The 115,343-nt window shown below is 36.0% G+C and carries 98 protein-coding genes, 2 pseudogenes and 1 riboswitch (2 of these 101 cut by a window edge); of the genes and pseudogenes, 74 read left to right on the forward strand and 26 right to left on the reverse strand.

Translation table 11 applies throughout. The annotated features are described in order from the left end of the window. The 7 genes from nikE to AC6CHR_RS14725 form a co-directional block, all read left to right on the forward strand. On the forward strand, positions 1-581 hold the 3' portion of the coding sequence (nikE, locus tag AC6CHR_RS14695; RefSeq protein WP_498249743.1) for a nickel import ATP-binding protein NikE. The gene continues 220 nt to the left of window position 1, outside the view; only the last 581 of its 801 coding nucleotides appear in the window; its start codon lies beyond the left edge, outside the window; its stop codon occupies positions 579-581. 719 nt (positions 582-1,300) lie between these two features. Next, entirely contained in the window at positions 1,301-2,335 is a 1,035-nt protein-coding gene (locus AC6CHR_RS14700) for a LacI family DNA-binding transcriptional regulator (RefSeq protein ID WP_498249744.1), read from the forward strand. A gap of 858 nt (positions 2,336-3,193) precedes the next feature. Next, a complete protein-coding gene (locus AC6CHR_RS14705; protein ID WP_498249881.1) occupies positions 3,194-4,090 on the forward strand; it encodes an ABC transporter permease in 897 nt (298 codons plus the stop codon). Between the two features lie 15 nt (positions 4,091-4,105). Further along, a complete protein-coding gene (locus tag AC6CHR_RS14710; protein ID WP_498249745.1) occupies positions 4,106-5,008 on the forward strand; it encodes a carbohydrate ABC transporter permease in 903 nt (300 codons plus the stop codon). Positions 5,009-5,080: 72 nt separating this feature from the next. Beyond that, the gene (locus AC6CHR_RS14715; protein ID WP_498249747.1) at positions 5,081-6,667 is read left to right on the forward strand and encodes an extracellular solute-binding protein; all 1,587 of its coding nucleotides are present in this window, start codon (positions 5,081-5,083) and stop codon (positions 6,665-6,667) included. 139 nt (positions 6,668-6,806) lie between these two features. Continuing rightward, positions 6,807-9,176 (forward strand): glycoside hydrolase family 2 TIM barrel-domain containing protein, encoded by a 2,370-nt coding sequence (locus AC6CHR_RS14720; RefSeq protein ID WP_498249748.1) that lies wholly within the window; start codon positions 6,807-6,809, stop codon positions 9,174-9,176. 304 nt (positions 9,177-9,480) lie between these two features. Beyond that, complete coding sequence (locus tag AC6CHR_RS14725; RefSeq protein ID WP_498249749.1) at positions 9,481-10,473, forward strand: glycoside hydrolase family 43 protein; 993 nt, start codon at positions 9,481-9,483, stop codon at positions 10,471-10,473. A 183-nt stretch (positions 10,474-10,656) separates the two neighbouring features. Here the strand turns inward: AC6CHR_RS14725 and AC6CHR_RS14730 are convergent, their stop codons facing one another. Beyond that, the gene (locus tag AC6CHR_RS14730; protein ID WP_498249751.1) at positions 10,657-10,812 is read right to left on the reverse strand and encodes a histidine kinase; all 156 of its coding nucleotides are present in this window, start codon (positions 10,810-10,812) and stop codon (positions 10,657-10,659) included. A gap of 409 nt (positions 10,813-11,221) precedes the next feature. Between AC6CHR_RS14730 and AC6CHR_RS14735 the strand changes: the two genes are divergently transcribed. Next, positions 11,222-11,380 (forward strand): anti-repressor SinI family protein, encoded by a 159-nt coding sequence (locus AC6CHR_RS14735; protein ID WP_498249752.1) that lies wholly within the window; start codon positions 11,222-11,224, stop codon positions 11,378-11,380. 145 nt (positions 11,381-11,525) lie between these two features. On the opposite strand, the gene AC6CHR_RS14740 is transcribed toward AC6CHR_RS14735, so the two are convergent. Further along, entirely contained in the window at positions 11,526-12,632 is a 1,107-nt protein-coding gene (locus AC6CHR_RS14740) for a response regulator (RefSeq protein WP_498249753.1), read from the reverse strand. Positions 12,633-13,065: 433 nt separating this feature from the next. Here AC6CHR_RS14740 and AC6CHR_RS14745 point away from each other — a divergent pair, with 433 nt between their 5' ends. From AC6CHR_RS14745 to AC6CHR_RS14770, 6 genes are all read left to right on the forward strand, one after another. Then, the gene (locus tag AC6CHR_RS14745; RefSeq protein WP_498249754.1) at positions 13,066-16,509 is read left to right on the forward strand and encodes a glycoside hydrolase family 2 TIM barrel-domain containing protein; all 3,444 of its coding nucleotides are present in this window, start codon (positions 13,066-13,068) and stop codon (positions 16,507-16,509) included. A gap of 191 nt (positions 16,510-16,700) precedes the next feature. Next, complete coding sequence (locus AC6CHR_RS14750) at positions 16,701-17,888, forward strand: glycerate kinase family protein (protein WP_498249755.1); 1,188 nt, start codon at positions 16,701-16,703, stop codon at positions 17,886-17,888. Further along, on the forward strand, positions 17,885-19,336 hold the full coding sequence (locus AC6CHR_RS14755) for an SLC13 family permease (protein ID WP_498249756.1): 1,452 nt from the start codon (positions 17,885-17,887) through the stop codon (positions 19,334-19,336). Before AC6CHR_RS14750 ends, AC6CHR_RS14755 begins: the two co-directional genes overlap by 4 nt. Before the next feature lie 261 nt (positions 19,337-19,597). Continuing rightward, positions 19,598-20,725 carry an SGNH/GDSL hydrolase family protein gene (locus tag AC6CHR_RS14760; protein ID WP_498249757.1) on the forward strand — a complete coding sequence of 376 codons (1,128 nt, stop codon included), beginning with the start codon at positions 19,598-19,600 and terminating at the stop codon, positions 20,723-20,725. Positions 20,726-20,807: 82 nt separating this feature from the next. Then, positions 20,808-21,314, forward strand: a complete 507-nt coding sequence (locus AC6CHR_RS14765; protein WP_498249758.1) for a YehS family protein — start codon at positions 20,808-20,810, stop codon at positions 21,312-21,314. A gap of 132 nt (positions 21,315-21,446) precedes the next feature. Further along, positions 21,447-21,737 (forward strand): nucleotide pyrophosphohydrolase, encoded by a 291-nt coding sequence (locus AC6CHR_RS14770; RefSeq protein WP_498249759.1) that lies wholly within the window; start codon positions 21,447-21,449, stop codon positions 21,735-21,737. Between the two features lie 496 nt (positions 21,738-22,233). On the opposite strand, the gene AC6CHR_RS14775 is transcribed toward AC6CHR_RS14770, so the two are convergent. Further along, positions 22,234-23,160 carry a glycosyl hydrolase gene (locus AC6CHR_RS14775; RefSeq protein ID WP_498249760.1) on the reverse strand — a complete coding sequence of 309 codons (927 nt, stop codon included), beginning with the start codon at positions 23,158-23,160 and terminating at the stop codon, positions 22,234-22,236. A 198-nt stretch (positions 23,161-23,358) separates the two neighbouring features. On the opposite strand from AC6CHR_RS14775, the gene AC6CHR_RS14780 reads away from it, so the two are divergent. From AC6CHR_RS14780 to AC6CHR_RS14810, 7 genes are all read left to right on the forward strand, one after another. Then, positions 23,359-23,922: a biotin transporter BioY gene (locus AC6CHR_RS14780; RefSeq protein ID WP_498249761.1), complete on the forward strand. Its 564-nt coding sequence runs from the start codon at positions 23,359-23,361 to the stop codon at positions 23,920-23,922. Positions 23,923-23,991: 69 nt separating this feature from the next. Then, positions 23,992-25,461: an AMP-binding protein gene (locus AC6CHR_RS14785; RefSeq protein ID WP_498249762.1), complete on the forward strand. Its 1,470-nt coding sequence runs from the start codon at positions 23,992-23,994 to the stop codon at positions 25,459-25,461. Beyond that, positions 25,454-26,548: an acetyl-CoA C-acyltransferase gene (locus AC6CHR_RS14790; protein WP_498249882.1), complete on the forward strand. Its 1,095-nt coding sequence runs from the start codon at positions 25,454-25,456 to the stop codon at positions 26,546-26,548. The genes AC6CHR_RS14785 and AC6CHR_RS14790 overlap by 8 nt, the downstream gene beginning before the upstream one ends. 30 nt (positions 26,549-26,578) lie before the next feature. Further along, a complete protein-coding gene (gene fabZ, locus AC6CHR_RS14795) occupies positions 26,579-27,016 on the forward strand; it encodes a 3-hydroxyacyl-ACP dehydratase FabZ (RefSeq protein ID WP_498249763.1) in 438 nt (145 codons plus the stop codon). Between the two features lie 96 nt (positions 27,017-27,112). Next, complete coding sequence (locus tag AC6CHR_RS14800) at positions 27,113-28,192, forward strand: PQQ-dependent sugar dehydrogenase (RefSeq protein WP_498249765.1); 1,080 nt, start codon at positions 27,113-27,115, stop codon at positions 28,190-28,192. A gap of 386 nt (positions 28,193-28,578) precedes the next feature. Beyond that, entirely contained in the window at positions 28,579-30,057 is a 1,479-nt protein-coding gene (locus AC6CHR_RS14805) for a protein adenylyltransferase SelO (RefSeq protein WP_498249766.1), read from the forward strand. 241 nt (positions 30,058-30,298) lie between these two features. Beyond that, on the forward strand, positions 30,299-32,686 hold the full coding sequence (locus AC6CHR_RS14810; protein ID WP_498249767.1) for a GH36-type glycosyl hydrolase domain-containing protein: 2,388 nt from the start codon (positions 30,299-30,301) through the stop codon (positions 32,684-32,686). 192 nt (positions 32,687-32,878) lie between these two features. Here AC6CHR_RS14810 and AC6CHR_RS14815 read toward each other — a convergent pair whose 3' ends face one another. Beyond that, positions 32,879-33,256, reverse strand: coding sequence for an SLAP domain-containing protein (locus AC6CHR_RS14815; RefSeq protein WP_498249768.1), 378 nt, complete (start codon positions 33,254-33,256; stop codon positions 32,879-32,881). A 211-nt stretch (positions 33,257-33,467) separates the two neighbouring features. On the opposite strand from AC6CHR_RS14815, the gene AC6CHR_RS14820 reads away from it, so the two are divergent. From AC6CHR_RS14820 to AC6CHR_RS14845, 6 genes are all read left to right on the forward strand, one after another. Next, complete coding sequence (locus AC6CHR_RS14820) at positions 33,468-34,427, forward strand: UCP032817 domain-containing protein (protein WP_498249769.1); 960 nt, start codon at positions 33,468-33,470, stop codon at positions 34,425-34,427. Between the two features lie 217 nt (positions 34,428-34,644). Then, entirely contained in the window at positions 34,645-35,619 is a 975-nt protein-coding gene (locus AC6CHR_RS14825) for a cation diffusion facilitator family transporter (RefSeq protein ID WP_498249770.1), read from the forward strand. 342 nt (positions 35,620-35,961) lie between these two features. Next, positions 35,962-37,068 carry a LytTR family transcriptional regulator DNA-binding domain-containing protein gene (locus tag AC6CHR_RS14830; RefSeq protein WP_498249771.1) on the forward strand — a complete coding sequence of 369 codons (1,107 nt, stop codon included), beginning with the start codon at positions 35,962-35,964 and terminating at the stop codon, positions 37,066-37,068. 174 nt (positions 37,069-37,242) lie between these two features. Next, positions 37,243-38,091, forward strand: coding sequence for an ABC transporter ATP-binding protein (locus AC6CHR_RS14835; RefSeq protein WP_498249772.1), 849 nt, complete (start codon positions 37,243-37,245; stop codon positions 38,089-38,091). Continuing rightward, positions 38,088-38,795: an ABC transporter permease gene (locus AC6CHR_RS14840; protein ID WP_498249773.1), complete on the forward strand. Its 708-nt coding sequence runs from the start codon at positions 38,088-38,090 to the stop codon at positions 38,793-38,795. The genes AC6CHR_RS14835 and AC6CHR_RS14840 overlap by 4 nt, the downstream gene beginning before the upstream one ends. A 322-nt stretch (positions 38,796-39,117) precedes the next feature. Continuing rightward, positions 39,118-40,851 (forward strand): ABC transporter ATP-binding protein, encoded by a 1,734-nt coding sequence (locus AC6CHR_RS14845; RefSeq protein ID WP_498249774.1) that lies wholly within the window; start codon positions 39,118-39,120, stop codon positions 40,849-40,851. 105 nt (positions 40,852-40,956) lie between these two features. Here the strand turns inward: AC6CHR_RS14845 and AC6CHR_RS14850 are convergent, their stop codons facing one another. Further along, positions 40,957-41,376 carry a universal stress protein gene (locus AC6CHR_RS14850; RefSeq protein WP_498249775.1) on the reverse strand — a complete coding sequence of 140 codons (420 nt, stop codon included), beginning with the start codon at positions 41,374-41,376 and terminating at the stop codon, positions 40,957-40,959. Between the two features lie 393 nt (positions 41,377-41,769). Between AC6CHR_RS14850 and AC6CHR_RS14855 the strand changes: the two genes are divergently transcribed. Next, a complete protein-coding gene (locus AC6CHR_RS14855; protein ID WP_498249776.1) occupies positions 41,770-43,251 on the forward strand; it encodes a SulP family inorganic anion transporter in 1,482 nt (493 codons plus the stop codon). 323 nt (positions 43,252-43,574) lie between these two features. Here AC6CHR_RS14855 and AC6CHR_RS14860 read toward each other — a convergent pair whose 3' ends face one another. The 5 genes from AC6CHR_RS14860 to AC6CHR_RS14880 all read right to left on the reverse strand — a co-directional run bounded on the left by AC6CHR_RS14860 (position 43,575) and on the right by AC6CHR_RS14880 (position 46,734). Continuing rightward, positions 43,575-43,658, reverse strand: a complete 84-nt coding sequence (locus AC6CHR_RS14860; protein ID WP_498249883.1) for a hypothetical protein — start codon at positions 43,656-43,658, stop codon at positions 43,575-43,577. Next, complete coding sequence (locus AC6CHR_RS14865) at positions 43,625-43,885, reverse strand: DUF5634 family protein (RefSeq protein WP_498249777.1); 261 nt, start codon at positions 43,883-43,885, stop codon at positions 43,625-43,627. The genes AC6CHR_RS14860 and AC6CHR_RS14865 overlap by 34 nt, the downstream gene beginning before the upstream one ends. Positions 43,886-44,009: 124 nt before the next feature. Continuing rightward, complete coding sequence (tatC, locus tag AC6CHR_RS14870; protein ID WP_498249778.1) at positions 44,010-44,738, reverse strand: twin-arginine translocase subunit TatC; 729 nt, start codon at positions 44,736-44,738, stop codon at positions 44,010-44,012. Positions 44,739-45,021: 283 nt separating this feature from the next. Next, entirely contained in the window at positions 45,022-45,216 is a 195-nt protein-coding gene (locus tag AC6CHR_RS14875; protein ID WP_498249779.1) for a twin-arginine translocase TatA/TatE family subunit, read from the reverse strand. A gap of 66 nt (positions 45,217-45,282) precedes the next feature. Then, positions 45,283-46,734, reverse strand: coding sequence for an alkaline phosphatase PhoX (locus AC6CHR_RS14880; protein WP_498249780.1), 1,452 nt, complete (start codon positions 46,732-46,734; stop codon positions 45,283-45,285). Positions 46,735-47,371: 637 nt separating this feature from the next. On the opposite strand from AC6CHR_RS14880, the gene AC6CHR_RS14885 reads away from it, so the two are divergent. The 4 genes from AC6CHR_RS14885 (at position 47,372) to sipW (ending at position 49,632) form a co-directional block, all read left to right on the forward strand. After that, positions 47,372-47,953 (forward strand): TasA family protein, encoded by a 582-nt coding sequence (locus tag AC6CHR_RS14885; RefSeq protein ID WP_498249781.1) that lies wholly within the window; start codon positions 47,372-47,374, stop codon positions 47,951-47,953. Between the two features lie 183 nt (positions 47,954-48,136). Continuing rightward, positions 48,137-48,709: a TasA family protein gene (locus tag AC6CHR_RS14890; protein ID WP_498249782.1), complete on the forward strand. Its 573-nt coding sequence runs from the start codon at positions 48,137-48,139 to the stop codon at positions 48,707-48,709. 58 nt (positions 48,710-48,767) lie between these two features. After that, positions 48,768-49,091 (forward strand): hypothetical protein, encoded by a 324-nt coding sequence (locus AC6CHR_RS14895; protein ID WP_498249783.1) that lies wholly within the window; start codon positions 48,768-48,770, stop codon positions 49,089-49,091. Next, positions 49,075-49,632 (forward strand): signal peptidase I SipW, encoded by a 558-nt coding sequence (sipW, locus tag AC6CHR_RS14900; RefSeq protein WP_498249784.1) that lies wholly within the window; start codon positions 49,075-49,077, stop codon positions 49,630-49,632. The genes AC6CHR_RS14895 and sipW overlap by 17 nt, the downstream gene beginning before the upstream one ends. Positions 49,633-49,742: 110 nt before the next feature. Here the strand turns inward: sipW and AC6CHR_RS14905 are convergent, their stop codons facing one another. From AC6CHR_RS14905 to AC6CHR_RS14920, 4 genes are all read right to left on the reverse strand, one after another. Then, positions 49,743-50,999 (reverse strand): oligosaccharide MFS transporter, encoded by a 1,257-nt coding sequence (locus tag AC6CHR_RS14905; protein WP_498249785.1) that lies wholly within the window; start codon positions 50,997-50,999, stop codon positions 49,743-49,745. 140 nt (positions 51,000-51,139) lie between these two features. After that, positions 51,140-52,108 carry a glycoside hydrolase family 43 protein gene (locus AC6CHR_RS14910; RefSeq protein WP_498249786.1) on the reverse strand — a complete coding sequence of 323 codons (969 nt, stop codon included), beginning with the start codon at positions 52,106-52,108 and terminating at the stop codon, positions 51,140-51,142. Between the two features lie 122 nt (positions 52,109-52,230). Further along, a complete protein-coding gene (locus AC6CHR_RS14915; protein WP_498249788.1) occupies positions 52,231-53,313 on the reverse strand; it encodes a GntR family transcriptional regulator in 1,083 nt (360 codons plus the stop codon). 358 nt (positions 53,314-53,671) lie between these two features. Beyond that, positions 53,672-54,019, reverse strand: coding sequence for a winged helix-turn-helix transcriptional regulator (locus AC6CHR_RS14920; RefSeq protein WP_498249789.1), 348 nt, complete (start codon positions 54,017-54,019; stop codon positions 53,672-53,674). A gap of 200 nt (positions 54,020-54,219) precedes the next feature. On the opposite strand from AC6CHR_RS14920, the gene AC6CHR_RS14925 reads away from it, so the two are divergent. The 3 genes from AC6CHR_RS14925 to AC6CHR_RS14935 all read left to right on the forward strand — a co-directional run bounded on the left by AC6CHR_RS14925 (position 54,220) and on the right by AC6CHR_RS14935 (position 57,606). After that, positions 54,220-54,849: a nitroreductase family protein gene (locus AC6CHR_RS14925; RefSeq protein WP_498249790.1), complete on the forward strand. Its 630-nt coding sequence runs from the start codon at positions 54,220-54,222 to the stop codon at positions 54,847-54,849. A 721-nt stretch (positions 54,850-55,570) separates the two neighbouring features. Then, positions 55,571-56,179, forward strand: coding sequence for an SAM-dependent methyltransferase (locus tag AC6CHR_RS14930; protein WP_498249791.1), 609 nt, complete (start codon positions 55,571-55,573; stop codon positions 56,177-56,179). A gap of 68 nt (positions 56,180-56,247) precedes the next feature. Continuing rightward, positions 56,248-57,606, forward strand: coding sequence for a sodium-dependent transporter (locus AC6CHR_RS14935; RefSeq protein ID WP_498249792.1), 1,359 nt, complete (start codon positions 56,248-56,250; stop codon positions 57,604-57,606). A 221-nt stretch (positions 57,607-57,827) separates the two neighbouring features. Here the strand turns inward: AC6CHR_RS14935 and AC6CHR_RS14940 are convergent, their stop codons facing one another. Continuing rightward, entirely contained in the window at positions 57,828-58,376 is a 549-nt protein-coding gene (locus AC6CHR_RS14940) for a DUF420 domain-containing protein (RefSeq protein WP_498249793.1), read from the reverse strand. A 198-nt stretch (positions 58,377-58,574) separates the two neighbouring features. Here AC6CHR_RS14940 and AC6CHR_RS14945 point away from each other — a divergent pair, with 198 nt between their 5' ends. The 6 genes from AC6CHR_RS14945 (at position 58,575) to AC6CHR_RS14970 (ending at position 66,436) form a co-directional block, all read left to right on the forward strand. After that, on the forward strand, positions 58,575-59,351 hold the full coding sequence (locus tag AC6CHR_RS14945) for a hypothetical protein (protein ID WP_498249794.1): 777 nt from the start codon (positions 58,575-58,577) through the stop codon (positions 59,349-59,351). 229 nt (positions 59,352-59,580) lie between these two features. Beyond that, a complete protein-coding gene (locus tag AC6CHR_RS14950) occupies positions 59,581-61,215 on the forward strand; it encodes a Na/Pi cotransporter family protein (protein ID WP_498249795.1) in 1,635 nt (544 codons plus the stop codon). A gap of 178 nt (positions 61,216-61,393) precedes the next feature. Then, entirely contained in the window at positions 61,394-62,581 is a 1,188-nt protein-coding gene (gene megL, locus AC6CHR_RS14955; protein WP_498249796.1) for a methionine gamma-lyase, read from the forward strand. Between the two features lie 285 nt (positions 62,582-62,866). Beyond that, on the forward strand, positions 62,867-64,252 hold the full coding sequence (locus AC6CHR_RS14960) for a protoporphyrinogen oxidase (protein ID WP_498249797.1): 1,386 nt from the start codon (positions 62,867-62,869) through the stop codon (positions 64,250-64,252). 223 nt (positions 64,253-64,475) lie between these two features. Then, positions 64,476-65,888, forward strand: a complete 1,413-nt coding sequence (locus AC6CHR_RS14965) for an alanine/glycine:cation symporter family protein (RefSeq protein ID WP_498249798.1) — start codon at positions 64,476-64,478, stop codon at positions 65,886-65,888. Between the two features lie 422 nt (positions 65,889-66,310). After that, entirely contained in the window at positions 66,311-66,436 is a 126-nt protein-coding gene (locus tag AC6CHR_RS14970) for a hypothetical protein (RefSeq protein WP_498249799.1), read from the forward strand. Between the two features lie 293 nt (positions 66,437-66,729). Here AC6CHR_RS14970 and AC6CHR_RS14975 read toward each other — a convergent pair whose 3' ends face one another. Beyond that, on the reverse strand, positions 66,730-68,109 hold the full coding sequence (locus tag AC6CHR_RS14975) for a collagen-like domain-containing protein (protein WP_498249800.1): 1,380 nt from the start codon (positions 68,107-68,109) through the stop codon (positions 66,730-66,732). 292 nt (positions 68,110-68,401) lie between these two features. Here AC6CHR_RS14975 and AC6CHR_RS14980 point away from each other — a divergent pair, with 292 nt between their 5' ends. The 8 genes from AC6CHR_RS14980 to AC6CHR_RS15015 all read left to right on the forward strand — a co-directional run bounded on the left by AC6CHR_RS14980 (position 68,402) and on the right by AC6CHR_RS15015 (position 74,912). Continuing rightward, the gene (locus tag AC6CHR_RS14980) at positions 68,402-68,614 is read left to right on the forward strand and encodes an HTH domain-containing protein (RefSeq protein WP_498249801.1); all 213 of its coding nucleotides are present in this window, start codon (positions 68,402-68,404) and stop codon (positions 68,612-68,614) included. 80 nt (positions 68,615-68,694) lie between these two features. After that, a complete protein-coding gene (locus AC6CHR_RS14985; RefSeq protein WP_498249802.1) occupies positions 68,695-68,847 on the forward strand; it encodes a hypothetical protein in 153 nt (50 codons plus the stop codon). Positions 68,848-69,138: 291 nt separating this feature from the next. Then, positions 69,139-69,321 (forward strand): hypothetical protein, encoded by a 183-nt coding sequence (locus AC6CHR_RS14990; protein WP_498249803.1) that lies wholly within the window; start codon positions 69,139-69,141, stop codon positions 69,319-69,321. 349 nt (positions 69,322-69,670) lie between these two features. After that, complete coding sequence (locus tag AC6CHR_RS14995) at positions 69,671-70,072, forward strand: hypothetical protein (RefSeq protein ID WP_498249804.1); 402 nt, start codon at positions 69,671-69,673, stop codon at positions 70,070-70,072. 702 nt (positions 70,073-70,774) lie between these two features. After that, on the forward strand, positions 70,775-71,011 hold the full coding sequence (locus AC6CHR_RS15000; protein ID WP_498249805.1) for a hypothetical protein: 237 nt from the start codon (positions 70,775-70,777) through the stop codon (positions 71,009-71,011). A gap of 1 nt (position 71,012) precedes the next feature. After that, positions 71,013-72,128, forward strand: a complete 1,116-nt coding sequence (locus tag AC6CHR_RS15005) for a GerAB/ArcD/ProY family transporter (RefSeq protein ID WP_498249806.1) — start codon at positions 71,013-71,015, stop codon at positions 72,126-72,128. Then, on the forward strand, positions 72,125-73,726 hold the full coding sequence (locus AC6CHR_RS15010; protein ID WP_498249807.1) for a spore germination protein: 1,602 nt from the start codon (positions 72,125-72,127) through the stop codon (positions 73,724-73,726). The genes AC6CHR_RS15005 and AC6CHR_RS15010 overlap by 4 nt, the downstream gene beginning before the upstream one ends. Continuing rightward, positions 73,716-74,912: a Ger(x)C family spore germination protein gene (locus AC6CHR_RS15015; RefSeq protein WP_498249808.1), complete on the forward strand. Its 1,197-nt coding sequence runs from the start codon at positions 73,716-73,718 to the stop codon at positions 74,910-74,912. The genes AC6CHR_RS15010 and AC6CHR_RS15015 overlap by 11 nt, the downstream gene beginning before the upstream one ends. 86 nt (positions 74,913-74,998) lie before the next feature. Here AC6CHR_RS15015 and AC6CHR_RS15020 read toward each other — a convergent pair whose 3' ends face one another. Together AC6CHR_RS15020 and AC6CHR_RS15025 are read right to left on the reverse strand one after the other, a co-directional pair. Next, a complete protein-coding gene (locus AC6CHR_RS15020) occupies positions 74,999-75,868 on the reverse strand; it encodes a Cof-type HAD-IIB family hydrolase (protein WP_498249809.1) in 870 nt (289 codons plus the stop codon). Positions 75,869-75,889: 21 nt separating this feature from the next. Then, a complete protein-coding gene (locus AC6CHR_RS15025; RefSeq protein ID WP_498249810.1) occupies positions 75,890-76,648 on the reverse strand; it encodes a DeoR/GlpR family DNA-binding transcription regulator in 759 nt (252 codons plus the stop codon). Positions 76,649-77,177: 529 nt separating this feature from the next. Between AC6CHR_RS15025 and AC6CHR_RS15030 the strand changes: the two genes are divergently transcribed. The 4 genes from AC6CHR_RS15030 to AC6CHR_RS15045 all read left to right on the forward strand — a co-directional run bounded on the left by AC6CHR_RS15030 (position 77,178) and on the right by AC6CHR_RS15045 (position 82,532). Further along, the gene (locus AC6CHR_RS15030) at positions 77,178-78,230 is read left to right on the forward strand and encodes a FecCD family ABC transporter permease (protein ID WP_498249811.1); all 1,053 of its coding nucleotides are present in this window, start codon (positions 77,178-77,180) and stop codon (positions 78,228-78,230) included. After that, complete coding sequence (locus tag AC6CHR_RS15035) at positions 78,230-79,261, forward strand: FecCD family ABC transporter permease (RefSeq protein WP_498249812.1); 1,032 nt, start codon at positions 78,230-78,232, stop codon at positions 79,259-79,261. Before AC6CHR_RS15030 ends, AC6CHR_RS15035 begins: the two co-directional genes overlap by 1 nt. A gap of 11 nt (positions 79,262-79,272) precedes the next feature. After that, positions 79,273-80,094 (forward strand): ABC transporter ATP-binding protein, encoded by an 822-nt coding sequence (locus AC6CHR_RS15040; RefSeq protein WP_498249813.1) that lies wholly within the window; start codon positions 79,273-79,275, stop codon positions 80,092-80,094. 497 nt (positions 80,095-80,591) lie between these two features. After that, positions 80,592-82,532 (forward strand): BglG family transcription antiterminator, encoded by a 1,941-nt coding sequence (locus tag AC6CHR_RS15045; RefSeq protein ID WP_498249814.1) that lies wholly within the window; start codon positions 80,592-80,594, stop codon positions 82,530-82,532. Positions 82,533-82,660: 128 nt separating this feature from the next. On the opposite strand, the gene AC6CHR_RS15050 is transcribed toward AC6CHR_RS15045, so the two are convergent. After that, complete coding sequence (locus AC6CHR_RS15050) at positions 82,661-83,032, reverse strand: winged helix-turn-helix transcriptional regulator (protein ID WP_498249815.1); 372 nt, start codon at positions 83,030-83,032, stop codon at positions 82,661-82,663. Positions 83,033-83,210: 178 nt separating this feature from the next. Between AC6CHR_RS15050 and AC6CHR_RS15055 the strand changes: the two genes are divergently transcribed. From AC6CHR_RS15055 to AC6CHR_RS15085, 7 genes and pseudogenes are all read left to right on the forward strand, one after another. Continuing rightward, on the forward strand, positions 83,211-84,419 hold the full coding sequence (locus AC6CHR_RS15055) for an MFS transporter (RefSeq protein ID WP_498249816.1): 1,209 nt from the start codon (positions 83,211-83,213) through the stop codon (positions 84,417-84,419). Between the two features lie 25 nt (positions 84,420-84,444). Continuing rightward, positions 84,445-85,287 (forward strand): aldo/keto reductase, encoded by an 843-nt coding sequence (locus AC6CHR_RS15060; protein ID WP_498249817.1) that lies wholly within the window; start codon positions 84,445-84,447, stop codon positions 85,285-85,287. Between the two features lie 407 nt (positions 85,288-85,694). Further along, positions 85,695-85,980 (forward strand): annotated as a pseudogene (locus tag AC6CHR_RS15065) (PTS fructose transporter subunit IIB); the annotation flags it as partial. 65 nt (positions 85,981-86,045) lie between these two features. Beyond that, positions 86,046-87,638 (forward strand): annotated as a pseudogene (locus tag AC6CHR_RS15070) (fructose-specific PTS transporter subunit EIIC); the annotation flags it as partial. Positions 87,639-87,740: 102 nt separating this feature from the next. Further along, positions 87,741-87,971, forward strand: a complete 231-nt coding sequence (locus tag AC6CHR_RS15075) for an excisionase family DNA-binding protein (RefSeq protein ID WP_498249884.1) — start codon at positions 87,741-87,743, stop codon at positions 87,969-87,971. A 220-nt stretch (positions 87,972-88,191) separates the two neighbouring features. Next, complete coding sequence (locus AC6CHR_RS15080; RefSeq protein ID WP_498249818.1) at positions 88,192-89,196, forward strand: BMP family ABC transporter substrate-binding protein; 1,005 nt, start codon at positions 88,192-88,194, stop codon at positions 89,194-89,196. Between the two features lie 27 nt (positions 89,197-89,223). Further along, entirely contained in the window at positions 89,224-91,074 is a 1,851-nt protein-coding gene (locus AC6CHR_RS15085) for a sensor histidine kinase (protein ID WP_498249819.1), read from the forward strand. A 367-nt stretch (positions 91,075-91,441) separates the two neighbouring features. Here the strand turns inward: AC6CHR_RS15085 and AC6CHR_RS15090 are convergent, their stop codons facing one another. Further along, positions 91,442-93,127, reverse strand: coding sequence for a glutamine--tRNA ligase/YqeY domain fusion protein (locus AC6CHR_RS15090; protein ID WP_498249820.1), 1,686 nt, complete (start codon positions 93,125-93,127; stop codon positions 91,442-91,444). A gap of 491 nt (positions 93,128-93,618) precedes the next feature. Between AC6CHR_RS15090 and AC6CHR_RS15095 the strand changes: the two genes are divergently transcribed. The 7 genes from AC6CHR_RS15095 (at position 93,619) to AC6CHR_RS15125 (ending at position 102,095) form a co-directional block, all read left to right on the forward strand. Then, positions 93,619-94,854, forward strand: a complete 1,236-nt coding sequence (locus AC6CHR_RS15095; protein ID WP_498249821.1) for an MFS transporter — start codon at positions 93,619-93,621, stop codon at positions 94,852-94,854. Positions 94,855-95,056: 202 nt separating this feature from the next. Continuing rightward, positions 95,057-95,163: riboswitch (SAM riboswitch) on the forward strand. A 138-nt stretch (positions 95,164-95,301) separates the two neighbouring features. Continuing rightward, positions 95,302-96,429, forward strand: coding sequence for a sugar ABC transporter substrate-binding protein (locus AC6CHR_RS15100; RefSeq protein WP_498249822.1), 1,128 nt, complete (start codon positions 95,302-95,304; stop codon positions 96,427-96,429). A 93-nt stretch (positions 96,430-96,522) separates the two neighbouring features. Beyond that, positions 96,523-98,028: a sugar ABC transporter ATP-binding protein gene (locus AC6CHR_RS15105; protein WP_498249823.1), complete on the forward strand. Its 1,506-nt coding sequence runs from the start codon at positions 96,523-96,525 to the stop codon at positions 98,026-98,028. A 1-nt stretch (position 98,029) separates the two neighbouring features. Next, a complete protein-coding gene (locus tag AC6CHR_RS15110) occupies positions 98,030-99,031 on the forward strand; it encodes an ABC transporter permease (protein ID WP_498249825.1) in 1,002 nt (333 codons plus the stop codon). A gap of 175 nt (positions 99,032-99,206) precedes the next feature. Continuing rightward, positions 99,207-100,568, forward strand: a complete 1,362-nt coding sequence (locus AC6CHR_RS15115) for an aspartate kinase (protein WP_498249826.1) — start codon at positions 99,207-99,209, stop codon at positions 100,566-100,568. A gap of 299 nt (positions 100,569-100,867) precedes the next feature. Continuing rightward, positions 100,868-101,842 (forward strand): carbohydrate kinase family protein, encoded by a 975-nt coding sequence (locus tag AC6CHR_RS15120; RefSeq protein WP_498249827.1) that lies wholly within the window; start codon positions 100,868-100,870, stop codon positions 101,840-101,842. A 121-nt stretch (positions 101,843-101,963) separates the two neighbouring features. Beyond that, on the forward strand, positions 101,964-102,095 hold the full coding sequence (locus AC6CHR_RS15125) for a hypothetical protein (RefSeq protein ID WP_498249828.1): 132 nt from the start codon (positions 101,964-101,966) through the stop codon (positions 102,093-102,095). A 109-nt stretch (positions 102,096-102,204) separates the two neighbouring features. Here AC6CHR_RS15125 and AC6CHR_RS15130 read toward each other — a convergent pair whose 3' ends face one another. The 3 genes from AC6CHR_RS15130 to AC6CHR_RS15140 all read right to left on the reverse strand — a co-directional run bounded on the left by AC6CHR_RS15130 (position 102,205) and on the right by AC6CHR_RS15140 (position 104,673). Then, entirely contained in the window at positions 102,205-102,339 is a 135-nt protein-coding gene (locus AC6CHR_RS15130) for a hypothetical protein (RefSeq protein WP_498249829.1), read from the reverse strand. A 13-nt stretch (positions 102,340-102,352) separates the two neighbouring features. After that, complete coding sequence (locus AC6CHR_RS15135) at positions 102,353-102,577, reverse strand: hypothetical protein (protein ID WP_498249830.1); 225 nt, start codon at positions 102,575-102,577, stop codon at positions 102,353-102,355. A gap of 749 nt (positions 102,578-103,326) precedes the next feature. Continuing rightward, positions 103,327-104,673 carry a GntT/GntP/DsdX family permease gene (locus tag AC6CHR_RS15140; protein ID WP_498249831.1) on the reverse strand — a complete coding sequence of 449 codons (1,347 nt, stop codon included), beginning with the start codon at positions 104,671-104,673 and terminating at the stop codon, positions 103,327-103,329. 211 nt (positions 104,674-104,884) lie between these two features. Between AC6CHR_RS15140 and AC6CHR_RS15145 the strand changes: the two genes are divergently transcribed. The 4 genes from AC6CHR_RS15145 (at position 104,885) to dgoD (ending at position 108,571) form a co-directional block, all read left to right on the forward strand. Then, positions 104,885-105,640, forward strand: coding sequence for an IclR family transcriptional regulator (locus tag AC6CHR_RS15145; RefSeq protein ID WP_498249832.1), 756 nt, complete (start codon positions 104,885-104,887; stop codon positions 105,638-105,640). Between the two features lie 14 nt (positions 105,641-105,654). Continuing rightward, the gene (locus AC6CHR_RS15150; protein WP_498249833.1) at positions 105,655-106,605 is read left to right on the forward strand and encodes a sugar kinase; all 951 of its coding nucleotides are present in this window, start codon (positions 105,655-105,657) and stop codon (positions 106,603-106,605) included. Positions 106,606-106,781: 176 nt separating this feature from the next. Continuing rightward, the gene (locus AC6CHR_RS15155) at positions 106,782-107,408 is read left to right on the forward strand and encodes a bifunctional 4-hydroxy-2-oxoglutarate aldolase/2-dehydro-3-deoxy-phosphogluconate aldolase (RefSeq protein WP_498249834.1); all 627 of its coding nucleotides are present in this window, start codon (positions 106,782-106,784) and stop codon (positions 107,406-107,408) included. 14 nt (positions 107,409-107,422) lie between these two features. Then, positions 107,423-108,571, forward strand: coding sequence for a galactonate dehydratase (gene dgoD / locus AC6CHR_RS15160; RefSeq protein WP_498249835.1), 1,149 nt, complete (start codon positions 107,423-107,425; stop codon positions 108,569-108,571). Between the two features lie 466 nt (positions 108,572-109,037). On the opposite strand, the gene AC6CHR_RS15165 is transcribed toward dgoD, so the two are convergent. The 3 genes from AC6CHR_RS15165 to AC6CHR_RS15175 all read right to left on the reverse strand — a co-directional run bounded on the left by AC6CHR_RS15165 (position 109,038) and on the right by AC6CHR_RS15175 (position 113,162). Beyond that, complete coding sequence (locus tag AC6CHR_RS15165; protein WP_498249836.1) at positions 109,038-110,231, reverse strand: 3D domain-containing protein; 1,194 nt, start codon at positions 110,229-110,231, stop codon at positions 109,038-109,040. Between the two features lie 161 nt (positions 110,232-110,392). Next, a complete protein-coding gene (locus tag AC6CHR_RS15170; protein ID WP_498249837.1) occupies positions 110,393-111,631 on the reverse strand; it encodes an MFS transporter in 1,239 nt (412 codons plus the stop codon). Between the two features lie 340 nt (positions 111,632-111,971). Then, positions 111,972-113,162: a chromate transporter gene (locus AC6CHR_RS15175; RefSeq protein ID WP_498249838.1), complete on the reverse strand. Its 1,191-nt coding sequence runs from the start codon at positions 113,160-113,162 to the stop codon at positions 111,972-111,974. 284 nt (positions 113,163-113,446) lie between these two features. Here AC6CHR_RS15175 and AC6CHR_RS15180 point away from each other — a divergent pair, with 284 nt between their 5' ends. The 3 genes from AC6CHR_RS15180 to AC6CHR_RS15190 all read left to right on the forward strand — a co-directional run. Next, positions 113,447-114,301, forward strand: a complete 855-nt coding sequence (locus AC6CHR_RS15180) for an aldose epimerase family protein (protein ID WP_498249839.1) — start codon at positions 113,447-113,449, stop codon at positions 114,299-114,301. 552 nt (positions 114,302-114,853) lie between these two features. Next, positions 114,854-115,057, forward strand: a complete 204-nt coding sequence (locus tag AC6CHR_RS15185) for a hypothetical protein (RefSeq protein ID WP_498249840.1) — start codon at positions 114,854-114,856, stop codon at positions 115,055-115,057. 246 nt (positions 115,058-115,303) lie between these two features. After that, on the forward strand, positions 115,304-115,343 hold the 5' end (the start) of the coding sequence (locus AC6CHR_RS15190) for a hypothetical protein (protein WP_498249841.1). It continues 260 nt past the right edge of the window; 40 of the gene's 300 nt are visible here — the first part of the coding sequence; its start codon is at positions 115,304-115,306; its stop codon lies off the right edge, out of view.

A 115,343-nucleotide genomic window follows, 5' to 3' on the forward strand; every position in this document is an offset into this window, starting at 1 on the left:
TTTATCATACGGATAAAGCTACCCAACGAAAATTACGTAGAGATCTACAAGTTGTATTTCAGGATTCATATTCAGCTGTCAACCCCAGGATGACAGCTGAACGTATTATAAGTGAACCATTAGAGAATTATGAAAAGTTAACTTTAGCCGAACAAAGAAGTAAGGTTATTCATCTCTTAGAACGAGTTGGTTTAAGTGACAAAGATTTAAAAAAATACCCACATCAATTTAGCGGTGGTCAATTACAAAGGATTAATATTGCTAGAGCAATCGCTCTTAAACCGAAGTTAATCGTCCTAGACGAATCGGTTAGTAGTTTAGATATGGTTACACAAAGCTTAATTTTAGATTTATTAAGAGAATTAAAAGAAGACTTTGGTTTATCTTATCTATTCATTACTCATGATATTAAAGCTGCTTTTACAATCTCTGATACATTGGGTGTACTAGAAAAAGGGGAATTAATTGAGTTTTTTGATTCAAAAGATCAGTTTTTTTCATCAAAACATCCTGTCCTTAGACGGATGAGAGAATCTATTCTGGCTGAACATCCACGTTTTCGTCACTTTCGAAGAGGATGAACATGGTATAGTGCCATACAGCGCATCAAATACCTAAATGTTCGTGATGTCGGAAATAGAACGAAGGAGTAGTGTCACAACATATAAAATGCTGTGACAATTTTGGTGTTAAAGGTGGAAAGAGGTAAACACCACTACATCAAATATGTTTGCCACCACTAACTAAACCATGCTTGAGTGTGTATCACGGCTAGTGTTGAAATAGTCTGCGATTATTACCTAAGACACTTAGAAGTGGTTACTTATCTTGAGCTGAAATAATATAATTTATTGATAGAAGACTAAAAAAAGAACTAGAAATGAAATTTAGTTTTCTTACTTTGTAACATCAATTTAATTACATATTAATGAAAAGACCAAATCTCACAGGATTTGGTCTTTTCTAATAAGTGCATTACCAATGCTTATTTAAGTTATTCTAACTAAATACTAATCTACGATAACATTTCTTGCTTCAATTATTTTAAGCGGTTCATTTTTTTCAAATCATACTTACTTGCATTCCAAAGACTGCGAAAAATGTTGATGCATCCTATCAAATCATTTACTTGATGAGTAATAGCTGGTCTAAACACAGAAAATGCAATATTCATCGTGGTTAGTTCAAGAGGTAAATCAAATGTGTTGACTTATGGTTATTATTGCATTTCAATTAGGAGAAATCGGTTATTATAATCATTTTTGAATACAATTTATATCATTAGCCATGGAGGAAAGTTATGAAAAAAGAGAATATAACAATATATGACATTGCTAAAGAAGCTAATGTTTCTCCAGCAACAGTTTCGAGGGTCTTAACTGGAAATGCAAAAGTGCGTCCACAGACAATGCGGAAAATAGTTGATGTGATTGAAAAGAATAATTTTAGACCAAATAGTTTAGCCAGAAGTTTATTTCATAAGCAATCGAAAACAATTGGCTTTATCTTACCAGACATAAATAATCCATTTTTTTCAACACTGGTTCAAAAAAGTGAAGCACATGCAATGGAATTAGGGTATACAACATTTTTGTGTAATACGAGGAACAACTCAGAAAATGAATCTAAATACTTGCAAAGTTTAGTAGAAAAACAGGTGGATGGGATTATTTATCTAGGTGGTAGAATTAATGATACTGATACCGATAAGGAATATGCAGATGAAATAAAGAATGTGATGGAAAGAATTCCAGTCGTTTTTGTTAATGGTCAAATGGATGGTGTTGATGCCCATATTGTTAGAGCTGATGAAGAGTCAGGTATAGAAAAGCTTGTTGAATTACTATTAAATCTAAATCATAAAAAGATTGGTTTTCTTGGTGGAAAAGAAGGAATAAGTTCAACAGATGTGAAAAAGAATGCTTTTGTTAGAGTAATGAAAGATAAAGGGTTAGATGTCAACAAAGAATGGATTTTTGGTACTGGGTTTAGTATTGAATCTGGTGAAGAAGTTGCTGCACAATTGCTCTATTTAAATGATAGGCCTACAGCGGTTATCTGTGCAAATGATTTTGTAGCGATAGGGGTAATAAAAATTCTTACCAAATTTGGGTTAAAGGTTCCAGGTGATGTCTCAGTTGTTGGTTTTGATGATATTTATTTGGCAAAGCATTTCCCTCCAGGAATTACGACTGTAAGCCAGAATTACGATCAGTTGGGTAAAACTGCTATTAATGTACTAGTAGATTTAATTAATGAGAAAGAAGCAGAGAAAAAAACGGTTGTCCCAACATCACTCGTATTAAGGGATTCTTGTAAAATGTTTTCAGAGTAATAAAATAATATTGCCCCTTTCCAAAATTCGGGCTACGATAAAAATGAAAGAGGTTTCGTATTAAGGAATATAATTTTATAATATTCAATTTTACTATTATAGCTAATTAATATTCCTTTGTTTTTAGGAGGATTTGAAACGGGTTTCAAATTTAGTAGGAAAGTAGGGATTTTATGCTTATTCTTCTTGAGAATGAATTAGTCTAAATTTTTGGCGAGAGATGACAGATAATGACCGTGGAAATAAATTATTCTTAAGTACTGGGAACATGAAGCTATAATGTTTAAAAAAAAGTCCTGAAACCCATTTCTAATAAATGCTGATTCGAGCAGTGTATCAAATTAAAATAATTTTTAAAATAATGAACATTTTTATGACGATGGTATTTACTTTTAGCGGAGTCCAGAATATAATGATGATTAAGTAAACGCTTACAATTTAAATAACTTAAAGAATTACTATTGAGTTTTGAACCAGTAACTGGTCATTTATTAAATGAAACCCGTTTCATTTATTTATGAAAACCATACATTATATAAAATGATTAATATAATATGAAGATTTTGTGGAGTTATTTTTGAAACCCTTTTCATATTTTAGTTCATTTATATTAGTTTAAAACATATATCTTCTTCGTATAAGAAGCCTTTTATTTATTAAAAGAAAGCCTTTTTTAGGTATATAGTATGGTAATAAATTGGTAATTTACCAGATCACCTAGTCGCTTCATTTTGTAAAAGTTGGTCGCTGTTTTTCAAGTTAAATCATTGTTTAAGGGGGATTTATATGAAAACCGTTCCTGTGCAATCACAGGCTACTATTGTTGAAAAACAACCGAAACTGTCTGCATTTAAAAGAATGTGGAAGAACCGAACCCTGCTTCTTATGTGTATGCCCGCTATTATTTTCTTCGCTATATTTGCTTATCTACCAATGCCTGGACTATATCTTGCATTTGTAAACTATGATTATTCACTCGGAATATTTGAGAGCGCTTTCGTGGGATTTGATAATTTTCGTTTTTTGGTCATGACCGGTGATCTATGGAAGTTAACGTTTAATACCATTGCCTATAATATAGCTTTTATCATTCTGGGTAATTTCCTACAAATTGCTGTAGCTATCATGCTGAACGAACTTACCAGTAAATGGTTCAAAAAAGTATCACAAACCATTATGTTTCTTCCACATTTTATTTCCGCAGTCTTAATTGGACTTTTAGCGTATAACATACTTAGTTACGATTATGGTGTACTTAATTCATTTTTAAAAATGATTGGCATGGATCCGATACAGGCTTACTCGAATCCGACGATATGGCCTTATATTATTGTTATTACTTTCCTATGGCAATCCACCGGCTATGGATCGATCGTCTATTTTGCTGCGATCATGGGTCTTGATAAAGCCATTTTGGAAGCAGCAGAAATCGATGGAGCTAATGCTTTTCAGCGTATTAGATATATCATTATACCTTGGCTTAAGCCAACCTTTATCATTTTACTACTGTTCTCTTTAGGCGGAGTATTAAAGGGTAATTTCGGTTTGTTTTATAACCTAGTTGGTGCGAATAATACAATGCTCTATCAGACTACAGATATTATTGAAACATATGTGTTCCGAACATTAATGACAAATTTCAACTTTTCTTTAGGAAGTGCTGTAAGTTTGTACCAGTCTGTTTTTGGATTCCTTATTGTTATTACAGCTAACTGGATTGTTAAAAAGGTTTCTCCAGAAAACTCATTATTTTAAAGGAGGGAAGTATTTATGGAAAATACATTCAGACGAAATATAGATTTTTCTACTATAATTGTTCGTATTATTGGCTACGGTTTTATTGGTTTATTTGCTCTATGTTGTCTTTTGCCCTTTGTCTTGATCGTGTCATCCTCCCTTTCATCTGAGAAGGCAATTATGGAAACCGGATTTGCTTTATGGCCGAAAGATTTTTCTACATTTGCATATGAAGTTGTTTTCCGGAATCCAAGACTTATCATTGGATCGTATATCGTAACGATGGGCATTACGATTGTTGGGACTGCCGTAGGTTTGTTTATTATAGCGATGACAGGATATGCCTTACAACGCCAGGATTTCTTGTATCGTAATAAAATATCATTTTATATCTACTTTACAACACTTTTTTCAGGTGGACTTGTCCCATTTTATCTCTTAGTCACCCAGTATCTAGATCTTAAAGATAATTACCTAGCAGTACTGCTACCAGGATTACTGAGTCCTTTTCTCATTATTATGATGAAGGCTTTTACAAAGTCGATTCCACATGAGATTACGGAATCTGCGAAAATGGATGGTGCAGGTGATTTCACGATCTTTTTAAAATTAATTCTTCCAATGTCAACTCCAGCCTTGGCGACTATAGGACTTTTTATTGCATTAGGGTATTGGAATGAATGGTATAATTCGATGCTTTTCCTTTCACCTAATATGGAATATAGACCGTTACAGTTGTTTCTTTATAACGTTATTAATAGTGCTGATTTCATAAGAAATTCGGCTGCAGCTTCAAATGTAGCGCCACAAGAAATACCTTTGGAAACAATGAAAATGGCTACAGCAGTTGTGGCTACCGGTCCTGTTATTCTATTTTATCCGTTTGTACAAAAATACTTTATTTCAGGTATTACAATTGGTGCAGTTAAGGGTTAAAGGAATATGAGTGAGGAATCTTCCTCTTTTCATAGAGAGTAAGAATAATAAGGATAAAAGGGAGGTAATAAAATGTTGAAGATGAGAAAATTCTTGGTACTAGTCATGGTTATGCTGTTGACATTTACTCTTGTGGCCTGTAATGGATCTAGCAAAACGAGTTCAGAAAACTCTAAATCAGATCCAAGTACAAAAATAAACGAAGATGGGGAAATTGATACCTCTGAATTTGTAACAATTACAATGATGACGTTGGGGGATAAACCGACCAACGGACAATTAGAAAAAGTAATGGAACAAGTAAATGCTAAATTAAAAGAAAAAGTAAACGCTCATCTTGAAATAAAATGGATCGAATGGGCGGATTATATGACAAAGTATAATCTAACTTTGGCTTCTGGAGAACCTGTTGATTTAATTATTACAGCAACTGATTGGTTAGACGCTTGGGGAAATGCACAAAAGAGTGCATTTATGGATATTACTGACCTTCTACCAACATATGCACCTCAGACATGGAAAGAAGTTTCCGATGAAAATTGGCAGCAAACCAAATACAACGACAAAATTGTCATGGTTCCTGAGGATGCCTTTACTCAATGGGTTAACCACGGATTTTTCTATCGAACAGATTGGGCTAAAGAATTTGGAATCACTAAACCTATTGAAGATTTTGAAACATTAGGTGAATATTTCCAAGGTATAGTCGATAATAAACCGGGTGTTATTCCTTGGGATACACCAGGAACAAATGTTACTACAGCATGGGGGTATACGACATCTTATTCAGATGAAATTGAACTTCCAATCACTACTGGAGTATTTCCAATTTATTGGGGTAAATCCTATGACGAAGCGTACACAGTTACTAGTCCAGTGTTCGAAGATATTTTTGTAGATTATGCGAAGCTTATGAAGGATTGGGCGGATAAAGGCTACTGGCGTGCTGATGTATTGAACTATAAAGGTGACACTCGAGCTTTATTCCAAGCAGGAAAAACAGGCGCCGACCAGCATCATACGGAAACATTTTCTGGCTTACGTACACAAATGGACCTGAAACAACCAGGATCAGAAATAGATATGTTTGCTTGGTCTGATACACGTGACAATTTAATTTCTATGTCAGTTACTCACGGTGCTACAGCTGTTGGGGCTCATAGTAAAAACCCAGAGCGTGCCCTAATGGTATACGATCTGCTTAGAAACGATGAGGAAATTTACAAATTATTTAACTATGGAATTGAAGGAGTCCAATACGAGATTGAAGATGGCAAACGTATTCGTCCGGAAGGTTATGATGAAACAAAAGATTCATTCGGTAGTAACTTCTGGGGAGGCCGTGTAGATAAATTTGAAATCCCAAGTTCTGACAAGTGGGAAGGTGTTTCTGAGATTTACGCAGAGTACGATAAAATTAAGAAGCCGTTTCCATATGGCAGATTTGTTTTTGACAGTACCCCTATAGAAGCTGAACTTGCTGCTCTATCACAAGTGACTGCACAAATGGTTCCAGCGATTGCATTCGGTAAAGCCGGGGATCCGGAAAAAGCTGTTAAAGATTTGCGTAAGAGATTGGAAGCTGCAGGTTATGAGAAAGTTCTTAATGAAATCCAAAAACAAATGGATGAATATAAAAAGCTTGTAGAAGGAAATTAATTAAGGATTAATCGTAGTGAAGAGGGCTATCATATATGCTTGATAGCCCTCTATTTATAAGTCTCTCATTCTAGGAAAATGACTATTAGTTCCATTTGAATATATTTTCTCATTAATAGATAAGGGGTGTAAGCTGAATATGGTAAATGTAATAACCCAAGAATGGAATCCAGCAGTTAAGGGTAGAAAGTTTAACTTTGATTGGAAATTTTTAAAGGGAGACAATTCTCATGCATTTAAAATTCAGTTTGATGATTCAGATTGGCGTTCATTAGACTTACCACATGATTGGAGTATTGAGGGCCCGTTTAAGAAGGAATATGCAAGTTCAACAGGGTATTTGCCAGGAGGAATTGGTTGGTATCGGAAGAAATTTATTGTACCTGATAGCATAAAGGGAAAGAAAGTATTTATTCAATTCGATGGAATTTATAAAAATAGTGAAGTATGGATAAATGAACAATTCCTTGGTAAAAGACCTTATGGGTACAGCTCATTTCATTATGACTTAACCCCATATTTAAACGTCGAAGCACAAGAAAATGTGATTGCAGTAAAGGTAGATCACTCAGATTTTGCTGATTCTCGTTGGTATACAGGGTCTGGTATTTATCGAAACGTATTTATCAATTTAACTGATCACCTGTACGTAAAGCCAAATGGTATTTTTGTCACAACACCTACCATTTCAACATCAGAAGCAGAAGTCCAAATTCAAACAAGTTTGAAAAGTGAATATAGTAACGAAGCTAAATTTCAAATTGAACATCAAATTAAAGATGCTAACGGCAAAGAAATACATGCTTGTTTATCTATGGAGACAATTCCAGCAAATGGTGAACAAGAATATTCTCATTCTATTTTCCTAGAACAACCAAATCTATGGTCACCGGAAAATCCTTATTTATATAGTGTTGAAACTAAGGTGATGAAAGATGGCGAATTGATAGACTTTGAGACTACTTCACTTGGTGTGCGATATTTCCATTTCGATGTGGACTCAGGATTTTATCTAAACGGAGAGAACATCAAAATGAAAGGTGTATGTATCCATCACGATGCAGGGTGTCTTGGAGCAGCTGTTCCTGAAAAGGTCTGGCATAGACGTTTGCAACTATTAAAAGAAGCTGGTGTAAATGCAATTAGAATGAGCCATAATCCGCCTACACCAGAGTTACTAGATATGTGTGATGCTTATGGGTTTTTAGTTCAAGATGAAGCGTTTGATGAGTGGGAATTCCCTAAGAACAAGTGGGTAGAGGGATGGAATAAAGGCGAACCATCACTAGACGGTTACGCTTCGGACTTTACTGAGTGGGCAGAGATAGATTTGAGGGATATGGTCTTAAGAGACCGAAATCATCCGTCTATTGTTTTCTGGAGTATTGGGAATGAAATTGATTATCCAAATGATCCTTATTCACATCCAGTGCTCAAAGATCGTTACAAAGCTGACAAACCTAATGCAAAAGGAATGGGTGATATTGCGAAAAGGTTGGCAAAGGTTGTAAAACAATATGATCCAACACGACCTGTTACGGCAGCTTTAGCAAGTGTCATAATGTCAAATGAAACTGAATTTCCAGATGCTCTGGACGTGGTTGGATATAACTATCAAGAGTTTCGTTATCCGATGGACCATGAAAAATACGCTAATAGAGTGATTTATGGAAGTGAAAACGGAAGGCATCACGAAGCATGGTTGGCTGTAAAACATAATGACTATATATCAGGACAATTTATTTGGACAGGAATTGACTATTTGGGAGAAGCTCATGGATGGCCTGTTCGTCACGCTACATCTGGAATGCTCGATCTTGCTTGTTTCAAAAAACCGTTATACTTTTTTAAACAAAGTCAATGGTCGAAGAAGGATATGGTCCATTTAGGCTTGACTTCTATTAAGGAAGATAATCCTGATCAAATTTATTGGGACCATGAAGTTGTCTGCGATTGGAAAGGGAATGAAGGAGAAACCGTAAGAGTGGCTTGTTGTACAAATTGCCCTGAAGTGGACTTACTATTAAATGGTGAATCTGTTGGTGTCAAAAAACGTGAGGACTTCCCAGGCGGAACGATATATTGGGACATTCCATACTATAAGGGTACGTTAAAAGCGGTAGCTAAAAGAAGTGGAAGCATTTGTTGTACTCATGAACTAAAGACAGCTGGCGAGCCTACTAAGTTACTGTTACACGCGGATACAATAACTCTTAAAGCTAACAAACAGGATGTAGCTCATGTAGAAGTAAATATTCTTGATTTAGATAATAACCTCGTCTATGAAGCAGATAATCAAATAGATTGCTACATTGAGGGACCAGGAGAAATTATAGGAATTGAATGCAGTAACCCTGCTAGCCATCAGGACTATAAAGCAACCAACAGAAAGGCCTACCATGGAAAATTATTAATTTATGTGAGGACTACTGATCAATCTGGGACCGTTACATTAAAGACATCTTCTGTTGGCTTGGAAAGTTCATCTGTAGTAATAAAGGTTAAATAAAACCATAACAGAACCATAAGGTCTTCGGGTACCAATCTTACCAAATGATTGGTACCCGAAGTTTTTATACTTGATATGCATACAAAGTACAAACGTATTAACAATTAGGGCTATCTTCGATGTTGTCTATCACGAATCTATATGAAAAATACAGCATTGGCTGATGAGGAGTAGTAAAAAAATTATCCGAACTATGGTACAACGAACTTGTTCCAGATATCACATTTTTACTTTTTATAGAAGAAAAAAAGGGATAGATATGAAAAGTTTGATTTAAAAAATATAATTAATAGGAGATGCTTAAATGCCGTATAACAATGCGTCTGATACATCTAATCCTAGACTGGGGCACCGACTTAGAGATATTCCTGCTCATGACCCTTTTGTCTTGTCGCATAAAGAAACAGAAACTTATTATTTATATACAACTGGAATTCCAGAATTAACAGATTTAGAGAAAAATGGAGTACTAGTTTATAAAAGTAGGGATTTACTAGATTGGGAGGGACCCTATGTAGTTTTCGAGATACCTGATGGAACGTGGGCACATCCACAGCATGGCACGTGGGCACCAGAGGTTCACCAATACCTTGGTAAATATTATTTATTTGTTACCCTTCATAATAGAGATACAATTCTAGCAGAACCACCAGAGATTTGGAAAAGCAACCATCTTCGTGGTACAAGTATTGCAGTATCTGATTCTCCAGAGGGGCCGTTTGAATTGCTAAAAACAGATGGTCCAGTGCCGCCTAGAAACTTCATGACATTAGACGGAACCTTGTATGAGGATGAGGGTGGAAAGCCATGGATGGTATATTGTCATGAGTGGATTCAGGTAATAGATGGTACGTTTGAGGCCATTCCGCTAAAGCATGATTTGTCTGCAGCAGATGGTGAACCACGACACCTTTTTAAAGCTTCTGATGCCCCATGGATCAATTCTGAACGAAAGCCTGATGTAAAGCCTTCAGTTTATGTATCTGATGGATGTCAATTATACCGAACAAAAGGTGGTCACCTTGTTATGCTATGGTCAAGCTATAACAATGAAGGATATGTCCAAACGATTGCTAGATCTAAGTCTGGTAAGCTAGGGGGGCCATGGGAACAATTGGATCCGTTAGTTGAAGGTGATAGTGGACACGGCATGATGTTCAAAACATTTGAAGGTGCTTGGATGCTTATTCTTCATCATCCATTTAGTACACCTGAATCTCGAGCGAAGATTTATGAAGTAGAGGAAACTGAGGATAGCTTTAAGGTTATTAAACCTAGAGTTGATCTCCATGGTTAAATAAATAGTAGGATTAAGGGAGGGCAATTGGAAAGATACCCGGTCCAGTAAGAAGGAGAGTGTGTACAAAATTTATATTGTACAAATTTATTAAACCGAATGAATGATGAAAATTTAAAAGAAAGTGGTTATATCATACATTAAACTAAAGGGATAATTGTTTTAGGGGGAAATATTTTGAAGTCAAAGCTTATCCGTAAAATAATTACTAAACTCTACAAGAAGTACTTGTATTCTTGAAAACTCTATCATTCCAAGTGAGGTAATAGGGTTTATCGTATTAAATAGAAAATATGGTTGAATTTGTGGCTGTAACCAGCTCCCTCGACAGGTAATCACTCCTCAATGGATAACTTTAATTCTATGCCCGGCCCTTTGCTGTAGTGCCCAACCATTGAACGGTTCATTACGTAGTCATCGGCACCAGATTGAATTCCGGTCAAAATATCTTCGGAACTAGTTCGTGCAGTTAATAACAGCACAGGAAGTTCTGAAATAGTAAATCGCTCTCTAATGGTTTGAGTTAATTCATAAAACCTGATATTTACGGCATCATAACGTCTGAAATGCTTAGATCATAGTGTTCCGTTCATTAGGATCACATATTAAATTTGAATTTTTTATGTGATTTAAGAGAATTGTAAGAGTAACCATTTATGATAGTTAAAGAGCTAGTGATTTCACATGGAAATAAGCCTCATTTGATTGGTTATGAGAATGGCTTCTGAGTAATGGGAGGATTAGATTGATGAAAAAAAAGGAAATGAATAACTCCGATAAAGAATGGGTGGACCTAATTCTAGAAGCAAGGAAGGACGGACTAAGTCTAGAAGAGATTAGGGAGTTTTTTGAATCCTACCAAAATCGAGAAAAAAAAGAGAAATCGTGTAGATTTATAGGACGATGATCTTAAATAAATTCTAGAATAGTAGTTGAAAGGATTCTCCTTTTATGGATAGACGAGCAGTGGTGAATATCAAAATGTAAAAAAGGAATATAGCCCAAGGACGCTCTGAAAGCCCTTTATATTAATGGCTTTCGAAGCGATAATTTCAGGTTGATACTAGAGATTTAAATATTTGAGTAACAGTTTCATCGGGTTCGATTCCTAAATCATTAATCAACAGATCCTTATATTTTTGATATATTTTAATTGCCTCCGAACGGTTACCTTGTTGGATAAGTAATTGCATACTATACTTTATGTTTTCATCTATATATGGATTTACTTTTCGTTCGAATTGAAGATAATATAGTGTTTTGTTAACATCAATATTTTTATAGTAATCGATCACTCTGCTCAAAAGGGACATCACCTTTTCGTGATACTCTATAGATTTTCCATAAGCCCACTCATAACCATTCAATTCCATATATGACCCAGTGTATAAATGAATAGTCCTTTCTATCGCTAAAATGTTTGTTGCGTCTAAAATATCTAGATTTTGTAAAGATTTATCAAATTCAAATGTGTCACAATAAAAAGGCTCAATATTAAAAGAATAGCTTTGGTTTAAAAAAGTAATACAATTTGTATATCCAAGCTGGTCAAGCATTTTTCTTAAATGCGATATACATGTATGAAGATTACCTTTTGATTTTTTATAATCTTGCTCAGGCCATAATTTATCTATTAAAATATCTCTATTGATAAATGTATGGGAAAGTAAAAGTCCGAATAATTCCTTGACTTTTGCTGTCTTAAAATGAAGGGGATGATCATGGTAAAATACCCGTAATTCAGTAAAACATGTAATTTTAAGCGGACTTGTGGAAGGTGCATTACTTTGAACGACCTGTATCTTCTCAACTAGTCTATTAATAGTCTTTTCAAGTCGTCTTGTCATAACTGGTTTCAGTAAGTAATCAATTGAATTAATTTCAAATGCTTGCACAGCATATTCTGTATGTGCAGTTACGAAAACAATGTGTATAGAGGGTTGAATCGATAGCATTTCTTGAGCTAAATCCATGCCATTTAATTCTGCCATTTCGATATCCAAAAAGGCTACATCAATTTTCCCCTCCTTTATGTCTGTTAGGATATGTTCATGGTTAAAATAAGTTTTAGCAATATGAATACTAGGAAAAGCTTGTAACTTTTTTTCTAAAGCAATGAGAGAAAGTTCTTCATCATCAACTATAATCGCTCGAATCATAAAAGCCATCCTTTTCTATGCTCAAAATAATTATTGGAATGAATACTTCCCTACCATTATTATACATTAATACATAATGTACTCAAATATTGAGAGTGAATCTGCTATTTGTTTTTAAAGAACGCTACTATAGCAGTTAGCGTATCTAATTATTATCATCCATGTAAAATTTGTCGCAAAAGCTGTATCAAATTAGTAAAATCAATTAGAAACATCTACATTCTTGTAGATGTTTTTTTGTGGAGTAGTTAATTTATGCTGTAGCAGGGAATCCTATTAGTTTGTCGAATTGGGTTTGAAAGGGCTTACGAAGTTGGAATTATTTAATAAAGGTAAATCAAATGCTGCTAATCCTATCAGTCTACGATCACAGATAGTCTACCTGTATTAGCCTTCACAATAATAATAAGTACAGAAAGAGAGTTGTCTACATTTGAATAAGAGAATCCTGTTTAATGATGGTTGGGAGTTTGCCAAAAGTAGTCTAGAAGTTTCAGAGAGTGATACAAAGGCATTTGAACCGGTGGATCTCCCTCACGATTGGCTTATCTATAATACATTAGATCTTTATGAGAACAGTATTGGTTGGTATCGCAAGCGATTTACATACGCTAAAGGTGAAGACGAGATACTTCTATGTTTTGATGGGGTATATATGGATTCGTCTGTTTATGTAAATCAACAGTTTGTAGGAGAATGGAAGTATGGTTATTCTTCTTTTGAACATGAGATAACGGATGCGCTCGTGGAAGGGGAAAATGAGATCCTTGTAAAAGTCGTGTATCAGAGTCCCAATAGCAGATGGTATTCGGGAGCTGGCATCTATCGTAATGTGTGGCTAAAGACACGAGGTACGAATCATATTGTAACAGATGGTATTTACATAACGACGGAACAAAAAGATAAAGGGTGGAAAGTTGAAGTTGATACAGTTCTGAACACTTCTGAGGATTTAGAAATCTCACATTCTATTATGTACAAGGATCAGATAATTGCTACTACATCAAAAAGAGTCGTTGCAGAAAGCGACTCATTTACAAATAACCGACAGACATTGATTGTCGAAGATCCTTTGTTGTGGAGCACTGATGATCCGAATCTTTATCAACTTATTACAGATTTACATATAGTTAGAACAGATAAGGATGGTTTGCAGCACACAGAGAAAATAGAGTCTAAAACTCAAAATATTGGATTTCGGACAATTATTCTTGATCCGCAGCATGGTTTTTTGCTAAATGGAATAAAAATGAAATTAAATGGAGTATGTGAACATCATGATTTAGGAGCATTAGGTGCTGCATTTAATAAAGCGGCCCTTAAAAGAAGGTTTGTGATCTTGAAGGAAATGGGAGTTAACGCTATTCGTACGGCTCACAATATGCCTGCAAAAGAACTTATGGATTTGGCAGATGAGATGGGAATGCTAATTGTCTCGGAAGCCTTTGATATGTGGGAAAGAACAAAAACCCCATATGATTACGCGAGATTTTTTGAAGATTGGGCTCATATTGATGTGAAAAGTTGGGTAATGCGTGATCGGAATCATCCGAGTTTGCTAATGTGGAGTATTGGAAACGAGATTTATGATACCCATGCTGATGAAAGAGGGCAAGAAGTAACAAAAATGCTCATGGATTATGTAGAAAAGTATGATCCAAAAGGAAATGCGAGCGTTACAATTGGCTCGAATTATATGCCATGGGAGAATGCGCAAAAATGTGCAGATATTGTTAAGGTTGCAGGCTATAATTATGCAGAAAAATATTATCAAAAACACCATGAGGAACACCCTGATTGGATTATTTATGGTAGTGAGACAGCTTCTGTCGTTCAAAGTAGAGGCATTTATCATTTCCCATTAGAACAAGCCATTCTTGCCGATGATGATGAGCAGTGTTCGGCCCTTGGAAACAGTACAACGAGTTGGGGAGCAAAGTCAGCAGAAGCATGTATTTTAGCAGAAAGAGATACACCTTTCTCTCTCGGTCAATTTATTTGGACTGGATTTGATTATATAGGTGAACCTACACCTTATCATACGAAGAACTCTTACTTCGGACAAATTGATACTGCTACCTTTAAGAAGGATTCGTATTATCTCTATCAAGCAGCATGGACAGATTATAAGACAAAACCAATGGTGCACCTTTATCCTTATTGGGATTTTAATAATGGTCAAACGATCGATGTTAGAGTATGTTCAAATGCGCCTAAAATCGAACTGCAATTTAATGGAAATACAATAGGAACCCATGATATTGACCATGAACATGGAACACAACTTGTTGGATGGTGGAAGCTGCCTTATGAAGAAGGTGAATTAACAGCGATAGCCTATGATGAAGCAGGTAATGTCATTGCAACAGATCGTAGAACATCTTTTAAAGATGCGAAAAGGTTAAGCTTACATGCTGATACAGAAAAAATAACTGCAAATGGTACCGACTTACTATTCATAGAAATAAATACAGAAGATGAATATGGTAATGTAGTTGAAAATGCAAATAATCGCGTGTCTGTTCAGGTTACAGGGGCAGGTCGTCTGATTGGACTGGATAACGGGGATAGTACAGATTATGATCAATATAAAGGGATAAGTAGAAGATTATTCAGTGGGAAGTTAATGGCAATTATAGGAGCAACATCAGAACCTGGAAAGATTCAGGTAAACGTATCCTCTAAAGGTTTAGAAGGACAAGTTGCAGAATATGATGCTCTTCCGATGACAGATGGGGCAATAGAAGGAATTTCGGCTCAAACGAATAATCAGGAACTTCCATGTGTCATGGGAAGTGATAAGGAAATACCTCTGCGTAAACTTGAAATTATTAGCGATTCTGGACAAGTGTTTGATGAGGCCAGAAAAGAGCTGCATGTTCGAGCTAAATTATATCCTGAAAATACATCTTACCAAGAGGTAGAGTGGAATGTAGTGAATGATGCTGGAATCCTATCAAATATTGCACAGGTAAAAGAATTTGGTCATGAAGCGAAAATCACTGCTTTAGGAGACGGGGAATTTCGGGTACGTTGCACGAGTAAAAATGGAACGGACAAGACAAAACTCATTTCTGAACTAGAATTTAAAGCTGAAGGCCTTGGGACAGCTTATAAAGATCCTTATGGATTTATCTCTGCAGGACTCTATGATTATAGTAAGGGTGAAGTAGGAAGCGGAAACGAACGTGGAGTAGCTACAAGTAGGGATGGTGAAACCCAAATTGGTTTCCGTGAAATCGATTTTGGTCCATATGGATCTGATATGATAACGATCCCGATCTTTTCTTTAACAAATGAAGAATATGCGCTTTCCATATGGGAAGGAATGCCTGATGAAGAGGGCAGTACACTACTTGCTGATGTTATCTATCAAAAGGTATCAAAGTGGAATGTATATCAAGAAGAAACCTATCGTTTGTCAAAAAGACTTCAAGGGATTACGTCAATTTGTTTCGTTCTTCAACAAAAGGTTCATATTAAAGGCTTTTCTTTTGAGAAAAGACTAAGAGCTTTTGAACAGAATTTCGCTTCGCAATGCGACCATATTTATGGTGATACATTTACCATTATGGAGAATAGTGTTGAAGGGATTGGAAATAACGTTTCTTTAGAGTTTGATGATATGGATTTTACAAGTGAAGGCGTTAAGAAACTAGTCGTTTATGGTAGATCACCTATTGATAAAAATACGATTCAAATCCGCTTTGCTAATGAGAAAGGGGAGAGTAATCAACTTGTTGAATTCACGCAGTCAGATGAATACGAAGAGAGAGCATTTGAATTAGATAATGTTACCGGAAAACAAAAGGTGACCTTCATATTCCTGCCAGGGAGCAATTTTGACTTTGGTTGGTTCCGTTTTGCTGACAAGTAATAACCTAAATGTGCTAGAAAATTAATATATTCCCTCGGACTTTTGTTCTGAGGGGTTTTTTTTGTTATAGGGGGAGCCTATGATTCTACTTATTGATTTTATACTTAACTTTTAATGATCCTCTCATTATCTTCTAATTTACTGATAGTACATTTGAAAGTACTAAAAGTATTTTTGGGAGGAATGTTTAGATGAAAGTTGTAATCGTGCCGTCGGGGTTTAAAGAATGTCTAGATGCTGGGGAAGTAGCTTTAGCAATGGAACGTGGTGTGAGACGTTTTGATCAGTCTATCGAAATGGAAGTTATACCGATGATTGATGGTGGAGAAGGCTTTGCGAAGACAATCGTTCACATAAAAGGTGGAGAATTAATTTATAAAAAAGTGAGAGGGCCAGTTGGGAAGAAGATCAAGAGTTATTTTGGTATTTTTGTAGAGAATGGTAAGCGTACTGCTGTAATTGAAATGGCGGCAGTTTCTGGATTAAAACTAGTACCTCGTAATCAAAGAAACCCTTTAAAAACGACTACCTATGGTGTAGGAGAATTGATTCTCGCTGCCCTTGATGAAGGAGTTGACAATATTTTAATTGGTTGTGGTGATTCTGGCACATCAGATGGTGGGGCAGGAATGGCGCAAGCATTAGGAGTTGATTTTTTTGATAAGAAACAAAGAATTGTTGATATCAATGGTGGAGAAGATTTAATGAAGGTAGATTCGATAATGGTGACTAATATAGAGAGACGACTACAAGATGTTTCCATTAATGTTGCATGTAATTGGAAAAACATCTTATGTGGGGAAAATGGTGTCGCACGTATATTTGGACCTCAAAAGGGAGCGACTCCAAAACAAGTCGAACGATTATCATCCGCATTAGAACAGTATGCCACTGTTATTCATGAAGCATTTGGGATAAATGTACGTTCATTGCCAGGCAGTGGAGCATCAGGTGGGTTAGGTGCAGGACTCATTGCGTTTACAGGTGCGATATTGCATCCGCGATTTGATATTATTATGGACTACATTAATATAGAAGAAACAATTTCAACTGCAGATATTGTCTTCACTGCAGAAGGTAGTTTAGATTTTCAAACGCCAAATGGAAAGATCCCAGCAGAGGTTGCGCGTATTGCGAAAAAAAACAACACCCCAGTCATTGCGATCACTGGGACAATTGGTAAAGGAGCAAATTTAAACTATCAAGCAGGTATCGATGCATATAGTAGCATTATCCAAAGACCAATATCTTTGGAAAAGGCGATACAAAAGGCACCAAAATGGATAGAAGAAAGTACGGAGTCGGCATTAAGACAAGTTGCTATTGGTCTAGGAATTGCTGAAAAAAGGCATCCAAAAGAAGGCGTTTATCAAAAATGAATCCGAAAATGGAGGAACACATCGAAAAGTATAATCCAATTAGATCAACGAAAAAACAATTATCTATAAAGCCATTAGTGATCATCAGTATACATATCTTAATCATATTAGTCATCGTAGTGATTGATGATCTGGACTACCGTGCAAAGATATCTTTATTTGCATTTTTATCAGCTATGACGTTATGGATCACAACTAAAATCCCCGCAGGATTTGTAGCCATTGCGCTCCTTGCATTCATCATCATTATGAATGCTGGAGATGCGGATTTGTTATACGATTCACTTTCTGAGGAAGTAGTATGGCTAATGGTAGGCTCTTTTATCATTGGTGAAGCAGTTAAAGGATCAGGGTTAGCAGAACGTTTAACTTTTTCAATATTGAGAAAGTCTAATAAAAAAAGCAATGTGCTCCTGGGGTTAAGCTCAATTCTATTTGCTTCAGCATTTTTTATTCCTTCTACTTCAGGTCGGGCTGCGTTATCCATGCCGATCATTAAGCAGCTAAGCAAAAAGTTTTCAACTAAAGAACAAAGTGTTTTGGCTATTATAGTACCAGTAATCATATTAATGAGTACATCAGCTACTGTTATTGGGGCAGGTTCGCATTTAATTGGTATTAGTATACTTGAAAGCACGGTGGATCAATCAATATCCTATATTCAATGGTTAATATGGGGAGTGCCCTTTGCTTTTGTAATTACATGTTTATCACTATATTTAATAAAATGGATTTTGTGGCCGAGAGATGGGTTCAGGGAAATAGAAAGCGTTCAAACTCAAGGAAGTGTTATCTGTAAAAAACAGATAAATCGAGAAGAAAGAAAGACTGTAATCTTGATTTTGTTTTTAGTTCTCGGTTGGGTGACTGAAAGCTTACATGGCTATGATATAGCGTTTACTACGATGGTAGGAGCGATCTTAATCATGATGCCGAAATACGGAATTATTAGTTGGAAACAAGGAATAAATTCAGTATCCTGGAATTTGGTTATATTTGTTGCTGCAGCATCTGCACTTGGAAAAGTGTTAGTTGATACAGGCATCGTTAAATGGATTGAAGCAGAGATGTTAAAATTTTTACATTTGTTTATAGGTGCTCCTGATTGGCTCATTGTTTTGCTTATCTTGCTTGTAACCGTGACAAGCCATTTGTATATTACATCACATACGACACGAGCAGTTATTTTTATACCAGGTTTATTATTATTTAGTGAAACAATAGGGATTAATCCTGCAACAGTTGTTTTTATGAGTTTAATAGGTATGAACTATTGTGTGACAGTTCCTGTAAGCTCCAAAGCATTGCTTCTTTTTTATGAGGTAGGAGAGGTTTCATATGATGCTAGTCATCTATTAAAGATAAGCGCTATATTAATGCCTCTTTATATAGTAGTCATCATGTTATTTTATTTTTCCTATTGGCAGTGGACGGGCCTTCAGCTATAAAATTACACTCTATATACTAGGATTGTTTAGATTGGTATAGAGAATATAGTCCATGATATTAAAAGTACAGGATTTCCTTCATAATTGCAGACTCAAAGGTAGTTTGCTTTAATAGTATGGTGGGATTCCTTATTTGCTAGTGAATTTATTTATACTTTTATGATGGTTTTGCCTTTAGTTAGTATGAAGGTTCGATAATAATTACTTAGAACATGTATTTGAAAATACATAAAAAGTGAAAGATAAATAGGTGGGGATATAATGAAGGAAAATCAAAATTTAAAGATACATACATTATCTGATGTAGAAAATTTAAACGTTCACGGTAGAACAACAGGTTGCCTTTCTCCTTTAACATTGTTTTGGACAGGAAGTGCGATTGAGTTAAATGCTAAAGGGTCTGAACTTTGGATAGAAGTAGAGGTAGATTATGAACTTTATGAGCAATGGATTAGTATTGTCATTAACTCGGTACCTGTAGGTAGACAAATGTTAACAGCAGGAAGGTATTGGATTTGTTTATTTAGAGGCATGAATGAACAAACGATAAAAAATGTTCGCATGGTAAAAGACGTACAAGCAATGAGTGGAGATCCAAGTTCCTCTTTGCAGATACATGCAGTGAAGTTTGATGGAGAATTTTTGCCTATTGAAGAAAAACCATATAAATTTGAGTTTATTGGGGACAGTATAACCTCAGGAGAAGGAATAATTGGGGCAAGAGCTGAAGAGGACTGGATTTCGATGTGGTTTAGTGCGGTTAACAATTATAGTACAATGACAGCAGAAGCTTTACATGCGGACTATAGAATTATTTCTCAAAGTGGATGGGGAGTTCTTACAAGCTGGGATAATAATCCTAATGCTAATATTCCAGACTATTACGAGAAGATTTGTGGACTTCTTACAGGAGAAAAAAATGCAGCACTAGGAGCTCTTAAAGAAAATGATTTCGAGTCCTGGCAACCAGATGTGGTCGTAGTTAATCTTGGAACGAATGATGGAGGAGCTTTTACTTCACCAGAATGGAAAGATGAAGGAACTGGGAAGACTTTTAAACAACGTTTAAATGAAGATGGTTCTTTTAATGAAGAAGATGTAAAATCATTTGAAGACTCGGTTGAGACTTTTCTTAGCAAACTTAGAAAATATAATCAAAATGCGCAAATTGTATGGGTATATGGCATGTTAGGTTTGCCAATGATGCCAAGTATCTACCGTGCAGTTGATATGTATAAGAAGAAAACAGGAGATCATAAGGTTTCTGTTTTTCAACTTCCAAATACAACAGATAAAACAGTAGGTTCTAGAAGCCACCCTGGAATTGGGGCTCATGAAGAGGCAGCAAAAGAGTTAACTGGGTATTTAAAACAACTATTAGATAAGTAATAATGATTGACTCTAGCAGGTGAATAGGTTATACAATTCGAATAAAGGCATTTACTAAAATAATTTATAAAGAGGTTACCAAATGGAAAATAATGATATATTAATTCGATTAAGATATGCTTTAGATATAAAGAATAAAGATATGGTGGAGATATTTAAACTGGGTGGAATCGAAGTAACAAAGGCAGAAGTACTAAAAATACTCACAAAATCAAATGATAATTATGAAGATGATATCGAAAATGAAGATACTATTTTTTGTGATGATCATATGTTAGAGTCATTTTTAAATGGCTTTATTACTTTTAAAAGAGGAAAACAAGAACCAAAACCAGGACAACCAAGTAATCCAGCAGTGTCTTTAAATAATCATGAAAGTGTTAATAATCTTCTTCTGAAAAAATTAAAAATAGCACTAGAATTAACAAGCGAGGATATGCTTGATGTATTAGATGATGCTGGAGTCCTTGTAACAAAAGGGGAACTAAGTGCTCTATTAAGAAAAGAAGGGCATAAGAATTATAAAGTGTGTGGTGATCGATACGCCAGGAATTTCCTAAAGGGCTTAGCGATAAAATATAGAAATTAAGAGAAGCTGGTTGACTTCACCAGAATTAGCTGAAAAATAGACTTTTCAAGCAAGTATAAAGAAAAAGGATAGGAACTCGGGTCCGATCCTTTTTCTTTTGCTTTCTAGAAAATTATCTGATAAGGAGAAAAAATGGAAAAACTAATGAAAGAAATTACTAAATTTAGAGACGAGCGAGGCTGGAAACCATACCATAAAGAAAAGGACCTAGCCATTTCGATTGTATTAGAAGCAAGCGAACTATTAGAAAACTTTCAGTGGAAATCAAGTGAAGAGGCAGTAGGAGAAACGAAACAAAATATAAAGGAAGAAATGGCGGATATTCTCATTTACCTTATTCAACTAGCAGATAAAATGGATATTGATTTAGAACAGGAAGCTTTTATGAAATTAGTAAAGAATGGTGAGAAGTATCCTGTTTAGAAGCAAACATTTAAGGCCTTTGTCTTAGTAAAGGAATCGTGTCTAATGTACAGGCTTTTATTTTGATAGTTAATTTCAGAAAACGGGCAAAACCCTCTTTTTTATACAGATTCTAGGTCTCTTAATAAGCCAGAACGTTGTTAAAGCAAAATTATATAAAATTGTGTAGAAATGATAAAAAATGACCAAGAGCCAAACTAATGTTTATTAAGGGTTTGGCTCTTGTGTTAACTTCTTTTTATCTTACTTTTTTTCATTACATAATTGTAAGATTAGTATAAAAATACAAATATTCATAAAATCGAAAGTTGTATGAAGTTAAGTCTATAGATGCAATAGTTGGTTTCGGTATTGAATTTATTAGACCAATTTTAAAATTCGATCATAAACAGTTCAGTGCCTCTCCCATATGCAAAAACACTTCAATGTATGTGGGGAGAGGTACCCTTATCTGGAACTTCTTCTATTGCTGAAGCTTTTTCTAATATAGTTATCGTTAAATAGATTTCAAATCAGGAAGCTTATCCAAAGTGATCACGTAATCATGATTATAAATGGTATTCAAATAATTCTTCGTGTTCTGTTCCTTTATGTGTATTGTATGCCAAGTTAGAAACCACGCCCACTTTGCACCATCCTTAATTAAATCATCAGGATTAGGAATTGGTCCACACTCATGGTAAGCAATCGGTATATCCTTGCCCGCTATGTTCTCAACCTTTTTATAAAGGTCAATTTGTGTTCCGGAATTATATGTATCTGCACCAGCAATATCAACATATTCATTGCCTGGATACCAACCATCTTTAATCTCTCCACTGTAGCCTAATACCCATATTAGGTTGTTTAATCCGTGGTGGACTGTATAGCGCTCAACCATTAGTTTCCAAAGTTTTATAAATTTTTCAGGGCCAGCTTTTCCCCACCAGAACCATGCTCCGTCGAATTCATGAAATGGTCTCCATAGAACAGGGACATTAGCTTCCTGTAATTTCTTTAATTCTTCTGCTACTCTGTCCATCTGAGCAATCATTCCATTGTAAAGGTCAGTACCTTCCGTTAAAGCTTCGTTCAAGTCGATAGTGCCTTTACTAGATTCATAACCAACGCCGTCTGGTGGTGTTCCCCAGTGCCAACAGGTTGAGACAATTCCACCTTTTTCCCACCAATCGATTGATCTTGTGGTAACGCTATCAAAATCCTGGTTAATATAGTCAAAACCACGTATTGCAGGTAGCTTGCCTGTTGCTTTAAGGATATAATCAATTTCATCATCTGGTGGTGCCTTTCCATCAGATTCCTGTTGTCCAGTGAGGATGCCTTTTTCGTGCATACTACGAATATAGTTATACAAATTAATGGCTTCCTTTGTCGGATGTTGACTCAACAGATTTCTGCCCTGTTTAGTGGCATTCTTTAACATGTTATTTCCTCCCTAAGTCCTCGATAATTTCTATCTACATTCTATAGGAAGTATAATTAATAGTCGAGGAGGATAAGAGAAAGGCAGATGTCTTAGTTATTGGTCAGTATAATATGTTAACCTGATTTTATATAGGTTGACATATATAATTACATCCATATAAAATAAAGAAATCATATAATTTGTTGGAGGATGCTTATGAAAATACATGACATGACATTGATAGCTTTATTTGCAGCGCTAATGGGAGCCTTAGGTATAGTACCACCGATCATGTTATCATTTTCACCCGTTCCGATTACGCTACAAACACTAGGAGTTTTGCTTGCAGGTGGTGTCCTCGGTGCTAGATTAGGAGCGATAAGTCAAATTGTTTTTCTCTTGCTAATTGTAGCAGGAATGCCGTTATTATCTGGTGGACGAGGTGGAATTGGTGTGCTATTTGGACCTAGTGCTGGATACTTAATTGCCTATCCTTTAACGGCTTTTTGCATTGGCTACCTCCTATCCAAGGTCAAAATTCAATCTTTGAAAACCATTTTACTTACAAATCTTACGGTCGGCATTTTTCTCATTTATTTAATTGGAATACCGGTTCAAGCATTTATGATGAAGATTCCACTTTTAGATGCAATTAAATTAAGTCTTATCTATATTCCAGGAGACACATTAAAAGCGATATTGGCTTCATTTTTAATAGATAGGTTAAGAAAATCTCCAGTCATCTACCGTCAATTACATAAATCAACTAAGTCTCTATAAATCTACGTATTTTTTCTTTGGATCTCTTTTCTAGCAGAATGAACTTATTTTATATAGGGGGCATGATTATTGACGACCATCACAAATACTTACAAAAGGCATTCAGATACTTTCCCAGATAAAATCGCTATTAAAACAAGTGAGGAAACGATCAATTTTAGGGAATGGAATGAGCTTGTCTGTCAAACGGCGAACTGGTTTCAGTCAGTGGTAAGTTCAAATAAATATGTAGGATTATTCATGCCAAATGGGATACCTTTTCTGCAAACCTTTTTGGGAGCAGCAAAAGCAGGCTGGATCGCAATGCCATTAGATAGTAGATGGAAAGAAACAGAAATAACGCAACGATTGGATATTTTACAACCATCAATTGTTATAACAACAAAGAATCATGTCCGAAAAATACAAAATATCTTTCAGAAGGTATTGGTTTGGGAAGATTGTTATAAAGAAATTAGAGAAATGGGCGTATCAGAAGGGGATAACCATAGAGAAGATCATCCCTTTTATTTAGGATTTACCTCTGGTTCAACTGGGGAACCTAAAGCATTTCTTCGCTCACATTTATCATGGATAAACAGTTTTGAATGTACGAAGTTTGATTTTGGTGTAGAAGAACATGATCATATTTTGATTCCAGGATCTCTCATTCATTCTCACTTTTTATATGGGGCAATTAGCACACTATTTTTAGGTGGGACTGTCTATCTACTAGAAAAGTTCTCTATTAGCCAATCAATATCTTTTCTTCGGAGATATCCGATATCAGTCATTTATGTTGTACCAACTATGCTAGAAGCATTATTAAAAGAAAACGGTTCGATAAAGAAGAAGATAAAAGTCATTTCATCAGGAGCTAAGTGGGAAGAACATACAAAAAAGGGTATTCTAGATCGTTTTGATATGTTTGAGTTATATGAGTTATATGGTGCTAGCGAGCTGAGCTTTGTAACGGTATTAACACACCAGGAAAATAAAATAATGTTCAACTCTGTTGGAAAGCCATGCCATAATGTAGATTTACAAATACGTAAACCTCAAAATGAATTAGCTAAAACAAATGAGGTCGGTAAAATTTATGTAAAAAGTAAGCTGTTTTTTGATGGTTACATAGATAAAGAAGAAGGGACGATTCAATCGATAATAGATGAGGACGGCTGGATGACAGTTGACGATATGGGATATGTGAATGAAGAAGGTTATTTATATATTGTAGGAAGAGAGAAGAATATGATCCTATACGGAGGAATGAATATCTATCCAGAAGAGATCGAGGCAGTGATTTCCACACATCCTGATGTGGAGGCAGTTGCTGTTATAGGAGTGAGTCATCCTTATTGGGGACAGATTGTCACAGCGTGCATACAAGGGAAAACGAACAGAAAAGAATTAAGAAAGCTTTGTAAAGCTACATTGGCATCCTATAAAATCCCAAGAGCATGGCACTTTATAGACACCATCCCTTTGACAACAAGCGGTAAAATAGCACGTCCCTTCATTCAAGAAATAATTAAGGGGGAGGTGAATACCAATAAATAGAGCGGTTATTGTTGAAGCGAAACGAACTCCAATTGGTAGAAAAAATGGAATGTTAAAAAGGATACGTACCCATGAATTACTAACACCCCTTCTTACTTATATGGCAAACAAGGCTGGAACTAAAATTGATGATGTCATCTTAGGAAATGTCGTTGGTCCTGGTGGAAATATAGCTCGGTTGTCCGTGCTAGAAGCGGGCCTTCCTTTACATGTACCTGGCTTAACACTTGATCGACAATGTAGTGCTGGCTTAGAGGCAATTCGCATGGCGTGTTACCTTGTACAGGGAGGAGCGGGGAAAAGCTATATAGCAGGTGGTGTTGAAAGTACAAGTACTTCTCCTTTTCTAGAGAGAGCACGTTTTTCCCCAGAGAAAATAGGGGACCCAGATATGGGAGTTGCTGCTGAAAATGTTGCCCTTATGTATGGAATTACGAGAGAGATGCAGGATGATTATACAATCTTAAGCTATGAGAGAAGTATCGATGCCTATCAAAATGGGCTGTATGATCAGGAGATATTGCCGATTGGATCCTTTCTTCATGATGAAGAATTAGGTAAAAAACGTCATTTTGAAAAACTTGTAAAGCGGGCTCAACCAGTGTTCTTAAAGAATAAAGGGACTGTAACAGCAGCAAATAGCTGTGGAATCCATGATGGTGCAAGTATTGTGTTGGTAATGGAAGAGTCTGAAGCATTAAAACGTGATTTTCAACCAGTGTTACGCTTTGTTGATAGTGAGGTGAGTGGTGTAAATCCCAATTATCCAGCTATTGCTCCTGTACCTTCGATAAAGAACTTATTGTTGAAAAATCATTTAGAGGTGGGGGATATCGGTCTTTTTGAAATAAATGAAGCATTTGCTTCAAAGGTTGTCTCTTGTGCGCAAGAACTGGCAATTCCTTGGTCTAAGCTTAATGTTCATGGAGGTGCTCTTACTCTTGGACATCCCTATGGAGCATCAGGGGCAATCTTAATTACACGTTTATTCTATGAGGTAAAGAGAAGGAAGGATCTTAAATATGTCTTGGCAGCTATCGGAAGTGGTGGAGGAATTGGAATTTCTATTTTATTTGAAGTCGTGTAGTCATTTAAGCTGCTGCTTGGAGGCATAGGAATGGTAGAATCTCAAAATGTTAAAGAGAGGATTATACATAGGTATCCGTTTCTTTTGATTGATGAAATTATTAGCTTAGTAGAAGGGAAAAGCGCTGTCGGAATAAAAAATGTAACCGAAAATGAGCATTTTTTTAAAGGGCATTTTCCTGAATATCAAATAGTGCCCAGCTGTTTGATAATAGAAGCATTAGCTCAGATAATTGGAATAGCGATGTCTTCGAAAGCAGGAGATCAAGGACGCTTAGGATTTTTAGCTGGAATAGATAATTGTTATCTTAAGCGGCAAGTAAGACCAGGGGAACAATTACAGCTTGAAGCTGAAATAACTAGATGTAAAGGAACGAGCGGAAAAGGAAAAGGGATCGCAACTGTTCATGGAGAAGTAGTTTGTGAAGTAGAATTGCTATTTTTATTTGTTGAATATACGTTTGACTAGTTAATCTTAATAGACTAAAAAACAATCTTTGTTCTTTTTATTCGCTATACAATATGGTTAAACTAGTTTTAGGCAATTAAACGAACATTCATTGAGGTGATAAAACTGAAACGATTTATTTTCACACTGATTTTTATTGTTTTTCTTTCTGGTTGTACACCTAAAGATGAGTTTAGCAGAGAAGAAAACGAAGATGTAACCGAAGTATTTGCAAGACAGGCTGAGATTATCGCAACAGATTTAACAATCCTTTGGAATATTACGAAAAATAATAATACCTTTTATTTAAGTCAACGATCAGGAAATATGATAAAGGTAGATGAGGGTAGCGGGTCAAAAACAGTACAAAATGTTCAGGTTACAAAGGATATTTTACATGAAGGCGAAGGTGGATTATTAGGTTTTATTCTTGATCCTGAGTTTAGTGAGACGCATGAAGCAATTGCTTATCATACATATGAACAAAATGGCGACATTTACAACCGAATTGTCACTCTTAAACTCAATCAAAATACGTGGGAGGAAATAGGGGTTATTCTAGAGGGTATACCTGGTGGAAGAATTCATAACGGTGGACGAATTAAGATAGGGATGGATGGTAAGTTGTATGCTACAGTTGGGGATGCTGGAAACCCAGATCATGCTCAAAATAAAGAAAGCTTAGCTGGGAAAATTTTGCGCATCGAATTAGATGGTACTGTGCCTACCGATAATCCTTTTAAAAACTCATTTGTGTATTCCTTCGGGCACCGAAACCCACAAGGATTAGCTTGGGATGATAATGACAGATTATATAGCACTGAGCATGGACAAACGGCCCATGATGAAATTAACTTGATTGAGCCTGGAAAAAACTATGGATGGCCAATCATTGAAGGGGATCAACAAGCACCCGAGATGGTTTCCCCGATATTTCAAACTGGGGAAGACACCTGGGCTCCATCAGGAATTGCTATTTTAAAGGGAAAAATCTATGTAGCCACTTTACGAGGTGAAAGTATCAAGGTTTTTAACTTGACCGACAATAAGGTCAATACACTATTTCAAAATGTAGGTAGATTACGTGATGTTCTCATAGAAAAGGATAGATTATATACAATTACAAATAATCGTGATGGGAGAGGGAATCCCAGAGATGGTGATGATAAATTACTCAAGATTTCTTTAGATGAATAGATAACAAAAGGAGAATTGAGCGCATTAAGGGGTATTAGAATAATTAGTGTTCAGCTATGTGGAGTGCGAATGCGAGAGTAAATCGTTTTAAAATAGGGGCAGGTAACCACTAAGGTATCCAGCTTCTATTTTTTGTTATCCAATTTTCCTTAATTCTTTGTTTCAGGGAGTGGATCATACTCACTAAATGACTTCCATTTATCTTATCTCCCTATTAAGAAGGATGTTATGGATCTAGCGAAAGGGTATAATAAATTAGGAGAAGTAGACATTAAAAGGGATGATATTGTGTTGTTTGCAAAGTAGACAATTGAATAGAAAATCACCATACATTTTGTATATAAATAACTTAGGATGAACATGCCCAAAATGGAGAAGGAGCTACTATGACAAAGGAAAAAGACATAAATGAAACAGGATGGAACTTAGATAATAGTTATGCCCGTTTGCCGGAATCGTTTTATTCTAGCCTTACCCCAACCTCTGTTCGTTCGCCGAAGTTGATTAAACTTAATGAACAGTTGGCAACATCGTTAGGGCTGAAGGTAGATGCGCTACAAAGTGAGGATGGGGTTGCCGTGTTTGCTGGCAATCGAATTCCCGAAGGAGCTTATCCTCTTGCACAAGCTTACGCTGGTCATCAATTCGGGCATTTCAATATGTTAGGGGATGGTCGGGCCATATTGCTTGGCGAACAAATCACTCCCGAAGATGAGCGGTTTGATATTCAACTTAAGGGTCCGGGTAGAACGCCATATTCCCGAGGGGGCGATGGTCGGGCGGCTATTGGACCAATGTTACGTGAATATATCATTAGTGAAGCGATGCACGCGCTTGGTATACCAACGACCCGTAGTCTCGCAGTTGTAACGACCGGTGAATCGGTCATTCGAGAAACTGGATTGCCTGGTGCAATTCTGACCCGTGTGGCTGCTAGTCATCTGCGTGTTGGCACCTTTCAATACGTTGCACAATGGGGAACAGTTGAGGAACTTCGCGACCTTGCGGATTATACCTTGCAAAGACATTATCCAGATATTGAAGCAGATGATGAAAATCGTTATCTATCTCTACTTCAGGAAGTGATTAAGCGTCAAGCATTACTGATTTCCAAATGGCAATTGGTTGGCTTTATTCACGGGGTGATGAACACGGACAACATGACAATTAGTGGAGAAACAATTGATTATGGTCCATGTGCCTTCATGGATACCTATGATCTAGAAACGGTATTCAGTTCTATAGACAGGGAAGGTCGTTATGCATATGGTAATCAGCCTTATATGGCTGGGTGGAATCTAGCACGATTTGCTGAGACGCTATTGCCACTCCTACATACGGATCAGGAGCAAGCAGTAGAGGTCGCTCAGAATGAGATTTCAGCTTTTAATAAGTTCTACCAGTTAAACTGGCTTGAAGGAATGAGGGCGAAACTTGGAATATTCAACGAAGAAGAACAGGATGAATCTCTTATTGATGATCTCCTCAGTATGATGAAGAAGCATCGAGCGGATTATACGAATACCTTTCGTGCACTGACTTTTGAAACCCAAGAGGATTTCCCCTTGTCTGGGACTCCAGAATTTGCTCAGTGGCATGAGCTGTGGCAAGCAAGACTAGACAGACAGCAGGAATCGAAAGCTTCGTCGCATCAGTTGATGAGAAACAGCAACCCTGCAGTCATTCCTCGGAACCACCGGGTAGAAGCTGCACTAGAAGCTGCAGAGAAACAAGGAGACTACAGCGTGATGGAACAGCTACTTGATGTACTGTCAGACCCATACGGACACTCTTCCGAACAGGTTGAATATTCGACACTGCCACCTGAATCAGCCCGACCTTACCGAACATTTTGCGGTACATGATATTTTAGCATTGCTCAATCAAGGTGGCGTTTTGTCATCTGGCTTTAAGTTCCCTCAGACGAGTGTCTTGAGGGGATTTTTTTGTTGAACACCAGCAGTTTTATAAAAAAACTAATAGTCATAATTTTTCAAACATTAAATTTGTTATACTAGACTAGTCCAAGACAAATTTAGCCAAATATGATATGTGAGTTGAAGTAAAACCAACGTATTATTAGGCTAAAAGAAAAGAGGGAGAATAATGTTAAAGATTGGTAAAGACAATGAATATTATGAACTGTCTAGTCCTACTAGTATGCCAATGGCTTCAGGGTTTTTATGGAATGAGAAGATGATGATTAATGTGAACTGTCGTGGGTATGCGGTAGCTCAGTTTATGCAGCCTGAACCTGCTAAATATTCGTATGCACCGAATTTGGAAGCAAAAACGTTTATGCAACCAGAACAACCTTATTATGCCCATCATCCTGGCCGCTTTGTTTACATAAAAGATGAAGTGAATGGTGAAATTTTTTCTGCACCGTATGAACCTGTTCGCGTTCTCCCTGATAACTATACTTTTTCTGTAGGGAAAAATAAGATAATCTGGAAAATCGAAAGTAAGGATGTTCTTATAGAAATGAGCTTGAGTTTACCCAAAGATGATGCAATGGAGCTTTGGCGAGTAAAGGTAAAAAACCTTTCAAATACGAACCGAAAACTAAGTATTTATCCTTACTTTTCGGTTGGCTATATGTCATGGATGAATCAATCTGGTGAATATAAACAAGATTTACAAGGGATTGTCTGTACGGCTATTACACCTTATCAAAAATACCAAGATTATGATAAGATAAAAAACTTTAGTGATAAAACCTTTTTATTAGCAGACCAAGAACCGTTATCTTGGGAAGTGAATCAACAAGCATTTGAAGGTGAAGGTGGCATTACGTACCCATCATCGATCAAACAAGCCGAATTATCAAAAGGGGACTCTCTATATGAGATGCCGGTTGCTGTTCTTCAATATAAAATGGAGTTGAATCCAGATGAAGAGAAGGAATATCGTTTTATCTTTGGAGCAGCTAAAACGAACGAAGACATCGCTATCCTCCGCAAACAATACTTTTTGGCTAAGAACGAAACCGGTTTCGATGGCTTTTGCTTAGCTGAAACTGAATATGCAGAGTATATAGCAGAAGGAAGAGGTTGTATTCAAATTAAAACACCTGATGCTGATTTGGATAATTTTGTTAATCATTGGCTACCACGTCAAATGTACTATCATGGTATAACAAATCGTTTGTCTACGGATCCGCAAACCCGGAACTATCTTCAAGACAATATGGGAATGAGTTATATTAAGCCACAGACTGCTAGGGATGCGTTTCTGTTGGCTTTAAGTCAGCAAAAGGATAGTGGTGAGATGCCAGATGGAATCATTTTGCATAAGGATGCTGAATTAAAATATATTAATCAAGTACCACATACGGACCACTGTGTTTGGTTGCCTATTTGCTTAAGTACGTATTTAGATGAGACGAATGACTATGAGATATTGGATGAAATCGTTCCTTTTGCTGATGGAAAGGAAGAGGCATCCGTTTCAGAACATATCAATCGTGCGATGTATTGGCTAATAAATGATAGAGACGAACGAGGCCTGAATTATATTAACCAAGGGGATTGGTGTGATCCTATGAATATGGTTGGTTATAAAGGCAAAGGTGTTTCGGGGTGGTTAACGACAGCTTCAGCATATGCGTTTATCATTTGGGCTGATATATGTGAAAAAAATGGACAATCACAAGTTAGTAACGAATTTCAATTGGAAGCGGATAAAACAAATGAAGTCATTAATAAATACCTTTGGGATGGAGAATGGTATGCACGAGGTATAACAGATGACAATGTTATCTTTGGTATTAGCAAAGATAAGGAAGGGCGGATTTTCCTTAACTCTCAAGGTTGGGCACTTTTAAGTGGTGCTGCTGATGAAACGAAGAAAAATAAACTACTTAATGCGGTTGTTGATCAATTAGAGTCCCCATTTGGAGTTGAAATGCTTGGGCCAGCTTATACTGCTATGCGAGAGGATGTTGGCCGTGTAACACAGAAGTATCCAGGATCAGCAGAAAATGGATCTGTGTATAATCATGCGGCAATATTTTATATCTATTCACTTTATACAGCAGGTGAGACAGAAAATGCCTATCGTTTACTTAGGAAAATGATTCCGGGACCAGATTTGGATGATGTTCTTCAACGTGGCCAATTGCCTGTGTATATCCCTAATTATTACCGAGGAGCATATAGACAAATTCCACGAACTGCTGGACGTTCAAGTCATCTATTTAATACAGGTACTGTTTCATGGGTATACCGCTGTTTAGTGGATGGTTTATTTGGACTACAGGGTGATAAAGAAGGTCTTCGGATAAAGCCACAGCTTCCTGCTAAATGGAAAGAGGTTGCTGTCAAACGTACGTTTAGAGGAGCAGAGCTACAAATAGAGATTAAGCGAGAAGAAAGTATTGAAAATACAGAAGTATATGTCAATGGCAAGCATATTGAGGATGGTATTATAAAGGATTTGGAATCAGCTGCAGAATATAATGTACTGGTAAAAATCCCGTCTTCGAATGAATAACATATGAACAAATAAGGTTTGTTTTATAAGTCTATTGACTAGTGGGACAAACCCTACCTTTTTCATGAGACGTAACTTCAATGGGTCTTAAGCAATCGAATGAAAAACGTTTGTACATAGGGTAAGTGATTAGAAAAGATATCTCAGCAACTAAAGAAATGTTCACGAATGAATGTTTAGAAAAGTGCTATTTTAACAGATCAGTTCTAAATCGCCTTCGACTATTAAATCCTGCTTAAACCTTCCGGTAGGAAAAATAAATGTCCATGGCATACTTGTCTCTGGTTCAAGGATTAATGTTGGAAGGGAATAGGTATGTTCTGCCATCACTTGTTCGTTGGCCACGTACCGTAGTTTGGTGTCTTTAAATACATGGACATGTTCGTTGAAATTATGTATGAGCACAGTAACCAATAGTTCTCCTCTATGGTTCTGAGCTTGCCATAATCGTGAGAATTGAATTCTTTTATTGTTCGTTACATATGTTTGTAAAAAAACACGCTGTATTTTTTCACGGTCATTAGCGGAAAGTGCCTTATCCCATGATGATTCAAACATAAGTCTTTGCATCATTTTCACCTACCTATATTGCGTAATCCACTTACTTTAACATAATTTGCAAAATTTATAACCCTAAATGAATCAATATCCGGTATCATTAATATGATATCTACTTTTGAGCTGGTTAAAACACTCGATACTCATTCCTGATTTATACTGAAAATCTCATATTTTCCTTTGTTCACCTATAATTAACGTAAAACGAAATGGGGGTAATGGCATGGTTGAATTTATTATCGGATTTGTCATTTTCATATTCATCATCATTTTTATCGCAAAGGCAACGGCCAAACCGGGGACTAACCGGAGAGGAAAACTAAAAAATGAAGTAATACCAGATCAACTTGGTATCCAAATGGAGAAAGGATTGCCTATTGTTCAATCTTTAGATAAAGCTTTAACTGGTTTTTATGTAGATAATGTAAAAAACCGTGTGTTATTGGAACATCCAAAGTGGGCGAATCATGAGTTTGATTGGGCACTTTTTGAACTAAAACGTTATTTTGTAATGAATAGTTTGCTAAAATCAGTTCCCATGTTCAGTGCACAAGTAGATGATATTTGGCATGAGATGCTTATGTTTACAAGAGAATATGAGAAATTTTCAAAGGAATTCTATCACGAAATATTACATCATGCACCAAATATGGACAGCACACCGATTCCAGGAGAAAGAGCGTTTTTTGACTGGGTTTATTTAAGTCTATTTGAACTGACATCTAACAGTAGTGCGATATGGGGAGGTTTTTTACGAAATCCTATTCAGCGCGAAATCCTCGATGATTTTAGACATTTATCAGAAGCGGATCTGCTTATCAAATACTTTCGAAACAATGAGGACTGGAACGACGTAAAAAGAAACTTAATCAATAAACTGAAGAACGAAATTAATCAGGCAGATCGTATTAAACTGGGAAAAGATAAGCTGGATCTACAACATACAACTACGGGTCCACACCTTTTTAATCTTGCGATCGGGGCAGCAGTATTTTACTCAATTTACGAAGAAGATCAATATCAAGAACATATAAGTGAAATGATGCCAGGTGAATTTAATAAAACTGGTCATGGAGGAGGATCCTCTTGCTCTGGATTTTCATGTAGCAGTTCCTCTGATCACTCAGGGGGAGATTCGGGGGGATCTAGTTGCTCTAGCTGTGGTGGGGGATGTAGCAGTTAATTTATGCTATTTATTCTTAAAAAACAATACACAAGTGAAAAAGAGAAGCAGGGCCATTCATTTGTCTCTTGTTTTTCCTCTTTTTGGAAATGGGCATTTTGCGGGTCTTTATATGTGAGTCGTGGGATAAGTTTTTCATATGATTATCATAAATAGCAGCGATGGGATGAATACTATCTAAGGTAAGGATTACCTAGAAGTAGTCAAGGAGGAAAATATGACACAAAAGGAAAGTTTACTGAGGAAAGGGAATAAACCATCTCTTATTGCTGCTATTGTTAATACATTTATTGCGATTATCAAAGGGATTGCATATTCAATTACTGGAAATGTTGCGATGTTTGCTGAAACCATGCATTCCTTAGGAGATGCTGCGAATCAATTTTTTGTTTATATCGGAAGTGCTCTTAGTAAAAAAATGCCGACAGATCGCTTTCCAAACGGTTTCGGACGTCTTGTCAATTTAGTTCTTCTTGGTGCAGTCATAATTGTAGGAATTATGAGTTATGAAACAATCAAGGAGGGTTATCACCATGTAGTGCATCCTATAGAATCAACAGGAATTCTTATTAATCTCTCAGTATTAGGAGTAGCAGTCATTTTGGAGTCATATGTCCTTTATAAGGCGATGAAAGAAGTTCTCCATGAGACTCATATTGAGGCAAAAGGATTTGCTATTGTGACAAAAAGTTTCAGCGGTTTAAAACGGGCAAAGCCGGCCACGAAACTTGTTTTTATGGAAGATTTTGTCGCAACACTAGGTGGATTAATTGCCATTATCGGAATTTTACTTTCCTACTTTGCAGGGCTAAGAATAGCGGAAGGAATTGCCTCTATCATAATTGGTATTATGATGTTTTATGTAGTGGGAAGAGTTTTTCTAGATAATGCAAAAGGAGCACTAGGTGAAGCTGATGATGAGTTAGAAGAATTAATAGCCAAGTACATCTATACTAATCCGGAAATTAAAGATATACAAACACTGTTTGCGATAAAAGAAGGTGAAGATTATCATATTGAAATGAAACTAGAAGTCGAACCAACTCTAACAGTAGCGGTAGTAGATGATATAAAAGATCGTATAAAAGGTAAGATACTAGAAATCAAAGGTGTAACCCATGTAATTATCGAATTTGATGAAGATGACGATGTACAGACATGGGAGAAAAATCTAATTCCTGAGCCTGAATAATGTTGCTTTTTATGATGAAGAGGTTTGTATGTAAAAAAAGATAATTCATTAAATGTCTTAAAATCCTGATCGTAGGTTTTTAAGACATTTTTATTTGGAATCGTAACAATCTAAAAATTGGATATGATCATTATATACATGAATAACTTTCAAGATCGAATTGATAAAGTATAAAGGCGAAATGCTATCTTTTTTCTCTACCACTGCTAAGAGAAATCATATGATCCACTACTAAACAAATCGGAATGAATATAGTATTCTAAAAATATATAATTTTGGGAAGTATGTGATATTTTGAGTGTTTTACATATAAAGAAAATTGAAAAAAGCAAAGGAAATACGGTGATATTTCCAAAGATTGATTTACAAATTCAAAAGGGAGAAGCTGTGGCTCTACAATGCAATAATGACGTTGGTAGACAGTTGATCCATATAATTATTGGTAAGAATCCGATATCTAGTGGCGAAATTTTATTAGATGGCCTATCCTTAAACGATCATTTTAAAGAGCTATCTAAGAGGGTAGGTGTTTTTATGTTGGATGAAGCATTGTATGAACGCCTTACTCCAAAGGAATACCTCAACTTTTTCAAAAACCTTTATGAAGTAGATGTTGAGGTAGATTTCCTCATTCATAAAGTAAGTTTGAGTGAAAAAGTAAGCACTAAAATGAACAAGCTTTCTTATTCAGAAAAGAAACGAGTACAGCTAGCTAGAACTATTTTACATCAGCCAGATTTGCTATTAATGGAGGAACCTGACCAAAATATTGATATTGAAAGTAAAATCATCATGCAAAGGGTATTAGAAGAACTTACTGAGCAAGGCAAAGCAATTCTAATGACAACCAATAATTTTGAAAGTGCTATTTCGATGACAAACGCGGTTTATCGTCTTAATGAAGAAGGCTTAAAGAAAATCGAAGTACTGGATGAGAGTAAAGAGGATTCGAATTCAATTCCAAAAGATTCTATTGATTCTAGAGAAGAATTAACAACGGAAATTGCTAAAGAAGAAACAGCAGATTTCATTGTTGAAGAACTAGAACAGGTTAAAGATGAAGATCAAGATCAAGAGGTAGAGGAAGTAGCGGCGCCAATTCACAATCAGTTACGATTTGAGAAGATTCCGGCAAAAGTGAATGAAAAGATTATTTTATTTGACCCTACTGAGATTACTTTCGTTGAGAGCAATGAAGGAATATCTCATCTACATGTCAATGGAGAGGTCTTTCCTTGTTACATAACATTGAATGATTTATATAGACGATTACAACCATTTGGGTTTTTCCGTTGCCATCGATCATACATTGTTAACTTACAAAGAATTCGTGAAGTTATTACGTGGTCTAGAAATAGCTATAGTTTAATTCTCGAAGATTCAAAGAAAAGCTCTGTTCCATTATCGAAAGGGAAATTGAATGAACTAAAGGAAATCATCGGGATATAAAGATGTATTCAAAGGAATAAGTGCATTTTTGGATGAGAAATGTGCTCCATTCATCTGAAAATTGATGCCATTCATCCATATTAATACTCTTTTCACCTTGATACTACTGCATTCAGCCAATCATGCAGCTAAACTAGAATCAAGAAAACAAAAACGTTTGAAGGAGTAATTAAAATGGAAAATGTCATAGAAGTAAAAGGGCTTGTTAAATCATTTCAAAATAAAACCGCATTGAAAAATGTTAATTTTGAGGTGAAAAAGGGAGAAACAATTGGCTTCTTAGGACCAAGTGGATCTGGTAAAACAACAACAATAAAAATATTAACTGCCCAACTTCATCCAACTGCAGGAGAAGTTACAGTGTTTGGGAAGCCAATAGATAAATTAAAAGATCCTTCTTTTATGAAGAAAATCGGAATCTTAACAGATAATAGTGGTCTGTATGATCGACTAAGTATCTACGATAATCTCGCATTATATTGTGATTTATATGATGTAGAGAAAGGTAGAATACAAGATGTGCTTGAATCTGTAAACTTAATAGAAGATAAGAGAAAATTGGTACAAAAGCTCTCGAAGGGTATGAAGCAACGAGTCACCCTAGCACGAGCCATCTTACATAAACCAGATCTTCTTTTTTTAGATGAACCAACTTCAGCTTTAGATCCTGTCAATACGAAGCATATTCATGACGGATTGAAAAAGTTGAATCAAGAGGGAACGACGATCTTTTTAACAACTCATGATATGCATGAAGCAGAAGTACTTTGTGATCGAGTTTCGTTTTTAAATAATGGAGAGATCCAGATTCTTGATACGCCGCAAAATGTAAGAGCACAACAAGTAAATACATCTATTTCACTATTATTGAAGGGCAATCGTACAGTCATTGTTGAAAAGGATGAGCAAGGGGCAAATGAAATTAAGCAATATATTAAGTCTGGACAACTTTTAACAATCCATTCAAATGAGCCGACACTTGGAGACATATTCGTACAGCTAACTGGGAGGAATTTATCATGACATTTTCGTATAAACGAGTTAATGCAATATTTATTAAAGATTGGAAAGACCTACAAAGAAATTCATATGTCCTCTTCACGTTAGCCATTCCATTAGTATTCGCCGCATGGTTGGGGCGTATGGGGGAGATTACTCCTGAATTGAGCTCATATCCCATTAATCTTGCCCTTGTTATCGCGGGTGCTTTTATTCAAGCGGCGATGGTTGCAGAAGAAAAAGAGAAAAATACTTTAAGAGGTTTATTATTATCACCAGCTAGTACTCTTGAGATCATAGTTGGAAAAAGTGCATTATCGGCTGTCATGACAATTGTGGTTATTATTTGCTCAATCTTTTTAGCGGAATACCAAGTTCCATCACTTCTGTTATTTTCAATCAGTCTACTATTAGGGTTAATCATTTACCTAGCAATTGGAACAATTCTTGGACTACTTTCTAGAACCGTAATGGAAACGAGTATTATCGGAATGCCTGTATTAGTCATTTTTGGAATGGGATCTATGATTAAACCAATGGTTGAAAATGAAACCTTGTTTAAAGTGATTGATTTGTTACCAAGTGAGCAATTGAATGCAATTTGGTTTGGATTAAGTGCTGGAGAAAAGGTTAATGATATCATTGGAAGTGTGTTTGTACTGCTAATATGGGCAATTGTATCAATTTTACTGACAGTGGTTATTTATAAAAAACGAAGATTTGATTAAGGGGAAAAAGTGCAACTATTTACATATTATAATTCTACAAGAATAGTTAAACGCTATTTTTCAGGCAATGAATTTGTGTTGAAGTCAACTTTGACGGCAAATTCATTGCCTTTTAGTAAGGTTGCAATATATTCAGATACCCATTAATTACCTAAATGTATAAGTACACTGGAAGAAAATAATTAGAATAAGTTCCAAACTTTGTAAGCAAATAATCTAAAAGTAGTTTAAAATTAAGTGGACGGAACGATTCTTGAAATTTACAGTTTTAATGATTTTTTCCATTAGAATTTTCTTATACATAATGATTGGAGTGGAAGCAGTGGAAAATAAAAAAGATGGCTTGAAGCCATTTATCTCACTTATTTTATCAACAAAAATTCCAAAATTAGCACTAACCTTCGGATTGATTGCTAGTATTATTTCAACGGTTGTCAGTCTAACTATCCCTTTATTAACAAGAGAGTTGGTAGATGGTTTTTCGATTTCATCTTTAAGCATCCCAATCATTATAGCTATCGTTGCTGTATTTATTATACAGGGTGTGATTGATGGGGTGTCTACATACTTACTTGCTGCAGTTGGTCAACAAATTGTCGCTAAGTTACGGGAGAAAATGTGGTTAAAACTGATTCGATTGCCGGTAAGTTATTTTGATCGAAAGCAAAGCGGTGAATCGGTTAGCCGAGTAGTAAACGATACGAGCGTGGTAAAAGATTTAATATCTCAACATTTTCCGCAATTCATCGCAGGAATCATTTCAATTATTGGAGCGATTGTTATCTTGCTTATTATGGATTGGAAGATGACACTATTAATGCTTATTTCTGTGCCAATAACGATGGTCGTCATGATGCCTCTGGGAAAGAAAATGACGGAAATCTCGCGAGGCTTACAGGATGAAACAGCTGTTTTTACTGGGAATATCCAACAAACACTTGGTGAAATTCGCTTAATGAAATCCTCAACAGCAGAAGAAAATGAAGCAACAAAGGGTATTAACGGAATTGAAAATTTACTAAAATTCGGATTAAAAGAATCAAGGATACTCGCTGTTATCGGTCCAATCATGTACACGGTTATCATGTTTGTTATTGTTATGATAATTGGTTATGGTGGGATGCGTGTGGCAAATGGAACAATGTCAACTGGATCACTTGTTGCCTTTTTACTCTACCTTTTCCAAATCATTTACCCAATTACTTCTTTTGCGTTGTTTTTTACCCAATTACAAAAAGCAAAAGGAGCAACAGAACGAATTATTGAAATACTAGATGTGCCATTAGAAACGGGTCAAGAGGGCATTGAAAAGGATTTAACAAATGAACCGATTTATATTAAGGACGTTTCATTTGCATATAGTGATGAAGAACCTGTGCTAAAGAATATTTCATTAGAAGCACAGCCGGGACAAATGATTGCCTTTGCTGGACCAAGCGGCGGTGGTAAAACAACGATGTTTGGATTACTTGAACGGTTTTATGAACCAACTGCTGGTGAAATACGAGTCGGGAATACAGCTATTAATGAAATAACACTTGAATCATGGCGAAATCAAATCGGATATGTTTCACAAGAGAGTGCGATGATGGCTGGGACAATCCGAGAAAATCTATGTTATGGATTGAAAGAGTCCGAAAACCTGTCTGATGAACGTTTATGGGAAGTTGCCAAGATGGCTTATGCTGACCAATTTATTGAGACATTCCCAAAAGGATTAAATACTGAAGTTGGTGAGCGTGGTGTGAAATTGTCGGGAGGTCAAAGGCAGCGAATCGCCATTGCACGTGCATTTTTAAGAGACCCCAAAATTCTTATGATGGATGAAGCAACAGCTAGCTTAGACAGCCAATCAGAAAATGTTGTCCAGAAAGCTTTGACACGCTTAATGGAAGGACGCACGACATTTGTCATCGCCCATCGGTTATCGACGATCGTTGATGCTGACAAGATTGTGTTTATCGAGAAAGGCAGAGTTACAGGTATCGGAACACATCAAGAATTGACACAGTCACATCCATTGTATCGTGAATATGCGGAGCAACAATTGGCTTAATTAATCAGGAATACTATTTGGTGAAAACCTTCATATAAAATGATAAAGTACTTTAAATAACTAGAGGATGTCAATCAATGATTTCATCCTCTTTATCATTATTTATTACTTTACTATTAGGACGGGGCATTTCGCCCGCTTTGCTACTTTGTGACTAACACTTCCTAGAACCATTTCCTGCATCGTATTTAATCCTCTACTTCCTATCACGATGAGATCAACGTCATTCTCATGAGCATACGTTACAATTGATGGACCAGGTTCACCTCGTATAATCTTAATTTCGTAGTGTACGTTATCCTTTTCTGCTCTTTTTTCAATAAAAGCCATTTTCTTTTTCCTTTTGTTTTCGGTATCAAATGAGTTCCAGTTATGCAATACGTCTTCCTTGGATGTCTTTCCGTCTACAATGTAGAGAACGATAATCCTACTTGCTTGGTCGCATTTTGCGATTTCGATTGCTTTTTCTGCAGCTCTTAAAGAGTGTGAGGAACCATCCGCTGCAAGTAAAATCTTTCTGAACATAATAATCCCCCTCGTAATTCATATAAAAACACCAAGTTGTTTTTATTTTGTGAAATTGTGTGAATGATAAAGATTAATAGAGTAATCAATGGCATTATTTAGATGAATACGTTTACTTAATACTTCACAAAATTGTCGAAAACTTATATAATTCATGGTGTTAATAACGGACCCGACTTTCATGAGAGTTGAAAGTCATATATAATGGCTATTTTCGTAAAGATTATTGTTTTCCGTACAAAGTACGAATGTACAAGTTGTAAGTATATCTTCGTGCTCTTTCTGCTGAATTTCTTTGATATCCCTCTGAAGATTGCTTGAATTTACATAGTACTAGAGCAACATACTTTTAGAAAATAGGCCTATAAAAACAATAAAATAGGAAGAGGTGTCATGTTGAATTTAAACTCAATTAAATATTCATGGTTTGGAAATATTAAAGGTGATGTGTTAGCAGGGATAGTCGTTGCCCTTGCATTAATTCCTGAAGCTATTGCATTTTCAATAATTGCTGGGGTAGATCCTATGGTTGGATTATATGCTTCTTTTTGTATTGCAGTGACAATAGCATTTGTCGGTGGACGACCTGGAATGATTTCTGCTGCGACAGGTGCGACTGCTTTGGTGATGGTAACATTGGTTGCTGAGCATGGATTACAATATCTTCTTGCTGCAACGATTCTAACCGGAGTGATACAAATCATCATGGGTGTGCTGAAATTAGGTAAATTAATGAAATTTGTGCCACGCTCGGTTATGACGGGTTTCGTTAATGCTTTAGCTATCCTTATCTTCACTGCTCAATTACCACATTTTATTGGTGAATCATGGCAAATGTATGCAATGGTAGCTGGGGCACTCGCTATAATCTATATTTTACCACGATTTACAAAAGTTGTACCATCTCCATTGGTAGCGATTGTTGTGATAACAATTATTGCTATTATGACAGGAAGTGGCGTACGTACTGTTGGTGATATGGGTGAATTAACACAGGCTTTACCAATGTTTTTACTACCTGATATTCCATTAAATTTTGAAACATTACAAATCATCTTTCCATATGCTTTATCGATCGCCATTGTTGGTTTAGTAGAGACATTATTGACAGCATCTATTGTTGACGATATGACTGATACGGAAAGTGATAAAAATAAGGAATCACGCGGTCAGGGAATTGCCAATATCGTTTCAGGTTTATTTGGCGGTATGGCAGGTTGTGCGATGATCGGTCAATCTGTTATTAATGTTAAATCTGGTGGTAGGGGCCGACTTTCAACTCTTGTAGCTGGAGTATTTTTAATGATCTTGATTTTGTTACTAAATGACTTCGTCGTTACGATCCCAATGGCTGCCCTTGTAGGTGTAATGGTCATGGTTTCAATTGGAACATTCGATTGGTCGTCATTGAAAAACTTTCGGAAAGTTCCTTTGACAGATTCATTAGTTATGGTGGTAACTGTTCTAACAGTCATTATGACACATGACTTATCTAAGGGTGTATTTGTTGGTATTATCATGAGTGCGGTATTCTTTGCTGCAAAAATCTCTAAAGTAAAGGTTTCAAGCCTGTCTGCAGAGGGATCTAATAAGAAGATATACCGTGTGTCAGGGCAATTATTCTTTGCATCTGTAACAGACTTCATGGGTAGCTTTAATTTTAAAGAAGAAGTGAATGAAATAGATTTAGACCTAACAAATGCCCACTTATGGGATGATTCGGCTGTTGGTGCAATCGATAAAATTGTCATTAAGTATCATCAAAACGGTGTAAAAGTTAACTTAATTGGAGTTAATACAGAAAGTAATAAGCTACTTGAAAAAGTTTCTGTTCATAATAAGCCAGGTGGTCTTAATAAAGTAGCGAACCATTAATTAAATTAGACATGAAGGTAAATCTTTATGAATTACCGGAGAGAACACCAAATCTATTAGATTTGGTGTTTTTGTTTTTATGCGCTTTTTGTTGCAATGACGGCTATTAGTATTGAGGTTAATTCGAATTATGTATATCTATTACTTTTACACTGATTTTAAAAAATCTTTGCGGAATAATTGTTAAGGAAATTGACGAGGGTGGTTCAGTAGAGATCCAGTATTAAAAAAAGGTACCGCCTAGGCGGTACCTCTATTCATTAACCATGCTTGCATTGACCAAGTTAAACCAACCAGATTGGTGGGGAAATTGGCGGAATACATCAGAAAGGCTGAATTGTACGTAAGGCTTCATCCAACCCTTTAAATCCAGTCATATCTTCGAGACCAGGCTCATCGGTTTCGATCGTCCATTCTTGATCAGCTTGTGATAAATGGCCATCTTTATTCTAGATGTAAGGGGTATGTACCATAAATGTTTTCCATCTTTACGTATCGTATATCCCATATGATATTGATCTTTTTGACCCTCTTCCTCAAATACACCAATATCCTCAATCTCATATTTATCCATAAGAGGTTGGAAGGAATTCTGTAAATTTTGAATGATTTCTTCTCTATTGTTTATGTTCAAAACGAACCAGCTCCTTCGATATTCATTTAATCACTTATTAATATGTCTTACATTCGAAAAATTATAATCTAAAAGGTATGATGTATAACTAGTTGCGATTTTATTTATGTAGCTATTTTATATTCTAAGATGCAACAGTCGAGTCTAGTGCTTGTTTCTTTCGAAAAACAATTTTGCTTAAAGTAATGCTTAGTTCGTACAATAATAGTAAGGGAACGATAACTAGTACGTCCGATATAAAATCTGGAGGGGTAATTAAAATCGAAATAACAATTAAGAAAAAGTAGGAGAACTTCCTCATCTTTACGAGTTTATGAGGATTGATAATGCCTAATTTCGTCAAGAACATCAAGACAGCAGGCATTTCAAATAAAAAACCAATGGGTAATGTAAGACTTAACATAAATTTAAAATACTTTTCAGCAGTGAAAAAGGTAGCAAATTGATCATCTATAAGCCCGGTTAAAAAGGAGAGAACGATTGGAAATAGAATAAGATAACCAAACGCTAGACCTAAAAGAAATAAGAGAAAAAGAACTGGTATAAAGGCTAAAGAGATTTTTTGTTCTGTCTTGGTAAGTGCTGGTTTAATAAACTGCCAAATTTGAAAGGCAATAATTGGAATTGTTGCAGCAATAGCAAAAACCCCCGCAATAATCATGTATACCCAAATGATGTCCCCGGGACCAAGTAATGCTAATTTACCTGATAGATCCCTTACTAAAAATTGATAAATATCCTCTACGAAAACAAAAGCCAAAATAAAGGTTAGCATGAAGGCAATCCCGCTAATGATTATTCGTCTTCGTAATTCACCCAAATGGTCCATAAAATTCATTTTAGTTTGATCCATATGTATACTCCTTTTAAAAGAGAACGATGTAAGCCTATGTTCACTTATCAGGCATACATCGTTCTTTTGTTTAGGCTCTTTTCAAAAAGTTTGTTGCTCTAGTACGAATAAAAATCGGCTTTTGGATTTCTATAATGTAAATTGAAGCTATCACCAAAGGGATTTTTGAGTAATGTAACGAAAAGAGCACGAAGATATAGTTAAAACGTGTACAATACTACTTTGTAACGAAAATCAACAATCTTTGCGAAAACAGCCTTTGTTTAGCAACAATTCTTACATACTATTCATTTGTGTTTTCCTTTGTTGCTTTCTTTGGTTCGTTATCACCATTGACCAGATCGTTCGTTGCCTTTTTAAATTCCTTTAAGGTGTTTCCGAAGGCTCGTCCAATTTCAGGTAATTTAGAAGGACCAAAAATAATTAATGCAATGACAAAAATGAGAATGAGACCTGGGATCCCTATATTTGATAACATGGGTTTCACCTCCTAAGGTATATACTTATTAAACTTGCCCTACTATGGAATGATATTTTAGCGATATTATAGAATTGGCATACCGTGACGCTCTAATGCAGCTGCTTCTAAAATAGACATCCCTTGTTCTTCGGCAAACGCTGTAAGTTTTTTAGAAACAACTGGAGCTAAGTCTGCTGGCGGAGCAGCATGGCCCATGGCGCGTTGACGTGCAGCATTTGGACGGGCGAATGGACCCCAAATGGCAAAAGTCATTCCAGGTGATTGCATATTAACGAAAAGTGTTTTTCCGTCAGGAGAGAATGCGGGTCCAGCAAATTCAGATCCATTGAATTGATTCTCAGCAAAAGGATATATATTTCCTTCAGGTGTAAGTCCAATAATCCGATCATTTCCGCCGCCATCCTCTGCAATCCAAAGGTCTCCCCAAGGAGCAATGGTGATGTTGTCTGGCATTTCTAGATCATTCTTATCTGTGGATTCATAGAAAAGTTCTAGTGTATTTGTAGCTGGAAAGTAACGATAAACGCGACCCAGGTCTTTTGAACCTGCACTTGTATCATCGAACCAGAATGTTCCTGCAGTAAACCAAGCACCTTCTAGGCGACTAAATTGAATACAACCAAGGTCTTTTGCGTCTTGTTGAGCACGCTCAGGGTTTACTTGTTTCCAAACGACACCAAACTTTTGTGCACTATTTAACTGGCTTTGTGATGTAGTCGATAACTCATCAATGGCTGCTGCCTCAAGAATACCACCTTGTTGAAGAGATCCTAGAGTTTGACTACGATCATGTGGTGTAAAACGGTAGAGGAAGCTTGGGCTGCTATCTTCCGTTAAATACCAGATTCCTGTTGATGGATCAACAGCACATGCTTCATGAGAAAAGTAACCCATGTCACGAATAGGTGTTTTCGACATTTCATTCTCAGGATCTAATGGATTTACCTCGAAGACAAAGCCGTGACCCATTTCACGAGTTTCTTCACATGTTAACCAAGTACCCCAAGTGGATGGTCCACCAGCACAGTTCCGAATGTTTCCAGAATTTGATACATACTCATTAATGACGTTTCGATCAGGACCAACGACAAGGGTTGTTGTACCACCAGCAGCACCAATACTCCATGGATTTTTCCCATTAACAGGATATTGAGAATTAGTTCCATTTTCATGATTACGGACAAGGATCGTGGTGTTTTTCTCGCCTTTAAATGCAGCCATTCCATCAGGTAGTGCAGGACTTAAATCGCCGTTAGACATTTTGTCACCTGTTTTTGAAATAATACGGTATTGAAATCCTCTTGGAAGATCAAGAATTCCATTAGGATCTTTCACAAGTGGACCATAGCCTGCAAATCCACTACCACGATTCACCGAATTCCCAGTTGCAGCAAGACTTGTTGGAGTACTAGTTAGTGACAATAATCCAGTTGTTCCTAATGTTAAAGCTACTGTACTCATTCCGCCCACTTTTAAGAAATCACGTCTGTTTAAAGAGCTTTTACTAACATTCATCAAATCTACCTCCATAGTATTCATACTTGGTTGTTATTTTTAATTCTATGAAACATGCTCTATTAAAAAGGTAACAAACGTTTATAAAGAACATATTAATTTAATGTAATGGTTGAATTTTTAATAAAAAATGAGTCGAAAGAATGTTATATGAAGGGAAATGGGGATAACTGGGTATATATTTCACCCTTAAGTAACAAAATTTAAGGTCGATAACATGTTTTCAAGGAAAAAAAGAGGGGAAATATGACTGATTTTTAGATTAAAGTATTGTAAAAGTGAGTTAACAGAAAATTAACACAAATCCGCGTATACTTAGATATTTGAAGAAAATTGAAGTAAATAAGAGAAAATTGACTTTTGTAAGGAGATATTATCATTTTTGGAGGTTTTCTAAATATGGGGTTAGTCTCTATACTTCAGGGTGTTGTTTGTTAATAAGTATTTATTGTTCTTGTAAAAGAACGAAAAGTAGTTGAAGATTGTCCATTGGAAAGGAGGATGCTGGATTCGTAAAACGGGAAAATCGATAGTTTCTACTGATCGAAAAAGCTCCTTAGTGTTCAACAAGAAAGTACATAGAGGATTTAATTATAATATGTGAATTTATTAACCAATTACTAGGAGGGAAACAAAAATGAGTATAAAGAAAAAGGTAAGTATGAGCGTAGCAACTGCTGTTTTAGGACTAGGATTAGTAGGTGGAGGAACGTACGCCTATTTTAGTGATACGGCAGAAGCTAGTAGTACCTTTGCCGCAGGTACGTTAGATCTTTCTGTAGACCCTGAAATCATTATTGATGTTGAAGATCTAAGTCCAGGTAATTGGATGATCCGCGCTTTTGATTTGGCGAATAATGGCTCTCTTGATATCTCTGAAGTTCTTCTCTCTTCAAGCTATGAAGTAGAGGATGCAGCTGGTGATAATACAGATGACTTTGGAAAGCATATCAGAGTTAATTTTCTCGAAAATAGCGACAAGTCTGAAGAACATGGACCGAACGATGTTATTTTTACAACTACTTTATATGATTTACAAAATATGACCCCGGATGTTGTCGAAAAGAACGTAATTGGATTCGAAAATGAAATTAGTGGATTACCTGCAGGTACGATGGACACGATGTATGTTGAATTTGAATTTGTAGAAAATGAAGAAGACCAAAATCAATTCCAAGGTGATAAATTGTCGTTAAATTGGTCATTTGAAGGTAGATAAAGGTAGATTTTTTTGGGGAGATTATTGCTTCGTTAAAAAGCACGACTATTCGTAGTTATCTTTAGTCGTGCTCTGTTGTTCAGTATGCTAAACATGTAAGGGCAGGATTTCCTCGCACCAGAAATCATATATCATTCTTCATAACATCTTTATATAAAGAATTAAAGCTAAGAGGGGGTAGTAATGATCATGGGTTTTAAAGCAACAATTTTGACAAGTGTAGCAATAGCGGCGTTAGGTTTAAGTCTAATTACCGAAGGAACGGTAGCTTACTTTAATGATACTGAAACCAATAGTAACTCGTTTACGACAGGTTTACTCGATCTTGAAATGAATAAAGAGTCAATTATTAAAATTGGAAATATAGTACCTGGGGACACAATGAACGGTAACTTTGAACTGAATAATAACGGAACTGTCGATATGAAAGAAGTCATTTTACATTCCTCTTATGAAGTAGTTGATAACGGAGAGGGTAATAACGGTGATGACTTAGGTGAGCACATACTGGTGGAATATTTATATAACGTAAATGGTAGACAAAGGCTCATCTCTAAAATGAAATTATCTGAGTTAAAGGATCATCCTCTTCAGATTATTAAGGGATTTCCAACTGGAAGCACAGTAGAAAAGTTCGCAGTCCAATTTAAATTTATTGATAACGGAGAAGATCAAACTCATTTCCAAACAGATGAATTAAAACTTAAATGGGACTTAGAAGCAGTTCAAAGAGATGGAGATCCTGATCTTAAATAGATGATGAAAGATTGATAGATTCTATTACTAAGACTATTTAGAAAGGAGAGCATTCTTGATGGAAGTGGAAAAAAAAGAATCTCAACCTAGAAATTATCCTTCTATTTTAGTTTTTAAAGGTATTCTAATTGTCTATTTAATCATCAATTTAGCGGGTTATTTAGTTGAGAATACAAATGCTTATTACACCGATAATCAACATACTTTTGGAAACATTTATATAGGTACATGGGATAGTGATGAGCAAAAACAAGCAAAAATTGAACCAATCGAAACTAGTGATACTGGGGAAAATAAGGAGATTGAAGCTCCTACCAAAGTTGATGATCTCAATACTATGACAAGTGAAAATGAAGGTGAAAAAAGTGAGAAAACTCCTTAAATGGACGAATCAATTTTTAACGGGTTTATTCATAATTTTATTAGTTAGTATAGCTGGAATCGTCATTTCAACAAAAATTACTGATAGTGAACCAAGCTTATTTGGCTATCAATTCAAGACAGTGCTCTCTGGATCGATGGAGCCTAAAATTCAAACAGGATCTATTATTACGGTGAAATCTATTGATCAAGAGGAGAGAATTGCCCTTAAAGAGGGTGATGTTATTACATTTCAGGACGAAAATAGGTTAGTTACCCATCGGATATCAGCAGTAACATCAACAAACGGATCTGTTCAATACACGACGAAAGGAGATAATAACGATGCAGCGGACTCAGAACCTGTTTCAGCTGAACATGTAGTAGCGGTGTACAAAGGATTAACGATACCATATGTTGGATATTTCATTCGCTTTTCTCAGTCGCCAAACGGAAGTCTTTTATTTATGATTATACCTGGCATCCTAATGGTCATGTATTCTATATATACTCTTTGGAGAACAATTAGCAATTTAGAAGGAAAGAAACAACATATTGCCTAGAGAAGTTATTAATAAATGCAAACAATACTTGCATTGAAAGTAAATTGATGTCAAATATTCAAACAAAGAATACTGTCATAAACAGTATCCTTTGTTTTATAGAACAACACTTAAATAGCCTTCTCTATTTTCTGATGAGTAGGTATTTTTAATTTTGTAAGCTTATCATTTTGAAGTGTGAAGACCGAAATAATCGTAACTACTAAGACAATTGCACTTAGAATATAATAGGTTTGTTGATAACCAATTGCTGTGTACATACCCCCTGCAACACTTGAAAAAATCATAATCGAAAGCTGTTTAGCAAAGTTAAAAGCTAATAAGTATATAGTTGCAGATAATCGAACGTCAAACACACCTGTAATGTATTTAAAGATCGAAATAAGTAACAATGGCATTTCAACAGCTGCAATTAAACGGACAATAGATAAGGAAATTGGTCCAACCGCAACTGCACTTCCAAATATCCGGACGAATGTAAGGAGACCGAATAATAGTAATCCATTTTTTGCTCCAATCTTGTTAATCAAAACGGGCATGAAGATCATAATAATTGCTTCTAAACCAATTTGGATTGAAACAAGTTTACTAAAGACATTCGTTCCTTCAGCGGCTGTGTCAAAAAAGCCCTTGTAATAGTTTGGAAATTGTTGATCGAAAACATCATAAATACATGCTGTACCTATAATGAAGATTCCGAGCATCCAAAAGTTTTTAATCTTGAAAATGGATAGAATCGTTTCTTTTGTTAATGGCTCGGTATTTTCTTGCGTGACCTCTCCAGCACTTTGAAGGTTCACTTTTGCTGTAAGAAGTAAGAGTCCGAGAATAATGGCTGATCCTGAAGCAAGCCAAAAAATACTGCCTGGATTCATAACAAAAAGGATTCCGCCAACAAATGTCGCTGTTGCACCGGCAATTGAACCAAATAGTCGAGCACGACCATATTCAAAACTATTTGCTCTGCTCGCTCTCTCAATATAGGACTCAACTACGCCGACACCACCAAAGAATACATAACTAAGGTATATACTTCCAAGTAATGCACCAAGGTAAACATTAAAGTCTAACAAGGGAATAAAGACAAAACTAAAAAATGGTCCCATAAACATAGCTGCTACTACTACACTTGCAAATAAATTCTTCTTATATACTAATTTATCAGAAATAATTCCGAAAAATGGTTGATAACAAAGGGCGACTAGGGACATAGCAGAGAAGACAAATCCAGATTGTGTCGCAGTTAATCCTGCCTCTTCTTCTAGCCAAATCGGTAAAAATGTTAAAACGGTAGCCCATATGAAAAAGTAAAAGAAGAATAAGCCCCCAAAATTCCAAAAGTTTTTCTTTGTTGACTGGATGCTCATTTTGCTTCCACTCCTTATGATTATTTATTCATATAAAAGGCAACTTTCTGATAGTTTGCTGTATTTATAGCCCTTTACACACAGATCATGCAATTGAATACGACAAACTAGCAGAAAAGAGCCTTCAAGATTTATTGTTTTTATAGATTAGAATAAGGAACAGGTTTTCCAAAGTTTGGCGTTCCATCTTCATTCCAATGAATGACCTGTGCTTTTGTATGACGGTTAGGATCATAAAGTGGGTCTCCAACGATTTCTGTGTAATCACGACAATGATAGATTAAGATATCCTCTTTACCATCTTCACTAACTGTAAAGGAGTTATGTCCAGGCCCAAATTGATTCGTTTCCATATCACTCTTAAATACCGGCGTTGGTGATTTGATCCAAGATGAACTTTCTAGTAAATCAGCATCTTCTTTAGCGGTAAGCATTCCCATGCAATAATTCTCATCGGTAGCGCTTGCAGAGTATGTTAGAAAAATTCTACCATTCTTTTTCAAGATAGCAGGTCCTTCATTTACCCAAAAACCGACTGTCTCCCAATCAAATTCTGGTTTAGTTAGAAGAACAGGTTCCCCTTTAAGCGTCCATGGATTTTCCATTTTTGCAATGTATAAATTAGAGTTTCCGCGAATTTCAGGATCTTTTTGAGCCCATACATAATACAATTCGTTTTGATGTTCAAAGGTTGTCGCATCTAATGAAAACGAATCCAAATGTGTTTTTACTTGCCCTTTTTCAACCCAATTTTGATCCATCGGATTTTCTGAATCATTTTCGATAACGTACATACGGTGGGTAAATAACCCATCAATTATTTCCTCTGTGTCGGTTGCTGCAAAGTAGATATACCATTTGCCTTGGATAAAATGTAACTCTGGTGCCCAAATTAATTTACTCATCTCTCCAGTTTCATGTTTAAACCAAACAGTTCTTGGTGGAGCAAAACTAAGGCCCTGGATTGTTTTAGCACGTCGAATTTCAATTCGATTATAGGCAGGTACAGATGCAACAAAATAATAGTATCCATCTGTGTGTTTGTGAATCCAAGGATCTGCCCTTTGGATTACCACTGGATTATTGAACTCATAATTAGTAGAAGTCATAAATCTTTCCTCCAATATTTAAGTTAGACTAAGTTAGAAAACGTTTACTAAAAGAATAATAATATTCGTACGTACAAATGTCAACAATAAAAATAGGTACGTACCAAATTTATTTTTAACATTCAATTAAATGGTTTGGTTGATTCTCTAATAATTAAATCTGGTTTATATCGTATCGATTGAACTTGCTTATTTGGAGATTCTATTAACTGAAGAATCATATTCGCAGCATCTACACCCATCTGTTCCTTCGGATGTTTGATCGTTGTTAACTTGACATCAAACATATGAGAGAGTAATGAATCATCAAATCCCACTATCGATAAATCATCGGGTATACGAAGCCCAGCCTTTTTAGCTAACGAATTTACCAACAATCCAATTTGGTCATTGTAGCAAATGATGGCTGTTGGTCTGTCTTGTTTCAATAAAATAGCTTCTATACGTTCGGGTAATTCCTTTTTCTCCTCGTTCGTCTGATAGGTTATGAATTGGCCTGGTATTGTTAATGAAGGGCGCTCTTGATAGGCAGCAATAAAGCCTTTCATCCTGTTAACACCTTGTTGATCATCTGCTTTAAATATTCCTAAGATACTCTCGTGTCCAATGGATAATAAGTATTCTGCAGCCATGTTACCGCCTGCATAATCATCCATTGAAAGAACGGGTGCATCGATATCCTGGTAGGTAGAGTTAATCATGATATATGGTATTTTTAGTTTTTCTAAATTTTTATAAAATCCAATGTTTTGACTAGGATAGGCACTCTTTGTAGGTTCGACAATAAGGCCTTCAATGGGCTGGCTTAATAAATTTTCAAGACTTTTTCGTTCTTTTGAAATCTCATTATGTGTGCTTGCTAAAATAAAGGAGTATGAGTTCTCAGATAGTACATTTTCAAGGCCGACAATGATATTTGGAAAAATATAATCGGCGATATGAGTCGTAAGTATACCAACCGTTTTAGTTGGTTTCTTTGTCATTTGTTTTTCTTTCCAATCTGCTACATAAATACCGCCGCCCTGTATTCGATACAAATAGTTTTCCGCCTCTAAATCCCCAATGGCCCTTCTTATTGTGTGTCTGCTTACCTGATATTTCTCGACTAATTTCGTCTCTGTTGGTAATTTATCGTGAGGATTGTACTTGTAATTAATAAGCCAGGACTTAATTTCATCTTTTATCATTTGATATTTTGGTTGCATCCGTATACCTCCAATAACCCTTTTAATAAATCCCCTATTTTGAACAAAAACGTATTGAAGCGCTTACTTTTCTCTGTTGTGATAGCCTTTGTTTCTAATCTAACGTGATCAAAGCAGGATAATTTAGTCTATTATACTATATTGTTACGTATATATTTTGAATAGACTATCCTTTTTTATTTTTAAATTAAATTTATACGTACAAGTTAACCGTTCGTAAAGGTTTTTTGCTTGTATTAGGACTTTAGAATAATTATAGTTGCAAGTTGATAAGTAATATGAAATGAATGAACGTCGCTTTTTAGGAGTGAATAGCAAAAAGGCCAGGCGGTAAGGACCTGACCAAGCTCTGTACTTTCTATTTTTTAGCTTTTACCCATTCCATAATAGCTCCAATAACACCCTCAAGTTCTTCACCAGCAGATGTTAATTTATATTCTACTTTTTTATGAGAAATCGTTGTAACATTCTTTACTACTAATCCTTCAGTTTCCAAATCGCGTAAACGCTCAGTTAATAGCCGATCAGAGATACCGGGGATGTCAGCTAGAATTTCGTGATAGCGTTTGGGACCCTTTAATAAACTGTAGATTACGACTCCCATCCAACGCTTTCCGATAAATTCTATCGTCCCATGAAAGTCATTACATGCTTCCTGACAATTTTCCAACTGATGACTAACGTTTGATCCGTTCGTTTCATTCATAAAAAACCCCTCCTATTAAACAACCGTTTTATATAGAAATTGATCAGTTAATACTGATAAAGATAAATTTAGTAGATCAAAAAACCCTTCAAATTTAATATACACTATACCATAAATACTTCCCACTTGACGTATTAACTTACTAATAGTAAGCTTATACTTACTATTAGTAAGTTGTTTGATTATAGGAGGAAATAAATATGTCGATCGTAACTGAGCAAGATTTATCTACAATCATTAGAGAACGTCACTCTGTTAGAAAATATGATTCTACTGTAAAGATCAAAAGGGAAGAAATTGAAGAGATCCTTAATGAAGCTATTTTAGCTCCATCTTCAAGTAATCTCCAACCATGGCGTTTTATCGTCGTTGATGACCAGGAAACGAAAAAGGAATTACGTAGTATTGCTTATGGTCAAGAACAAGTTGAGACGTCTTCTGCTGTTATTGCTATATTAGGTGATAAAGAGATGCACAACAATATTGAAAAGGTTTATAAATCCAACTATGAAGCTGGGTTTATGAGTGAAGAAAGTATGAATCATTTAATAAAAAGTGCAAACAGTACTTATCCGCATGCCCCTGAGGAAATAAGAAAAAATATTGCTTCCTTTGATGCTGGATTAATGTCTATGCAATTAATGCTTTTAGCTAAGGCGAAAGGTTATGACACAGTAACGATGGGTGGTTTTGATAAAGTGAAATTCAACGAAAAATTTAACATATCAGACCGATACATGCCGATCGTGTTAATCGCATTAGGGAAAGCAGCAGCCCCGGCGCACCAAACAACGCGGATTCCTTTGAAGGATATTGTTGAATTTATCTGATAGGCTATTTTCTAAAAGTTTGTTGTTCTAGTACTAATAAAAATCGACATTTGGATTTTTATGCTCTAAATTGAAGCGATCTTAACTGGATATCAAGTAATTTAACGAAAATAGCACGAATCTAGGCTGAATTCGTAAAGATTTACTTATTAAGAAAAACAACAATCTTTGTGAAAACAGCCATCTAATATCAAAAGGCATAAATAAATTAAAAGAATGAGCATTTAGCTCATTTTTTTTTTTGCCCTTACAGATAATCCTCGAATTAGCTGAATCGAAAATCCGAAAAGCTTAATAAAGACAAAAGTAGACTTCATTAAATAAAGGAAGAAATAGTTGTCAAAATATACAGGAATTTATGCAAAAACTTTACGAACAGACCAACTTTTCCAATTTTTCCAACCCTTTATTTATTAGGGTTTATAAAAAAATACAGCAATGTAAAAGTTGAAAAGAACAAATAGTAATGTAAGATGGAAAGAGTGAATAATAAGATCTTATAACGCGAACAAAAAAGTTCCGTGAAAAACAACCGAAATGGAAGGTTAATCTTAAAGTCTAAGCGGTATTCAGGGTCTAGGATGCTTAACCTACGCGTCTGTGTCTTTTTACTGTAGTGGTGGAATCCAACCCTCAAGAACAGAAGCCAGAATTGAAGTTATTGCATCGATATAGAACAAATGCAATTATCCTATTATTGAATATTGTTAGGAGTGAATCAATGATTGAACACTATTTTGATAAACGAATGAACGTCAAAACAGGAGGAGATCAGCAGGGTTTTAACAAGTCTTATCATTATCATCGTTATGAGCCAACACCATATAGTGCATTAGAAGACCTATTCGATCAATACCAATTGAAGAGCACTGACCGTATTGTTGATTTTGGATGTGGTAAAGGGAGATTAAATTTCTTTATTAATTATCTTTATGATGCAACAGTTATTGGGGTAGAAATGAATCAGGAATTTTATGATGAGGCAATTGAAAATCGAGAACATTTCATAAAAACAACAGGAAATAGCAAAGATCAAATTCAATTCCTTTGTTGTTTAGCGGAAGACTATCAAATTAATCCATTAGATAACATCTTTTATTTTTTTAATCCATTTTCTGTAGAGATTTTTATGAATGTGATAAACAAAATATTACTTTCAGTAGAAAAATCTAATCGTGATATAGACCTAATTTTATATTATGGATCCGAAGAATATATCTATTATCTTGAAAACAGCACCTCTTTTGAGTTGAAAGAGGAAGTGATCCTTCATGGATTATATGAACAAAATCCTTATGAAAAGTTTGTTATTTATCGGTTGATCATTTAAAAAGATAGATAAACGTCAATTAAGTAGATAAAGAGTAAGGAAATTTATTTGGATTAGAGGGGTTTCTTATGGAGGACAAACGAGAGCAATGGTCATCCAAAATCGGTTTTATTCTTTCCTCAGCAGGGGCCGCTATTGGTCTTGGAGCGATTTGGAAGTTTCCGTATGTTGCAGGGATGAATGGAGGAGCAGCTTTCTTCTTGCTTTTTATTGCCTTTACCGTTTTGATCGGACTACCGATGCTGATATCGGAGTTTATTATCGGACGTGGGGCAAAGCAGGAGGCAATATCAGCTTATAAAAAGTTGGCACCAAACACTAGATGGGCAAACGTAGGGATACTTGGAGTAATTGGCTGCTTTTTATTGCTATCTTTTTATGCAGTAGTTGGTGGATGGGTTTTAATCTATAGCTTTCTTTCCATCACAGGTCAAGTGATTCATGAAGGAGCAAATTACCCAGAATTATTTGGAAAGATAACAAGTGCACCAAGTATTACAATCATAGGTTTAGCTTGTTATATGCTTATTAATATTGGAGTTATTACATTTGGTATAAAAAATGGGATTGAAAAGGCTAGTAAGTACATGATGCCGTTATTATTCCTTTTCTTTATCGCGCTAGTTGTCAGGTCGCTAACATTAGATGGCGCAATGGAGGGTGTTCAATTTTTCCTTAAGCCTGATTTTTCTAGCATAACAGGTGAAGCGATCTTGTATGCGTTAGGACAATCATTCTTTGCATTAGCGGTAGGTTTTTCATGTATGGTGACGTATAGCTCATATTTAGGAAAAGATGTGAGTATTCCAGCATCTGCATCTTCTGTTGTGATCATGAATATCATTGTTTCTTTACTTGCAGGACTGGCAATATTTCCGGCCGTCTTTTCATTAGGGGTCGAACCGACAGAAGGTCCTGGCTTGCTATTTATTATTCTACCTACTGTATTCTCTCAGATCCCATTTGGAGAATTATTCTTAAGCTTATTTTTACTATTATTCTTATTTGCAACATTAACATCTTCTTTCAGCTTATTAGAAATAATCGTCTCAGCATTTACAGAAAGCGGAAAACGCTCTAGGAAAAGGGTATCTTGGATTTCAGGTGGAGCTATTTTTATTGCTGGTATTCCAGCTGCCTTATCAATGGGGTTACTAGGTGATTTTCTTATCTTCGGGAAAACAATTTTTGATGCAACCGATTATTTGGTAAGTAATATTATGTTACCACTTGGGAATTTATTAATAGCCCTATTTATATCAATTAAAATGAATAAGGAACTGGTTAAACAGGAGTTTACATTAGCAAACTCTTATTCGCCAGTAATCTATACAACTTGGGAATTTTTAATGAAATGGATCATTCCATGGACAATTATTATTGTATATCTGCATACATTGGGTGTATTTAAATGGTTCTATAAATGAAGAATAGACCAGGAATATGAGACTTAGATCTCTATTTTCTGGTCTGTTTTTAACATTAAGTCAAAATTTGTTGTTTTCCGTATAAAGGACTAATGTACACGTTTTTAGGTATATCTGCGTACACTTTTCGCTAAATTACTCTGATATGCTATCTCGGGATAGCTTCAAATTACATCTAAAATTTTTATTAGTAAATGAGCAACAAACTTTTAGAATAGAGCTTAATAAAAAGGTGAAATCATCAGATAAACGACAACACCAGTAAAGCTTACATATAGCCAAATTGGCATCGTCCACCGTGCAATTTTGCGATGCTTTGCGACTTCCATATTCAAACCCCTACCAAGTGTGATGAGTGCAAGTGGGACGATAGCAGCTGCCAGAATGATATGAGTTATTAGGATGAAATAGTAAAGAATCATTAAAAATCCTTCACCACCATAGCTTGTAGACTCAGCCATTGAATGGTAGGTTAAATAAGAAATGCAGAACAGAAATGTCGTGATAAACGCTGCAATAATAAACCGACGATGTGATTTAATGTCTTTTTGTTTAATCATGTACAAGGCAGCTAATAGAAATAGAAAAGTGAATGTGTTGAAAATGGCATTTAACATCGGTAGCACCGTTAATTCAATTCCAAGTATAGTCCCATCTGAACTCTTCGGTAAAAAATAAGTTGCCACGATGACACCTACAATGACTATTGATAGCAACCAAATTAAAGGATTATAGTTACGTTGTTTGGGCTCATATCTATCATTGCTCAAATTAATCTCTCCTCATTATTCTTTCTTCCACAAGCATAAAAAACATAACGGCAAAGAGCAATCCTAAACAGTCATTTTTTTTCAAAATAAGAAAAGAGTGTCATATTTTTGACAAACACCTAAGTAAATCTTGTATTTATACATATTATCCAACAGATAGTAAAAGATAATCCAGAAAAAGCTTGAAAGGTTGGTAGTATGTACAAAAAATTATTTTTAACTCTTTTTGCCTTTGTGATCATCTTATCTGTTCAGAATAATCGAAATGTTGTTGTGGCAACAAAAGATTCCGTAACGATTAGTACGAGAAATAATGCATTAAACGCAGCCGTAAAATTTCTCCATGCACAAAAAAACTGCAAAATAGATGAGATGATTCACTATTCGCTCCAAGTTCAGAACATTGAAGATCTTAGTCATTATTATCAAAGAACATGTGAGGAACAACCTCTACAAAAGGCAGAAGTAACAGATATAGTTGTTGTATCTAATGAGCTAGGATTGGTTTCTACAAAATTAGACTACTCTGAAAGATCAGTCTTACAAATCTCACCAGTGATCAAATTAGATGGAAAGTGGAAGATTGTAAGGGGTTATAAGAAGGGGTTAGTAACTGAGAATATAACTGAGTTGGACCCTAAATTTACCAATGTACTCGATGGTTATTTTAATAGCGTTGGCTCGGGAGATAAAGTAGAGCTGGATAAGTTTAGTAAAGATCTAAGCAAAGATGGTCAATTTAATGAAAGACTAGTAAATAAAAAAGAATTAGGTTCTATTCGTTACCATGTAAATCAATTTAAATTGATATCTGAAACAGTAGCATTAGCATCAATAGAAACAAAAGTCGGAGCAAAGTTAACTGAAAATATTTACGTAATTTATAGGGAAAATGATCAGTGGAGGATTATTTCTGACCGAACTTTAGTCACTGCATCGATACCAAAGGGGGCGAATCCAGTTGAAGTGGAATAATCTGGACAGATGCTATCGGAATCTATCTAATAGGGGTTTGATTTAGGAGTCAAGCCTCTTAATCATAATGTGAATAAAAATGGAAGAGTAGAATTGTAAAATTTACGTAAAGGAAATGTTAAGTTAATGTAAAAATTCTTTAAAATGTTTGTAAATACACTGCCTAAATTGATACTATATCTTAGTATTTCTCAATATATTAATATGAAAATGGGGAGTGAATTCAACTTTGGAATTTGATTATCAAGAGATGCTCTTTCAATTTATAGGAGGATTAGGGATCTTTCTATTCGGAATAAAGTATATGGGGGATGGCCTACAGTCAGCTGCAGGTGACCGCCTAAGAGATATATTAGATCGATTTACAACAAACCCTTTTATGGGGGTTTTAGCTGGTGTAATTGTAACAGTTCTCATCCAATCTAGTTCTGGTACAACTGCTTTAACAGTTGGATTAGTTAGTGCAGGCTTCATGACATTAAGACAAGCTATTGGGGTCATAATGGGAGCTAATATAGGAACGACAGTAACAGCCTTTATTATTGGTATCGATATTGGTGCATATGCTTTACCTATCATAGCACTTGGTGCAATATTACTATTTTTCTTTAAAAACGTGAAGTTTACTTCATTAGGACAGGTTGTTTTTGGATTTGGTTCACTTTTCTACGGGTTAGAATTGATGAGTGGTGGGATGAAGCCCTTAAGATCCTTAGAATCGTTCCAGGATTTAATGTTGAGCATGAGTGATAATCCAATTTTAGGTGTTGTCGTTGGTACGATACTAACGGTAATTGTACAAAGCTCAAGTGCGACGATCGGTATATTACAGGAGTTGTTTTCACAAGATGCGCTTGTTCTAGATGCAGCTTTACCTGTGTTATTTGGTGATAATATCGGTACGACAATAACTGCGATCATCGCATCGTTAGGCGCATCAATATCAGCAAGAAGAGCAGCATTTGTCCATGTATTATTTAATCTAATTGGAACAATTATCTTTTTAATTATATTAGTACCATTTACAAAATTGATTACTTATTTACAAAATATATTAAATCTAAATCCAGAAATGACGATAGCATTCGCACATGGAACATTCAATGTATCTAATACAGTCATTCAATTTCCATTTATCTTTGCTTTAGCTTGGTTAGTAACAAAGTTAATTCCAGGTGATGATGAAATTATCGATACAAAACCACAGCATTTAAATCCAACGTTAATTGAACACTCACCATCAATTGCTCTTGGACAAGCGAAAGAGGAAATGAAGAGAATGAGCGGTTTTTCGACAACTGGTCTGAGCGAAGCGTTTCAGTATTTAAATACAAGCGATAAAAAGCATGGAGAAAATGCCCTACAGTATGAATCAGGAATAAATAATTTAGATAAAAAAATCACTGAATATCTACTAGCGATTTCCGCTAAATCATTATCAATTAATGAACGAAATGAGTTCTCAAATATAGCGGATGCCATTCGAGATATTGAAAGAATTGGCGACCATATGGAAAACATTGTTGAACTTGTTGATTATAAAGTTAATAAAAATGTTCAATTATCAACTAACGGATCAGCGGAATTGTCTGAAATGTACGAGTTAACGATGGCAACTTTAGAAACAGCTTATACTGCCTTTTTTGAAAATGACGAAGAATTAGCGAAAACTGTTCTAACTAGTGAAGAAGAAATAGATAAGATGGAAAGAGTTTTAAGAAAGAAACATATCATGCGATTAAATGATCGAAAATGTTCAGGAGATGCGGGAATTGTTTATGTTGACATCATAAGCAATTTGGAGAGAATTGGAGATCATGCGGTTAACATAGCAGAAGCTATTATTCATACTGATTCAAACTAATCGATAAAATAGATAGTAAGAAAAGGCATCTGCGATGAGCAGATGCTTTTTCAATATCAGGGAAGTCCTCATTAAGAAAACCGAGAAAATCAAGTGACGAATTATAGAGATAGGAAATATGATATTAAAACGTCGAATTCGTTATTAACATCATTTCAACAAGGCGAGGGAGATTCTTATGAAGGAACCGAGCAATTACCAATTTGAAACGAAGGCCATTCATACAGGGTATAATTCAAAAAAACATTTAGATAGCTTAACAACTCCAATGTACCATACATCTACATTTACCTTTTCAACATTAGCGCAAGGGGCAAATCGATTCGCAGGTAGAGAAGATGGTTATATTTATTCAAGACTTGCAAACCCTACTGTTACTGTTTTGGAGGAACGATTCGCAGCTTTAGAGGATGGTGAAGCAGCACTTGCATTTGGTTCTGGCATGGCCGCTGTCTCAGCTGTTTTAATTGGATTAACAAAGGCTAATGATCATATCTTATGTTCAAAAGGCTTGTACGGATGTACCTTTGGACTATTAGAAATGCTCAGTGATAAGTATCAGATCAGTCATACCTTCTCAGATTTAGCTACTGATGAAGAGATCCTCTTAAATATTCAGGAAAATACTACGTGTATTTATATTGAAACACCAGTTAATCCAACAATGAAAATTATCGATTTAAAGCTTGTTACCTCCATCGCTAAGGAAAAGGGCATTAAGGTCGTCGTAGATAATACCTTTTCATCACCTTATTTACAAAAGCCAATTCAATTTGGCTGTGATATTGTCATCCATAGTGCGACGAAATATATAAGTGGGCATGGTGATGTCATTGCAGGAATGATTGTTGGAAGTCAGGACCAGATTCTTCATTTGAAGAAGACGACACAAAAGGATATCGGTGGAATCATCTCTCCTTTTGATGCGTGGTTATTGCTTCGGGGTCTAAAAACACTAGCAGTTAGAATGGATCGACACTGTGATACAGCTGAAAAGCTGTTTCGTCTATTAACTGCACATCCTAAAGTGAAGACGGTCTATTACCCAGGAGATCAACATCATCCAGATTATCACATTATGAAAAAGCAAATGAAAAGAGGCGGTGGTCTTCTCTCATTTGAAATCAATGGAACCTATCAAGAGATAGAAAAAATGGTCAATCAATTGAAGCTAATCCCAATTGCTGTAAGCTTAGGAGATGCCGAAACACTTATCCAACATCCGGCTTCAATGACACATGCTGTTGTACCAGTAGAAATTAGAAAAGAAATGGGGATTTCAAATGAATTGCTCCGTCTATCAGTTGGCCTTGAGGCATGGGAAGATATTTGGGCTGATTTAAAGCAGGCATTAGATTCCTTGTGATTGGACTATGAATTGTAAGAAATGACACCGACTTAAATAGAATACAGTGTGGTACACTTTAATAAATGGCGACTTTCTTACAGATTGTTGTTATTCGTTACCAGCTCTCCTTTCACGGATTTAATCTAACTTCTGGCCCTTTTCGCTGTTTTTTGGGATAGATATCTCTTGAAATGCTCGAAATTAGTATTATAAAAATCCTAAAGTCAATTTTTATAGATATAAAAGCAACAAACTTTTTGAAAAGAACCTAACCATATTGGATCGTAATTGAGGTGTGCATAAATGAAAACAGTACTTGTCATTGGCGGGGGAATAGCTGGATTATCTGCTATGTATGAATTAAACAAATGGAAAAAAAGGAATAAATCAGATGTGAGACTTATTCTCGCAGACGCTTCAGAAGAACTAGGTGGAAAAATTCGCACGGTTAAGAATGGCGAATTTGTAATGGAAGCAGGGGCTGATTCGATTGTGGCTCGTAAAGCCAATACTATGTCTTTCATCGAAGAACTGGAATTAGAGAATGAAGTAGTCTACAATGCAACAGGCAGGTCGTTTATTTACACGGATGGTGAAATCAAGCCAATACCAGCCGATTCTGTATTCGGAATTCCAGCAAGCATTGAGTCGTTAGCTAAGAGTACACTCGTTTCAGCAGAAGGAAAAGTAAAAGCATTACAGGATTTATATACAGAAAATGATGTTTTTACTAAAAATGATTCAATTGGCTCGTTTTTAGAATATTTTCTTGGGAAAGAGCTGGTTGAAAAACAAATTGCTCCGGTTCTTTCTGGTGTTTATTCTGGTAAATTATCCGATTTGACGATCGCATCCACGTTACCATATTTATTAGATTATAAAGAAAAATACGGTAGTATAATAAAAGGTTTTGAAGCAAATAAGGAGAAATTTCAAAGCAATGGTGAAAAGAAGTTCTTCTCATTTAAAGAAGGCTTGGGTACGTTAATACAGACATTTGAAGCAAGTCTTGAAGGTGCAGAGATCTATAAAAATGTAAAAGCTAGTAGGGTTGAGAAGCATCAGGATCGGTATCGTATTCATTTTGATAATATGAAACCAATTGAAGCTGATCAAGTTGTGCTTAGTATACCTCACACAGCTGCCGAAACCTTATTTAAGGAAGAGTCTTTACATAAAGTGTTTTCTCAATTTAAAAATAGCTCTTTGATCAGTGTATATGTTGGTTTTGATATACCGGATCATTTGCTTCCTGACGAAGGTACAGGCTTTATCGTAGCTAATAACCAAGAATTATCATGTAACGCTTGTACATGGACAAGCAGAAAATGGTCCCATACATCTACAGAAGGCAAGTTATTGGTTAGACTATTTTATAAAAGCAGCCATCCAGTTTTTAGCTCCATCCAAAACATGAATCAGGATGAGTTACTTCAAATTGCCCGTGCTGATATTAAAAAAAGCCTAGGAATAACAGAAGAACCGATTGTTAGTGAAGTAACAAGTTGGTCTGAGGACATGCCGAATTATCAGATTACCCACCCTAAAGATGTTGAAGCATTGGAAAAAATACTATCAACAACCTATCCAGGAATTATGGTTGCAGGTTGTTCATATTACGGTGTAGGTATTCCAGATTGCATAGAAAATGGTAAAAATACTGCAAAATCGCTCATAAAGTGCCTATAGAGTATCATATGTATAGGTATAGTAGAGACTGTAAGGCAGGAGTTGAACATTTCAGCGCCTGTCTTTCTAGTTCTATTAGGTTTAAAACGTGTGAAAGGGTTTACTATTCTGAAGGTTAGGGAACAGAATAGAGGTTACAACGAATTAATTAATATGCTAATATAGTAAAAGACTGTACTTTACGATACGTGTAGGAAAAATATAATCAAAAGAGGTGTTGTGATTGAAGGGATTAGAAGCGATATTAAATGGAACAAATACAATATTATGGTCTTATGTGTTAATTATTATGCTAATTGGAATCGGATTATATTTTACCTTTCGGACTAAGTTTGTTCAATTTAGAATGATTGGTGAAATGGTAAAACTATTAGGTGAAGGTGCTCGTGCCGATAAGAAAGGTGTATCCTCGTTTCAAGCATTTTGTATTAGTACGGCCTCACGGGTTGGAACGGGAAATCTTGCAGGTGTTGCGATAGCGATTACAACTGGTGGACCCGGAGCTGTATTTTGGATGTGGCTCATTGCCCTTATAGGTTCGGCATCCGCTTTTGTAGAGAGTACGTTAGCACAAATATTCAAGGTTAAGGATGGTGACAACTTCCGAGGCGGTCCTGCTTACTACATGGAAAAGGCATTAAATGCCCGTTGGATGGGTGTAACGTTCGCTGTTTTAATCTCGCTTACGTTTGGATTAGCGTTTAATTCAGTTCAGGCAAACACGATTACAAGTGCGCTTAGCGAATCCTTTGGCATAAATAAGGTCATGGTTGCCGTTGTATTGTCTATCATTACTGCTATCATCATTTTTGGTGGGATCAAAAGAGTTGCCAAGGTTGCGGAAGTTATTGTACCAATTATGGCAACTGCCTATATATTGTTGGCATTGATTATCATGGTTATGAATATTACTGAGCTACCAGGTGTCTTTGTATTAATTTTTGAAAGCGCCTTTGGGTTAAAAGAGGTAGCTGGTGGTGCACTTGGTGCAGCGATGATGAATGGAATTAAACGGGGCTTGTTTTCAAATGAGGCTGGTATGGGGAGTGCTCCAAATGCTGCAGCTGCAGCAGACGTTAGCCATCCGGTAAAACAAGGACTAATTCAATCTCTAGGTGTATTTGTTGATACGCTTTTGATTTGTAGTTCAACTGCATTTATCATCTTATTGTCAGGTCTTTATACATCCACAGAATCGAACGGGATCGTTCTGACACAAAATGCATTAGATTCTTCGTTAGGATCATGGGCGGGAATTTTCCTTTCAATTATTGTTTTACTGTTTTGTTTCAGCTCTGTGGTCGGTAATTATTATTATGGAGAAACAAATATTGAGTTTATTAACGGAAATAAACTATGGGTAAATATCTATCGTGTGGCAGTTGTTGGAATGGTTGCATTTGGGTCGCTAGCATCATTAAGCTTTGTTTGGAATTTAGCAGATCTATTAATGGGATTAATGGCAATCATTAACTTAATTGCTATTTTGTTATTAGGGAGTATTGCTTTCTCAGCCCTAAAGGATTACCAAAAACAAAGAGCTGCTGGGAAAGATCCAGTTTTCCATGTTTCGAATATTAAAGGTTTAAAAAATGTTGAAGCATGGGGAGGTTCCTCAGACAAGGAACGTCCGTAGTAAGTAATATTGATTAGGAAAATACTTTAGTAAAAACCTTAAGCTACAATGATAACGGGTTCGGTTTATGAGTACAAAAGATAAAAAACATTTTAGCAGTTCAATTGCATATAAATTGGTCTGCTTCTTTTTTTGATTTAACAACGCTCATACATGAAATAAGAGCAGAATAACACCTTAATTAGCACTTGTTTTAACAAGATGACATAAACTCTTGTCAATAGTATAATGCGGTTGCTAAAACGCTCTCCAACTACTGTGCTGAGTTCACCTATAAAACCTAAGTGAAAATGGATATTTATGTTTCATTAATAATAAGGAATTTGAATAACTGTAATTAAACGAATGTGGCAGAATAGTTAAGTGCGAAAAACTGTTAGTTGCGCTAATATGAATGTAGTGATATATATTAAAGGAGTTTTTTGGTAAGTATAATTGGTGTAATGTGGAGCAAAGCATTTGGAAAGATCCAAATGCTTTTTATTATTTTATGGGGCGAGTTATATGTCGTTGAAAAAACAATGGACTGCCGGAATATTGCTGTTTGAGGAATAAAATAACTTTTTCAATTAAACCTTTGATAATAGGATTTACTTTTTGCTTTTTCTTTCCTTAAAATTTCAGCTAAATCTGTTTGAGTTAATGGCATTGGACTAACTTTACGACAATCATTAACTAAACAGTTAGATGAAAATTTTACGTTAGGAACAATACCCATTAAAAAGTTATTTTCAGCTGTAGATTAGATAGTTTATATCTCTTAAATACAATATATTTTCTTAAATCAACTGTAAAGTCTATCATCACGACAGTCCTGCTTATGCTACTTTTTCTATTCTTGTTAAGCTAACCTTGTGATCACAAGGTGTGCAGAAACAGGTTCTGTTCCACCTGCAAGGGGTGTAATGGTTAGTGCTGTGGGTTCACTAGCAGGATTTCGTACCGTGAGGATTGAATTGACAACGGATGTTTGAACAAGAGCCATTCCTACAATCTGAGACGTACCTGTTGCGCGTCCGACCACGGTATAAGCTAGTTCAGCCGCTCCTGCTCCCGAATTGAGAGTTAAAACTAATTGACCCGCTTCATCCACACCGACTTGGAATAAAACTTGATACACACCGATAGCAGATAAGTTAAACGTATCCGCACTAGTACGGGAAATTTGTGCCCCAACATTTGGTCCATCATTGGGAAAATCGACATCCGAACCTGGTGCAACGGGAACTGGATTATCAGGCGGCATTAAAGCGTAAAAATCTGCAAATGCTGATATTCCTCCAGCTGGACCTGGTGGTCCTGGTTCTCCAGCAACACCTTGCGGACCTATTGGACCTTGAATACCTTGAGCTCCTGGAGGTCCTGCCTCACCTTGTACTCCTTGTGGACCCGCTTCGCCTGCAGGACCTTGAGCACCTGGTGTACCATCAGCACCTTCTGGGCCTTGGATACCTTGAGCTCCTGGAGGTCCTGCCTCACCTTGTATTCCTTGTGGACCCGCTTCGCCTGAAGGACCTTGAGCACCTGGTGTACCATCAGCACCTTCTGGGCCTTGGATACCTTGAGCTCCTGGAGGTCCTGCCTCACCTTGTACTCCTTGTGGACCCGCTTCGCCTGCAGGACCTTGAGCACCTGGTGTACCATCAGCACCTTCTGGGCCTTGGATACCTTGAGCTCCTGGAGGTCCTGCCTCACCTTGTATTCCTTGTGGACCCGCTTCGCCTGAAGGACCTTGAGCACCTGGTGTACCATCAGCACCTTCTGGGCCTTGGATACCTTGAGCTCCTGGAGGTCCTGCCTCACCTTGTACTCCTTGTGGACCCGCTTCGCCTGCAGGACCTTGAGCACCTGGTGTACCATCAGCACCTGCAGGACCTTGGATACCTTGAGCTCCTGGAGGTCCTGTCTCACCTTGTACTCCTTGTGGACCCGCTTCGCCTGCTGGGCCTTGAACACCTGGTGTACCATCAGCACCTGCAGGACCTTGGATACCTTGAGCTCCTGGAGGTCCTGCTACCCCAGGTTCACCTTGAATACCTTGAGGTCCTGGTGCTCCCGCTGCCCCAGGTGGTCCTACTGAACCTTGCGGACCTGGAATTCCTACTCCTGGAGGACCTTGAAAACCTCTCGGACCTTGGGGTCCTCTCGTATGACAACAACAAGGGCTCAAATGACAGTCAGAACACTTTGGTTTACTCCACTCATATATAGTAGGTTTCATAATAAATCACTCCTTTTATTTATAAAATGTGGGATAAAGTACTAATGATTGGGGGATCGCCTAATTTGCATAAAGTAAAATTTAAGGGGAGAATTTTATAATGTACGTAATGTGTATTTTTAGCTAACATAATAGGTAAGTTATAAGGTAATAAAAAAGGATCTTCCAATCATCTGAACTATAACCCGAATATTGGACACTTATAAAAAAGTGACACATATTCGGGTTTTTAATTTTCTTAGAAGAACACCCGTTTATATTGAGAATAATTAATTTTGAACGGAGAATCTATATGAGTAAGATTATGTATACAGAATATCAAATGATAGAACTTGAGAAGAATACTAATGTAACGCATGTATCTGAACGCTCTATTTCCTACGATTCAGCTTTTAAAGTCAAGGATGTTCAAGAGTACAATCAGGAAAAAAGCCCCTCTCAGATCTTCATTGAGATGGGATTTAATCTTGATGTAATAGGCAAAAACAACCGCACAGGTGCCTGAAACGTTGGCGTGAGTCTGAACATCGGGGTAAAGGTAATATTGATCGACCATCTTCTAAAGGTTTATCAGCAGAAGAGAAATTGAAAAAGGCAGAAGCTAGAATTAAATTTTTAGAAGCTGTAAATGATGAGTTAGAAATTGAACTTATTAAAAGGACATTCAATCAAAAGAATAAAAAGGTAGGGGCCCTTCCTTTGGAACTGAAGGATTATATCGAAGAGTCAAATGATTGAGTAACGTCTTGAAGGACTCTCTCTTAGTAGAGTAGTATTTGATTTAGAAAGATTGATAGTGGTTATAAGCTCGGCGATAAGGAGTGAGACTTTACCGTAAGCAGTTCATCTGACGAAATCCTACCCGCGGGGTCAACAATCGGGCCATATAATAGAATAAAGTTTAGTGAATCATTCCCAAAATTAGATGTCCATAGTAAGGTTGATTATAATTCACATAAGAAAACTGTAATGAACTTGGTTGATACATAGCTTATAACAATCCTTCATTAATAAAAAGGGAGGATTCAATTGAATTTATTGAAATTCAGTATTAGTCGTTTGCTTTTGTACTTTGTACTCGCCTCATTATTTCTCTTTGGATCGGGTAATGTCGGACAATACCTTTTAGAAACTCAAGGTATGGATCGACAAATGGGTATGTTTTTAAAAGGAGTGATTTTTACTGGGTTAACACTTTGTATATTTCCATAGGAGGAATATATGACCCAGATGTCGCTTACAAGGCATCTTCTTTTTTTATCGAATTGAGGTAGTTTGTGAAATATTTCACTTAAAAAGGTCCTTTAATTGAATAAGACAATAAAAGGAAAAGCTCAGCGCTTGAAAGTTTCTGAACTTTTTTCTCTGCCAAAATAATGTGATTATACTGGTTGATTGGGTTGCTAATTCTATTGTATTTTCTATTTGTAATTTTGTATCCCAAAACCGTACTGTTACCCAATGAGTTAAGGTTTTTATTTGTTTACGTGTCTAAACAATTTTGATCTTAACACAGTTTTCTTTCATATATTGGATAGTAATCTAATTTGGAGGTGTGTCAATGAATACTAACTTTCAACTATATGTTGGGCAAATAATGAATACATGGCAGGATAAGATTCGTGAGGGTGCTCAAAAGATGATTGACAAGTATGGTTATCCTGATGAAGTGTCAGCCTGTAAGTTAATTTGGTATAAGAATGGACCTTGGAAACGAACGATTATCCACCGTGATGCTTATGTATATCCTTTTGCCATAAGTTCCTCATGCTTTCTTGAACAAACGATTGTTTATAACCATTTTATAGATGAGGGTGAAGTATATGGACTTGGAGGGAGTAATTTATACATTAATATTAAAGGTAATGAATTAACTGCTTTTGGTGAAAGTGAAACGTGTAATATTGTTACCTTGGACAAATTCCATAGTTTAGTAAGTAATCAACTAGCAATGAATGACTAAAAATAGATATGTGCTTTACTTCAAAACTTCTTACTAAGTGAGGAGTTTTTTTGAATTTTTTCGTATTAGGATAAGACAAATGTAAGAAAAATACTAAAATAAACATTTCTGTCCATAATAATCCATGTAGCTCTTTTCATAAAATTAGTTGCATGATATCTAATAAAAATAGGAACTTGTATTTTTATTGTATAAAATTAATTAATTTTACGAGAAGACAACTCAATAAGCTAACGAAAAGAGCACGAAGATAACTAATTCCGTAAAGGTGGCTGTTTTCGATAAACAAAGATTAATGCGAGAACAGCTACATGTAGCTCTTTTCATAAAATTAGTTGCATGATATCTAATAAAAATAGGCCCTTGTATTTTTATTGTATAAAATTAATTAATTTTACGAGAAGAAATCTCAATAAGTTAACGAAAAGAGCACGAAGATAACTAATTCCGTAAAGGTGGCTGTTTTCGATAAACAAAGATTAATGCGAGAACAGCTACATGTAGCTCTTTTCATAAAATTAGTTGCATGATATTTAATAAAAATAGGCCCTTGTATTTTTATTGTATAAAATTAATTAATTTTACGAGAAGACAACTCAATAAGTTAACGAAAAGAGTACGAAGATTAAAAGGTGACTGTTTTCGAAAAATTTAGATTAATACGAGAACAGCAAACATAAAGAAATGGAATAAAAACTTAGGATGATCATAATGAAAGCATTAATGTTTTTAATCGTTCTATCATTTCTGGTCGGATTTATTGCACTCATTGATACGGCAATTTATAAGAGCTATTACGTTCCTGAGTTGCTTGAAATTATAACGATTAAACCTGGTACCGACGAATGGATGGTATACGTCTTTTTATTTATGGGATTTATACATACCTTTCGTGAAGGAATTAAAAAAAGGCTTCAAAAAAGTGGAAGGAATTCTTAAAATGGAAAAAACTGTAGAGAAAATATCTCTTTGGCAGTTATACATTATTATTATCTGCTTTCAAGTGGGAAGTGCCGCTCTAGTGGGAATAGGCAATGATGCTAAGCAGGATGCTTGGATTGCTGTTATCATTTCATCTTTAATCGGAGTATTAATCATCCGTTATTATGTCTATCTTTTATCAAAGCTACCTGATAAAAACTTATTTGAGATATTTGTTTTTTGTTTTGGAAAATGGATAGGAAAGGTGATTGTTCTTTTATATGTGATTTATTTTTTCTATTCATCTGCTCGAGTATTACGGGATTTTGATGAGTTATTAGCTTCATCGATATTTGAATATACTCCGATTGAAGTCATCTCTATCACAATGATGATGGTGATTATATATATGTTGCATCATGGTTTAGAGGTGTTAGGTCGAACGAGTGAAGTTTTTTTTCCATATGTTGTAACGTTTATTATTATGATTGGTATAGGGATCATGTTATCAGGAGGAATGAAGCTAGAGAATTTGCAGCCAGTTTTGGGAAATGGATTTGGACCTATTATAAAAGTGATTTTTCCACAGTTATTGACCTTTCCCTTCGGAGAAGCAGTTGCTTTTACACTGATTATATCCTATGTAGGAACTCAAAAGGGAATCGGAAAGGTTAGTATTCTTGCTGTTTTAACGAGTGGGTTCTTATTAACCTATAGTTCGATCCTGCAAATTGCTACTCTAGGTGCAGGTTTAAAATCAAGAGCTAATTTTCCATTATTAAGTGCTTCACGTGAAGTTTCTCTCTTTGACTTCATCGAACGAGTTGATTTAGTAATTGTATTTTTCATTATGTTCGGGATTATCGTAAAGGTTAGCATTTTCTTTTATGGAGGATTAAAAGGACTGGAGCTACTTACAAAAAAACCTTATCGTTCCATGACTTTTTCGATGGGGACAATCATAGCGTTCGTCTCAATTGTTATTAGTAAAAGCTATAGGGAGCATATAGAAGAAGGGTTGATGATTATTCCAATATTTATACATATTCCCTTTCAATTTATTTTTCCTGTCATCGTCCTGCCCTTTTTACTATGGAAAGTGAAGAAAAAGCAGAAGAAGGAGTCTACGACATGAGTTTACTTTCTAATCTATTCCGCCGTAGAAGCAACAAGAGTGAAAGGGAAACCACTGAGAAGGAACTCTTTGATAAAGAAGATGTGCCCAAGCAATATAGCTCTAACTTGAGAGTTAACATGGAAAAATTAAATGAAATATTTAATGATACATCGGATTTTCAAAAAAATGATATAAAAGTTGGAGGGGAAAATGGGTGTGTTTGTTATATAGGTACAACACTTAATAAAAGTAACTTACATTCACAAGTTTTAGAGCCACTAAGAGATGCTTTTCAAAAAAATGACATAAATACGATCGATAAATTAAGAGAAGCATACTTTCCAGCTGTATCTTATGAATATACTGAGAACTTACATGAAATAGTTTGGAAAATACTAAATGGATATGCGGTTATTTTAATTGATCAATACCAAAAGGGTTTAGCTTTAGATATTGGTGGATTAGATAAGCGAGCAATTACAGAGCCAAGCACACAAACAATCATTAGAGGCCCTAAAGATAGCTTTGTGGAAGACCTCAATACGAATCTAGGTTTAGTGAGAAAACGGATAAAAAATCCTCGTTTGATGTTTGAGGAATACTACGTTGGAAGTGATACAAATACAAAGTTGGTCATTGGCTATATGAAGGGAATTGTAAATGAAGATATCCTCACAGAGGTTAAACAGAGAATCAAAAAAATAAATACCTCATCGGTATTGGATACTGGTAATATTGAGGAATTCATTACAGATACACCGTTCACATTTTTTCCGCTAATCTTTAATACGGAACGTCCAGATAGTATTAGTGGAAATATAATGGAGGGAAAGATTGCGATTTTTCTAGATGGTACTCCTTTCGTGTTAATCGTCCCGTCTGTTTTTACTGACTTTTTCCAAGCTACTGAGGACTATTACCAGCCTTTCTTTATGTCTAGCTTTGTTAGAATAGTACGCTATATAGCATTTATGATTACTTTAATCTTGCCATCTTTGTATGTTGCATTAACTACTTTTCATCATGAATTATTGCCAACTCCTCTGTTAATAAATATCCAATCTCAAAGAGAAGGGGTTCCATTTCCCGCGGTAATTGAAATATTAGTGATGGAGTTTACTTTTGAAGTTTTGCGGGAAGCAGGGGTTAGAATGCCTCGTGTTGTTGGTCAAACTTTATCGATCGTTGGTGCACTCGTCATCGGTCAAGCGGCGGTTGAAGCAGGATTGGTTTCAAATGTATTAGTGATAATTGTAGCATTTTCAGGTATTTCCAGCTTTGTTTCACCTATTTATAATTTTTCAGTAGCATCAAGACTGATCCGATTTATCTTAATTTTAGCAGCAGCTTGTATGGGTTTATATGGAATTTTGTTGACGTTAATTGTTATGGTTATTCATTTAGTTAGTTTGCGATCATTTGGTGTTCCTTATTTAACACCGGTAGCACCTTTCAAGCTAAAGGATCAAAAAGATGTTTTTGTGCGATTTCCAATATGGTCTGACCGTACTAGACCATCCTATTTATTCACTAGTTCGCCAGTTAAAACTAAGGATTCCTCTCAACCATCTCCGCCTGATCTTAGTGAAGGGGAGAGCAAACAAAATGAAGAGTAAATATACGGTTATATTTAGTTTACTGATTTTCCTTTTAACAGGTTGTTGGGATAGAGAAGAACTTAATGACGTTGCAATTGTGACAGGAATTGCAGTTGACCCAGGAAAAGATACTAAATATAAACTTACCGTTGAAGCAATAAATTCAGCTGAGTTCGGAAAACAAAGTGCAAAAGGAAATACTCCTGTTATTAATTACTCGTTAGAGGGAAATTCCCTTCCGGAACTTTCCAATAAAATGAATGTTGGGTTAACGCGTAAGGTTATTTATTCTCATACCAGGGTGTTGTTTATCAATGAAGATATAGCCAAAGAAGGTGCATTGGGTTTTTTGGATTTTATGGAGAGAAGTGGAAACTTTAGGAATGATTTTAAAATTATCATCACTAAAGGTAATCAAGCTTCAGATTTTACGAAAATTTCTTATCCTATTGCATTGAGTCCTTCTCTAAAGCTCCATAATCAGGTAGAGGCATTAGCCAAAGAATGGGCTGGTAATCCAGGAATACAATTGAATGACTTTATATCAGCTTTGATTTCTAAAGGGAGAAGTCCGGTTGCACCAACTGTTGTCATAGAGGGGAACCCCGAAAAGGGTAAAACGATAGAGAATAATCAGTCCCTTGAGCCGGAAGCAATTATTGCAATAGATGGTTTAGCGGTTTTTAATAATAAAAAAATGGTCGGAAGTTTGTCTTTAAATGATAGTAGAAATTATTTATGGACTCAAAAATTAGATCATACAAGTATCAGTGTGTCCTGTGGTGAAAATCAGTATTTAGATGTTAGAGTGAAAAAATCTAAAAAAAAGATGAATACAACTTATAAAAATGGAACTCCTCATCTAAAAATAAAGATTATTGGAGAGGTAGAGTTACAAGGTATGGAATGTACGAGTGATATATCTAAGGTTGATGTGAATGATGACTATGAACAAAGAGTGGAGAAGCATATAAGAAGTGAAATTACTTCTACTATTAAAAAGGTACAAGAAGAATATGGTGTTGATATTTATGGCTTTGGTGAAGCATTAAGTCGTGATAATCCAAAGAAATATAAAAAGGTAGAAGATAGCTGGAACGAGGAATTTTCAAAAGCAGATGTCGATGTTACCGTTGATATCGATTTATTACGTACAGGAATTAGAAATAAAGGTTTTAAGAGCGAGATGGAAGAAATGAAATAGATCTAAGAGAGAGCCCATTTAGAGTGAAAATGGGCCTAACTTTTTCGGAGAGGTTAGACGGACTTTTCTATCGTCAACTATTCACCTTACTTTGTTTTATTATTCAACACTACATGAATAACCTCTGCAACACCATGTTCGTCATTTGTTAACGTTATTTCATCGCAAATATCCTTAACCTCTTTTCGAGCATTTCCCATGGCAATCCCTTTCCCTGCGATTGTTAACATCGATACATCATTCATGCTATCACCAATCGCTACTGTTTGTGATAAGGGGATATGTAGCTTCGCTGCTAGTTTACTTAATGCGATTCCTTTCGAGGCATCACGGTGTTCGAGTTCGAAATTGTGATGTGCTGACGAGACAATTGTAACACCCTCTAAGTCTCGGTATTTGTTCCAACCAGCTTCTAATTTCTCCTCAAAGAATGAGAAGGCTAGGATGTTATAAATATCTATTCCTGTCTGTTCAATTTCTTTGTAATTGTTAATAAAGGTAAATCCCGTTTGACTAAACTGTTTTACTAAAGCTTCTTTAAGATGATCGGTACTGATATCTGGATTGGCACTTACCATCCGGTCAATTTCAATTTCTAACAATTGTCTGCCATTTTGTGGAGTGAAGATACAGTTATTACTAAACACCTCATAGTAATAACCGTCTTTTTCTAAGGAACCTAATATAGAATACGCAACACTAGGCTCTATTGGTTGCGAATGATAAAGCTTACTGTCAGGATCATGGATTGTCGCACCATTAGCACCAATTACCCAAGTATTTATTCCAGTCTTTTCAAAAATTGTTTGTACATCAAATTGAGCACGACCGGTAGATATGACGATTTCTATTCCACAGCTTTGGGCCGTTTTTATAGCCTCGATATTTTCTTTGCTGATTTCACTTTTACTATTTAAAAGAGTGCCATCTAAATCTATTGCGATTAATTTTGTCATTTTCCATACTCCTTCTCGTCTTTAGTCAGCAATTACTAATTCCACGTTATATTCCGCGAGTAGTTCTTGAAATAACTCATCGGGTACTTTGTCCGTAATGACCAAATCAATATCTTCTAATGTTGCACAGCGATAGTAACCAGTTATCCCAACCTTCGTGTGATCAGCTAAGAGGATAACCTGTTTCGCTTGTTGAATCATTTTAGACATGACCATACCATCTTCCTCATGTGCCACAGTTAAACCCTGCTTAGAAATTCCCACACAACCTATAAAAGTCTTATCCACGTGATATTGTGATAGCTTTTCAATCACAGACGTTCCATATAAGTAGCGATGTTCTTTATGAAACTCACCACCAAGTAGTTGGATATGTACGTTTTTATTTGTTGATAAAAGATCAGCTTGATTAATTGAATTTGTTATTACAGTACAAGTGATATCAGTTAAGGATTCAGCACATGATTGTACAGTTGTTGATGTATCTAAAATAACCGAATCACCTGGGGCAATTAATTTTGCAGCCTTTTTACCAATGCGTCTTTTTTCTGATGAAACAATAGTAAGACGGTTAGAGTAATTCCTAATTTCCTGCTGGGCAGAGGGAAGAAGGGCACCTCCACGTGTCCGAATTATTACCTTCTCTTCTTCGAGTTTTACTAAATCTCTCCTTGCGGTATCTCTAGATATATTAAATAAACTACATATTTCATCAACCGATATTCGCTTTGCTTCGTTTAAGTGTTTAATGATGGACTGTAATCGCTCTTCTTGAAACATAACATCAGCCTACCTTTAAGTAATTTTAAGTATACATAAGTATTTGTCATTTATTTTAAGTGGAACTACATTTTATTGCAACTAAAATGGGTAATAAATTCATTATTCAAAAACATATAGACAATAAAACTAAGGATTGGTATGATATTACTAATGATAATGATTATCAATGTTAATTAAGGCTCTCTCTGAAAGTTAGTTGCAAGCCTTTCTAAGAGGAAATGGCTGAGTTAGTTAACGAAAAGTATACGAACTCAGTTTAAGTACGTTAAGAAGAAGGACTTATAACGAAAAACAACAATCATTTCGAGAACAGCCTTAATGAAATACTGAGATTTTCGTACAGTATACAGGAAGAAATTGATTAATTGTTCTTCGTTTCATGTAAAGTTATACTAGTATTTTGAGTGGGTTTTGATTATTACAGGTTTTAATGCGAACAATACAACTAAAGACTAGCTTTCTGTACCATTATAATAAATAGCTATTTTCTAGTACCTAATAAATAGAATTTTTCAAGGAGATTCATATGTCTAAGTCAATCGAAGTATTATCCGGAAAAGCAACAAATCCTTCACAGATCCAAACAAGACCCGCTTTTGCTACGATTACATTAATCATCGGCATAATTTTACTGGTGTTTGGATTTTTTTCATCGATTGCTCTTGGGGCAGCTGATATCGATTTAAAGACAGTATGGGAAGCTATTTTCCATTTTAATTCTGATATAACACAACACGCGATCATAAGAGAATTACGACTACCTCGATCAATTGCTGATATCTTGGTTGGTGCATGTTTTGCAGTGGCTGGTGCTATTATGCAAGGAATGACACGCAATCCACTAGCAGATGCAGGATTATTAGGGATTAACGCAGGATCTACCTTTATGATTGCTTTCTGTTTTGCCTTTTTACCTGGACTTTCCTATCAAGGTCTCATTTTATTTTCATTCTTAGGAGCTGCCATTGGAACAGGTCTTGTTTATGGAACAGGTTGGATCGCCAAGGGTGGATTAACCCCAATACGGTTAGTTTTAGCTGGAGCGGCTGTTACAGCATTGTTAACCGCTTTAAGTGAGGGAATTGCCATTCACTTTAAACTAAGTCAAGATTTAGCCTTTTGGTTTGCGGGTGGAGTAGCCGGAGTTAAGATGGAACAACTCCTCATCATGCTACCGTGGACAGTTTTAGCATTGGCAGGGGCATTCATATTATCAAGATCTATTACAATTTTGAGTTTAAGTGATGAGGTTGCGAAGGGTCTAGGCCAACGTACTGGTTTAATAAAAGCAATATGTGGCCTTATCGTCCTAATATTAGCAGGTGCTGCTGTATCAGCTGTGGGTCCAATCGCTTTTGTTGGATTAGTTATTCCTCATCTTGCTCGGTTCATAGTAGGAGTAGATTATCGATGGATTATTCCTTGTTCGGCCGTATTAGGCGGATTGTTGATGATTGTTGCAGATATTGGTGCAAGAATGATTAATCCACCGTATGAGACCCCAATTGGTGCTTTGTTTGCTTTAATTGGAGTGCCATTCTTTCTCTATGTTGCACGTAAACAAGGGAGGGAATTATGATGCAACAAGAATTTTTGCTAGTTGAAAAAAAGCGAAGGTCACGAAAGGTGTCAGTCATCGCCATTTTAGCAATTTTGATTTTTATAACATTTATCATTAGTATGAATACCGGCTTCTCACGGTTATCTCCAATGGAGGTTTTTCAAACATTTTTTGGAATGGGCACGGAAAAGCAAAGCCTTATTTTATTCGAATTTAGGCTTCCAAGAATTGTTATTTCTATTTTGATTGGCGCAGGTCTAGCCGTATCAGGCTGCATTCTACAAGGAGTTTCACGAAATGCATTAGCAGACCCAGGGATTTTAGGAATTACCACAGGTGCTGGGTTTGTCGTTGTCTTATTTATCTCCTTTTATCCTAGTACAGCTGCTGCTCCAACATTCCTATTACCTTTTCTAGCTTTATTAGGAGGAATGGTAACTGCTGCACTCATCTATGTTTTATCTTATAAAAAAAATGAAGGACTGCTACCAACAAGAATGATTTTAACAGGTATAGGGGTTGCTGCAGGTATAAATGCGTTAATGATTGTACTCATGCTAAAGCTTAATCCTAGACAGTTTGAATTAGTAGCGGTATGGCTGGCTGGCCGGATTTGGGGGACGACTTGGGAATATGTTTTGACGTTATTGCCATGGATCATTATCCTGATTGGCTTTGTTTTGTATAAGGCGCGGATTTTAGATATTTTAACATTTGGAGATAAGCTTGCAACTGGTTTAGGTGTATCCGTTGAAAAAGAGAGACTCAAATTAGTAGCAGTAGCAGTAGCCCTTGCAGCTGCATGTGTTTCAGTAAGTGGTGCGATTGGTTTTGTTGGTCTAATTGGACCGCATCTAGCTAGAAGATTAGTTGGGGCTCATCATCAATATCTTTTACCTGCATCTGCACTTGCAGGAGCGTTACTTTTAATTATTGCAGATACGTTAGGTCGTGTCGTGTTACAGCCTTCAGAAATACATGCGGGAATCGTTGTTGCTATTATAGGAGCACCATATTTTCTATACCTTTTAGCTAAATCTAATGTATGAGGTGAAATGAAATGATTACAACTGATCACTTAAATATTGGTTATCAAGATCAATTAATTGTCAATGATTTAAATATATCGATACCACAAGGGAAAATTACTGCCTTGGTTGGAGCAAATGGTTCCGGGAAGTCAACTATACTTAAGACACTTGCACGCCTTATGAAGCCAAAGGGTGGCTCAGTCTCAATAGATGGAAAGCTTATTCATACTCAAAAAACAAAAGAAATTGCAAAACAATTGGCGATTTTACCTCAAAACCCCATAGCTCCAGAGGGTTTAACTGTTTATGAACTAGTTACATTTGGCCGATTTCCACATCAAAAAGGAATGGGCTCATTAACTAGTAATGATCGAGAAATCATTCTTTCAGCTATAGAAGTGACCGGTGTAACTGAGTTTGCTAATCGTCCAATTGATCAGCTTTCTGGTGGTCAACGTCAAAGGGCTTGGATTGCCATGGCTTTGGCGCAAGAAACACCTATTTTATTTCTAGATGAACCGACAACCTTTTTAGATATGGCTCATCAAATAGAAGTACTAACCATACTAGAGAAGCTTAACAGAGAAGAAGGTCGAACGATTGTTATGGTCGTTCACGATTTAAATCATGCAAGTCGTTATGCACAGCATATCATTGCTATTAAAAAAGGATCTGTTAGAAAAAGTGGTACACCATTCGAAGTAATGAAATCAGAAGTTTTGGAGGACGTCTTTGGAGTGAAAAGTGAGATCATCCCTGATCCTCGTACTGGTTTCCCGCTTTGTTTACCATATGCACTATCTTCTGGTACAGGGGAAGAAACGACTACGAAGATAAAAGTAAGTATATAAGATTAGAAAAGCAGAGACCATATTGGTTTCTGTTTTTGTTTTGAAAAGAATAAAAAAAATTCTTGTAATGTGATAAGCGCTTTGTCATCCTTGTTGCAGAGTGCTCCAGTTCATACGTCGCTGAACGGGCTCTTGCGCTTTTGGTTTGCATCCAGCTCCAGCGCCTAGCCCCTCGAGGTCATAACCCGCTGATGAATTGAAGGAAAGGACACCTTCATTTCATCAGCGTTTTATGCTTGTCGGGGCTGTTCAAGGCGCTTACGCTTTTGGTTGACATCCAGCTCCAGAGCCCAGCGCCTAGTGAACTTCACCCTCTTCCATAAGATAAGTCAACATCGAATCGCTTGCGCTCTTCGTGTTTCCTTTATCACATTACAGAGTGCTCCAGTTCATACGTCGCTGAACAGGCTCTTACGCTTTTGGTTTTGCTAACAGAAATGTGGTATAAAGAAAGAATGAGTATGTTAGTAATTGAGTAGAAAATTAGGTGAAATTGGATGAATGATAGACAGAGGGACATTTTAAGTATTTTATTAACGACGTCAGGACGACCTTTATTGGTTCAGGAAATTGCTGAACGAGTAGGATATTCGGAAAAGACAATTAGAAATGATTTTAAAGCGATAGAGATTTACTTAGTAGAGCAAACAAATGCAAATTTTATTCGAAAACCTGGACTCGGGGTTTATATAGAAATTAATGATTATGATAAAGCACAGTTATACAAAACAATACTAGGTAACAATGCCAATGAAAAGAAGGAAGAGGATACAAACCGGATTTTACATATAGCTTATGAATTGTTGATGAGTAAACACCCAATTACGTCACAGGAATTAGCAGCCAAACACTTTGTTAGTAAAGCTATTATTAAGACAAACTTAGATGAAATTGATAAATGGCTATCCAAAAAAGACTTAAAATTGGTATCAAAACAAAAGATTGGGTTAAGTATTAACGGAACAGAACTAGAAATCAGAAAAGCTCTAGCTGATTTATCAGAACTAAATCAGGACGATTCGCATATAGGATGGCAATTTTTATTGAATCAGTTTTCCTCATATGAAATTGAAATTGTACAAAGTGAACTAAAAGAGTATCGACTAAAGCATTCGTTATACTTCACTGATGAAACAAACGAACGGCTATTAATTCATATTCTTTTTATGATTAGAAGGACAAAATTGGCTCAGCCAATAGCTCTTCCTATTGAAGATATTAACATGTTAATGGATAAGGCTGAGTTTGAATCTGCCCGGAATTTTCTAAAAAAACTAGAGATCATCTTCGTTGTTCATCTTAGTGAGGAAGAAATTGCTTATTTTACATTACATTTGCTTGGTGGGAGGTTTCGCCGCCAAAACCTCAATGGTCTACAAGATGATACAGAGGATCATAAACTGGTTGGTTTAGTGACTAAAGAGCTCATATCTAAAATGACACAGATAACACGAGTAGACTTTATTAATGATAGCGCGCTAAACGAAGGATTAAATCTCCATCTCTATTCTGCATTAAATCGTATTAAATATGGTCTTTCTGTATCCAATCCCATGCTTTATGAGATAAAAAAAATGTACCCTTATATATTCGATACTGTGATTCATGTTTTAGAAGAAATTAATGGGATGTTCTCTTTGGAAATTCCAGAGGAGGAAGCAGCATATGTAACTATTCATTTTCAAGCTTCCATAGAGAGGATTCGTCAAGTTCGTGGGATGAAGCCAAATGCGATCATTGTTTGTCATATGGGGATAGGGATGTCCCAACTATTACGTGCAAAGATTGAACATAAGGTTCGATCAATAAACATTATTGATTGTATTGCAAAAGCAGATTTACGAGCTTATTTAATGGAGCAGAAAGTTGATGTTATTATATCAACGATCGCCCTTCCTACTGTCGGGATCCCTCATATTGTCGTTTCACCTCTACTAGAAGGATCGGAAGAAGGGAAGCTTAAAGACTTCATTTCAAATCTTTCATCATCAACAAGGGAAAATAATTCAACATTAATTCAGTATATCGACTCATCAAATATATTCTTGAGGCAGGGTAGTACACATCGTTTTAAAGTCATTGAAAAGTTAACAAATGCCTTATATAAAGGTGGCTTTGTAGATAATCATTATGGTCATAGTGCGATATTGCGAGAAAGGATGTCGGCTACTGCAATCGGTTCAGGTATTGCGATTCCACACGGTGATCCTAAATTGATAAGAAAACCTGCTATAGCAGTGTTAACCTTGGATGAACCAATTGAGTGGGATGTTGAAAATGTCTCACTAGTGTTTATGTTAGCAGTTCCCAATCAAGATCAACAAACAACAAAACAACTTTTTCGTGATTTATCTGTAATAAGTGAGCGACCTGAGCTAATTAAGAAATTAAGCGAGACCGATTCTATAGAGGAGTTTATTGGCTTATTAAATAAATAAGACTCTATTCAAAAGTTTGTTGCTAACAAACCAGAAGACAGGTTAAGTACATAAAAGACTTATTACCGAAAACAACAGTCATTGGAAAATTCTTTGAAATTAAAATAAGCTGACTCAACAAAGTCAGCTTATTTTAATTTATCATTTAATATACTATCCTCGAGTACTGAAAATTTATCACCATATACCTTTGTTATATGTGTTTCTCCCCAATTGCATAATGCGTTTAATATTCCTTCCAAGCTCCATCCATATTCACTTAGTTCGTATTCTACTTTTGGTGGAACTTGATTATATACGATACGATTTATAACACCGTCATCTTCTAATTCACGTAATTGTTGTGTAAGCATTTTCTGGGTAATGGCCGGCATTAGGCGCTTTAGTTCACTGGTTCGTTTCTTCCCATGTGTTAAATGACATAGTATTACACACTTCCACTTTCCTCCAATTACTTCTAATGTTGCTTCGACTGATATATTGTACTTCTTAGTTTGCATGAAAACCCTCCTTTTATGGGTACTAAAAAGTACCTACGGAACCTTTAGGTACCTACATTACTTAAAAGTACGTACTTTTCTTTATGGATGATAGATATCATAATAACATATGTTAGCTGATTCATCGATACTATCATTTAGATGAATATATCGATAAAGATAAAAAGGAGGATAAAATATGTCATTAGATAAACGGCAAAGTACACTGGCACTACTAGCGTTAGCAATCAGTGCTTTTGCAATTGGAACAACTGAGTTTATAAGTGTTGGTCTATTACCACTCATAGCTGAGGACTTAACGATACCGGTTACCACTGCTGGACTAACCGTTTCATTATATGCACTAGGAGTTACTTTTGGAGCACCTATCTTAACGTCATTGACATCTAGTATGTCACGGAAAACGTTATTACTGTGGATTATGGTTATTTTTATTATTGGAAATAGTCTTGCAGCTAGTGCGTCAAGTATTAGTGTGCTATTAGTTGCACGGGTCATTTCAGCCTTTTCACACGGTGTATTTATGTCAATTGGATCAACCATTGCTGCTGATTTAGTTCCTGAAAATCGAAGAGCTAGTGCGATTTCGATTATGTTTACAGGTTTAACAGTTGCAACCGTCACAGGTGTTCCGCTTGGAACATTTATTGGTCAGCAATTTGGGTGGAGAGTTGCCTTTTTAACGATTGTTATTATTGGAATCGTTGCGTTAATCGCTAACAGTTTCCTTGTACCATCCGGTTTAAGAAAAGGTACCCGTACTTCATTTCGTGATCAGTTCAAACTTGTAACAAATGGGAGATTATTACTATTATTTAGTATTACGGCATTAGGGTATGGTGGAACATTTGTTGTGTTTACGTATTTATCTCCATTACTTCAAGAAATTACTGGTTTTCGAGAGGGCGCTGTTTCAGTGATTCTCCTTGTATATGGTGTAGCAATTGCCATTGGTAACATGATTGGTGGGAAATTATCCAATCGCAATCCAATCGCTTCATTATTTTATATGTTTATTTTACAAGCAATTGTTTTATTTCTATTAATGTTTACAGCACCATTTAAAGTAGCAGGGTTAATGACTATTTTTCTAATGGGACTATTAGCATTTATGAATGTATCTGGACTACAGATATATGTGGTTATGTTGGCAGAACGTTTTGTACCTAGTGCAGTAGATGTTGCGTCAGCTATAAATATTGCTGCGTTTAATGCCGGGATTGCAATAGGCTCTTATTTAGGCGGAATAATTACGGATTCTATTGGATTAATTCACACGTCATGGATTGGTGCATTAATGGTAGTAGCTGCAGTCCTTTTAACTGGCATTAGTCGTGCTCTGGAGCGAGGGGATCAAAAGCTTTTAAATGAAAACAGTCAAAACTGAACAAACTAATAGGAGGTTTATAAAAATGGTGAAAAACGTACAAGATAAGACAACTTTGCATAACGGTATGTTAATGCCTTGGTTTGGATTAGGTGTATTCAAAGTAGAAGAAGGACCTGAATTAGTCAATGCTGTAAAAACAGCAATTAAACAAGGATATCGTAGTATAGATACAGCAGCAATCTACGAAAATGAAGCGGGAGTCGGACAAGCAATCAAAGAAGTGATAGATGAAACTGATATCACTAGAGCGGAATTATTTATCACTTCAAAGGTATGGAATGCAGATCTGGGATATGAATCAACAATTGCTGCTTATGAAATAAGCTTACGAAAACTTGGTTTAGATTACTTGGATCTATATCTTATTCATTGGCCTGTAGAAGGGAAATATCGAGAATCATGGAGAGCACTTGAGGCTATATACAAAGAAGGAAAGGTTAAAGCAATTGGCGTAAGTAATTTCCAAGTCCATCATCTTGAAAAGTTGATGAAAGACGCTGAAATAAAACCAATGGTTAATCAAGTGGAATACCACCCGCGTTTGACTCAAAGTGAAATCCAATCGTTTTGTCAGAAGAATGGTATTCAATTAGGAGCATGGTCTCCTTTAATGCAAGGACAATTATTGGACGAACCAATCCTTCAAAGAATTGCCGATAAATATGAAAAATCAATTGCCCAAATTATTTTACGATGGGATTTACAAAATGGGGTTGTAACAATACCTAAATCAACAAAAGAACATCGTATCATTGAAAATGCAGCAATCTTTGATTTTGAATTATCAATAGAAGATATGCGGGAAATTAGTGATATGAACCAAAACGTAAGGGTGGGACCAGATCCTGATAATTTCGATTTTTAATTAATAAAGTATAAGAGGAATAGTGGGTAGAGCATCGTTCATTCTAATTTGGACGGTGTTTTTTAATCTTTTTTGTTAAGGCTCTTTTCTAAAGGATTGTTGCTAGTAGACCTCTTTAGTGTATTACTTAAAGCATGATTACAAGGAAAATTCTAAATAACTAAGCGAAAAGAGCACGAAGATAGGCTTAAACCGTGAAGTAAAGCTATGTACGATAAATAAATAACAATCAATGCGAAAATAACTTTTGTTAAAATGTAGTACTTAACGAAATAATAGTAATGAAAACTTACTAGTTTATCATTCACCATTTCCGTAGCTACGGTAAAAATATTATCTTTTTTTGTCGAATCTTTGAAGTATAGTAAATGTAAGCGATTTAGGATTGCAAATTAGGAGGTTCAAACATGAAACTATTAGCAATTACATCATGCCCAAATGGGATTGCACATACGTATATGGCTGCAGAAAATCTACAAAAAGCAGCAGATAAGTTAGGTATTAATATGAAAGTTGAAACACAAGGTTCAATTGGGGTAGAAAATAAATTTACCGAAGAAGATATTCTAGAAGCTGACGGAATTATTATTGCAGCTGACAAAACGGTTAATAAAGACCGTTTCATTGGTAAAAAAGTGTTGGTTGTCGGCGTGCAAGAGGGAATTCGTCAACCAGAGGAACTTATCGAAAAACATATGAATGATGAGGTAGCGGTCTTAAAAGGTTCTGGTAAGTCTAGTCAGGATCAAGGATCTAAGGATAATAAACAAAATCCAATTTATCGTCACTTAATGAATGGCGTATCTTATATGATTCCGTTTATTGTTATTGGAGGATTATTAATTGCTGTAGCTTTAACACTTGGAGGAGAGAAAACACCTGGTGGTTTAGTTATCCCTGAAGGATCCATTTGGAAAACAATTGAGAGCATTGGGGCTGCATCCTTTACATTCATGATTCCAATTCTAGCAGGATTTATTGCCTATAGTATTGCGGATAGACCGGGTTTAGCACCTGGTATGATCGGTGGTTTTATTGCAGCAAATGGTAGCTTTTATGGAAGTGAAGCAGGTGCAGGTTTCATTGGTGGTATTATTGCAGGTTTCCTAGCAGGTTATGTTGCACTAGCAATTAAAAAAATGAAGGTTCCAAAGGCACTTCAGCCAATTATGCCAATTATTATTATCCCTGTTTTAGCTTCAGTCATTGTGGGATTGGTATTCGTATTTATACTTGGTGCTCCAGTAGCACAGGTTTTTGAATCATTAACAACATGGTTAGCAGGTATGCAAGGCTCAAGTTCAATATTATTGGCGCTAATTCTTGGAGCAATGATTTCCTTTGATATGGGTGGGCCTGTAAATAAAGTAGCATTCCTTTTCGGTTCAGCGATGATTGGTGAAGGTAACTTTGAAATCATGGGTCCAATTGCTGCTGCCATTTGTATTCCACCAATTGGAATGGGACTTGCTACATTCTTAAATAAAAAGAAATATCAAGAATCAGAAAGAGAAGCTGGAAAAGCATCATTTACAATGGGATTATTCGGTATAACTGAGGGGGCAATTCCCTTTGCGGCACAGGATCCACTTCGTGTAATACCAAGTATTATGGTAGGTTCAATGGTTGGATCTGTTATAGCAATGATGGGTAATGTAGGAAACCGTGTAGCGCATGGTGGACCGATTGTCGGTGTACTTGGAGCTGTTGATCATGTTGTCATGTTTTTTGTAGCGATTGCAGTTGGTTCAATCGTTGCGGCTATCGTCGTTAACCTCCTGAAAAAGAATGTAGCTGAGGTAGGGTCAACAGAGGACACCCTAGAAGAGACAATAGAACCAGAAGTAACAGAAGAAACAAGTCAACAGGATACAGAAATAATTCCACAAGATGTAAATAAGTTAACAGATATTACAAGTCTAGAGCTGATTGACATAGATTTACAAGGAAATACACGTGATGATATTATTGATGAAATGATTTCAAAATTAGATTTAGCTGGTGCATTAACATCTAAAGATGAGTTTAAACAAGCAATATTAAGTAGGGAGAATGAAAGTTCAACTGGTATCGGCATGAATATTGCCATTCCACATGGTAAATCAGATTCTGTAACCAAACCGAGGGTAGTATTTGGGATTCAGCAAAACGGAGTTGATTGGAAGAGTCTTGATGGAACAGAAGCAAAATTGATTTTCATGATTGCCGTTCCAAAAACCGGTCAAGGGGACGCTCACTTAAAAATTCTTCAAATGCTATCTCGTAAGTTAATGGATGATACATTTAGAGATCAATTATTAACAGCTAAGTCGAATGAACAGGCTCTTGAATTATTAAGCGAAGTTGAATAAAATATAAGAATAAGCATTTAACTTTAAGGCCTCTCCTAAATACTCTTCAGGAGAGGCCTTTTTACGACTATAATATGATTAAAAATGAGAAGGATGAGTAGAATGTATCTGACAGTTAGCGAAACGGCCGAATATTTAACAATATCAGAGGATGTAGTAAAAACGTTAATACTTCAAAAGAAGATTAGAGCTCTCTACGATGGTGAACACTATTTAATCTACAAGGAGCAATTTCAAACTCATTTTGATCAATTAGAGAAATATAAAATTCTTTATGATGAATACATGAAGGAGACAATTCCTGAGGATATTGATGTAAAAGATGAGGACTAGTTAGTTAATCGTACTAATTAGATGTTAGAAATGGAGTCTGCTAGATAGTAAACTAGTTAACATGAAAATGAGACCTTGTGAGCCTTTTATACACTTTGTCGACAACACGTTAGAGGAATTTGTCGAAATATGTAGATATTTTTAGATATTTGTAGCTGGAACTTCTTTTGTCCGATATAATGTTAATTGAGAATAGATTGATATTAAGGGGCGAAAAAGGGTGCAACAACCTAAACAGATAAAAATAATAGGTATCTTCACAATGATTGTTGTAATAGCTATTATAGGGACAATTATCCTTAAAACTAAAGGAATTATGTTAGAAGCAGAGTCTAGTAGCAGTAATTTGTTGGATAAAACAAAGGTGACAATTTTGACAAATGACGAAATTACAGACCAGAGCTGGGGAAGCTTAGCTTATAAAGGACAATTAAAGATAGAGGAAAAGTATCCAATAAATGTTAAACTTTATAGTAAAGTTAATACAGAGAAAATACTAGATACAGTTACAGAAGCAATCGAAAACGGTTCTAAATTAGTTATAGGTCATGGCCGTGAGTTCTCGGATAGCTTTGCTACAGCAGCACAAACGAATCCTGATGTTCAATTTGTAACAATTCATGGTACAGCTAAACATCCAAATCAAGCAGTATATACGTTTGATCAAGGAGAGCTTGAATACTTTGCTGCATTAGCTGCCTCACTTATGACTAAATCAAATAAAGTAGCAGTCATTTCTCCTTCTGAAAATCAGGAGAAGAATCCTCAGTTTAAAGATGGACTAGCTTATTATAAACCAGAGGCAAGATACTACTATAAATATATTGAAAATAGAGATGACAGCCAACAGGCGAGTAAACTCATGGAGGAGTTACTTGCAGAAGGTGTGGATGTCGTTTATACAAAAGCAAATGCGGCCAATCGAGATGTTATCGAACTAGCAAAAAAAGAAAATATCTATGTAATTGGCTATCTTGATGATCAATCGTATATGGCGAAAGATCTAGTTTTGACAAGTGTTTTAAATGATGTACCTCAAGCATATCTCGCTATTATGGATGACTATTTTAGTGAAGAGGGAATACCATCCGGTAAAGTCATGTTAAATGAAAGCCATGGGGTATATAGCTTAGCTCCCTATGGACCGATGTTTTCCAAAGAAGATCTAGAATTTATTAAAGCAGAAATCAAACGATTTAAAAATGGGGAATTAAAATTTCCTTAACTAGGGTCTAAAGGAAAGGAGATTGTGATGAGGAAATTGTTTAGAAATATGTCATTTCGTGCGAAACTTCTCACAATGCTTCTTTCATTAACCATTGGATTAAGTGGATTTTCCCTAATTCTAGTACATTCGATTGAAGATGTTAATCAAGTAAGTAATAAGATAAAAGGGACAAATATCCCTGAATTAATCTGGTTATCCGAGTTGGAAGAGGAATTAACGATCAAGGAATTTATCGTAAAAAACTATATTGACAACGATCGCTGTTGTAATTTAATAGAAACTTATCAATCTTATGATTCTGAAGGGTTTGATGAGTTAGAAGAAGATTCAGTCCCTGGGGATATGAGTGATTATAAAAGAAGAATGGACTTGCTAGATTTTGTTATCATGAATAATGTACAAGGATTACTAATGTATAACGATAGGAAGTCTGCTGAAGACTACATAAATTCGAAATACTTACCACAGATGGAAGAGTTAAAAGAGGATATTATATTTGCCAAAAAGAATTCTAATGCAAAATTAAATGGCTATTCCAATCGATTTTCAGATATTATTGAAAATTCATTAACGTTGCTCATTTTGATTACAAGTGGAGCAATTTGTTTTTCAATCGTTGTCTCATTTCGAATTAGTGCAAATTTAACTAAACCTGTTGAGACGATGATTGATAAAGTAGATAGGATCGCAAATGGTAGATATGGTTTAACCCTTAATTCAACATCACAAGTAGAGCTTCAGTACTTAACCCAATCGATTAATCAAATGTCATACAAACTCAAAGAGTCGTTTAATACGATTATGAATGATAAGGTTTATCGAGAACAAATATTAAATTCCTTACCTGTAGGGATCATCACGATTAATGATAAAACGAGTGATATATCGTTAAATACTACAGCTATAAAAATATTAAATACCAACGAAGATCAGGTGAAGAAGCGCCTTGTTTTCAATGATGCTATCGAGAATAAAACATTTTGGGATATACTAACCTCCAAGCACACCTATTTGCATACGAAGGTACCTTTTTTGACAGAGGAAGGTCAATTTTTCTTACTCGTTTCTCAAACAGAACTCTTAAATCAGCATAAAAGAGTGATAGGTAGGATCATAAATTTTATTGATATAACTGAAACAGAGGAATTAGAAAAAAGAATGTTTCAATCAGAAAAGTTGGCTGTTGTCGGAGAAATGGCTGCAGGGGCAGCACACGAAATTCGTAATCCATTAACAGTCATCCATGGATTTTTAACTTTAATGCTTCAATCTATATCAGAACAATATAAAGATCAGTATCATTTACCTTTAGTCATGAAGGAAATTGAACGAATTAACGTTATTATTGAAGATATGTTGTTATTATCAAAACCTGGTGCGCCAATCAAAAAGGAAACATATCTTGAGGATATAATGGGAGAAATTCTTCCCCTTATTAGTCAATCTTCTGAGGATGTGGACTTTAATATCGAGTTAGATCGAAATTTGTTATTTGTCGACACAAAACAAATCAAACAGGTATTCCACAATTTGTTAAGAAATAGTATTGAGTCCATGAGTGGGAATGGTACTATTACCATCTATACCGAGGTTACGGAAGTATACTATAAGGTTTATATAAAGGATAGTGGTGGAGGGATACCTGCTTCTATATTAAAGACACTATTTGAACCTTTTTCAAGTTCAAAGGAACATGGTACTGGTTTAGGATTAATGATTGTTAGAAGAATTATCGAAAACCACAAAGGTAGGATTACTTTAGTCGATACATCAAATGAAGGTACAATCTTTTTGATAGAATTGCCATTAACTGATGCAGTCAAAGTAGGAGAAAAAGGTGGCAATAAAGCGTCGTTTTTATCCTTAACCAATTAAAGTAAAGAGCAGATTCCGTAAATTGGGAACCTGCTTTTTTGTTGTATTAGAATTTATATTAGCTTTTTACATCTGTTCATTGCTTAGTGCTTAGTACTGCTCCAGTAGTCCGATTTTGCAAAAGTCGGATGTCGAGCCCCTCGAGGGGGAAAACTAAAGAATTGAAGGTAAAGAACTAGCTTCTATTCATTAGCTTCTTATGCTTGCCTTAAGCTGAACAGGAGCTTCCGCTTTTGATTGACATCCAGCTCCAGCGCCTAGCCCCTCGAGGTCATAAGTCACTAATGAATTGAAGGTAAAGGACAACCTTCTATTCATTAGCGTCTTATGCTTGACGGGGCTGAACAGGCGCTTCCGCTTTTGATTATTATTTCATTTTAAATGAACTTTTTAGTGATACGATTCGGTTGAATACTGTTTTTTCTTTTGTGGTATTCTTGGGATCGACATTAAAGTAACCGTGACGGAAAAATTGAAATTTATCGTGAGCAATGACTTCGTTCATATTAGGCTCGATAAAGCCTTGTAACACTTCTAATGACTTATCATTTACAAAGTCTAAGAATGTTTTTTCTACAGGATCAGAATCCATGTTTTCTGTGTCCTCTGAAGCTGATGTAGTGTTATCTAGGATTAATGGTTCATATAGTCGGAATTCTGCAGGTAGTGCATTCTTTGCATCAACCCAATGGATTGTGCCTTTTACTTTCCGACCAGTAAATCCTGTACCACTCTTTGTTTCAGGATCGTAGGTGCAATGAATTTCTACGACATTGCCATCTGCATCTTTAATGACGTCTTCACATTTAATGAAGTAAGCGTGTTTAAGACGAACTTCATTGCCTGGGAAGAGTCTAAAGTATTTCTTGGGTGGATCTTCCATAAAGTCCTCTTGTTCAATATATATTTCTCGAGAAAATGGAATTTGTCTCATTCCCATTTCAGGTACTTCAGGATTGATTTCAGCATCGAGCATTTCAACTTGATCTTCTGGGTAATTCGTAATCACTACTTTTAAAGGCTTCAAGATCCCCATTGTACGTGGTGCTTTAAGCTTCAAATCCTCTCGAACAAAGTGCTCAAGCATTGCCTCATCCACAGTTCCGGACCCTTTAGAGACACCAGTTTCTTTAACAAATTCACGGATCGATTTAGGTGTGTATCCTTTTCTTCGTAAACCTGAAATAGTAGGCATTCTAGGATCATCCCAGCCGTCTACGAACTTTTCTTCAACAAGCTGCTTTAACTTTCGCTTACTCATAACAGTGTTCGTTATATTCAGGCGACCGAATTCTATTTGTTGAGGTTTATTTTCCATTTCACATTCTTCAATAATCCAATTATAAAGAGGGCGTTGATCTTCGAATTCAGTTGTACATAATGAGTGTGTAATTCCTTCAATTGCATCTTCTAGTGGATGAGCAAAGGCGTACATCGGATAAATACACCATTTCTCACCTGTGTTGTGATGTGCAACATGGGATACACGATAAATAACTGGGTCACGCAGATTAATGTTAGGTGAAGACATGTCAATTTTGGCACGTAATACCTTTTCTCCATTTCCAAATTCACCATTGCGCATCCGTTCAAATAATTGAATGCTTTCTTCAACAGAACGATTTCTAAATGGGCTTTCTTTCCCAGGCTCTGTCAGTGTTCCACGGTATTGTCTTATTTCATCCGCGGTTAAGTCATCGACATATGCTTTACCTTTTTTAATAAGAAGAATTGCGCGATTGTACATCTCCTCAAAGTAATCAGAGGCAAAAAACAATCCATCCCACTCATATCCGAGCCATTCAACATCTTTTTTTATGGATTCAACGTATTCAGTATCCTCTTTTAAAGGATTCGTATCATCAAATCTTAGGTTTGTTTTTCCGTTAAAGTCATCTGCTAATCCAAAGTTAATAACAATTGATTTTGCATGACCAATATGTAGATAGCCATTCGGTTCTGGTGGGAACCTTGTGTACACATTCTCTCTTTTTCCAGTTTCTAGGTCCTCTTTAATAATACTTCTTATAAAGTTTGAGGAGTTGTGTTCCAAATCAGATCAAACCTTTCTATTGATTGAGAGTCAGGGAGGGTTTCCCTGCTGAAACTTATTATTATGTCCAACTCAGTAGACGAATTTGGGCTTACAGTCATACTGTTAATTGCTTTCAATTTAGTTGTGTCTGCTAATACACTAAAGCCGTTATCGTAAAAATAAGTACTGCTTACTATTATACCAATAGATAAGCAAAAGGTTAATTTACTTAGTCAATTAGTAGTAATAGTATATATATTTGCTTTATAAATCAACCTTCATAAACGAATTTATTTTATCAATAGGCTCTTTTCTAAAACTTTTTCATACTAAAAGGAAATCTAGCTATTCTTCAGAGGAAGTAAAAGGTAAATTATTAGCTTGTTAACGTATCTATTACATCTAAAGTTGAAATTAATTAGTAAATAAAAGGAATTTTTTAGGCTGTGGGGAATTATTATATATGGTGCACAAGTGAATGAAGATCGTTGAAAAGTGGAGGAAAGAAAATGAATCAAGAAACGGGATTTAAGGACTTTATCAGTAATCGGTTTGTTAGAGCAATCCTTCTTTCTGGCCTGTTTTTACAGCTAGGTATATGGGTAAGGAATTTTGCTGTTTTACTATTTATTATGGAACAAACAAATGAAGATCCTTTGGCAGTTTCACTAATTTCCGTAGCTGAATATGCGCCTATTTTTATCTTTTCGATAATAGGTGGGACATTTGCAGATAGATGGATGCCGAAGAAAACGATGGTATGGTGTGATCTATTAAGTGCCATTTCCGTATTTGTTGTTTTGTTAACATTAATATTTGCAACATGGAAAGCTGTGTTTTTTGCTATGCTTATTTCTTCAATATTATCTCAGTTTTCTCAGCCTTCTGGTATGAAACTTTTTAAGATTCATATTCCTGAGTCCCAGCTTCAAATGGGGATGTCCATTTACCAAACAATGTTTGCCTTTTTTATGATTATCGGACCAGTAATTGGAGCATTCGTATTTCAACAATTTGGGATTGAAGTTTCGATAGCCATTACAGGGGTTATGTTTATCCTTTCAGCTGTTGCGCTTCTATTCTTGCCTGCGGATAAGATTGTAGAAGAAAGTTCCGACAAGACGACGGTTATAGAAGAGTTCATCCAGGGGTTTAAATATGTAAAACAAAATAGATTTTTAGTGATATTGGGCACCAATTTTTTTGTAGCAGGGTTAGCTGTGGGGTTAATACAACCGTTAGGTATCTTTATCGTGACACAGCAACTTAATATGGATAAAGAATTTGTTCAATGGTTTATGGCAATTAACGGTGTAGCGATGATAATAGGTGGCGGTATCGCCTTAGCACTATCAAAAAAGATCGCGCCTATTCGAATGCTTGCAGCGGGGATGCTTGTAAATGCAGTCATGATTTCAATCATTGGCTTCTCAGAAATTCTCTTGATCTCATTAATTGCGCAGTTTTTTACAGGGTTGATGATGCCAGCTATTCAAATTAGTATCAATACTATGATTCTTCAAAATGCAGAAGAATCATTTGTAGGCAGAGTTAACGGGATTATGACGCCTCTTTTTATGGGGGCAATGGTAATAATGATGAGTCTAGCAGGTGTACTGAAACAAATAGTTGGTCTGGTTGTATCATATCAGGTTTCAGCAATTTGTATGGCAATTGGTGTAATTCTTGTTCTACCACTGGTACTGAATCGACCAATGAAAAAACAAGTCAAAGTAAATATATAGATAAGAATTGTATTGATAATGAAGTAATAAAAATATTCAAAAAACAGTTGACAAACCTTTGATACACCTTTAGAGTGAATATATTCTTTCGTTTACTTAAGGTTGTATTCGCAAAGATTGTTGCTTTATCGTACATAGCTTTACTTCACGGTTTAAGCAATTATCTTTTAGAAAAGATCCTAACCTAAACAGCATATGCAATCTCTTATCAAGAGTGGCAGAGGGACTGGCCCGTTGACGCCCAGCAACCGTTCTATTTTGAATTGGTGCTAAATCCTGCAAAACCTAGTTGGTTTTGAAAGATAAGAGAGGAGTCTCCTTATATAAATGTGGTGAAACCTCTCTTTTTTTGAGAGGTTTTTTACGTTTAAAATTAAGTGAAAGCGAAGTTGTTTTATAAGGTATCTTAACAAAAGAAAATAAACAGCAAAAGGGAGTCAAACAGATATGAAAAACAAAGTAGTTAAATCAGCACTTATCTTCATTCTTGCATTTACGTTATTACTGACAGGTTGTTCTTCAAATGGTGGAGAAACGGCTGAAACAGTTAAAAGAAAGGGCAACCCTGACGTTTCATTAGAAAATGTTCCTGAGCGTTTTGCTAAAGGTGAAGGGGCTAAAATAAAAGTTATCCGAAAAATTGGTGGCGATGATCACACAGCACAATTCTTAGCAGGTGCAAAAGAAGAAGGAGAAGCGTTAGGCTTCCAAGTTGATGTTTTTACAGCGAATGGCGATACTGCAAAATTTCATGACGCGATAGCACAAGGGTTAGAAGAGGATTATGACGGTTTTATTATTTCACATGGTGATGACGATGCAACAACTGCAGAGGTTCAAAAGCTGATTGATGCAGGGAAAAGTGTTGTTACTTTTGACTCTACAGAGGAACTAGCTACTATTGAAGGTGTAACTTTAACCTCACAAGATGATGAAGCACTTGCAACATTAGCATTAGACCAACTTATTAAAGACACAAGTGGTGAAGCAAATATTATCTATCTGTGGGTTGATGGGTTTCCGCCAATGGTTAGACGGAATAAAGTTTATCAAGAAACATTAGATGCTAACCCAAGTATTAAAGAAATAGAACGTTTTGGAATAGCATCAGCAGATACATCAGTACAAACACAAAATGCTGTAGCGGCAATGCTGAATAAACATCCTAAAGGTGAAATAGACGCAATATTTGCAACATGGGATGCATTTGCAATTGGTGCTGCCCGTGCAATCAAAGAAGCTGGTAGAGACGAAATTAAGATATATGGTATCGATGTCTCAAATGCCGATCTACAAGAAATTCAGGACCAAAAAAGTTCATGGAAATACACTGCAGCAGTTGATCCTAAATTAATAGGGGCAGTAGACATGAGATTATTAGCGAAAAAATTAGCAGGAGAAGAGACACCAGCAACTTACAACTTAGAGGCATCACTTATTTCTCAAGATGCACTAGTAGAGTCTAGTGATCCTATAAATATGGTTAATCTTGCAGACACGATTGAAGGATGGGGACAATCGACAGCATTTGAAGAAGACTGGATGAAAACATTAAAAGAATACTATAAAAAATAATTTCAGTAGAATTAGAGAAGACACTCTCTTTATACATTTTAAGAGAGTGTTTCCTGTTAGTTACATATCTAAAACGAGTTAGGAGGCAAACTGATGAAAAATCATGTGGTAGATATGAAAAATATATCTATTGAATTCCCTGGTGTAAAAGCATTAAATACCGTTAATTTCACAATGAAAAGTGGTACTACGCATGCTCTTATCGGAGCTAACGGTGCTGGGAAATCAACATTGATGAAGGTTTTATCAGGAGCCTATAATCACTATACCGGGGATATATTTATCAATGATATGAGTATGGACATTAGAACACCAAAGGATGCGCATAACAACGGAATTCAGATTGTCCATCAAGAGGTAGATACAGCGCTCATTCCTTATTTGACTGTCGGAGAGAATATTATGCTTTCAAGTACAGTTAATGCTATGGGAAAAAGACAATTTATCAACTGGAGAAACATCCACAACCAAGCAACAGACATCTTATCGAGTTTACATATTGATGTATCCTCTAAAAAATTAGTTAGTGAGTTAACACTAGCAGAAAAACAAATGGTATTAATTGCACGGACAGTTTCGACGAATAGTAAATTCTTAATTTTAGATGAACCAACAGCACCACTAAGTCATTCCGAAACGAATGAGTTATTCCGAATTGTTAAAGAACTTAAAAGAAAAAATGTAGGTATTATCTTTATTTCACATCGACTTCCGGAGATTTTTGAAATTTGTGATGAGATTACGATCATGAGAAATGGAGAGTTAGTTAGACATGATCTTGTTGCTGAGGTAACAACCAATCAAGTGATTGAACACATGCTAGGAAGAGAACTACAGGAACAATTCCCCAAAAAGCTAACCAGTATCGGTGAACCGTTCTTTGAAGTTGTTCATCTTTTTGATAAGGATAAGTTGAAAAATATATCCTTAACTGTTAAAAAAGGTGAAATTATTGGACTAGCTGGTTTAGTTGGCGCTGGAAAAACGGAATTGTGTAAGGCATTATTTGGTGAAACAAAAATTAAGGCAGGTACTGTAAAGGTAGATGGGAAGGAATTACGGTTAACAAATCCTCATCAAGCAGTTAAGCAAGGAATTGCTTTAGTGCCTGAAGAAAGAAGAAAAGAAGGTATTCTTGTAACAGAGTCTGTTTCAACGAATCTAACAGTAGCAAACTTAGGGTATTTTACGAAACGGTTTAGTTTTCTAAATAAAAAGCTAGAAAAGCAAAAAGCATTAGAGCTAATCGAAAGCTTAGGAATCAAAACGCCTTCAGAGCAATCAATTGTCCAAAACCTATCGGGTGGTAACCAGCAAAAAATCGCGATAGGAAAATGGTTAAATGCTGATGCAGATGTTTACATCTTTGATGAGCCGACAAAAGGGGTAGATGTCGGTGCAAAGAAGGATATTTTTGATTTAATTTATGCACTAGCAAGTAAAGGGAAAGCTATTATTTATGCTTCTTCTGAGCTATCTGAAATTATTGGCATTACCAACCGTTTATATGTTTTATATGATGGACAGGTTGTGAAAGAATTAGAGACTCATTTAACCAACGAAGAAGAGTTACTATTTTACTCAACAGGAGGCAAGTAGGATGAATCATTCAAATCCTGTACAAGATAATCTATCTATTAAAAGATCATTCGACTTTTTCCAATTCTTTTATAAATATGGTACAATTCTAACAATTTTTATCCTAATTGTTGTTTTTGCGACTTCTAATCCGACATTTATTCAAAGTAATAATCTTATCAATATTTTACGGTCTATTTCGATTGTCACGATTATAGCAATTGGGATAACGATTTCGTTATCAGTCAATGGCTTTGATTTATCAGTAGGTTCAGTAGCATCCTTATCAAATGCCATTGTCATTTCAATGTTTGTTTGGTTTTCTCAGGACACAGTGATTGCTATTTTTGCTGCAATTGTCGCAGCATTACTTGTTGGGCTATTAAACGCCTTGATTATTGTGAAATTAAAGGTACCTGATATGTTAATGACCTTAGCAACAATGTTCATTGTTCAAGGAATTGCACTCACCTATACGAAGGGTGCGACAGTGTCGCAAAATATGGTTATGCCAGACGGTACATTTTCTACTGGAATCATTAGTCCCATTTTTGAAAAAATAGGTCAAGTTCCATGGATTATTATCATCATGGTCATTGTTGTTATCGTCGTCCATATTTTTCTCACCTATACGAAGCATGGCCGCTATATGTATGTAATCGGTGGAAATATTGAAGCAGCTAGATTATCAGGTATTCCTGTGAATAAGTATAAAATCATTGCTTATTTGTTATCAGCACTGTTTGCTTCGATTGGTGGAATCGTATTGGCATCTCGTGTTATGACAGCTGAAATTAATGCTGGTTCTCCGTACTTAATGGACGCTGTAGCTGCCGCATTTATTGGTTCGTCGGTATTAGGAGCTGGTAAACCAAACGCATTTGGCACATTTGTCGGAGCAGTATTAATTGGTATTCTCCAGAATGGGCTAGTTATGATGTCAGTCCCCTATTATGCTATGGATATTGTAAAAGGTACTGTTCTAGCATTTGCACTGGTTCTTACCTACTATAAACAAAAATAAAAGGGTATATATAGTAATAATACTATGCTGATACCCTTTTAATCGAGTGGTGTTGTGTCCCTTTCAAGAATACAAATGTACTCCTGAAGGAGAAACCCCTTGATTATTTAGTGAAAACAAGCGATAATTAAAATTAAAATTTGACAGAAAATTTTAAATTGTAGGAGTTGTCTAAATGAAAGTCGTAAAGTTTGGTGGTTCTTCTTTAGCTTCAGGGGAACAACTTAATAAAGTCTTACAAATTGTTGTATCAGATTCAGATAGAAAGGTCGTTGTCGTCTCAGCTCCAGGGAAACGTTTTTCGGACGATATCAAAGTTACCGACTTACTAATAGAGTGTGCACAGAGATACTTGGCTAATGAAAATGCTGAGGACCTTTTTGAAATAATTATTGATAGATACGCAAGTATTGCAAAAGAATTAACTATTTCATTAGAGATTGTAGAAACCATTTCAAAGGATTTAACAACTCTCCTTAATGCTGATAAAAGTAAACCTGAGCGTTACTTAGATGCAATTAAAGCAAGTGGCGAGGATAATAACGCTAAGCTTATTGCAGCCTATTTCCAACATAGTGGTGTGGACGCTCATTATGTCAATCCAAAAGAAGCCGGTTTGTTAGTGTCGGATGAACCAGGAAATGCACAGGTTCTACCAGAATCATATGAGAACTTATATAAGCTTCGTGACCGTAAAGGGATTATCGTTTTTCCAGGTTTCTTTGGTTACAGTAAAAGTGGAGAAGTGTTAACTTTCTCTAGAAGTGGGTCAGATATTACAGGATCTATTTTAGCAAACGGTATTAAGGCAGATTTATATGAAAATTTTACAGACGTTGATGCTGTCTATTCTGTTAATCCAACAATTGTTAAAAATCCAAAAGAAATTAAAGAGCTAACATACCGTGAAATGCGTGAACTTTCATACGCAGGTTTTTCTGTTTTCCATGATGAAGCACTTATTCCAGCATTTCGAGCGGGTATTCCGGTAAATGTAAAAAATACAAATAATCCATCGGCCCCGGGTACAAGAATTGTTAATGAACGTGCGAATTCAAATGGGCCAGTCATAGGGATTGCTAGTGATGAAGGCTTTTGTAGCATTTATGTTAGCAAATACTTAATGAATAGAGAAATCGGCTTTGGTCGTAGATTACTGCAAATATTAGAGGATAACGGATTAACGTATGAACATGTCCCATCTGGCATTGATGATGTGACTGTGATCTTAAGACAGAAACAAATGAATAAACAAGTTGAAAAGGAAATTGTAGAACGCATTATGACAGAACTTCAAGCTGATGAGGTAATCATTGAGCATGATCTAGTCTTAATAATGGTTGTAGGTGAAGGCATGAGACATAATGTCGGGACAACTGCACGAGCAGCTAAAGCACTTGCAGATGCTGGAGTGAACATTGAAATGATTAATCAAGGTTCATCAGAGGTAAGCATGATGTTTGGTGTCAAAGAGCCGCAAGAAAAACATGCTGTCCAAGCTTTATACAATGAATTTTTTGTTGCAGTACCTGTTTAAGATAGGCTCTTTAAAAGTTTATTGCCTCATCTTGAAGCTATCTCCATAAGGAAGAGCACTAAAATGTACTTTAATCGTGTACATTAGTACTTTGTGAAGCAAACAGCCTTAGGGTAAGAATAAATAAAGGAACGACAATGGGTCATGAATGAAGTGATCCAGTGTCTTTTTTTTGCAAATAAATGCTATCCTTATAAGCTAGCTTCTAGAGTAGCTATTTTTAAAAGAATAGTGAGCAGTTTATGCTATAGTAAATATATCAGAAATGTTGAGCCTATATAAAAAAGAGGTGACCAAATATGGCAGGATTATTTGCAATTGGAGAAGTGCTAATTGACTTTATTCCAGAACAAAAGGGCAAAGATTTAAAGGATGTTGTTTCTTTTGAACGAGTAGCGGGAGGTGCACCTGCTAATGTTGCAGCTGCTGTAGCAATCGCAGGGGGGACAGCCTCCATGATAACCAAGCTTGGTGTAGATGCTTTTGGTGACTTTTTAGTAGAAACCTTAAATCAAGTTGGAGTAAATACTAAACATATATTTAGAACAAAGGATGCAAATACAGCTCTAGCTTTTGTATCACTAAAAGAAGATGGGGAAAGAGATTTTTCCTTTTATCGTAATCCCTCTGCTGACCTTTTATTAACAGAAGAAGAAATGAATGAGGATTGGTTTAATGAAGGGGATATTCTCCATTTCTGTTCCGTTGATTTAGTTGAAAGTCCAATGAAGCATGCTCACTCAAAGGCGATTCGTTTTGCTAAAGAGAAGGGGGCGATCGTTAGTTTTGATCCAAATGTTCGTCTACCGTTATGGGAGGATCCTACTGATTGCCGAAATACGATTCTTCAATTTATCCCTGAAGCTCATATTGTGAAAATTTCGGATGAGGAATTATCCTTCATTACAGGAATAACGAATGAGCAGGATGCAATTGACTCCCTATTTGTAGGAAATGTAAAAGTCGTTCTGTTTACTAAAGGTTCAAAGGGAGCAGATCTTTATGTGAATGGAGAATGCTATCAATCATCAGGATATCCAGTTTCTGTTCAAGATACGACAGGTGCAGGAGACGCCTTTATCGGTGGCTTTTTATATAAACTATTAGAAAAGAACGTCACAATAGAAAAACTAACATCTGTTTTACAGGAAGACCATCGAGATATTTTGTCCTATGCGAACGCTAGTGGAGCCTTAACAACGACTGGAAAAGGAGCAATGTCATCAATACCGACGAAAGAACAAGTTTATAAATTAATGAAGGAACATAGTTGATCAATCTCAGGGAATGAGAGTGGAAGAAATATAAGTCTGTCCTGACCTAACTTCATGATATGATGTTAGGTCATTTTTAAATTTTATATTAAAGAAGCTGCTATATATATATGGCACAAGCTTGAGGAGCCATCTAAAAATAGGTGAAGTACAACAATTAACCGACAAAATGGATCTAAAGGATGAACGGAACAGCGGGGTAATAGGATTAATCGATCAAAATAAACGTTTGTTTAACACCACAATCATTTAAGCTAATTCGTATTACTAGATTTTAATCTTGATATTGGAAGGGAATATCATTTAAGATTAGTTATAAAAAAAGGAAATGAGACGGACAAATGTCTGTCTCACGATTTTGGTTATTTGTTCGCTTGCGTATGTTTGAAGGATTTTTTTTTCGTTGCATTCTGCCTGTTTAAAACAAATTTTGAAGATGCTAGCGTTTTAGAAGGTAAATTATTGTTAGGTGCTGCTTGCTCATTCCAATCTGACATATGATCCACCTCTTTATTCTTGTGGTTTTTTACCTCTCATTAGCTTTTCAAATTGAGTCATCTCAGGATCAAGTATCGGTTGATGTTTAAAGGGATTTTTTTGCTGAGTAAATTCAGGGTCAGCATTCAGGGTAATTCCCATTTGTGACCCGGTCGTAGATAAAGGATCGTTTATAATCGATTCCTTTTTCCCATCCTGATGAGGAGTTACCTCCGAATGTAAATCTCTTTGATCCATCTGATCATCTCCTTATTGAAAAATAACTATTTGTATAGTACTAGGATCTGCTAGTTTGTGTTACTTATGCGCTGATTGTCGGGTTTTACTTGTATTGCTTTTAAAATGGGAGTATACCTTGAGCCATAAATAAGATTAATACGTCCGCTTATTTATTTTGTCCACAAACCAAGATAATCGAGCGAGAAGAGGAGATAGTGTTGAATGGGCGGGATGTAATTATTAAGAAAGTGTGTTCACCTTACATTAAATAAATATAGGTTAAAGGTCTTCCATTGTCTGCAAGACCTTTTCTTTTGTGTATAGATATCTATTTGATCTGAAAATTTGAATACCAGTATCAATTTTGATAATCTTTCAGACACTGATTGCTAGAAGAGTTCCTATTTAATTTAAGGCTATTTTCGCAAAGATTTGTTGTTTTCCGTACAAAGTACTAATGTACACGTTTTAAGGATATCTTCGTGCTCATTTCGCTAAATTAGTCTGATATCCCTTTAGACATAGCTTCAATTTAGATCATAAAAATCCAAAAGCCGATTTTTATTCGTACTAGAGCAACAAACTTTAGAAAAGAGCTTAATTTAATGATTAAACCAAACAGTCCAAAATAAAAATACTTGTCGAGGAGCCTATATATATGACTTCCTCGTCAAGCAATTAATTTCTCAAGTTTACTAATTTTTCGTTATAGACTAGAAAAACTATTTATCAAAAAGAGTCATTAATTTGTGCCTTTATCTAAATCCTTAGATAAAGAAACTAATAAGCAGTGACACGCCAAATCCGACAAAGGCAATAATTGTTTCCATTACTGTCCAAGATAAAAGTGTCTCTTTTTCAGTTAAGCCAAAGAATCGGTTAACCATCCAGAAGCCTGAGTCATTTACGTGAGAAGCAATAGTTGCTCCTGATGCAATCGTAATAACTAGTAATGCAAGCATTGGCCCACCAATAGCAAGAGAGTCAATGATGGGTGAAATTAAACTTGCTGTAGTAATCATTGCAACCGTAGCTGAACCCTGAGCGATTCTAATAGCAGAAGCAATTAAGAATGCGAAAATAATAATCGGTACATTTAAGTTAGACATTGTATTAGCTAAAACCTCTCCAACACCTGTTTCAACCAACACTTGACCAAATACACCGCCGGCTCCGGTAATGAGGATTATTATCCCAGCTGGTTCCAAGGATTTTGTAGCAATGTTTTGAATTTCTTCTTTTGTGTAGCCTCTTCTAGTTCCTAATAGATAAAACGTTAGAAGTGCTGTAATAGTTAAAGCAACACCGGGGTCCCCGATAAATGACATAATTGTTCTAACTGTATTTCCTTCTTCAAGTACTGCTGAAAGTACAGTGTTTAATAATATAAGTAAGAGAGGCAGTCCTACTAACGTAGCAATCATGCCAAAGCTAGGTAATTCTTTTTCATTCTTAGTTTTTTCCATTTCAGGAATCATATATTCCGGAACAGTAACATGTATTTTCTTTGATATATACGTTCCGAAGATTGGCCCTGCAATAATGGCAGCAGGAATACCTGCCATAAGACCAAATAAGATTACCCAACCAATGTTTGCACCAAGTAGGGATGATACGGCAATTGGTCCTGGCGTTGGTGGAACAAAACTATGGGTCACCGCAAGACCGGCTAGTAATGGGATACCATAAAACAATAATGACTTCTTTGTTTTACGAGCTAAACTATATAATATAGGAACGAGAATGACAAAGGCAACATCGAGAAAAACTGGAATCGAAATAATAAATCCTGTCAGCATTAAAGCCCAGTTTACTCTTTTTTCTCCAAACTTCTTCATTAATGTAAGAGCAAGTCTTTCTGCTCCTCCAGAAACCTTCAAGATCTCACCAAACATGGCTCCAATCCCAATTATTACTGCAATTTCTCCAACTGTTCCACCCATACCATCTTGTACGGCTTTTATTACTTCTGCGGGACTTAATCCCGCTACTAAGCCCACAATATAACTAACTAGGATTAATGCCAAAAATGCTTGTAATTTGGTACGCATGACAAGAAATAACAATAGTGCTACACCAAAGACTGCAATAAGAATTAAAGAACTTCCAGTCATATAATATCCCCCTTAATTGAATCACATATGGAATTTACGTTTATATATGTGATTTATAGTTCACATCGTAACACATCATTGAAAGCGCTTCAACCAAATGTTAATAATTAAAGGATACTAGATTATAGTTGACGAAAAGGGTAACGAATGATAGAGTTTCAGTAAATCACAAATATAATTTAAAATTCCATATGTGAATCGGGGTGATGATTTGTCAGTAAAGTCAGCAAAAAGAGTGCTTGAGATTTTCGAACTTCTAGCTAATTATCCAGAAGGTCTGACCATTAAGGAAATAAGTGAGAAGCTTCATTTACCTCAAAGTAGTGTTTTTAATGTAGTAAAGACATTAGCTAGTGAAGGATATTTAAGCCAGGATGATCGTAAAAATTATAAACTTGGTGCTAAATTAATTCATATTGGTCGAAGTGCAATGGATTCATTAGACCTCACCCGTGTTGGTACACCCTATTTAAAGAACTTAATGTCTTATGTACAAGAGACTGTTTTTATGGCAGTGCTTTCTCAGGAAGAACTCTTCTACATTGCTAAAATCGATAATAACCGCTCAATTCGTACGACTGCTCAAACCGGTTTTAGGAGACCATTGTATTGCACAGGACTTGGAAAAGCCTTTTTAGCCTTTCTACCTAGTGAAAAGCAAAGTTCTATCTTGGATAGAACGGAATTTCTTCCGATAACAGATAAAACAATTACCGTTCGATCTGAGTTGGAAGAACAATTAGAAGTTTTTAAAAATCAGGGATACAGTATTGATGATGAGGAGAATGAAGAAGGGTTATATTGTTTAGCTGCCCCTATTTTTGGTGCCGGAAATGAATTAATGGCCGCTATTAGTGTGGCTGGACCAAAAGAAAGAATGCTAACAAGAAAAGGGGATATCGCTAGTAAGTTATTAAAAACTGCTAGAGAAATTTCAAATAGTATAGGATATAAAGTTTCCGGTTAAAAGGAGGGAATAACGTGGATGTAATTGCTATTGGAGAAACTATGATTCAATTCACACCAGGAACAGAAGGACTTATGAGACATGCGAATACCTACACTTCAAAAATTGCTGGTGCAGAAACCAATACATTAATCGGACTGACAAGACTTGGTCATAGGACGGGATGGATAAGTAAGCTTGGTGACGATGAATTCGGATCTCAAATACTAATGGCTGTCCGCGGAGAGGGCGTAGATACTTGCCAAACTAAGATCAATACTTCTTCTAGAACCGGAACCTTTTTTAAAGAAATCATTCGTGAAGGAGAAGTAAGAATTTATTATTACCGAGAAAATTCCGCAGCAAGTAAATTAGCACCGGAAGACTTAGAAGAATCCTATCTAGCTCAAGCGAAGTATCTCTATATTACGGGTATTACACCCGCTCTTAGTTCAACTGCCAGAGAAACAATATTCCATTCCATAAAGTTAGCAAAGAAAAATGGGCTTCGAGTTGTATTTGATCCCAATCTCCGTAGAAAACTATGGAATAAAGCTGAAGCAAAAGAAACGCTTTTAGGTATCGCGAAGCTTTCAGATATTGTTATACCAGGAAAAGGAGAAGGTGAGTTTTTATTTGATACAGAAGATCCTGTCGAAATAGCTGAGTCATTTTTGACTTTAGGTGCCTCACTGGTGGTCGTGAAAATTGGCGAGGAGGGTGCGTACTTTGCCGAAGAACAAAATAGAGGATTTGTTTCTGGCTTTAAAGCACAGGTCGTTGATCCGGTGGGAGCTGGGGATAGTTTTGCAGCAGGATTAATATCTGGCCTACTAGACAATCATAGTACATCGAAATCAGTAGAGATAGCCTGCGCGATGGGTGCGATGGCGGTCATGGTTAGAGGAGATTATGAGGGGCTTCCAGACAAGAAACGGTTAGAACATTTTATCAAACAAGATCAAAAGGAAGATATAAGCCGTTAATTTTCCATTGACTGTTTTCGTAAAGCTGGTTGTTTTCTGTAGGACATGTTTTAAGTTTATCTTCGTGCTCTTTTCACTATAAATACTCTGAGATCCCTCTAGAGATTACTTGAATTTACATAGTGCTAGAGCAACAAATTTTTAGAAAAGAGCCTATACAAAAGGAGGTAGTATGAATGGATATCCTTAACACCATTAAACAAGAAAAAATAATTGCTATCATTCGTGGTTCCAAGCCAGAAGATGCTCTTGCAATCTCAAAAGCTCTCCATGCAGGAGGAATCCGTATTATCGAAATTACCTTAAATTCACCAAATGCTCTCACCTCTATTGAGAAAATTCGAGAAGAATTAGGTAATCATGTTTTAGTAGGTGCTGGTACAGTATTAGATCCAGAATCTGCACGTAATGCCCTTTTAGCAGGTGCGCAATTTATTCTATCACCTTCGCTTAACTTAGAAACGATTAAAATGACAAAACGTTACGGGGCAATCAGTATCCCTGGGGCCTTTACTCCTACAGAAATTTTAGCCGCTTATGAAGGAGGCGGAGATATTATCAAGGTATTTCCCGCCTCTTCTCTAGGACCAGATTTTGTGAAAGACATACACGGACCACTTCCACAGATTCCTCTATTACCAACAGGAGGAATAGGTCTTAATAACATAGCTGAGTATATAGAAAAAGGGGCCATAGGTGTAGGTTTAGGCAGCTCACTGGTTAACACAAAGGAAGCTGTTACCGAGGTATACTTAGAAAAACTTACGATCACTGCTAGTCAATTCAAATCAAAAATTAACTAGAGGAGGTAGTTTATTTGAAAATCACGGGATTTGAGCTCTTTAAAGTAGCACCAAGATGGTTGTTCTTAAAAATTGAAACAGATGAAGGCATTACTGGCTGGGGTGAACCAGTTATCGAAGGTAGAGCCGAAACAGTTAAAACCGCGGTCAAAGAACTCATGGGAAATTTAATAGGGAAAGACCCTGCTCATATTGAAGATCACTGGAATATGATGTATCGTTCTGGATTTTATCGAGGAGGCCCTATCCTAATGAGTGCTATTGCAGGAATTGACCAGGCGTTATGGGATATTAAAGGGAAATATTATAATGCACCGATTCACCAATTACTAGGTGGTGCATGCCGTGATTCCATTAAGGTCTACTCATGGATTGGTGGAGATCGTCCAGCAGACGTGGGAATAGCTGCAAAAGAGGTTGTTAGCAGTGGCTTTACAGCAATAAAAATGAATGGAACGGAAGAACTACAATACGTTGATTCTCATGAAAAGATAGATCAGGTATTAGAGAGAGTTGCTGCTGTGAGAGAAGCAGTTGGACCTTATGTTGGCATCGGAATAGACTTTCATGGCAGAGTTCACAAACCAATGGCCAAATCACTAGCTAAAGAGCTAGAGTATTACCGACCTATGTTCATTGAGGAACCGGTTCTTCCTGAAAATAATGAAGCACTAAGAGAAATTGCTAACCATACCTCAATCCCTATTGCAACAGGAGAAAGAATGTTCTCCAGATGGCAGTTCAAACCATTGTTAATGGACGGGTATGTGGATATTATCCAACCAGATTTATCACATGCAGGTGGGATTACCGAGTGTAAAAAAATTATTTCAATGGCAGAGGCATTCGATGTAGCAGTCGCACCTCATTGTCCATTAGGGCCTATTGCCCTTGCAGCTTGTCTTCAGGTTGATGCGACATCACATAATGCATTTATTCAGGAACAAAGCCTAGGGATACACTACAACGTCGGCAGTGATTTACTAGATTATATTACAGATAAAGATGTATTTAAATACGAAAGTGGATATGCGAAAATCCCCCAAGGGCCAGGACTAGGTATCGAAATTAATGAAGATCATGTACGAAAAATCTCAGAAACAGATGTTGATTGGCATAACCCAATTTGGCGACATAAAGATGGTTCTATTGCAGAATGGTAAAGGTATAGTTTTAAAGATAATTTCTCAAATTTCTAGAGAGTGAAGGTATTACCTTACCATGAGACTAATCCATTTACTTTAAATCGTTATGGTAGGGCTTACACTTCTACTTAGAAATAAGGACTTTCCTTGCTCACATTAACATGAAGTTGAAGGTCTTCCATCCGTTTACTCAAACTGGTGAAAGGCTTTTTTTCTATTTGTCTGCAACGTTCGTATAGATGATAATTTAAACTTCATAGGAAAAAAATAATAATGATATTGAATCGTTCGCACTCATATAATTAATCCACTACCAAATCAATTTCACCCACTCCACCCAAACCACAAACCAAAACTCCAGCCACCAGATATATCCTGAACCCAAGTAACTACCTAAAATTAATGAAATGTAACAATATAAAATAGCCAAATCAGAAAAATCCAATTTGGCTACTTTATTCCACGTATTATAGGATGATTTCAATTAATCTAAGATAATAATCTTAACTGTCTTACGTCCCCATTGAAGTGCTCTTGCGCTTGAGGGCATTAGCACATCTATTTTATGACCAATAATGGCTCCGCCTGTATCTCCAGCAATTGCAACTCCGTATCCTTCGACCCAAACTTTAGATCCAAGTGGAATAACGCCAGGATCAACAGCGATAAGCTTCATATTTGGATTCTTTTTAATATTATAACCCATGTAAGTAAAATCACTTTTAGTGTCCTCATGGCTGTAGGCAGTAGCATTTACGTACATCTCTTTTCCTGAACTTTCATTTTTAGAGGTTTCAGTTTTGTTAGATGTGGTATTGGTTTTAGTAGGTGAAGGTGGTGCTAGTGCTTTTTCAACAGTTGCAGCCTCTTCTTTTGCCTTTTTCGCTTTAGCTAATTCAACTGCTCTAGCTTTTGCGGCGTCCTCAGCCTTTTTAATCTCAGATTGAATAGACGTTATATTCGTTTGTAGTGTGCGTTTTTCTTGTTCTGCAAGGTTAATCTCAGAAGCAAGCTTAGTATATTTATCTTGCATAGCAATAAGTGCTAGATTTCTTTTTTGGTAGTTTCCTTCAAGCGCGGCCTTTTTTTCTTCCAGTTCAGTCTGCTTAGCAATGAGAAGTAATTCTTGTTTATCAACTTCTTTTTTATCTTCTTCAATTTGCTTTAAATCAGCTTCTTGTTCATCTAATATCGTTTGGTCTGCATTTAATAGGGTAGAAACAGCACCAATTCGTTCGAAAAAGTTTCCAATACTTTCAGAGTTCATGAGTGTCTCAATTACAATTGATGTATGATCACTGTGTTGGAGAGCTACAAGTCGTTTCTCCATAATTCCTTCACGTGCATATACCTTGTCCTGAAGCAATACGATCGCTTCTTTTTTTTGTTCGATAAGTTGCTGAATTTCTCTCGTTTTACTTTCAACCTCAGCTAGGCTTAGTTCATTTTCTGAGATTTCTTTTTCTAGAGCCTGTACATTATCTTGTATAGCTTTTACTTCTTCATCAACAGCTTTTTGTTCTTTTTCCTTTTGAAGAATGGTTTGTTGATTCTGCTCTAGCTGTTCCTTAGCACTGTTTAAAGTGTCTTTAGTCGTTTCTGCATTTGCCACATAAGAAATAGGTAAAGATAATAGAAGAATACCGATTGTGGCAATTGTTCGCTTTAAAGCTCGCATAAAGCAACCCCTTTCTCGTCCTTATAGTTATAACATAGAAAGGGGGTAGCGTAGGTTACAATTAGATTAAAAATAGTGCCAATTATTTCCTTTTAATCTAGTTTTCTGGTATATTTTTGCTCTATATAACGAAATGATCTCCTCTTAACATAGGGGATTAATTAGTCTTGTTGCCATTCAACTAATCTTTTATCAGTTGGTAGTAAAAAGGCAGTGATACCAATTAAGGGTAGAAATGCAACACTAATCATAGTGGGTGTTAATCCAACAGCATCAATCATTGTCCCTAATGCAATTGAACCAATAGCTCCCATCCCAAATGCGAGTCCGACTGTTAATCCAGACATCGTACCAATTTTTCCGGGAACAAGCTCTTGTGCGTATACAACTGTCACAGAAAAACTAGACATGAGAATTAACCCGATTAGCGCTAATATAATTAGCGAGAACAGAGATCCTACAAATGGTAATACTAATGTAAGTGGTGCTGTTGCAAGTAAGGATACAATGATTACGTTCCGTTTTCCGAATCGATCTGCTAATGGGCCACCAATAAATGTACCGACAGCACCCATTAATAGAAAGGTAAAAATGTACACTTGGGACCCAGCGATTGTTAAATTATATTTTTCGATTGCATAAAAAGTATAAAAATTCGAGATGGCACTTACATACCATGAACGAGCAAAAATAAGGAAAATAATCACGATAATTGCATGTTTTATTGGTTTCGTTAAGGGTGAATTTTTTACATTAATCTTGGACTTTTGTTTATTTTCAGTCTTTAAAGCTAATAAACTTTTTGAATACCAATTTGCAATATAAATTAAGAAGGCAACAGCAATGGCTGCAACAATTGTGAACCAAATGGCACCAAACTGTCCTAGTGGAACAAGAATAAGTGCGGTGATAATTGGTGCAAGTGCCTGGCCACTATTCCCTCCAACTTGGTAAATCGATTGTGCTAAGCCACGTCTTTTTCCGGCTGCCATATAGGCTACTCGGGATCCTTCAGGATGAAATATGGCTGAACCTAAACCGATAAAGATCACAGATAGAAGAATGGTAAGAAACGATGGTGCCAAAGCTAATCCGAGGACACCAAACATACTACTCGTTAGGCCGATTGGAAGTGCAAATGGAATCGGTCTTTTATCCGTATAAAGTCCAACTACTGGTTGTAGGACAGAAGAAACGATACTTAAAGTAAATCCAATTAAACCAAGCTGTGTAAAGGTTAGTCCCATCGACTTCTCCAAGATTGGAAACATTGCTGGAATCACGGATTGGATACTATCATTTAAAAGGTGACAAAGTCCGATAATAAATAAAATGTTGTAGACAGTCCCTGTTTCTTGTTGGTAAGATACTGTTTGTTTTGGGATTGAAGCAGTAGACATACTATGTTATCTCCTTTATTTGGTTAGTCAAAATGATTATTTCGAAATGCGAAATTCCCTAATAGTCATATTATTGTCATAAGCAGGAAAAAATTCAAGCGTATTTTAAGAAATCGTAAGCTAGAATAATGGGAGTAAACATATGGAACAATTACGATTACATATGGAGAAAAACACTTTTTTTCAGAGATTACTATTTCCGATAAAGGAGAACTGTTATTTAAAATGAACATACTTAAGTAGTAAACACAACTTCTCAAAATGAGAAAAGCTGACTCAAATGGATGAGACAGCTTTTTTAAAAATATGTGGTGTGGATGCGGCATAGTTTAATGAAACCTTACAAATAGGCTAACAACCAGCCGCCAATTGCACCAGTAACGACAATTATCCATGGTGGAAGCTTCCAAAAGACAAGCATACCGAACAGAATCGCTGCGAATGCAAAATCAAGTGGTTCCAATATTGAACTTGTCCAAATAGGTTGGTAAAAGGCTGCGATTAAAATACCAACAACTGCTGCATTGACACCAAATAATGCGCCCTTAACAGTTGGATTTCGTCGTAAATCATTCCAAAATGGCAGTGTGCCTAAAATAAGAAGAAATGCCGGCAAAAAAATCGCTATTGTTGCTAATAGACCTCCTTGCCAACCATTAATGACAGCACCAATATAAGCTGCAAAAGTAAATAACGGACCAGGTACTGCTTGGGTCGCGCCGTAACCAGCGAGGAATGCTTCTTCGCTCAGCCAACCTGTCGGAACGAATTCTTGTTCAAGTAAAGGTAGGACAACATGTCCTCCACCAAAAACCAGTGAACCAGATCGATAAAAACTGTCAAACATCGCGATCCAACTAATTGACGTCAACTTCGATAAGATTGGCAAAATGATCAGTAGGCCGAAGAATAACAGAAGTGAAGTGACAGCAACTCGTTTGGAAATCGGAAAATGAATAGGTGATCCATCTTCTTCCTTTTGATGTTTAAAAAGGAGGAAGCCGATGATTGCCGCGATTAAAATCACACTAATTTGAGTAATGGCTGATTGCCATACCAAGGTACCGACCAATGCGAATAAGGCAATTGCTTTTCTTTTTAGGTCAGGTGTTAACTTCTGTGCCATGCCAAGAATGGCGTGGGCAACAACAGCGACGGCAACAATTTTTAGTCCATGAAGCCAGCCAGCATCCCCAATATCTACGCCTTGGAGAATGATGGCAAAGACAATTAATGCAATGACAGAAGGGAGGGTAAAGCCAATAAAGGATGTAATCCCACCTAATATACCTGCTCGCATCACACCAATGCCAATCCCAACCTGACTGCTTGCGGGTCCAGGGAGAAATTGGCATAAAGCAACCAAATCCGCATAGCTTTTTTCATCCATCCACTTTCTCCGTCGAATATATTCCTCGTGGAAGTATCCTAAGTGGGCAATTGGTCCACCAAATGATGTAAAACCAAGCCTGGTTGAAACGATCAATATTTCCCAAAGTATCTGTAAAGATGGTTTTTGTTTTTGATTCATAGATGCACTCCTTCTTCTTAATATAGCAAGATCGGTCAGTCCTTTGAAAAAGGGATTTATTAATGCTAAGTAGTAACGACCTAATACAATGCTATTTTAGTCGAGTATATCATTTGATTGATTGTATTCAAGATTAGACGAAGAAATTTACAAAATTGTAATCCGGATTTGTAGATTAATCATTCCCATGGGGATAGATTTTTACGTAGAACTCAAACTAGATAACGAACCAAAACATCTGTATAGTAAAACTAACAAGCGTTAAATAAAGGAGTAGTGTCAACATGTATACAAAAAAGGAATTTAAAGAAGAAACATTAACATTTATTGAAATTCGGAACATTACGAATACATCATGGTTAAAGGTCGTTCCAGAGCGTGGCGGGATTATTACTAGTCTCGGCATACAAGGCGAGGAATTGTTGTTTTTAAATGAAGAGACTTTACATAATGAAACGAAAAATATAAGAGGCGGAATACCAATTCTTTTTCCGATTTCAGGACAATTAACAAATGGACAATATGATTGGGATGGAAAGACTTATACGATGAAAAATCATGGTTTTGCTCGTAATTTACCATGGGAAGTGATTGAAAGCACTGCAGCAGAAGAAGGTGTCATCAAACTAAGACTTATTAGCAATGAAGAGACATTAGCGGTCTATCCATTTGAATTTGAACTGCTATATACATACATTTTACGTGAAAATGAATTGGTTATTGAACAGGAATACAAAAATAAATCAATAGAGGAAATGCCAATTTATCCAGGATTTCATCCCTACTTTAAGACTGCGAATAAACAGCTAAAGATTGCCACAGATGCAGAAGTTTACTTGGATTATAATGATATGGAAACGAAAAAGCTTGAAGAAGTTATTACGATAGATCAAGTGGAGGCATATGTTCTAAAACCTCAAATGACTACTTTTCGTTTTGAGCTAGAGGAAATAGCGAAACAGATAACGGTGAAATATGCGAATGAATTTCCGTATATTGTTCTTTGGTCTGAGGAGGGGCAAGAATTTGTTTGTGTGGAACCATGGATGGCGAAAACAAATGAAATGAACAGAAAACAAGAATTAACGATAATAAAACCAGGTAAAACGTTGCAAACTAGCGTTAGTATATCTATATAAAATTCTACTGTACACTGAGGCTGTTAGCGAAAGATGTCTACAATCTTAAGGATAGCGGTCTTAGTACTAACTCGTTTTATTTTAAAAAGATAGGAACAGAAAAAACTAAGCCTTTGTTGAGGTATCAGCATATGAAAAAGTGAATCTAAAGGCAAATATAAAAGCAGTGTGTTTCTGATATGAAAACACACTGCTTTTAACATTTTTTGGAGCATTGTGTTAAAAAGTATTCAACGTTGCATTCGGTTATTCTTATTCAGATATGGGAAAGAATACAAGAAGGATCATAAGAAAATATAGCTAATGACTTGAAATAAATGGTAAAATAAGGGACGGGTGTTCTTAAGAGGTTGGTTGAGTAAATGTATTGGGAATTTCTGTAGATAAATATTGTTCGGTATTGGGATTGTATGGAACGAATTAAACCGTCTATTGCACTAGCATGAAATATAGAGTTTTAGAAAAGTATTTAACTATATATGATATGACTTTCCATTAGAGTAATTTATCTTCAACGAGACAGTTATTTGAAATGGGTAGGTAGAGGATATTATGAACAATATAGAGACAGTAAGTTTGGGAGAAATTATTTCAATTTTACTTATTATTTTCTGTTTTTATTTCACTCTTACATTTATTGAAAACTTAGGCAAGGGAGATGAACGTACTATTAAACAGTCAAAAATAGCAGCGGTCATTTGTCTTGGTTTAGCTTTAATTATTCCTATTTTTAATAGTTTTATATTTTGGTGGTAGAGACAAAAATTAAGATTTCTTTATTAAATAACGGTTGCATTTCTGGTGCGAAATGTTTCTAGTTTAATTAGTGATTTTTAAAACGACTGGTGATAACTACATAGATAAATTTGAGAACGGAAGAAGGCAACAATTCCTTTCTCTATATCGAAATGCCTAATAGAAAGCAATCCCGATATTAAACTAAAGTGGCAGGTTAGTTCAACAAAAATATTGAATTTTACATTAAAAATGAGGTGTCTACTAATGGGAAGTGCGTCAACATGGTTTGGTCCTTATGCAATTG

It is taken from the genome of Metabacillus sp. GQ13, assembly GCF_059758525.1.

Coding starts and splice junctions, on each gene's coding strand:
- AC6CHR_RS14700 (WP_498249744.1), top strand. CDS start 1,301: ATGAAAAAAGAGAATATAACAATATATGACATTGCTAAAGAAGCTAAT.
- AC6CHR_RS14705 (WP_498249881.1), top strand. CDS start 3,194: ATGTGGAAGAACCGAACCCTGCTTCTTATGTGTATGCCCGCTATTATT.
- AC6CHR_RS14710 (WP_498249745.1), top strand. CDS start 4,106: ATGGAAAATACATTCAGACGAAATATAGATTTTTCTACTATAATTGTT.
- AC6CHR_RS14715 (WP_498249747.1), top strand. CDS start 5,081: ATGTTGAAGATGAGAAAATTCTTGGTACTAGTCATGGTTATGCTGTTG.
- AC6CHR_RS14720 (WP_498249748.1), top strand. CDS start 6,807: ATGGTAAATGTAATAACCCAAGAATGGAATCCAGCAGTTAAGGGTAGA.
- AC6CHR_RS14725 (WP_498249749.1), top strand. CDS start 9,481: ATGCCGTATAACAATGCGTCTGATACATCTAATCCTAGACTGGGGCAC.
- AC6CHR_RS14735 (WP_498249752.1), top strand. CDS start 11,222: ATGAAAAAAAAGGAAATGAATAACTCCGATAAAGAATGGGTGGACCTA.
- AC6CHR_RS14740 (WP_498249753.1), bottom strand. CDS start 12,632: ATGATTCGAGCGATTATAGTTGATGATGAAGAACTTTCTCTCATTGCT.
- AC6CHR_RS14750 (WP_498249755.1), top strand. CDS start 16,701: ATGAAAGTTGTAATCGTGCCGTCGGGGTTTAAAGAATGTCTAGATGCT.
- AC6CHR_RS14755 (WP_498249756.1), top strand. CDS start 17,885: ATGAATCCGAAAATGGAGGAACACATCGAAAAGTATAATCCAATTAGA.
- AC6CHR_RS14760 (WP_498249757.1), top strand. CDS start 19,598: ATGAAGGAAAATCAAAATTTAAAGATACATACATTATCTGATGTAGAA.
- AC6CHR_RS14765 (WP_498249758.1), top strand. CDS start 20,808: ATGGAAAATAATGATATATTAATTCGATTAAGATATGCTTTAGATATA.
- AC6CHR_RS14770 (WP_498249759.1), top strand. CDS start 21,447: ATGGAAAAACTAATGAAAGAAATTACTAAATTTAGAGACGAGCGAGGC.
- AC6CHR_RS14775 (WP_498249760.1), bottom strand. CDS start 23,160: ATGTTAAAGAATGCCACTAAACAGGGCAGAAATCTGTTGAGTCAACAT.
- AC6CHR_RS14780 (WP_498249761.1), top strand. CDS start 23,359: ATGAAAATACATGACATGACATTGATAGCTTTATTTGCAGCGCTAATG.
- fabZ (WP_498249763.1), top strand. CDS start 26,579: ATGGTAGAATCTCAAAATGTTAAAGAGAGGATTATACATAGGTATCCG.
- AC6CHR_RS14805 (WP_498249766.1), top strand. CDS start 28,579: ATGACAAAGGAAAAAGACATAAATGAAACAGGATGGAACTTAGATAAT.
- AC6CHR_RS14810 (WP_498249767.1), top strand. CDS start 30,299: ATGTTAAAGATTGGTAAAGACAATGAATATTATGAACTGTCTAGTCCT.
- AC6CHR_RS14815 (WP_498249768.1), bottom strand. CDS start 33,256: ATGCAAAGACTTATGTTTGAATCATCATGGGATAAGGCACTTTCCGCT.
- AC6CHR_RS14820 (WP_498249769.1), top strand. CDS start 33,468: ATGGTTGAATTTATTATCGGATTTGTCATTTTCATATTCATCATCATT.
- AC6CHR_RS14825 (WP_498249770.1), top strand. CDS start 34,645: ATGACACAAAAGGAAAGTTTACTGAGGAAAGGGAATAAACCATCTCTT.
- AC6CHR_RS14835 (WP_498249772.1), top strand. CDS start 37,243: ATGGAAAATGTCATAGAAGTAAAAGGGCTTGTTAAATCATTTCAAAAT.
- AC6CHR_RS14840 (WP_498249773.1), top strand. CDS start 38,088: ATGACATTTTCGTATAAACGAGTTAATGCAATATTTATTAAAGATTGG.
- AC6CHR_RS14850 (WP_498249775.1), bottom strand. CDS start 41,376: ATGTTCAGAAAGATTTTACTTGCAGCGGATGGTTCCTCACACTCTTTA.
- AC6CHR_RS14855 (WP_498249776.1), top strand. CDS start 41,770: ATGTTGAATTTAAACTCAATTAAATATTCATGGTTTGGAAATATTAAA.
- tatC (WP_498249778.1), bottom strand. CDS start 44,738: ATGGATCAAACTAAAATGAATTTTATGGACCATTTGGGTGAATTACGA.
- AC6CHR_RS14875 (WP_498249779.1), bottom strand. CDS start 45,216: ATGTTATCAAATATAGGGATCCCAGGTCTCATTCTCATTTTTGTCATT.
- AC6CHR_RS14880 (WP_498249780.1), bottom strand. CDS start 46,734: ATGAATGTTAGTAAAAGCTCTTTAAACAGACGTGATTTCTTAAAAGTG.
- AC6CHR_RS14885 (WP_498249781.1), top strand. CDS start 47,372: ATGAGTATAAAGAAAAAGGTAAGTATGAGCGTAGCAACTGCTGTTTTA.
- AC6CHR_RS14890 (WP_498249782.1), top strand. CDS start 48,137: ATGATCATGGGTTTTAAAGCAACAATTTTGACAAGTGTAGCAATAGCG.
- AC6CHR_RS14895 (WP_498249783.1), top strand. CDS start 48,768: ATGGAAGTGGAAAAAAAAGAATCTCAACCTAGAAATTATCCTTCTATT.
- AC6CHR_RS14905 (WP_498249785.1), bottom strand. CDS start 50,999: ATGAGCATCCAGTCAACAAAGAAAAACTTTTGGAATTTTGGGGGCTTA.
- AC6CHR_RS14910 (WP_498249786.1), bottom strand. CDS start 52,108: ATGACTTCTACTAATTATGAGTTCAATAATCCAGTGGTAATCCAAAGG.
- AC6CHR_RS14915 (WP_498249788.1), bottom strand. CDS start 53,313: ATGCAACCAAAATATCAAATGATAAAAGATGAAATTAAGTCCTGGCTT.
- AC6CHR_RS14920 (WP_498249789.1), bottom strand. CDS start 54,019: ATGAATGAAACGAACGGATCAAACGTTAGTCATCAGTTGGAAAATTGT.
- AC6CHR_RS14925 (WP_498249790.1), top strand. CDS start 54,220: ATGTCGATCGTAACTGAGCAAGATTTATCTACAATCATTAGAGAACGT.
- AC6CHR_RS14930 (WP_498249791.1), top strand. CDS start 55,571: ATGATTGAACACTATTTTGATAAACGAATGAACGTCAAAACAGGAGGA.
- AC6CHR_RS14935 (WP_498249792.1), top strand. CDS start 56,248: ATGGAGGACAAACGAGAGCAATGGTCATCCAAAATCGGTTTTATTCTT.
- AC6CHR_RS14945 (WP_498249794.1), top strand. CDS start 58,575: ATGTACAAAAAATTATTTTTAACTCTTTTTGCCTTTGTGATCATCTTA.
- megL (WP_498249796.1), top strand. CDS start 61,394: ATGAAGGAACCGAGCAATTACCAATTTGAAACGAAGGCCATTCATACA.
- AC6CHR_RS14960 (WP_498249797.1), top strand. CDS start 62,867: ATGAAAACAGTACTTGTCATTGGCGGGGGAATAGCTGGATTATCTGCT.
- AC6CHR_RS14975 (WP_498249800.1), bottom strand. CDS start 68,109: ATGAAACCTACTATATATGAGTGGAGTAAACCAAAGTGTTCTGACTGT.
- AC6CHR_RS14980 (WP_498249801.1), top strand. CDS start 68,402: ATGAGTAAGATTATGTATACAGAATATCAAATGATAGAACTTGAGAAG.
- AC6CHR_RS14995 (WP_498249804.1), top strand. CDS start 69,671: ATGAATACTAACTTTCAACTATATGTTGGGCAAATAATGAATACATGG.
- AC6CHR_RS15000 (WP_498249805.1), top strand. CDS start 70,775: ATGATCATAATGAAAGCATTAATGTTTTTAATCGTTCTATCATTTCTG.
- AC6CHR_RS15005 (WP_498249806.1), top strand. CDS start 71,013: ATGGAAAAAACTGTAGAGAAAATATCTCTTTGGCAGTTATACATTATT.
- AC6CHR_RS15010 (WP_498249807.1), top strand. CDS start 72,125: ATGAGTTTACTTTCTAATCTATTCCGCCGTAGAAGCAACAAGAGTGAA.
- AC6CHR_RS15015 (WP_498249808.1), top strand. CDS start 73,716: ATGAAGAGTAAATATACGGTTATATTTAGTTTACTGATTTTCCTTTTA.
- AC6CHR_RS15020 (WP_498249809.1), bottom strand. CDS start 75,868: ATGACAAAATTAATCGCAATAGATTTAGATGGCACTCTTTTAAATAGT.
- AC6CHR_RS15025 (WP_498249810.1), bottom strand. CDS start 76,648: ATGTTTCAAGAAGAGCGATTACAGTCCATCATTAAACACTTAAACGAA.
- AC6CHR_RS15030 (WP_498249811.1), top strand. CDS start 77,178: ATGTCTAAGTCAATCGAAGTATTATCCGGAAAAGCAACAAATCCTTCA.
- AC6CHR_RS15035 (WP_498249812.1), top strand. CDS start 78,230: ATGCAACAAGAATTTTTGCTAGTTGAAAAAAAGCGAAGGTCACGAAAG.
- AC6CHR_RS15040 (WP_498249813.1), top strand. CDS start 79,273: ATGATTACAACTGATCACTTAAATATTGGTTATCAAGATCAATTAATT.
- AC6CHR_RS15045 (WP_498249814.1), top strand. CDS start 80,592: ATGAATGATAGACAGAGGGACATTTTAAGTATTTTATTAACGACGTCA.
- AC6CHR_RS15050 (WP_498249815.1), bottom strand. CDS start 83,032: ATGCAAACTAAGAAGTACAATATATCAGTCGAAGCAACATTAGAAGTA.
- AC6CHR_RS15055 (WP_498249816.1), top strand. CDS start 83,211: ATGTCATTAGATAAACGGCAAAGTACACTGGCACTACTAGCGTTAGCA.
- AC6CHR_RS15060 (WP_498249817.1), top strand. CDS start 84,445: ATGGTGAAAAACGTACAAGATAAGACAACTTTGCATAACGGTATGTTA.
- AC6CHR_RS15075 (WP_498249884.1), top strand. CDS start 87,741: ATGTATCTGACAGTTAGCGAAACGGCCGAATATTTAACAATATCAGAG.
- AC6CHR_RS15085 (WP_498249819.1), top strand. CDS start 89,224: ATGAGGAAATTGTTTAGAAATATGTCATTTCGTGCGAAACTTCTCACA.
- AC6CHR_RS15095 (WP_498249821.1), top strand. CDS start 93,619: ATGAATCAAGAAACGGGATTTAAGGACTTTATCAGTAATCGGTTTGTT.
- AC6CHR_RS15100 (WP_498249822.1), top strand. CDS start 95,302: ATGAAAAACAAAGTAGTTAAATCAGCACTTATCTTCATTCTTGCATTT.
- AC6CHR_RS15105 (WP_498249823.1), top strand. CDS start 96,523: ATGAAAAATCATGTGGTAGATATGAAAAATATATCTATTGAATTCCCT.
- AC6CHR_RS15110 (WP_498249825.1), top strand. CDS start 98,030: ATGAATCATTCAAATCCTGTACAAGATAATCTATCTATTAAAAGATCA.
- AC6CHR_RS15115 (WP_498249826.1), top strand. CDS start 99,207: ATGAAAGTCGTAAAGTTTGGTGGTTCTTCTTTAGCTTCAGGGGAACAA.
- AC6CHR_RS15120 (WP_498249827.1), top strand. CDS start 100,868: ATGGCAGGATTATTTGCAATTGGAGAAGTGCTAATTGACTTTATTCCA.
- AC6CHR_RS15130 (WP_498249829.1), bottom strand. CDS start 102,339: ATGTCAGATTGGAATGAGCAAGCAGCACCTAACAATAATTTACCTTCT.
- AC6CHR_RS15135 (WP_498249830.1), bottom strand. CDS start 102,577: ATGGATCAAAGAGATTTACATTCGGAGGTAACTCCTCATCAGGATGGG.
- AC6CHR_RS15140 (WP_498249831.1), bottom strand. CDS start 104,673: ATGACTGGAAGTTCTTTAATTCTTATTGCAGTCTTTGGTGTAGCACTA.
- AC6CHR_RS15155 (WP_498249834.1), top strand. CDS start 106,782: ATGGATATCCTTAACACCATTAAACAAGAAAAAATAATTGCTATCATT.
- AC6CHR_RS15165 (WP_498249836.1), bottom strand. CDS start 110,231: ATGCGAGCTTTAAAGCGAACAATTGCCACAATCGGTATTCTTCTATTA.
- AC6CHR_RS15170 (WP_498249837.1), bottom strand. CDS start 111,631: ATGTCTACTGCTTCAATCCCAAAACAAACAGTATCTTACCAACAAGAA.
- AC6CHR_RS15175 (WP_498249838.1), bottom strand. CDS start 113,162: ATGAATCAAAAACAAAAACCATCTTTACAGATACTTTGGGAAATATTG.
- AC6CHR_RS15180 (WP_498249839.1), top strand. CDS start 113,447: ATGTATACAAAAAAGGAATTTAAAGAAGAAACATTAACATTTATTGAA.
- AC6CHR_RS15185 (WP_498249840.1), top strand. CDS start 114,854: ATGAACAATATAGAGACAGTAAGTTTGGGAGAAATTATTTCAATTTTA.